This is a genomic window from Stenotrophomonas sp. YJH_SMC_127 (assembly GCF_059372445.1).
Genome location: NZ_JCAFVO010000005.1, coordinates 1 through 108,331, shown reverse-complemented (window position 1 = coordinate 108,331; position 108,331 = coordinate 1). Strand labels below are relative to the sequence as shown.

Genomic DNA, 108,331 nt, shown 5'->3' with positions numbered 1-108,331 from the left:
TTGGTCGCCCTGGTTGGACGGCCGAATGTCGGCAAGTCGACTATTTTCAATGCGCTTACGCGCACCCGTGACGCGCTGGTCCATGACCAGCCGGGTGTCACCCGCGACCGCAACTACGGTGTCTGCCGGCTGGACGAGGACAATCATTTCCTCGTCGTCGACACCGGCGGTATCGCAGAAGAGGAAGAGGGTCTGGCAGGGGCTACCACCCGCCAGGCCCGCGCCGCTGCGGCGGAAGCCGACCTGATCCTGTTCGTGGTCGACGCCCGTGAGGGTACCTCGGCGATGGACGACGAGATCCTGGCCTGGCTGCGCAAGCTGTCGCGCCCGACGCTGCTGCTGATCAACAAGATCGACGGCACCGACGAGGACACCGTCCGTTCGGAGTTCGCCCGTTACGGCTTCGGCGAGATGCTGACCGTCTCGGCCGCGCATCGCCAGGGCCTGGATGACCTGCTGGACGAAGTGATCCAGCGCCTGCCGGAAGAAGGCAGCGGCGAAGAGCTGGACAACGATCCGAACCGTATCCGCATCGCCTTCGTCGGTCGCCCGAACGTGGGCAAGTCGACCCTGGTCAACCGCATCCTCGGCGAGGAGCGCATGATCGCCTCCGACGTGCCGGGCACCACCCGTGACTCGATCGCGGTGGACCTGGAACGTGATGGCCGCGAATACCGCCTGATCGATACCGCCGGCCTGCGCCGCCGGTCGCGCGTGGACGAGGTCGTCGAGAAGTTCTCGGTGGTCAAGACCATGCAGTCGATCGAGCAGTGCCAGGTGGCCGTGCTGATGCTCGACGCCACCGAAGGCGTGACCGACCAGGACGCCACCGTGCTCGGTGCCGTGCTCGATGCCGGCCGCGCGCTGGTGATCGCCATCAACAAGTGGGATGGCCTGACCGAGTACCAGCGCGAGCAGGCTGAAACCATGCTGTCGCTGAAGCTGGGCTTCGTGCCGTGGGCAGAGTCGGTGCGCATCTCGGCCAAGCATGGCTCGGGCCTGCGCGAGCTGTTCCGTGCGGTGCACCGCGCGCACGAATCGGCGAACAAGACCTTCACCACCAGCGAAGTGAACAAGGCGCTGGAAGTGGCCTACGAGACCAACCCGCCGCCGACCATCCGCGGCCACGTCTCCAAGCTGCGCTACGTGCACCCGGCCGGTTCCAACCCGCCGACCTTCATCGTGCACGGCACCCGCCTGAAGGAACTGCAGGAGTCGTACAAGCGCTACCTGGAGAACTTCTTCCGCAAGCGCTTCAAGCTGATCGGCACGCCGGTGAGCTTCATCTTCCGCGAGGGTACCAACCCGTACGAGGGCAAGAAGAACGTCCTCACCGAGCGGCAGGTCAAGGCCAAGCGGCGCTTGATGAAGCACGTCAAGGGCAAGTGATTCACGAGAAGGCGGCCGCAGGGCCGCCTTTTTCGTTGCGGAGAATGGGGTCAGATCCCATTTTCTCCGGAAAAGGGATCTGACCCCGGGTGCAGGGCGGGCGCTACCGCAGGCCTGCGGTGGACCCGTAGAGCCGAGCATAGGCTCGGCTCTACAGATGCTGGTCAAGGCGGCCTGCCGCCACGTGCGCGATAATGCGGCCATGAGCATCCAAGAGCTTTCCCCCGCGCAGGCACGCGAGCGCCTGGCCCATGGCGCGGTGCTGATCGATGTGCGCGAGGCGCACGAACGGGCCGGCGGCATGGCCGAGGGCGCGCGCGGCGTGGCCAAGGGCGAGCTGCAGGCCGACCCGGCCGCGCATCTGCCGCGGCACGACCAGGAAATCCTGCTGATCTGCCAGAGTGGCAAGCGCTCGGCCGATGCCGCGCAGTTCCTGCTGGAGGCCGGCTACACCCGCGTCGCTTCCGTGACCGGCGGCACCGTGGCCTGGCGCGAGCAGTCGCTGCCGCTGGTGCAGCCGCTGGCCAGTGCTGCCGACCGTGACTTCTTTGATCGCTATTCGCGCCACCTGCTGCTGCCGCAGGTGGGCGAGGCCGGCCAGCGCCGGCTGCAGCAGTCGCGCGTGCTGGTGCTGGGCGCGGGTGGGCTGGGCGCACCGGCTGGGTTCTACCTGGCCGCCGCCGGGGTAGGGCACCTGCGCTTCGCCGACCACGACCGCGTGGAGCGCAGCAACCTGCACCGCCAGATCGTGCATACCGAAGCCAGCGTCGGCCAGTTCAAGGTCGATTCGGCGCGCGAGCGGCTGCTGGCGTTGAACCCGTCGATCGACGTCGAGGCGGTGCCTGAGCGGGTCACTTCCGAGAACGTGGATGCGCTGCTGGAGGGCGTGGACGTGGTGCTGGATGGGTCGGACAACTTCCCGCTGCGCTACCTGCTCAACGACGCCTGCATCAAGCACGCCACGCCGCTGGTCTACGCCGCCATCGAGCGCTTCGACGGCCAGGTAAGCGTGTTTGACGCTGGCCGCCAGCGTGGCGTGGCGCCGTGCTACCGCTGCCTGTTCCCCGAGCCGCCGCCGCCGGAGTTCGCGCCGAACTGTTCCGAGGCCGGTGTGCTGGGCGTGCTGCCCGGCTTGGCGGGCGTGCTGCAGGCCACCGAGGTGCTGAAGCTGCTGCTGGGCATCGGTGAGCCGCTGGTTGGCCGCCTGCTGCGCTTCGACGCGCTGGGCATGCGCTTCCGTGAGACCGGCATCCGGCCGGACCCGCAGTGCCCGGTGTGCGCGCCGGGCGTGCCGTTCCCGGGATATATCGATTACGCCGCGTTCTGCCGGGGTGGGTGAGGCTGGCCGGGGAATGCCTTGGTAGATGCCGACCTTGGTCGGCGTTTTCGTGCCAACCAAGGTTGGCACCTACCGAAGCGGGTGCATGGGTTCGGGATCCGGCATCCGGCCGGACCCGCATTGCGCGGTGTGCGCACCGGGCGTGCCGTTCCCGGGGTATATCGATTACGCCGCGTTCTGCCGGGGTGGGTGAGGCTGGCCGGCGAATGCCTTGGTAGATGCCGACCTTGGTCGGCGTTTTCGTGCCAACCAAGGTTGGCACCTACCGAAGCGGGTGCACGGTTGGCACCCACCGAAGCGGGTGCATGGTTGGCACCCATTGAGGCGCATACATGGTTTCGGGATGATGCTGGGGGTCACTCCCGGTATCGTTCCATCTCCAAGACAATCCGGCGCAACATGCGTGCTATTGCCGTCATCGGCATTGCTCTATTGTTGAACGCGATTCTGGATCTTGGGGAACACACCGCATGGCGGTAGAAGCAGCGACCAGCGAGCTGGTCAAGGTCGTCGCCCTGTTGGGCGCGGCGGTGGTGATGGTGCCTTTGTTCCGTCGGGCCGGCCTGGGCTCGGTGCTGGGCTACTTCGCCGCCGGCCTGGCGATCGGGCCGTTCGGGCTGGGCTGGTTCTCCGACCCGCAGGCCATCCTGCATACCGCCGAACTCGGCGTGGTGATGTTCCTGTTCGTGATCGGCCTGGAAATGCGGCCCTCGCACCTGTGGAGCCTGCGCAAGGAGATCTTTGGGCTGGGCACGCTGCAGATCGTCACCTGTGCGCTGGTGCTGACCAGCATCGCCAAGCTGTTCGGCCTGCCGTGGCAGGTGGCCTTCATCGGTGCCACCGGCTTTGTGCTGACCTCCACCGCAGTGGTGATGCAGTTGCTGGCCGAGCGCGGCGACATCGCGCTGCCGTCGGGGCAGAAGATCGTTTCGATCCTGCTGTTCGAAGACCTGCTGATCGTGCCGCTGCTGGCGCTGGTGGCGTGGATGGGCCCGAGCGCGGGCAGTGCCGACGGCGAGGGCTCGCGCTGGCTGTCGGTGGCGATCGGCGTGGGCGCCATCGTCGGCCTGGTGCTGGTCGGCCGCTTCCTGCTCAATCCGTTGTTCCGCGTGCTGGCCGAATCGAAGGCGCGCGAGGTGATGACCGCCGCCGCGCTGCTGGTGGTGCTGGGTGCGGCGCTGCTGATGCAGCTGTCCGGCCTGTCGATGGCGATGGGCGCGTTCCTGGCCGGCGTGCTGCTGAGCGAGTCGACCTTCCGTCACCAGATCGAAGCGGACATCGAGCCATTCCGCGGCATCCTGCTCGGCCTGTTCTTCCTCAGCGTGGGCATGGCGCTGGACCTGGGCGTGGTGGCTGGCAACTGGCAGCTGATCCTCGGCTTGGTGCTGGCGCTGATGGTGGCCAAGGCGCTGTGCATCTACGTGGTGGCGCGCATCATGGGCAGCGACCACGCGCAGGCGCTGGATCGCGGCGTGCTGATGGCGCAGGGCGGCGAGTTCGCCTTCGTGCTGTTCTCCGCTGCCGCCTCAGCCGGCGTGATCAACCTGGAGATCAATGCCAACTTCACCGCCGTGGTGGTGTTGTCGATGGCGCTGACCCCGCTGGTGGTGCTGGTCTACAAGCGCATCGCGCCGAAGCCGACGGTGAACATGGACGGCGTGGACGAGGCCGAGGGCCTGTCCGGCAGTGTGCTGCTGATCGGCTTCGGCCGCTTCGGCCAGGTCGCCAGCCAGTCGCTGCTGGCGCGCGACGTGGACGTGACCATCATCGACAACGACGTGGAGATGATCCAGAGCGCTGCGCGTTTCGGTTTCAAGATCTACTACGGCGACGGTACGCGACTGGACGTGCTGCATGCCTCGGGCGCGGCGACCGCGCGTGCGATTGCGGTGTGCGTGGACAAGGCCGAGGCCGCCGACCGCATCGTCGAACTGGTGGCGCACGAGTTCCCGCAGGCCAAGCTCATGGTGCGCTCGTTCGACCGCGAGCATTCGCTGCGGCTGATCCATGCCGGCGTCGATTTCCAGATCCGCGAGACGTTTGAATCGGCCGTGCTGTTCGGCCAGGCCGCGCTGGTGGAACTGGGTGCGGATGAAGACGACGCGGTGGAGATTGCCGAGCAGATCCGTCGCCGCGATGCCGAGCGTTTCGAGCTGGAGATTGCCGGTGGTGGTTTGAATGCCGGCGCCAAGATGGTGTTCGGCAACTCCGGCCAGGGCGTGCCGACGCCGACGCCGTTCACCGCGCCGAAGCGGGCGAGCAAGACGTTGAACCCGCAGGACGTGCCGGAAGAGGAAGAATAACGTTTGCGGATCGGATCGCTTTCCAGCGGAAAGGGCTCTGACCCGCTACGTCGTGCTGGGGTCAGAGCCCTTTGCCTGTGGCAAAGGGATCCGACCCCGTCAGGACCCCATCCTGCGGTGGGCGAGGGGGCCTGAATCAGGGACAATAGCGTCCCCGCCGCCCCACGCCTGCTCCCGATGACCGATTCCGCCCCCCAGCACCCTGCCCGCATCCTTGATGGCCGCCGCATCGCCGAGGACCTGCTCGACAGCCTGAAGGTGCGCGTCGACGCCCGCGTGGCGGCCGGTGGCAGCCGCCCGGGCCTGGCCGTGGTGCTGGTCGGTGGCGACCCGGCCTCGACCGTATACGTGCGCAACAAGCGCCGTGCCGCCGAGAAGGTCGGCATCGAGGCACACGACTACGATCTGCCGGCCGGTACCACCGAGGCCGAGCTGCTCGAGCTGATCGACCAGCTCAACGCCGATCCGAAGATCAACGGCATCCTGATCCAGCTGCCGCTGCCGGGCATCCCCGATGCGCGCCGGCTGATCCAGCGCATCGACCCGCGCAAGGACGTGGACGGCTTCCACCCGGAAAACGTCGGCCACCTGGCCCTGCGCGAGTTCGGCCTGCGCCCGTGCACCCCGCGCGGCATCACCACGCTGCTGGGCCACACCGACCAGCCGGTGCGCGGCCGCAATGCCACCATCGTGGGCGTGAGCAACCATGTCGGCCGCCCGATGGGCCTGGAGCTGCTGATCGCCGGCTGCACCGTGACCAGCTGCCACAAGTTCACCCCCAAGGACGTGCTGGAACAGGCCGTGCGCAACGCCGACATCCTGGTGGTGGCGGTGGGCCGCCCGGGCATCGTGCCGGGTGAGTGGGTGAAGCCGGGCGCGGTGGTGATCGACGTCGGCATCAACCGGTTGGACGACGGCCGGCTGGTGGGCGACGTCGGGTTTGAGGCGGCTGCCCAGCGGGCGAGCTGGATCACCCCGGTGCCGGGTGGCGTGGGCCCGATGACCGTGGCCACGCTGATGCAGAACACCCTGGAAGCGGCGGAAGCGCTGAGCTGACCTGCGATTGGGGACATCTGCTGTTGGTGGGTGCCGACCGTTGGTCGGCACAATGCCGGGCAGGCCGATGACCCGCTCCTGGTAGGTGCCAACCTTGGTTGGCACACATCCATCAGGGCCATCGGCCCATCTGGGGTGCCGGTGCCGGACGGATCGTGCCAACCAAGGTTGGCACCTACCAAAGGCGGTTCCGTGGGGGTTCCCAAGCGGCGCGTGGCCCCGGTCCGTCGCCCTGAACCGATCGCCGCCGGCGCGACACTGCGTCGCATCTACCCCCTGCCACGCGGCGCGAAAACAGGGTAAAATGTCGCGCTTCCCCACATCTCGGGTATGCCGATGCTGCGCATCCAGGCTGAAGCACTCACTTACGACGACGTCTCGCTCGTCCCCGCCCACTCGACCATCCTGCCCAAGGACGTCAACCTCGAAACGCGGTTGACTCGCGACCTGAAGCTGAAGCTTCCGATCCTGTCCGCCGCGATGGACACCGTCACCGAAGCCCGCCTGGCCATCGCCATGGCCCAGCTCGGCGGCATGGGCATCATCCACAAGAATCTCAGCCTGGAACAGCAGGCCGCGGAAGTGGCCAAGGTCAAGAAGTTCGAGGCCGGTGTCATCCGCGACCCGATCACCGTCGGCCCGGAAACCACCATCCGCGACGTGCTGGCCCTGACCCAGGCGCACAACATCTCCGGCGTGCCGGTGGTGGGCAGCGACGGCCAGCTGGCCGGCATCGTGACCCACCGCGACATGCGCTTCGAGACCGAGCTGGACGACCCGGTCCGCCACATCATGACCAAGAAGGATCGCCTGATCACGGTCAAGGAAGGCGCCGCGTCTGATGAAGTGCTGCAGCTGCTGCACCGCAACCGCATCGAAAAGGTGCTGGTGGTCAATGATTCGTTCGAACTGCGTGGCCTGATCACCGTCAAGGACATCCAGAAGAACACCGACTTCCCGAACGCTGCCAAGGATCTGTCGACCCGCCTGCTGGTCGGCGCTGCCGTCGGCGTGGGTGGCGATACCGATCGCCGCGTGGAAGCGCTGGTCGCCGCCGGCGTGGACGTGATCGTGGTCGATACCGCGCACGGCCACTCGCAGGGCGTGCTGGACCGCGTCAGCTGGGTCAAGAAGAACTTCCCGAACGTGCAGGTCATCGGTGGCAACATCTGCACCGGCGAAGCCGCACTGGCGCTGCTGGACAGCGGCGCGGACGCCGTCAAGGTCGGCATCGGCCCGGGCTCGATCTGCACCACCCGCGTGGTTGCCGGCGTCGGCGTGCCGCAGGTCACCGCGATTGATCTGGTGGCCGAAGCGCTGCAGGACCGCATCCCGCTGATCGCCGACGGTGGCATCCGCTACTCCGGCGACATCGGCAAGGCGCTGGCCGCCGGTGCCTCGACCATCATGGTCGGCGGCCTGCTGGCCGGTACGGAGGAATCGCCGGGCGAGACCGAGCTGTACCAGGGCCGTTCGTACAAGAGCTACCGCGGCATGGGTTCGCTGGCTGCCATGGAGAAGGGGTCGAAGGACCGCTACTTCCAGGACGCCGCCACCGCCGACAAGCTGGTGCCGGAAGGCATCGAAGGCCGCGTGCCGTACCGCGGCCCGGTGGGCGGCATCATCCACCAGCTGATGGGCGGCCTGCGCGCCACCATGGGCTACGTGGGCTGCGCCACCATCGAAGACATGCGCAGCAAGCCCAAGTTCGTGAAGATCAGCGGCGCCGGCCAGCGTGAGAGCCACGTCCACGACGTGACCATCACCAAAGAGCCGCCGAACTACCGCGCCTGATGCGCTTGCGAACTGCTCTTGCGATTACGGGCAGCCTGCTGATGGCAGGCTGTTCGTTGTCCGAACCGCCGCCGCGCTCCGGGTCTCCGGGCGCGGCGGTTTCGCAATTGCAGGACGTGCAGGCCTGCCAGAACGCATTCTCGCTGCCGAAGGGCTGGCAGGTGCAGGCCGCCGGCGAGCAGCGCTGGCTGTTGAAAGGCACCGGCGAGCGCCCGCTGCAGGTCACCTTGCAATGCATTACCGAGCTGTGGGCTGGCCCGGAAGATCCGGTGACCGATTCGGTGCTGGGGCCGCTGGAGCCGAAGCGGATGAGTGCCGCGATGGCCGATTGGGGTACTGCGAAAGCATCTGGCTATCCGATGCACGCCTTTCAACGGCGCATCGTACCCGGCACCGAAGTGCAGGAAATCGCCGAGCTGCCGCGCGCTGATCGCGCCAACCCCGCCGCACCGCACGGCCTGCTGATGCTGCGCTGGGACGAGGAAGACCCCTCACATATTCAACAACGCGAGGCGTTCATCGCCACGCTGACGCAGAGCCTTGAAGCGCCGGGCGCTGCGAAAAACACCACTGGAACGGCACCATGACCAATATCCATAACGACAAGATCCTCATCCTCGATTTCGGCGCGCAGTACACGCAGCTGATCGCCCGCCGCATCCGCGAGCTGGGCGTCTACTGCGAAATCTGGGCGTGGGACCACAACCCGGCCGAGATCGCCGCGTTCGGCGCCAAGGGCATCATCCTGTCCGGTGGCCCGGAATCGACCACGCTGCCGGGTGCCCCGGCAGCGCCGCAGGAAGTGTTCGACAGCGGCCTGCCGATCTTCGGCATCTGCTACGGCATGCAGACCCTGGCCGCGCAGCTGGGCGGCGCAACCGAAGCCGCTGACCAGCGCGAATTCGGCCACGCCGAAGTGAACGTGATCAACCCGGATGCACTGTTCAAGGGCCTGAGCGACCACGGCGGCGAGCCGAAGCTGAATGTCTGGATGAGCCACGGCGACCACGTCTCCGTTGCACCGCCGGGCTTCACCATCACCGCTACCACCGACCGCATTCCGGTGGCCGCCATGGCCAACGAAGAAAAGCGCTGGTACGGCGTGCAGTTCCACCCGGAAGTGACCCACACCCTGCAGGGCCAGGCGCTGTTGCGCCGCTTCGTGGTGGACGTGTGCGGCTGCCAGACCCTGTGGACCGCCGCCAACATCATCGACGACCAGATCGCCCGTGTGCGCGAACAGGTGGGCGATGACGAAGTGATCCTGGGCCTGTCCGGCGGCGTCGATTCGTCCGTGGTGGCCGCGCTGCTGCACAAGGCCATCGGCGAGAAGCTGACCTGCGTATTCGTGGATACCGGCCTGCTGCGCTGGCAGGAAGGCGACCAGGTGATGGCGATGTTCGCCGAGCACATGGGCGTAAAGGTCGTTCGCGTGAATGCCGCCGACCGTTACTTCGCCGCGCTGGAAGGCGTGAGCGACCCGGAAGCCAAGCGCAAGATCATCGGCAACCTGTTCGTTGAGATCTTCGACGAAGAGTCGAACAAGCTGAAGAACGCCAAGTGGCTGGCGCAGGGCACCATCTACCCGGACGTGATCGAGTCGGCCGGAAGCAAGACCGGCAAGGCGCATGTGATCAAGAGCCACCACAACGTGGGCGGCCTGCCGGAGCACATGAAGCTGGGCCTGGTGGAGCCGCTGCGCGAGCTGTTCAAGGACGAAGTGCGCCGCCTGGGCGTTGAGCTTGGCCTGCCGCGCACCATGGTCTACCGCCATCCGTTCCCGGGCCCGGGCCTGGGCGTGCGTATCCTGGGCGAAGTGAAGCGCGAATACGCCGAGCTGCTGGCCAAGGCCGATGCCATCTTCATTGATGAGCTGCGCAAGGCCGACCTGTACGACAAGACCAGCCAGGCGTTTGCCGTGTTCCTGCCTGTGAAGTCGGTGGGCGTGGTGGGTGATGCCCGTGCGTATGAGTGGGTGATTGCGCTGCGGGCCGTGGAGACGATCGACTTCATGACCGCGCACTGGGCGCATCTGCCGTATGAATTTCTGGGTACGGTGAGCAACCGGATCATCAATGAGTTGCGGGGGGTTTCAAGGGTTGTCTATGACATCTCGGGGAAGCCGCCGGCTACTATTGAGTGGGAATGAGTTGACGTCCTTCGGGGGCTATCGCCAGCTATCGAAAAGCTGCCGTAACGCGTTGAATTGGAAGTAGATTCGTTTCGGCACTTTTCGGTGACTATCGCTGGCCAGCAGAGAAGGTTGGCGGTAGAGCTGATGGTAAAAATCGCGGCCAGATTAAGATACTCGCATTCACTACTCAGACTTTTACCGTCTTTGACGGTAAAAACCTCCTCGGGAAAGCTTGTTTTATGGGGCTTTCCGGGCATCAGCAAGTCTCCAAGTCCTTGACGGTAGAACCTGACGGTAAATCCGTCAAAGCCGGAGGAAACCTCGATGCTGACCGACGCTACACTACGAAATCTGAAGCCTAAGTCAAAGATTTATAAGGCTTCTGACCGGGACGGGATGTACGTGACGGTATAGCCCAGCGGTACCATCACCTTCCGCTATGACTACCGCCTCCATGGCCGCCGCGAGACGCTGACCCTCGGGCGCTATGGTCCTGGCGGCATCTCGCTGGCGATGGCGCGCGAAGTGCTCCTGGACGCGCGCAAAGCCGTTCTCAAGGGTGTCTCGCCCGCGCTGGAGAAGCAGCGCGAGAAGCGCCGGATGGTCGCCATCAAGACCTTCGGCACGGCGATGGACACCTGGCTGGCCAACGCGAGGTTGACCGCTTGCGCTGCGCTGCGCCGTGCTGGCACCGGTGCCGGGCAATTCCGCCCGAGCAACCGGAGCCCGAAGATGTCGCACGAATCCAATTCGCTGGCTGCCTCGTTGATGGTGAGGGACGCACGAGGCCGTCGCTATCGTCCGGCGACCGACGAGCAGATCCTTGAAGCGGCGCGTCAGGTGGTCGATCGCATGACGCAGCGTGGCCTTGCGTTCAAGTCGTCGGCGGACGTCAAGACGTACTTGCAAATCAAGCTGCCCGGTCTCGAGCACGAAGTTTCGCAGTGTTGTTCCTCGATCAGAGCATCGGCTGATCGAGTACGCAGAGCTGTTCCGCGGCACGATCCATGCGGCGGAAGTGCACCTTCGCGAAGTCGTCAAGATGGCGCTGCGGCGCAATGCGGCCGCGGTGATCGTCAGTCACAACCGCCCCTTATGTTGATTCAATGGACGACAACCTACGGCGTTCAAGCCGTTTGACTCCAGGGCACCCAGCTTCTTTTATGAATGAAAGATAAATACAAGGATGAAGGCAGTCATCCGGATAAACCAGATGGTTGAATTTCTTCGCCAGTTCGACGAGGATTCAACCTGCTGGTTGAAGTCCCCTCGACCGAGACAAGACGACGCAAACGCGAAGAACACTAGACACCTACAAATGATGAAGAAGCTAAGGGGCTAATCATGCTTACGGAGTTCGGGAAGACGCTGAGAATGATGAGGATTGCGCACGGGAATAAGACGTTAGGCGACCTAGGCGAAATGCTGGGAGTGAGCGCCACATTCGTTTCGGCAATCGAGACAGGAAAGAAGAGCGTACCGCCTTCATTTATCAATCAATTGCAAGCCAAGCTGGGTCTGGGAACAGACGAGGTTCGGCAACTTGAAGTTGCCGCTGCCAAGCAAGCCAAGGAGATATCCATGGGATTGCACGATAGAACAGACAGAGCTCGAGAGCTTGCAGTGGCATTTGCGCGTCGTTTCGAAAATATGAGCGACGCTGAAGTAGAGAAGATTCTTAACCAACTAGACGATCTATGAAAGCGCACAGGAGAACGCAGCGTGACAATGCCGATGCATTCATACGAAGTACCAGGACGAAGCCGAGATCAGATCATTAATGCGGCAGTCGCACTTCGACAGGCCTTACGGATCAATCACCCCAAGTTCCCCATCCTGCAAGTCGTCGAAGTACTACTTCCTGAGCATGATGAAGACTTCAGCTTTGAGGTGAAGGATCACTCCGAACTCGGTGAACAGCACGGACTGACACGCCCCGAATTGAAAGAGATGTGGATTCGGGAAGACGTTTACGAGGGCGCAAGACGTGGGAATGGCCGAGATCGATTCACGATCGCACACGAGCTCGGTCATTACCTCTTACACAACGAGCCGGGGCTAGCTCGAACCTTGAAGCCGAGGGGGTCATTTCCGTTCTACAAGTGCGCTGAGTGGCAAGCGAATTCGTTCGCAGGAGCGCTACTCATCCCAACCGATGTGGCGCAATCACTTCGCGACCCTTACGCAATTGCCGAAACCTGCGGAGTCAGCGTTGATGCTGCTAATGTCCAACTCAAGGTGCTTGCCCAGAAGGGGCTGCTCAAGTGAAAGAAGCTAGAAATAACAAAGGCAAACCCTGCCAGGTTCGCCTTTGAGTTCAGTGGGAATGCTGCCACCACTGGAGCTTGCAACAGGTGCAACTACGACTCGCATTCTACTGGGATCGAGGTCGCCGTGCAAGTACCCAATCGGGCCGCGAAGGAGGTGTTCTATGCGTGAGCAACTCGAAGCCTGCTCCTAAGGGCTTTCGCTGGGTGTTCTGCCGTTATCGTCGAGTGAAGAATTCGGATAAGGTGCTGGATGCCCATGATTACGGCTATGAAGCGTGGAGCTTCCTAGTTCGTTGCTGACTAACACCGGCGACGACGTAATGTCGTCGCCCTTAATTCAAGGACACGAAAAATGACGAAATCCACCGGTCCCAAAGCCGCGGCCGCGGCTGCAAAAGTACTGGCTTCGAAAAGCACTGGGAACAACTCACGAACCGCAGCCGGCAGCGCTCTGACGCAAAGCCGGACCAACAGTGAACGCACTTCGGCCCGCGCCGCAACTGCAGCGTCAAAGGTTCTTCGAGACGGACGGACCTCTGCGGCATCGAAGTCCGCAGCTGGAAGCGCCCTGTCCCAACGCAAGAAGTAAAGAAGTAGTTACCGGAGCTCAGGAACATCGAGCGCGTGCCCGGCCGCCAGTACAAGCCGGGGGCCGAACGGCCCCCGGCTTGCTTTAGGGTTTGATAGCACTTTCCGCGTTGGCTTCAACAAGCCACTGCTGTGCAAGGACCACAAAATCGGAGTATCCAAGCTCACGCGCATTGAGGCCCGCTTCAGCGCAGAGGGCCGGCAGCGCGCCATAGAAATCGGTGAAAGCGGCCTGTATCCGAAGGTGCCCAGGTATTCCCTTCCGCGCTGACTGTTGAGCAAGCCACTCCCTAACTATGTTGATAATCTTTGCCGGCGATTTGCCATGCGCCTTTACATCTTGACCAGCTATATCAGAAAGACACTTTTGGGTAGTGTACCTCTTATTCTCCATAACCAAAATTGGCCGCGAGGAGAACTTTCGGCCACCAGCCTTTTTGCAAGCAATTACCAACCCGAGTTCAAACGGCATATTGAATCTGGGTAGCTTGTTTTTACGATCCAACCCCACTTCAGACAAGTCGTGAATGCTGAATGGAGACTCGACCACGAGACGGATGATCTTGTCCAGGCGAACGTCGCCTGCGTCCCCCGCTTCCATTGCTGTTCTCGGCCTAAATCCACAGGATAGAACAGCGAATATTATGGAGTGAAACGACTTGGTGTAATCGCCGGTGAACGGACAATTTATGAATACAGAATCAGCATCGACGACAGATTTCGCAGCCATAATTATCCTTTTTTACTGGCCTTCTTCGCGACCTTTCTGACCACGTCCGCCCCCTGCCGCTGTGTCAGTGAACTGCCAGCCACCTTATATGTCTTGACTGGAAACGGCTCCAAATTCCGTGATAGAACACGCGCAGCAATAGATTTTGTCGATTTTTCGGAATAAGGACTGGCCAACGCCCGAGCAGCGTTTCTAGCTTCTGACGCGCTAACACCGGCCGTTCGCGAGACTGGAACAGAGCTACTTGGACTCTTTGAATTCGTTTTCAGTGACCCAGTTTTGCTAGAGGCAGATCCGACCTTTGCAACACGCGAACCACTTTTGGCTGTAGACATAATGACACCCGCTTATGCTAATCGTTTCAGATCGTCGCTAGGTTCGGCAAAAACAAGTCCAAAGCAAGCTCTTACTATAGCTCCGACCTTGAAGAATCAGCCTCACTCTTTCCCAGGAGGCGTATTATTGGACGGATTCCCACCCTGATTCACTGGCTGATAGCCGCCATTAACCTTATCAAGGCCGCCCGGGCTAGTTGGACTTGATGGCTGATAGCCCTTCTCAAAGCCCGTGGGTTTGTAACCTTCGTTTAGCGGCTTCCGGTCATTACTCATTATTCACTCCCTTAGCTCCAGGTGACTTATGTTCTTGCTAAGTATTAGCACACCAGCCGAACGATCAACCTTTCGGAGGAATTCCCCATCATTCCCCAGTAGCCAACACTCTTCCAAGTAGATTTGCTCATCCGCAGGAGAACTCGATGCAAATGAGTTTACTCCGAAGCGACCAGCTATCACATTTCCGTCACTCAAGGTGACTTTAGCCCAGTATGCCTTTCTCTGCATAAAAACATAATCCCAGGGCTTCTCAGTGGGATGCGGGGCATTTCTTTGAAACAGCTCACTCTCCCTTATTTTTTTCCAGAGGAACGCCCAGAATATGGGAGCAATCACGAATACAAAAAGATAAAAAACGTAGTAGCCGAATGGGCATCGGCTCAGCGCCCCACCAGCCTCAATCCACCGGATTGGCAAAAATAGAATGGCGTAGTTGATGCAGCTATAGGCAATAGCGTCAATTAGACGGTCACCGGTAGCTTTGCTGCTCGACGGACACAGAACTTCGTAGGACTTCAGGCTAATGAAGCCTGGCGCCGCGAATGCTATAAAGAGGGCCAGTTTATTTACTTCCCATATATCCATACGCCCCTACAATCCCCTTCAAAATATTCGCCTCGACTCATCCAGCACAGCCGATAGAGTCGTCACTTTTCCACCCAGAGCCCGAATACTAGATCCCCAAAAAGCAAATCACAAGCTATGCCGTCGTCTGGCTGAGAGAAGAGACGCACGGGCCAAGGATCGTGGGCTATAGACATCATGAACAGCCAGCAATCGCTCCCCTGAAGCGTCAATTCCCTGACGCCGATAGAACGAGATCACCGCATCTAGTCCAGATTCATCCGCGATATCAAGGCTCCGAACGCAGTAAGCGACTCTCCGCATTTCTAGCTGAATGCCCTCGATCGTACGAACATCAAGCTCGGCTTTACGCCTCTCCAATCCTAACGAAGCGGCGAGCGCCGCTCGCTTCGCATTGAGCAAGTCTCTAGCAACCTCGTATTTTACGGTCTGCTCATACCTGAATTTCCCCGATAAGCGTTCGTGCTGAGCGTCGCCAACGTCCACTGGGCGCCTCCTACCGATGCTGCTAGGTCATCTACTGATTGAAGCCAACTGTAGACGAACCTGCTTCCGGAGACTAGACAACTCATCCTCCTGTTGCTTAATCAACACAGATGCCTTCTGCCACGTTGCAAAGTAGTGATCTACTAATGCCGCAACCTCCATCAACTGTGCCTTGAGAACGTCGTTCTCAGGCCGCAATCGGGAGAGTCGCTGGCTTCCGCCTATAGCCGATGACCCGCGTCGCCTCTGGGCCTTTTTCAACTCACGTAGGACGCCAGAGTGGTACCGATATAGCGCAGTACGGGATATGCCTGCAGTCTGGCAAAGATTAGCTACGGTCAGAACGGCATCGCAGGTCACCATTTCGGCTAGAACCTGACGCAGCCTCCTCGCAGAGAGCTTGCCGACCTCATCATAGTTCGTTGATGCACTCGTCTCAGACCTCCCTCCCGGCGTCATTGCAGCTATCAGCGTCAATAGAGGCGATGATCTTTTGCGCCTCTTCGACCCTCTCCCTAAGTATCTTCAATGTCTGCAAAGGGAGTGCAGGATCGGTAAGGATGCTCTGAACAAATATGAGGAAAATTTCATGGTAGTGTCGGCCGCTGGCCGGCAGCCTAGCAGGCCATGAAATGAAGAGTGACGGTCGATCATGCACTGACGTTCGGTGACGTGGAGGGCTTGGGCCAGCGCAAGCAAACCCGGCGTGAGCGGTTTCTTGCTGAGATGGACTAGGGTCGTGCCGTGGAAGCGCCTGCTGGCACTGATCGAGCCGTACTACCCGCAGACGGGTCGTCGCGGCTGCCAGCCGTACCCTTTGGCGACAATGCTGCGTGTACATTTCCTGCAACAGTGGTACGCGCTCAGCGATCCGTCCATGGAGGAGGCACTGTATGACACGGCGGTAATGCGCCGTTTCGCCGGGATCAACGGCTTGGACCGTGTTCCTGATGAGACCACGATCCTCAACTTCCGCAGACTGCTTGAGACACATGGGCTGGCGTCAGAAATGCTTAGCGCCGTGAACGCTCATTTGCAGCGCAAAGGCATGAGCCTGCGTGCGGGAACGATCGTGGACGCCACCATCATTCACGCGCCAAGTTCAACAAAGAACGCGGACAAGTCGCGCGATCCGGAGATGCATCAAACCCGGAAAGGCAACCAGTGGTACTTTGGCATGAAGGCGCATATCGGGGTCGATGAGTTTGCCGGACTGGTTCACCATGCGGAGTGCACGGCGGCCAACGTCGGCGACGTAACGGTCACCCACGCGCTTATACGCGGCAAGGAGGCGTGCATCCTCGGCGACAGCGGCTAAACAGGCGCAGACTCGTGACCCGAACTGAAGGACTGTAAAGCCGCGTTCCTGATTGCAAAGAAGCGCGGCAAAGTGAAGGCAATCAAGAACGCGAGGGAGCGGCGTTACCAGGAGCGCTGGGAAACCTCGAAAGCCAGCCTGCGCGCGAAGGTCGAGCACCCCTTCAGAGTCATCAAGCGCCAGTTTGGATATACCAAGGTTCGCTATCGCGGCTTGGCGAAGAACGCCGCTCAGGTGCTGACCCTGTTTGCCCTGTGTTATCTGTGGATGGCACGCCGGCAGCTGATGCCGGCCCATGGGTAAATCCGCCTGGAGGTTCCGAAAAGGAACCTAAAAACCACTTTTCAGGTATCAATTTCCTCGCACGCCGCGGTGCTCGGTGCCGCGATTCGTGAAAATAGAGGTCCGGGCGAACTGTTCAGGGCATCCCTAACGCCTCCGTCACTCCGCTCGGGACATCGCCTGGCTCAGTACAAGATTGAGCGGGGAATATTCATCTCGAAGATGAAAGTCGTCGGTGCATCCGGATCCGAGCGCGACCTATCAAACTGGGTCATAGACGCATGAGCGATATGGGCCGGGATCTGTCCGAACAGCGCCCCGAGATGGCTGGTGAGCGGCAAGAATCGCTCCTTTGCAGCTCGCGCCCACTCCAGGCTCAGGCAAGGCGCGAACCACTCTGGGCTCAGGTCTGCATGAGAGAGGTATTCCGCCGCCTCTTCAGGGGGAGCGGTGAACGCCATCTCGACACGCTCTGGCTTACCGTGCGCCAGCTGGTTCCGGATGGTGAACACCTCGACCGCAAAATCCAGAGGTTCCTTATCCCAGGCACAGGTCTGACCGGCCATCGAATGCAGCTTCTCGATCTTGGCCCGCCACCCAGCTCGCTCATTCCAATCAGTCCCCTCGGATCCCAAGCTGTTCACATACGCTTCGATACTGAAGGCCGTGAACACAATCAGCGGCATAACCTCTTCCTCCATCAATTGCCCTGCGTCAAGGCGCCGGAAGAGCGCGCCTAAAGCCTGCACGACAGCGGCGTGGGCCATGAAGTCGCGATAGATAACGTAGTTCCCCATAGCCGCCCCCTCTACTGATTTCAGCCAACATTACCATCACGCCCGTCACCTAGCTTCAGACGGGCGGGATATCCTCAGGTGACAAGGCAACTCCGGGTGGTGGCAGGATGGCGTCCAACCTCCCTTTCACGGCACGACTCAACTATGGAATTCGAAGATGTCCGCTTCTGGCCGGAAGCGGACGTTGGCCGATACTTCGCTCGATCAAACCTGCTGCTCGGGTGCTCGCTTGGACTCATCACTCCGGTCTCACCTCGTGACAAGCCCACTCAACCAACCCCCGGCAAGCCAGAAACAATCCATCAACCACCCCCTCATCCAAATGCCGCTCCGGCTCCGCTGCTACCCGGCAGCGGTCTGCCGCGTGTAGCAGCTCCAGCACTGTCAGCGCCCCCACCATCGCGCGCTCGCTCCTTGCCAGGCTCACACGGCGGCCAGGTGATACATCGGTTTCTGGCCACGGGTGCCCATCAGCCCCCTCGCAGCCACGCATGCGCTTGAGGATGCCGAGCAAGGAGTTCAGGTCGGGCAGGGGAGTGTCGTCATTGATGGGCTCAACAACGCTGTACGAAGAGAAAGTGTCGGATTCGTTCATGGCGTCGGCTTCCGTGGCTGTGCTTAACAGCGCCACCGCGAAGAGGGTGGCGGACGGTGCGGGTTGCAAACCGGGACGCAGAGGAGTGACCGGCGGGCCCGAAGACCCCCACGCACCGTCCGCCATATAGGCCGACGGATTGCCAGTCGGCACCGCCTCAAGGACGGTGCCGACTGGCAAGCGTATTCACTCTGCGTCTCGGGTTTGCACGCCCGGCCACCCGGTATCGGTGGCGCGTCATGGTGTTTACGCCGTCGCTCTGAATGCCAATAGGAATTCGCGAAGGAATCGCGGAATCCGAGAGCGAAGAACTATTGTTGCACGCACCATTCGTGCAGCACGCGACGCCAGCAGACGTATTCGCGCAGCTGCTCTGCTGATGGCGAATCAAAGTGGCGCAATCGCCCATGCCACAAGCGAATAGCGCGACAGCCTTCTTTGCAAAAGTTCTTAGTCTGCCTCGCCAAGCAACGGCACACGATCAGCCGCACATCCCGAAAAGCGGTTCAAACCCGACACCGCCAACGAGCCTCCCAACTTCAACCAACACGATCCTCAGTCGCATTGCCCACCAGCAACTCAATCATCGCCCGTGCCGCCGCCGACTGCCGCCGATGCGGCGCATAGATCACCGAGAACGGCCGCGACCGCCCCCGCAGCTGAGGCAGCACTTCCACCAGCTCCCCGCGCAGCAACCGCTCGCGCACGATGAACGCATAGCTCTGGCAGATGCCGATGCCCTGTTCGGCCAGCGACACCACGCCCAGCACATCGTCGGAGGTCTCGATGGACGAACGCGGCAGCCAGTCCACGTCGCGCCCGTTGTCGCGGAAGATCCACGGCGCCAGCCGCCCGGTGCGCGGCATCACGAACGGCAGGCACAGGTGCTGTTGCAGGTCGTCCAGCGTCTGCGGCGTGCCGCGGCGCTGCAGGTACTCCGGCGCGGCCACGAGCAGCAGCGGGGCGTCTTCCAGCTTTCGCCCCACCAGCCCGCTGTCCGGCAGCTGGCCCAGGCGGATGGCCAGGTCGAAGCCTTCGGCCACCAGGTCCACGTTGCGGTTGGTGATGTTCAGTTCCACCTGCACCTGCGGGTACTGCTGCGCAAAGCGCGCCAGCACGGGCGGCAGCCGGTAGTGGCCATAGGTGGTGGGCACGCTCAGGCGCACGCGGCCGGCCAGCGCACCGTCCTGGGCCAGTACGTCGCGCTCGGCGTCGTCCAGCAGGCCGAAGGCGGTGCGCACCTGTTCCAGATAGAGCCGCCCGGCGTCGGTCAGGCCCACGCGGCGGGTGGTCCGCTGCAGCAGCTGCCGGCCCAGCCGCGCTTCCAGGCGGGTGACCGCGCGGCTCAGCACCGAGGGCGTGGTGGACAGCGCCACCGCGCCGGCCGTGAACGAGCCGTGCTCGACCACCGCCAGGAACACCTCCACATCGCCCAGGTAGTCGAACTTGCGGCTCATTTGGCTCTCCGGGGAACAGATGTTTTTCGATGCGGCCAATTTATCGCCGCTGGGGCGATGAATAAAGTGGCGGCCATTCCCCGATAGGAGCTATCCCATGAACCTGATGACCCGGCTGGCCGCAGCGCTGGCCCTGACTCTGGCCGCCAGCGGCGCCTACGCCGCCAACGTGCTGGTGGTGCTGTCCGACGAAAACCACCTGGACCTGAAGGACGGCAAGGTGCTGTCCACCGGCTTCTATCTCAACGAGCTGATGCAGCCGGTCAAGCTGCTGTTGGACGCGGGCCACGAGGTGACCTTCGCCACGCCGCAGGGGCGGGCGCCGACGGTGGATGCGTCCTCGGTGACGCCGGCGTACTTCGGCAACGATGCCGCGCAGCTGAAACTGCACAAGGACCTACTGGAGAAATTGGCGCTGACCTCGCCGACGGCCTCGCCGGTGGTCAGCCTGGCGCGCGTCGAGCAGCAGGGCTACGCGCGTTTCGATGCGGTCTACATTCCCGGTGGCCACGCGCCGATGCAGGACCTGCTGAAGAACCCGGCGCTGGGCCGGCTGCTGGCCGACTTCCACCAGCGCAACAAGACCACCGCGCTGGTCTGCCACGGGCCGATCGCGCTGCTGTCCACGCTGCCGGATGCTGCGGGTTTCGTGGCAAAGCTGGAGGCCGGTGCGATGCCGGCCACGCCGAAGTGGATCTACAGCGGCTACCAGATGACGGTGATCAGCAACCAGGAAGAAGAACAGGCCAAGCCGATGCTGGGTGGCGGTGAGATGAGGTTCTACCCGCAGACGGCGTTGCAGCGGGCGGGTGCGCGGTTCAGCAGCAATGCCACGCCGTGGACGGGGCATGTGGTGGTGGACCGTGAGTTGATTACCGGGCAGAACCCGGCTTCTGCGCTGGAGGTGGGGCAGCGGTTGGTGGAGCGGTTGAAGTAGGGCGGGTTCTGCAAAGCAGGCTGCCAGCCTTGGGGGCCGAGGGGCCAGCGCCTCGGCCTGTCTATGGAAGTGCCAACGTGGTCGGCAGAGAGGGCGTCAGCCCTTCGCCAGCGCTGCTCCTGACAGTTCTTCAATCTGGGAAAGCGCGTGACGCGTCGCGGTCCAATCGCCGGCGTGCCTGATCGCCACGCCTCCGGCCGCCGTCCAGGCATCACAATTCGCTTCGAAATCGTCGATCAGAACATCGCCCGGTTGGTGCATGAAGAGTGGCTTGTGCCTGCCGCCAAGCACAGGCAACACCAGGCAGGTTGCTGACAGGTGTTCGCGAACCCATTGCCGCTTCTGCATCGCTGCGAGTGGATAGTTCGATTTCGGGCAGGCGGTGAGAATCACCGGATTCAAGTGGTGGATGCTGTGGAAGAACTCCACTGCACCTTGCATCGGCGGAAGGTCGCGGAAGAATGACGGGTGGTTGTTGATGTGCCCCCACATTTCATCGTCGGCGAGCACGCGGTGGTCCAGGCCAAACAGGGCGGGAAATGCCGCGTCGAAGTCGGCCATCACGCCATCAAGATCTACGTAGATGGTGCGTCTGGATGCACTCGATCCATCTGTGCACCGCTTCGCATGCGGGCCCATCATCGGTTTCGACTCCACATCATCAGCGTTCATTAACGCGTTCTCCTCTCAAGAGTGGGCTTTCTTCTTCATCGGTTCCCCAGTAGCGGGGCAAAGTGCTTGGTGATTGCGACAGATATGGCAGCAATCGCGATGCTGCCGGCGTCGGTCCAGGGCGAAAGAGTGATGGCCTGCAACCCCGCCAATGCGGAACGCCAGAGTGCCTTTTGAGTCCATCAGGCGCTGTTGCAGCGGAACGGTGCACCGCGCCGTAACAACACAATACGGGCACCACCAACCAGAATTGAAACTGAGATGGGCATCGCCTCACGGCGATGCCGCCCGGCAGATGCCGTAATCGGCACGCTTGAAATGCGGTATATATCGCGGCGATTCTTCAAAGGCGTGCCGAGTGGCTGCTCTGGCCTTTGCCCAAGACGCATGGCCCCAGCCACTGGCTCATCTCGCGAACCAAGGAGCAATCTGGCGCGCTGGTGATTGGATAATCCCAACGCGCTACGGAAAGGCCGAACGGGGATATGCCTGTGGCGCTCGTTCCAGACTGATCCAGGAACGTCACTGAACATGCATGTCCAAGCGCACTCAATATATCACGCCGACCAGCGCCAGCGGCTTGAACCCGCTCGATCTCCAGCAGTTTGATTGGGCAGGGCAAGGCTGGCATGGCACCATGATGGGCTGGCCTCGTCCTTCCGGCCGGGGCCGTTTTCCCAGGGAAGCCCACCAACACGACATGCGAACGTCCATCCTCTTCACCTTCTCCGCCCTGTGCCTTGGTCTGCTGTCCGGCTGTGCCAGTGGCCCGGAGGAGCACGCCTCAAGCCGCGAGATCACCAGTGCGTTCGTGGCCGACGACGGCCAGCTGTACCTGTTGCCGCGCTATGACGAGCCGATGCGCTTCAATGCCGCGCCGTTCCGCGAGTACCGCGCGCTGATGGATAGCCCGCTGCGCGAGGCGGTGGCCTGCGCGCAGATGTACTTCCATGAAGACTGGCGCGACCCGGCCAACAAGGCCAAGGTGCACGGCAGCTATGCGCTGCTGCTGCGGCCGGAGCAGGTGACGGCGCAACAGGCCGCGCAGTTCAAGCTGGAGCGGATTGAGGTCGTCCCGCGTGAGGCCAAGGCCGTGGAGGAGCGGGCGCGCTACTACCTGCCGATGGACCGGACCCGATATGCGCTGGCGTTTGACCGCGCCTGCAATCTTTCAAGGAAGGGCGGCAGCTATTACAGCGCGCTGTTCGAGGGCGAAGGCGAGCGGGTGCAGTTGCCGGATGCTGCGGCGCTGGCGGAGAAGGGGAAGCTGGCACAGCCGATCAATGCGCGGGCGCAGCGGATCCTGCCGGAGAGGGAGGACAAGCCGGGTGTGGGTTCGGCGGCGGGCAAGGTGCTCGGCGCGGCGTTGATCCCTGTGGCGGTTCCGGTGTTTGTGTTGAGCCTGCCGTTCCTGGGGCCGGATCACTGGAAGTGAAAGGGCGTTGGGGGAGAGCCATCCACGCGTGACGTGGATCTACTTGGGTATCGCCTGAAAGTTCATCCTGGAGATCTGTGTGCCCAGCACGCTGGAAACTGTTTTGAAGACTGCAGGCTTCATTGTCGTTGCGGCGCTTCCGTTGGTGATCCTTTGGCTCATCCTTCGGCGAATGTCAGCGACCGCGCGTTCTGCATTGGGATCAGGGCTGCGTTTGAAACCTCCTCGCCGGATCTCCGGAACATCCATGACCCTGGTGATGGTGGATGGGAAAGAGGATCGGGAGCACTACCTCTTTGATGCGGCGTCCTTTTACCTACGGCGTGGGCCGGTGCCCACGGCGGTTCCGCTTTCGCAGATCACCTCAGTCACTCGCACCTCCGACAAGATCTACGGGCGCTATGTGTGGCAGGTGTGCTTCAGCAAAGCATCGGGCAGAAAGTGCGTGACATTCACCAACAACCTGACCCTGTTCAACCGCGATTTCCTGCTGTTCCTGGAGGCGGTGCGGAAAGCCAATCCGTTGGCGACCGTTGATCGGGCAGGCATCCGCTTCTAGCTGTGGGCCGACCTGAGGGTTTCAGTTAAAGCGGCGAGCCGGTGACGCTACACTGGCCGCCTGTGCCCAATGGAAGCTCGCGCATGCTCAGTGGAAAGGTTGCAGTAGTCACCGGCTCCACCAGCGGCATCGGTCTTGGCATTGCCACCGCCTTGGCCCGGCAAGGCGCCGATATCGTGCTGAACGGCTTCGGCGATGCGGCGGAGATCGAGCGCATTCGTTCCCGGTTGGAAACCGAGTTCGGCGTACGGGTGGCGCATGACGGTGCCGATCTTTCCCGTGGCGAGGCAGTGCGCGGCATGATCGACCACGCCGTCGCGACGATGGGCCGCATCGACATCTTGTTAAACAACGCCGGCATCCAGCACACGGCGTCGATCGAGGAATTCCCCGTCGAGAAGTGGGACGCGATCCTGGCGCTGAATCTCTCTGCGGTGTTCCATGCAACGGCGGCGGCCTTGCCCCACATGAAGCAGCAGGGCGCCGGCCGCATCATCAACATTGCGTCGGTGCACGGGCTGGTGGGCTCGGTGAACAAGTCGGCCTACGTGGCGGCCAAGCATGGCGTGGTGGGGTTCACCAAGGTGACCGCGCTGGAGAATGCGGGCACCGGCATTACCGCCAATGCGATCTGCCCGGGCTGGGTGCGGACGGCGCTGGTCGAGCAGCAGATCACCGCGTTGGCCGAGCGCGAAGGCACGGATCAGGAGTCCGCCGCGCGTGCGCTGCTGGCTGAGAAGCAGCCGTCGTTACAGTTCGTGACGCCTGAGCAGCTGGGACAAATGGTGGTGTTCCTGGCCTCGGACGCGGCGGCGCAGATTACCGGCACGGCGCTGCCGGTGGATGGGGGCTGGACGGCGCGCTAGCTGGCTGGCTGTGCTTTACGCTGCAGCATGGGCAATGCCACCAGCGTGGCGAGAATGGTGAACAGCACCAGCGACGAGCCTACCGTGCCGAAGCCCAAGCCGCCCTTTTCCAGCGGCTTGGTGAGCAAGTCGCCGAAAGTGGCGCCAAACGGGCGGGTGAGTACGAAGGCGATCCAGAACGGGATGACCCGGTTGATGCCCTTGATGCGGCTGGCCAGTGCGGTGAGCGCGATGAGGCTGCCGATCAGCAGTGCGCCGCCGGTGAAGCCCAGTCCGGAATCGTCGGCGAGGAAATCACCCAGCGCGGTGCCGAGGGTGTTGGAGAACAGCACGGCGGTCCAGTAGAAGCCTTCGGCGCGGCGCGATGCGATGTTGCTGACCGAGATCGACTTTTCCGACATGCGCCAGGCCAGCAGCACCAGCGCCAGGCAGCCGGCCAGCAGACTGGCGCCGGTGGCGTAGCCCAGGCCGAGCGTGCGGTCGATCAGGTCCGACAGGGTCGTGCCGGCGGTGCTGGTGGCCAGCACCACCGACCAGAACAGCACCGGATGGAAGCGCCGCGCCGACACCTGCATGCCCAGCAGGCCGGCAAAGATCGCCAGCAGGATGGCCGAGCTGGCCACGTAGCCGAGGTTGAGCGTCATCGACAGCAGGTCACCCGCAGTCTCGCCGAGGGTGGTGGCGGCGATCTTCATCACCCAGAAACCGAGGGTGACCGCCGCCACTTTGCTGTGCAGGGAATCTGCGTCTGAAACGCGCATCGAACGTCGCCTGGGGAGCCCGCGGGTGATGCTGTGGCGGGCGGCGTCGGAGTGCAGTCGGAACCAGGTTTGGCGAGGGTGAGCGTGGGGGCGGCGTTCAGCCGGCGCTGGCGGGGGCCGAAAGGCGCGGCAGCAGGGCGCCCCAGTCGGCCACGAAGCAGCCGTCGCGGCCGCGGTTGCATTCGGTGATCCACGCGTCCAGCGATTCGCTCTGTGCGCGGTAGCCGCTGACATCGCCCAGGACGGCGAAGTGCAGGCGGTAGTTCACCAGCATTTGCAGCCATTGCCCGGCCATGCCGGAGCGCAGCTCGAAGAAGTCTGCCGAAAGGCGCTGCACCGGCACGGCGATCCACTCGGCCTGGTGCCCAAGGGCATCGCCGACCAGGTCGCGCAAGGCGTTGCCATCCAGCAGCGGGCCTGTATCGGCGCTGCGCAGGACGCGGGTGCTGCCGATCTGTTCTACATGTGTGTGCATCGTGCGCTCTGAAGTTCGTATCGTCCGCCCAGTATGGCCATGGGAGAGGCCGACAGTAAGCAGATGCAGCATGAATCTGGCAAGCGAACGCGCTAGGCTGCGCCGGGCGCCCGCACGAGGCGGGTTCACGATACCGGGGAAGGGCATGGCAGGGTGGAGGAGTCGTCCGTTGTTGAGCGCGGTGCTGGCGTGTTCTGGCCTGCCGGTTGCAGCCGCCGAGCTGTGCACGGTCAGTGCCTACGGTGACGGGCAAGGCAACATCGTGGTGCTGGGCGCACCCGCTGCGGCGCCGGCCACAGGCCAGCGCTATCTGATGCTGGACGGGCGACGTGGCGCCACCGGTGATGCCAGCGCGCCGGTGAGCTGCAGCGACGATGTGGTCAGCTTCAGGTCGCCTGCGGGAGCGACGCAGCGCTGGCAGCGACTGCCGACCCGCGATACCGAGACGACCTTCAGCAGTGCCGGAACAAAACTGGCCGGGCAGCTGATCGAACCAGCCGGTCCGGCCGACCCCAAACGGCCGCTGGTGGTGCTGGTGCACGGCTCGGAACGCACGATGGCGGTGGCGGCGATCTACCAGCGCATGCTGGTGGCGCAGGGGATTTCGGTCTTCGCTTACCAGAAGCGTGGGACCGGCGACTCGGAAGGGGAGTACACGCAGAACTTCGAACTGCTGGCCGACGATGCGGCGGCGGCGCTTGCCAAGGCGCGCGAACTGGCGAGAGGCCGGTTCGGCCGCGCCGGCTACTTCGGTGGCAGCCAGGGCGGGTGGATCGCACCGCTTGCGGCGACGCGCTCGCAGGCGGATTTCGTGGCGATCGGTTTCGGGCTGATGGTGTCGCCCATCGAGGAGGACCGCGAGCAGCTGTTCGACGAGGCACGCCGCATGCAGCTGGATGCAACGGCGATGAAGCAGGTCGGCCAGCTTTCAGACGCGACCGCGCAGTTGATGCGCACGCATTTCAATGAAGGGTTCGAGGCGCTGGCCAGGGTGCGTAGCCAGATCGGTGCCGCGCCGTGGGCAAAGACGATCAACGGCGAGTACAGCGGCGACATGCTGCGCATGAGTGACGCTGACCTGCGCCGGATCGGTCGCGCGCGATTCGACAACCTGGAACTGATCTGGAACTACGACGCCGAGGCCGCGCTGCGCCGCCTGAAGGTGCCGTTGCTGTGGGTGCTGGCCGAGCAGGACCGCGCCGCGCCGATTGCCGCCACGCGTTCGATCCTGTCGCGCCTGCGCGCGTCGGGGCAACCGATCAACACCTACCTGTTCCCGGATACCGACCACGGCATGGTCGAGTTCCGCACCGATGCCGAGGGAAATCGCGTGTCGACGCGGATCACCGACGGCTACCTGCGCCTGCTGGCGGATTGGATCAAGCAGGATGTGCGTGGCAGTTATGGGCGTTCGCGCAGATTGAGCGATTGACCGGCCAGGGAGCGCTGGCGGCGGGTGGCGCTCCGCCGCCGATTGCGGCACGACTCAGTTCGGCTTCGCAAACACATCCAGCCCCTTGCCCGTCTCCAGCAGCGACTTCAGGCTGGACAGCACGATCGGCCAGCCCTGGCGGATGCCGGTATCCATGCCGCTGCCGGGTTCCAGTTCCTCATGGGTAACCGTCAGCCGCACCATGTCCTGGTAGGGCACGATGTCGAAGGTGACGCGGCTGTAGGCAGCGGGATTGTCGGCCTGCGAGGCGGCTGCCCAGGTGATGACCAGGCGCGAGGGCGGGGTGCTTTCCACCACTTCGCCGACCAGCTCGACCGAGCGCGTTTCATTTGCACGCACGTGCTGCCAGCGCGAGCCCGGTTTCCAGTCCGAGACGTTCTCGTGGCCCCAGTAGCGACTGGCGATCTCGGGGCGGGTGATGGCCTCGAACACCTTCTGTGGCGTGGACGCGATGTAGATCACGTGGATGAAGCGGGTTGACTCTGCGGACATCGTCATTCTCCTTCCAGTTCGCGTTTCAGGTCATGCAGCAGGCTCAGGCGCTGCTGCCCGAACTTGCGTACCCAGCGTTCGTAGACTTCATGCAGGGGCACCGGGTTGATGAAGTGCAGCTTCTCGCGGCCACGGCGCACGGTGCTGATCAGGTTGGCGTCTTCCAGCAGGCCCAGGTGCTGGGTGACCGATTGCCGGGCCATGTCCAGGTGTTCGCACAGCTGGCCCAGCGTCTGCCCGTTGTCCTTGCAGAGCAGATCCAGCAGCGTGCGGCGCGTGGGATCGGCCAGTGCCTTGAACACCTTGTCTGCGTCGCGCAGGTGGTCTACCGCCATGGGGAGGTCTTCAATTCCAGTTGTCGATCCTGACGTCGTGTGGGTTGGGCTGGCCCTTGCCGGTTTCCAGCAGTGCCTTCAGGCTCATCAGGAACACCGCCCACTTGGTGCTGCAGTGGGAGGTGAACTCGACGCGCTCTTTCCAGCCTTCATGGGTGAACAGGACGATGCAGTAGTCGCCTTCCTGCTTCAGCGCGAAGCGCGCGTGGGTGCCGATCCATTCGGCGGGGCCGGCGTGGAACCGCCACAGCACGAGCTCGCCTGGAACAAGCTGCTCAAGCTTCATCTCCATGGCGCCGATTTCCTGGCCGTTGTTGGTGAAACGGACCTTGACCGTGCCGCCGGCTTCGCGGTCGCCGTGCGCGTCTTCGGCCCACCAGGCGGCCACGCCTTCGGGGGTGGCCAGCGCCTGGTACACCTGGCTTGCGGGGGCCTTGATGCCGACCCTGTGTGCGATATCCACCATTGCAGTTTCCTCGCGATGGGCTGGCAGGCGCCGCCCTTGAGTGGACTATCTGCAGGTAAATGCCTGCATGTCAAACGCCGCCACGAACGCCCGGGCGTGGTAGTGCCGGCCGCTGGCCGGCATCCCGGTGGCGTTGGGTACGTGCAGTTGCCGGCCAGCGGCCGGCACTACCGGGGCGATGCTTCAGTTCTCGCCGTCCTGAAGGGCGGCATGCAGTTTGTCGGTGATCCGCTGCAGTGCGGCACGATCATCCGCGGAGAGATGGTCGAGAAAATACCGGCGGACACCGGCGGCGTGTACCGGCCGTGCCGCGCGCAGCTGCGCGTGACCTTCTGTGGTCATGCGGATCACTACGACGTTTTCGCTGTCGGTATCGCGTTCGATCAGGCCACGGCCCGCCATGCGGGTCAGCTGGTGCGAGAGGCGCGTCTTGTCCCATTCCAGGTAGTCCAGCAGTTCGCGCTGGCGGCGGCAGCGATCCTTGGACTGGTTCAGCTCCATCAGCACGATGAAGTCGGCCCTTGAGAGCCCGGTGCTACGGGTGATGTCCTGGACGATGCGGCCGGAGGTGATTTCTGCCATGCGCCGGAAGCCGCGCCAGGTGGCCCATTCGTCGGGTGTGATGCTGGGGGAGGTCATGGCCGAACGTTGCCGGGCAATGGTTGACATGTCAACCCTTGCGGCATACGGTTGACGTATCAACTCACCTGGATCGCGCCATGCAGCACCCTCCTCGTATTGCCGTCATCGGCGCAGGCCCCGCTGGCCTCACCGCTGCGCTCATCCTGCATCGCGGCGGTCACCCCGTGAGCGTGTACGAGGGCGAAGCATCCGGGCAGCAGCGCACACAGGGCGGCACGCTGGATCTGCACGACGATTCCGGGCAGGTGGCGCTGCAGCGCGCGGGCCTGCTGGAGGCCTTCCGTGCGGTCGCACGGCATGAGGGGCAGGAGGCGCGGATGGGCGACCCGTGGTCCGGGGAGATCACCACCGGCGGGTTCGGGCCGGAAGGGAGCAAGGACAAGCCGGAGATCGACCGCGGCGACCTGCGCCAGCTGCTGCTGGACGCGCTGCCGGCGGACACGGTGCAGTGGGGCCACAGCCTGACCGCGCTGGTATCTGCACAGGCGAACGGGCACGGCCTGCGATTCGCCAACGGCGTGCAGCGCGAGGCGGACATCGTGATCGGTGCCGATGGTGCGTGGTCGAAAGTGCGCGCGGCCTTGAGTACGTGCCAGCCGGTGCCCACCGGCATTACCTTCTTCGAAGGTTGGATCGCACAGCCTGCTGCGGACATCGCAGCGATGGTCGGGCAGGGCAGCCTGTTCTGCTTTGGCGGCGAGGAGGCCTTGTTCGTGCAACGCAACAGCCGCGATCGGCTCTGCGTGTATGCGGCGCTGAAGCGCTCTTCCGAGTGGCTTGATGCGCAGATCGCGCAGCACGGCATACGGACGCTGGTGACAGGCTGCTATACCGGGTGGGCCACGAACCTTCGGCGCCTGCTGGAGGCCTGCACGGACTTCGTGCGGCGGCCGATCTACAGCCTGCCAGCGGATTTTTGCTGGACCCCGCGCGATGGCGTGACCTTGATCGGCGATGCGGCGCATCTGATGCCTCCGGTGGGCGTGGGCGTGAACCTGGCGATGCTGGACGCGTCGGATGTGGCGATGGCGTTGTGCGCGCGGCCGGATGCGATCAGCGCGATGCGCGACGCCGAAGTGCTGGTGCGTGAACGCGCCCGCGCCCTGATGCCGGATGCGATCGAGGGGTTCCAGCGCTGGTTCATTGCCGGAGGGGATGCTCCACGCGGTTGATGAAGCATCGAGTCTGTACGCACCTGCGACACTGGGAACAGCAGCAGATTCCTGGCGGCGCGCTGGAAGTCACATGGACTTCCGACTGCTTTGGTCCGGTACAGGTGGCCACGCTGGGGTACGCGCTAGACTGGTTGAACCGGCCGATGCTCCCCCTGTTTTCCAGGGTTGGGGAGCGTGGTATGACAGGAGCGGAACGCATGACTGAAACCGGAAAGGACGCCTTGAACATCCGCCGCGCCAGCGCGGCCGATGCCCCTGCAGTGTTGGGGCTCTTTGACGAGGTGATCGAGTGGTTCGTGTCGATCGGCAATGTGCAGCAATGGGGCAGCGAACCGTGGTCGACGATGCCGCGCCGGATTGCCCAGGTCACCGAGGCGTGTGCACTGCCAGGCGCATGGGTGGCGCAGAACGAGCAGGGCGACGTGCGGGCGTTCCTGGCACTGGGCGAGTCGATGCCCTATGTGCCGGCGCCCACCGGGCCGGAGCTGTATGTGCGGGTTCTGGTGGCCTCGCGTGATGTGCGCGTGCGTGGCATCGGCCGCCGACTGATGGCGTTTGCCGACGAGCAGGCGCGCGCTGCCGGTGTCGACCATCTGCGTGTGGACTGCTACGCCGGAGGCAGCGGCGACCTGGTGCGCTTCTATGAATCCTGCGGGTATACGCGCATCGCGCCGTTCAACGTGGACGGCTGGCCAGGCATGCTGTTGGGAAGGACGCTCTGACGCGGCTGCGTCATTCCGTCGCAGCCTGCGCGCAGGAAACGATACATCGGATCGGCGCTAGAGTAGGGTCATGACCTGCATCGGATGGCTGTGTCATTCCGCTGCCGGTTCCTGATGACCCCTCCAGGAAGGTGCAACGCATGTATTACAGCAGTGGCAACTACGAAGCTTTCGCGCGCCCGCGCAAGCCGGCCGGTGTGGATGGCAAGCGCGCCTGGTTTGTGGGCTCGGGCCTGGCCTCGCTGGCCGGCGCCGCGTTCCTGGTGCGCGACGGGCGCATGGCCGGTGAACGCATCACCATCCTTGAACAGCAGCAGATTCCTGGCGGCGCGCTGGATGGCCTGAAGGTGCCGGAGAAGGGCTTCGTGATCCGCGGCGGCCGCGAGATGGAAGACCACTTCGAGTGCCTGTGGGACCTGTTCCGCTCAATTCCGTCGCTGGAGATTGAAGATGCCAGCGTGCTGGACGAGTTCTACTGGTTGAACAAGGACGACCCGAACTATTCGCTGCAGCGTGCCACCATCAATCGCGGCGAAGATGCGCACACTGATGGCCTGTTCACGCTGACCGAGCAGGCCCAGAAGGACATCATCGCGCTGTTCCTGGCCACCCGGAAGGAGATGGAGAACAAGCGGATCGACGAGGTGCTGGGCCGCGACTTCCTGGACAGCAACTTCTGGCTGTACTGGCGCACCATGTTCGCGTTCGAGGAATGGCATTCGGCGCTGGAGATGAAGCTGTACCTGCATCGCTTCATCCACCACATCGGCGGCCTGCCGGATTTCTCGGCGTTGAAGTTCACCCGGTACAACCAGTATGAATCGCTGGTGCTGCCGCTGGTGAAGTGGTTGCAGGACCAGGGCGTGGTGTTCCAGTACGGCACCGAGGTGACCGACGTCGACTTCGATCTACAGCCGGGCTGCAAGCAGGCCACGCGTATCCACTGGATGCGTGATGGTGTAGCCGATGGCGTGGATCTGGGCGCCGATGATCTTGTTTTCATGACGATCGGTTCGCTGACCGAAAACTCGGATAATGGCGATCACCACACCGCGGCGCGTTTGAACGAAGGACCGGCGCCGGCCTGGGACCTGTGGCGCCGCATCGCCGCGAAGGACGAGGCCTTTGGCCGCCCGGATGTGTTCGGCGCGCATATCCCGCAGACCAAGTGGGAATCGGCGACAGTGACGACGCTGGATGCGCGCATTCCGGCTTACATCCAGAAGATCGCCAAGCGCGACCCGTTCAGTGGCAAGGTAGTGACCGGCGGCATCGTCAGCGTGCGCGACTCGCGCTGGCTGATGAGCTGGACGGTGAACCGCCAGCCGCATTTCAAGAACCAGCCCAGGGACCAGATCGTGGTCTGGGTGTACTCGCTGTTTGTGGATACGCCGGGCGACTACGTGAAAAAGCCGATGCAGGAGTGCACCGGCGAGGAGATCACCCGCGAGTGGCTGTACCACCTGGGCGTGCCGGTGGAAGAGATTGATGCGCTGGCTGCGACCGGTGCGAAGACGGTGCCGGTGATGATGCCGTACATCACGGCGTTCTTCATGCCACGCCAGGCCGGTGACCGCCCGGACGTGGTGCCGGACGGCGCGGTGAACTTCGCCTTCATCGGCCAGTTTGCCGAATCGAAGCAGCGCGACTGCATCTTCACCACCGAGTATTCGGTGCGCACGCCGATGGAAGCGGTGTACACCCTGCTGGGGATCGAGCGCGGCGTGCCGGAGGTGTTCAATTCCACGTATGACGTGCGCTCGCTGCTGGCCGCCACCGGCCGCCTGCGCGATGGCAAGGAACTGGATGTTCCCGGGCCTGCGTTCCTGCGCAATCTGCTGATGAACAAGCTGGACAAGACCCAGATCGGTGGCCTGCTGCGCGAGTTCAAGCTGGTGCAGGAATACTGAGCGGGCAGGGGGAGGCCGCCGGTGAGGGCATCGGCGGCCTCAAGATCTCACGCTACGCCGTCGGTCGAACGGCTCAGCTGTTCCCACGCGTCGATGCTACCGGCCATTGATGCCAGCTTTGCCCTCACCAGCTGCAGTGCATCACTGCCCAGCAGCAAGTGGCGGGGAGGAGCGTCGCTGTCGATGACCTGCAGCATGGCCTGCGCAGCCTTCACTGGATCACCGGGCTGGTGGCCACTCTTCGCCTCACGCGCGCTGCGGATGGGATCGAACAATGCGTCGTAGTCGTCAATGCTGCGCGGTGCCCGCACCATCGAGCGGCCTGCCCAGTCGGTGCGGAAGGAACCCGGCGCGACGGCCGTGACGTGGATACCAAACGGCGCGACTTCCTTGCCAAGCACTTCACTGATGCCCTCCAGCGCGAACTTGCTGCCGCAGTACCACGCGATGCCCGGCATCGTGATGAAACCGCCCATGGAGGTGATGTTGAGGATATGGCCGCGGCGCCGGGCGCGCATGTGCGGCAGCACGGCCTTGATCAGCGCGGCCGGAGCGAACACGTTCACCTCGAATTGCCGCCGCAGCTCGGCGAGCGTGGATTCTTCCAGGATGCCTTCGTGGCCGTAGCCAGCGTTGTTGACCAGCACGTCGATGCTTCCGATGTTGGTTTCGATATCGGCGACGAGTGCATTGATGGCGGCGGTATCGGTTACGTCCAGCAGGCGACCGAATGCGCGGCCGGGAGCGAGCGCTTCGAGTACCTGGCGGTCGGTTTCGTTGCGCACGGTGCCGACCACGCGGTGGCCGGCCAGCAGGGCCTGCTGGGCAAGGGCGCGGCCGAATCCACTGTTGACACCGGTGATGAGGAGAAAGCGGGAAGGGGGCATGAGGGGGCGTTCGTGGCGGGCAGGGCTTGCACGTTAGTTCTTGAACGACCGGGGTCACAGGCCTAGGATTCGGCCATTCTTGCCTATTCCTCTGGAGTGCCTGTGCCTGTGGTCGATTCCCTGCAACGGCAGGTGCAGGCGCGCATGGTCGGCCTGCTGAAGACGCTGGCGGTGGAGGAGGGCTATACGCTCACGCGCCTGCCGGGGGGGCGGTTGCTGCGATCGGACCGGCCACTGGTGCGCACGCCGGTGTTGTACGACCCCGGCATCGTGATCGTCTGCCAGGGCGTGAAGCGTGGCTATCTGGGCGGGCAGGTCTACCAGTACGACGCGCAGCACTATCTGGCAGTGTCGGTGCCGGTGCCGTTCACGATGGAAACCGATGCGTCGGCCCAGGCGCCGCTGCTGGCGATCTACCTGCACCTGGATCTGCAGCTGGCGGCGGATCTGCTGATCGAACTGGGTGAACAGGAGGGCACCCCGGCGACTCCGGCGCAGGGCATGATGTCCAGCCCGATGCAGGCGCCGATGCAGGCCACGGTGCTGCGCCTGCTGGAGGCACTGGCTGAACCGTTGGAGGCTGCCGTGCTCGGCCCTGCGTTGGTGCGTGAGGTGTACTTCCGCGTGCTGACGGGTGCACAGGGCGGCGCAATGCGCGAGGCGTTGGCCATGCGCGGGCGCTTCGGCAGCATCGGCAGAGTGCTGCGGACGATCCATGCCGGATATGCCACCACCCTGGACGTGGGGCAACTGGCCACCGAAGCGGGCATGAGTGTGGCGACCTTCCACGACCACTTCCGCGCGATTACCGGCACGTCGCCGATGCAGTACGTGAAGTCGACCCGCCTGCACCAGGCACGGTTGCTGATGCTGCGGCAGGGGATGACTGCCGAAGCGGCATCGCTGGCGGTGGGGTATGCCAGCCCGTCGCAGTTCAGCCGTGAGTTCAAGCGCCTGTTCGCGTTGCCGCCGGCGGCCGAGGTCGCGCGGATGCGGCGCAGTTTCGCGCTGCCACCTCCGCCAGCCGATGCGGTGTACGTATCTTCGCATTGAGGGGCAATCAAAGGCCGCGTTGCCAGCAAGCCGGCCAGCGGCCGGCTCTACCGGGAATGACGCCTGGCGAGTGCAGCAGAGAGGGGGTTGACAGGATGTCTACCTACTAGTAGGTTTATTGCCATGAAGGAATCGCTCTCGCCCAAGGCCCAGGAAATCCTGGCCCATGCCCGTGCGCTGCTGGAAGCCGGTGGCTACAACGGCTTCAGCTACGCCGACGTGTCGGCGCGGGTGAACATCAGCAAGGCCAGCATCCATCACCACTTCCCCAGCAAGGCGGATCTGGTGCGCACGGTGGTCGAGCTGTACCGGGCCGAGGCGCGCGAAGGCCTGGCGCTGCTGGACCGGCAGTTGGCCGACCCGCTGCAGGAGCTCAACGCCTATGTGGATTACTGGTCCAGCTGCATTGCAGGGGGTACGTCCTCGTTCTGCATCTGCGCGATGCTGGCCGCCGAAGCGCCGATGATTCCGGCAGAGATCGCTGAGGAAGTGCGCGGCCATTTCGAGGACCTGAGCGGCTGGCTGGCAGTGACGCTGGAGAAGGGCGTTTCGATGGGCCAGCTGCAGTTGCAGGGCTCGGCGGCCGATGAGGCCAAGGCGTTCATGTCATCGGTGCACGGCGCGATGCTGGCCGCGCGCGGTTTTGGTGATGCGGCGACCTTCGCGGCACTGGCGCGGTTGGCGATCGCGCGGGTGAGCGCGGCGTCCTGAGAAATGTGTGGTGGGCCTGCGGCGACGCGGGCCTTCTTTTTGAGTCCTATGTCTACCTACTAGTAGGTTCACTCTGTCCCTGGAGATGTCCCATGTCCCACCCTCTGTCCACACTTGGCGTGATCCATACCGCTGTCAGCCTGATCCCGGTGTTGAGTGGCCTGTATGCCTTCATTCGCCATCGCGCAATCGATCCCGCCACGCGCGCGGGCAAGCTGTACCTGGTGGGGTTGGTGCTGTCGGTGGCCACTTCCTTCACCGTGTCCAGCACGGGCGGGATCAACCCCGGCCACGCATTCGGGGTGATCGTGCTGCTGGTGGCATTCGGCGGCGTGCTGGCCGCGCGGCTGCGCTGGCTGGGGCGCGCCGCGCGTTACCTGTCGACCTTCGCACTGTCGTTCAGCTTCCTGCTCTCGTTGGTGCCCGGCGTCAACGAAACGCTGACCCGCCTGCCGGCAGCGCATCCGATTGCGGCGGCACCGATGGCCCCGGTGGTGCTGCACACGCTGCTGGCCTGCCTGGTGGTGTTCGTGATCGGCTTTGCCGCGCAGTGCTGGAGGCTGCGAAACCGTGCCTTTGCAGGACGATCCTGAGACGCCGCCGGTCACCCCGGCGCGGCAAGTGCGCCCAGCAGTGCCGCCGGTTCGATCAGTGCAGCCGAGCGCGCCGGATCGAGTTGAATGTGCCGGCTGCAGAAGCAGAACGATTGGCCCGCTGCAGGCTCGGGGGTGTTCGCGCTCGCGTCCGGCGTCTCGATCTCCAGCACTTCGTCCACGGCCAGCGCCAGGGTTGCGGTGCCGGCGTTGATCAGCAGCATGGCCGGGCTGCCACCCTCGAATGCCGGTTGGTCGCTCATGCGGCGCAGGTCGACGACGGGTAATGGCTGCCCACGGACCTCCAGGGTCGGCCTGCCGTTGCGGTCTGCAGGGCCGAATGCCTCCGGACCGCGGATTTCGACCGCAGCCTGGATGTCGATGGCGAACAGGACGGTACCTGCACGCACGACGACGATCTCGAACAGGTCGGCAGGCGATGCGCGTGTTTCCGTTGCAGGGTGGGCGGGTACGGGCATGCGATGGGCGTGGCGAAGACGATGGGAAAGGAGATCTGGATGATGACGCCTGGACGCAACGCGCGGCCGCGTCGGCGTGCGCGTGCAAGGCGATGGTTCAGTGTCTATCAGGCGGCTGCGCGTGGCGCGCCGACGGTGCCGACGCGTGGAAAATGCGGACGCAGCAGGCCGACGAGCTGGTCCATGCCCGGAATGGAGTGGCCGAACTCGTCCCAGCGCGCATTCACCAGGCCGGACACCACGATCTGCCCGGTCTCGATGTGGGTCATTGCCCAGTACGGAACGGCACGCGCGCTGATGGCCATGTCCAGTACCGGCACGACGGCAGCATGCGAGCGGCTGTCATGGATGCGGCGCTTGACTGCTTCCAGGGCGTCGGGCGGGCCTTCGATGTACTGGAAAAACCGCTGCCCGTCGACGATCAGCGCACCGGTAACGTCCACCCGGCGATTGAACGTGGCAGATTGCGAGACGATCTGGTGGAGGGCTTGATTGGACAGCCCAGCCGACATGCGGCTGGAGTAAGCAAATGCATGGAGCATGGAAGGGGCTTCTTGTGACGCACGTCACTATACGCACGCAAGCCCGGACCGTCGTGAGGCTTTGCTCACGCCACGCTTGGCTCCGCGCACTGGATCAACAGCCCACCAACCGGTCGGCACCGAGACCGCCGCGATGCTGGCTGCGGTACTCGGTAGGGCTCGCGTCGACCTGACCGCGGAAGTGCCGACGGAACGATTCCTGCGAACCAAAGCCGGCCTGTTCTGCAATCCACTGCAGCGGCCGGTCAGTGGTTTCCAGCAGCTCGCGCGCGAAAGCCACGCGCTCGCGGATCAGCCAGTCGATCGGCGACAGGCCGGTGGCGTCCAGGAACTGCCGCTGCAGCGTGCGTTGGCTGAGCGCGGCCTGCTCGGCGAGGCTGCCCAGCGAGTGGGGCTCGCGCAGGTTGCGGCGCATCCATTCCATCAGCTTTGCCAAGCGGGTGGGCTCGCCGTGGGGAATGGCGCGGCTGACGCGCTGGCTGCGCCCGGCATCACGCCATGGTGCCAGGACCAGCCGTTCGGCCACCAGGTTGGCCACGCGCGCGCCGTAATCCTTGCGCACCATGTGCAGCATCATGTCCATGCCGGTGGCCGAGCCGGCCGAAGTGATGATGCTGCCGGTATCCACGTACAGCGCATCCTCGCGCACATCGATGCGCGGGAAGTCGCGTGCGAGTGCTTCGGTGAGGCGCCAGTGCGTGGTGGCCTGGCGGCCATCGAGCAGCCCGGCCCAAGCCAGCACGAAGGCGCCGGAGCAGATCGAGGTGATGCGCGCGCCACGGGCATGCGCACGGATCAGTGCATCGAGCAGCGCCTGTGGCGGACGTTCGCTGGGCTCGCGCCAGCCGGGGATGACGATGATGTCGGCGTCATCGACGGTGCTGAGATCGTAGGGCAGCTGCACCTGCGCATTACCGAGCATGCGCAGCGCGCCGGGCTCGCCCGCGCACAGCTGGGTGCGGTACCAGGCCACGCCGAGTTCCGGCCGCACCGGCGCGAACAGGCCGACCGCGCAGCCGAATTCGAACAGCCCCTGGCCGTGGCAGGCGACGATGGCAACGAGCGGCGCGGTGGGATCGGCGGGTGGGCTGGGCATGGCCTGATGCTACGGGTGGCGGTGCGTGGCGTTGCGTGATGCGCGGGCATGAGGTGATGCCGGGCGGGCATATGGGAACCGGGGTCGGATCCCTTCCGCAGGAAGGGCTCTGACCCCGTGGTGGGGAGGCGTGCGTGGGGTCAGAGCCCTTTCCTATGGAAAGGGATCCGACCCCGTGGGGGACCCCGTGCGTGTGCGCCGCCTAACGTCATTACCAGCGGTCATGTGGGTGGCCGGATGTTACGGCTGGGTGACGCGATCCCGCCTGTCGCACCAGGTGAACAGGCCCTTGAATGGAAGCGTGTTTCCGGCCCACCCCCACGAGCCCCCATGCCTGCCGCCCACGCCCCTGTCCTGAGCACTCTCGCTGTTCTGATCACAGCCATCCTTGCCGCCTCGCCCAGCCATGCGGCTGAAGCAGACGCAGATCCTGCTGCCACCGCCGCGACGGCCAACGTGGCCGCGTCCACGCTGGATGCGGTGGTGGTCACCGGCTCACGCACCAGCACGCGCACGGTGAAGAACAGTTCCACGCCGATCGACGTGATCTCCGCCGAAGACCTCACCGCCACCGGCCAGGCCAACCTGCTGGAAGCACTGCAGCGCGCACTGCCGTCGCTCAGCCAGATTGGTGGCTACCAGAGCGACCAGGAGAGCCTGATCCGTGGCTACCAGCTGCGCAACCTGTCGCCCGGCTACACGCTGGTGCTGGTGAACGGCAAGCGCCGCAATGCCAGTGCCTATGTGAGCGGTGCCAATGGGGGCGGCTTCCCAGGCCACGCCTGGGCAGACCTGGCGTTGATTCCGGTGTCGGCCATCGACCACGTGGAAGCGCTGCGTGATGGTGCGTCGGCCATCTATGGCTCGGACGCGATCACCGGCGTGGTCAACGTGATCCTGAAATCGCAGGCGCACGGTGGCGATGTGTCGGTGGAGAGCGGGCAGAGCATCGATGGTGATGGTTCGCGTACCAGCGTGCGCGCCAATGTCGGCCTGCCGTGGGGCCAGGATGGCTTCGTCAACCTGTCCGGCGAGAACACGCGGCAGCACCACGCGATCCGCACCCGTCGCTACATTGATGGCTACCTGAGCTATCCGGCAGTAGATGCCAACGGCAACCGGGTTGCATTGCGCCCGAACAACCGCTTGCCGACGGGTGCATCGCCGAACCCGGCCGAGGCCAACCGCGATGCCGAGGCCAACACCATCCTCAGCTCGCCGTCGTACGCGTTGAAGGCTTTCGCAGTGAATGCCGGCCATGGCCTGGGCGAGAGCGCGCAGTTCTACGCCAACGCCACGGCCAGTGACCGCACCGCGCAGGCGATCCAGAACTTCCGCCTGCCGGCGACCATCTTCACCACCTACAAGGCACCCGGCGTGCTGAGCGTGTTTCCCGATGGCTTCCTGCCGGTGCTGGAGACCAAGGAAAAGCAGTACACCGGCACTGCGGGCGTGAAGGGGCAGATCGCGGGCTGGGATTACGACGCCAGCCTGACCGGCAACCGCAGCACGGTGCGCACCTATACCCGCAATTCGGTGAACTACTCGCTGCCGTATCCCGGTTCGCCCACTGACTTCTATGACGGCAAGCTGGACTACCAGCAGGGGATCGCCAACCTGGACCTGCGCCGTGGCTTCGAGGTGGCGGCGTTGGCCTCGCCACTGGAAGTGAGCGCAGGCGCCGAGTACCAGCACGAACAGTACGAACGCGGGGCCGGGCAGTGGGAGTCGTACACCGGCTTCGGTGCAGCCGCGTTCGTGGGCTACTCCACCGCCGATGCGGTGAAGGCGACGCGCAACAGCAAGGCGGTCTATGTGGGCGCGGCCAGCAACATCACCTCGCGCTGGTATCTGGATGCAGCGGCGCGCTGGGAAGATCATTCCGACTTCGGCAGCGTGTCCACTGGCCGCCTGACCACGCGCTTCGACTTCACCGATGCGTTGGGTGTACGCGCGACGGTCAGCAACGGCTTCCATGCGCCCAGCCTGGGCGCACAGTTCTACCAGGCCACGGGCAGCTGCCCGTGCGGGACCACGCTGGTGGCGCAGGTGTCTTCGCCGGCGGCGGTTGCGCTGGGTGCTACGCCGCTGAAGCCCGAGAAAGCCACCAACTACAGCCTGGGCGTGACCTGGGACCCGAGCCCGGCGTTCCATCTGGCCGTGGATGCATACCAGATCGACATCCGTGGCCAGCTGGGCCAGTCCAGCCAGATCGGCTACAACGCGCAGGATCCGGCGCGCATCACCGACAACAGCGGTACGGTGCTGAGCGCGGCGCAGAAGAACACCATCGATGCGCTGCTGGGTTCAGCCGGCATCAGCATCCTGCCGGGTGATGCGTTCTACGCCAGCTACTTCACCAATGTAGGCAATACCCGCACGCGCGGTGTCGAGCTGACCCTGGAAGCCAACCAGGACACTGCGTGGGGCAAGCTGCGCTGGAGCTACGCGGCCAACGTCGGCCGTACCACCATCCAGAAGGTGAGCGACATTCCGGCGGCACTGCAGGGGCTGCCGAACATCAACCTGCTGACCAAGAGCAGCGAATACGCGCTGCGCTTCCGCACGCCCAGCTACACCCAGGTAGCCGGGCTGGGCTGGCAGAACGGGCGCTGGCGCTCGAACGTCGATTTCACCTACTACGGCCCGATCAAGCGCCTGAACAACGGCGTGGAGTACAAGCAGCCGCCGGTGCTGGTGACCAACCTGTCCGGCGGCGTGGAGCTGGGGGCGGGCTGGAGCGCGGCGCTGGGGATCAACAATGTGTTCGACAAGCGCACGCGCAAGGTGCCCGGGTACGCGCGCAGTGCCACCGATGTGGCGAGCATCGAGACGACCTGGGACAACGGCGACGTGTTGGGCAACGTCGGGGCGTATTGGTATGGGCGGATCAGTTACCGGTTCTGATCTGGGGCAGCCGAGCATGGCTCGGCTCTACAAAGGCGGGAAGCAGCCGAGCATGGCTCGGCTCTACAAAAGACGAAGGGCGGCCGGAGGTAGTTCGGCATTATCGAGGAGCAGTTCATGTCTTCTGCATTGAAGGTGGTTGCATTGGTGGGGTCGCCGACCAGTTCGGCGACATCGCGCACGTTGCTGCTGGTGCGGCATCTGCTGGCGTCGCTGCAGCAACGCGTGCATGCCAGCGTGGAGCTGGTGGAGCTGGCGCCGATCGCGCGCTCGCTGGGCCAGTCGTTGTCGCGCGATGAGGCGGGGCCGGAGGTGGAGCAGGCGCTGCAGAGCATCGAGGCCGCAGAGCTGCTGGTGGTGGCCGCGCCGGTCTATCGCGGCTCGTATCCCGGGTTGTTCAAGCACCTGGTCGACTTCGTCGGGCTGGAGGCGCTGGTGGATACGCCGGTGCTGCTGGCAGCGACCGGTGGCAGCGAGCGCCATGCGCTGGTGATCGACCACCAGTTGCGGCCGTTGTTCAGTTTCCTGCAGGCGCACACGCTGCCGATCGGGGTGTATGCCACGCCTGCCGACTTCGACGGCGAGCACATCAACAGTGCTGCCTTGCAGGCACGCATCGCGCTGGCAGCCGAGCGTGCGGCCGGCCACCTGGCGACGCAGGCGCTGGCGGTAGCGGCGCCGCTGCGACGCATCGCCTGACGCCATAACCGGCGGCGCTTTGCTTATGTCCACGCCGCATCTGCATGGCCGGATCTGACCGCCGATTGTCGCCAGGCGTCGCTGCCGCAGCCGCCGGCATCTCTAGCATCGATATCGAAGCGGCATCGCATTGCCGGCCCAGATGAGGACCCCCCAGTGACGCTCGACGCAGCAAGCAAACCCATCCTGTTCCTGCTCGATCGCGAGTTCGAGGACGGCCAGATTCCCGGCCAGCGCTTCTTCTGCCGGCACAGCCTGTTGCTGGAAGGTGCACTGTCGAGCATCGACGGCCTTGATGCGCAGCTGGACGTACGTCGCATCGGCTTCGCGCGGCCGCGCCGCGAGGTGATCGCCGAGATCGGCGAGCAGGACCAGTCGTTGCCCAAGCTGGTGCTGCCGCAGGGCGTACGCAGCGACCTGGCCAGTGGCGCGCACCAGGACCGGCAGTACATCTCCGGTGCCGAACCGATCCTGGCCGCACTGAACGGATTGCTCGGCATTCCCGTGGCCCACCCCTGAGCGAGGACGCGACCGTGAGCTATCAGATCAGCGTGCTGGACAAGAGCCCGGTGGCCGAGGGCGCTTCGCCGGAGCAGGCGCTGCGCAACAGCCTGCAGCTGGCGCAGCGCGCCGAACAGCTGGGCTATCACCGCTACTGGTTTGCCGAGCACCATGCCGCACCGACGTTGGCCAGCCCTGCACCGGAAGTGCTGGCGGCCTGGGTGCTGGCGCAGACCCGGCGCATCCGCATCGGCAGTGGCGGGGTGATGCTGCGCCACTACGCGCCGTACAAGGTGGCGGAGAACTTCAACCTGCTGGCGGCGCTGGCGCCGGGGCGCGTGGATCTGGGCGTGGGCAAGGCCCCCGGCGGCCTGCCGGCCTCGACCGCCGCGCTGGCAGCCGGGCGTCCGCCGTTCGCCGACTTCGACCAGCAACTGCGCGACCTGGAGGGTTATCTGGCCGGCGCCGAAAGCGAGGCGCTGGCGCGGCCGGTTCCGCAGCAGGCGCCGGAGCGTTTCCTGCTCGGCGCAAGTCCACAGAGCGCAAAGCAGGCGGCCGAACTGGGCTGGCGCTTCGTCTACGCCGCGCACTTCGATGGTGACCCGAAGCACATCGAGGCCGCGTTCGATGCCTACCGCAGCGTCGCCTCGCAGCCGCCGCTGCTGGCCACGGTGGCCTTCGCCGCACCGACTGCGGAAGCCGCTTCGCGTCATATCGGTGCGCTGCGCGTCTACAAGCTGCACCTCGGTCCCGGGCAGGCGGTGAACCTGCCCAGCGCCGAGGCAGCTGCCGAGTACGCGCGCCAGGTGGGGGTAGCCGACTTCCGCATCGAGGAAACGCGCCCCAGCGTGCTGTCCGGTGATGCGCAGCACGTGCGTGACGAACTGGATGCGCTGCACCGGCGTTTCGGCGTGGGCGAGTTCATCCTCGATGCGCCGGTGGCCGACCTCGACGCACGCCTGACATCCCTTGAACTGCTGTCGCCCGCGCCGCGCGCGGCGGTGGCCTGACCTGCAGGAGCGTTTCCCATGAGCACGACCCCGCGCCACATTCCGTTCGGCATCATGCTGCAGGGCCCCGGCAGCCACATGCATGCCTGGAAGCACCCGTCCAACCCGGCCGATGCCAGCGTCAACCTGCAGTTCTACATCGACATCGCGCGCACCGCCGAAGACAACGGCATCGCCTTCGGCTTCGTGGCCGACGGGTTGTATATCAACGAGAAGTCGATCCCGCATTTCCTCAACCGTTTCGAGCCGATCTCGCTGCTGTCGGCGCTCGCTACGGCGACGAAGAAGATCGGCCTGGCCGGTACGCTGTCGACGTCCTACAGCGATCCGTTCACCGTCGCCCGTCAGTTCGCCTCGCTGGATCTGCTCAGCGGCGGCCGCGCTGGCTGGAACGTGGTGACGTCGCCGTTGGAGGGCTCTGGCCGCAATTACGGTCGGCCGCACCCGGAGCACGCGCTGCGCTACCAGATCGCCGACGAATATCTGGAAGTGGTGCAGGGACTGTGGGATTCCTGGGACGACGACGCCTTCGTGCGCGAGCGCGACAGCGGCACATTCTTCGCACCGGAGAAGTTCCGCCGGCTCGACCACAAGGGGCGCTTCTTCCAGGTGGAAGGTCCGCTCAACATCCAGCGTTCGCCACAGGGCCAGCCGGTGATCTTCCAGGCCGGTTCGTCCGACGACGGCATCGCGCTGGCCGGCAAGTACGCCGATGCGGTGTTCACCCATTCGCCGTCGCTGGAAGAAACCCGCGCGTTCACCCAGAAGGTGAAGAACTCGGCGATCGCGCATGGCCGCAGCGGCAACGACGTGAAGATCTTCCCGGGCATCGGCCCCATCGTTGGCCGTACCGCAGAGGAGGCTGAAGCCAAGTACCAGGCAATCGCCGCACTGGCCACGCTGGAGGATGCACTGGCGTACCTGGGACGCTTCTTCGATCACCACGATTTCAGCCAGTACGATCCGGACGCGCCGTTCCCGGACCTGGGTGAGATCGGCAGCAACTCATTCCGTTCCACCACCGATCGCATCAAGCAGGATGCGCGGCAGAAGGGGCTGAGCCTGCGCCAGGTGGCACTGGAAGCCGTGAGTCCACGACCGAACTTCATCGGCACGCCGGAGCACGTGGCCGATGAGTTGATCCGCTGGTTCGATGCCGGTGCCAGCGACGGCTTCATCCTCGGTTTTGCGGCGCAGCGCGAAGGCCTGGACGATTTCGTGACCCAGGTGCTGCCGATCCTGCAGGCGCGCGGCTACCACCAGCGCGAGCTGGAGGGGCAGACCCTGCGCGAACATCTGGGCCTGCCGTACAAGGCCAGCCGTCATTCGACCGATGCCGAGCCGGCGCGGAAGGCGGGGTAGGGCAATGAGCGGAGAAACTGCGGCAGCACCGGGCCATGTCCGGCGGGATTCCCAAACGACGGGCGTATTGCCCGAGATCGCGGCACGCGCCGAGGCCACCATCGCGATCCGCCATGACCTGCACCGCCACCCGGAGCTGGCCTTCGAGGAGCACCGCACCAGCGCCCGTGTGGCCGAGTTGCTGCAGCAGTGGGGCTATGAGGTGACCACCGGCCTCGGTGGCACCGGCGTGGTCGGCACGTTGCAGCGTGGGCAGGGCGGCCGTCGGCTGGGGCTGCGTGCGGACATCGATGCCTTGCCGATCCACGAAGACTCGGGGCTGGCCTACGCCAGCCAGACCGACGGCCTGATGCATGCCTGCGGCCATGATGGTCACACCGCCATCCTGCTGTCCGCCGCGCATTACCTGGCCCATCACGGCACTATCGACGGCACCTTGCAGCTGGTGTTCCAGCCAGCCGAGGAAACCGGCTCGGGTGCATCGAAGATGATTGCCGACGGCCTGTTCGAGCGCTTCCCGGTGGATGCGATCTATGGGCTGCACAACTGGCCCGGCGTACCGGTCGGCCACTTCGGCTTCGTCGACGGCCCAGCGATGGCGTCGGTTGACTGGGCGCGGCTGAAAGTGATCGGCAAGGGTGGCCACGGGGCCGAGCCGCAGGGCAGCGTGGACCCGATCCTGGTCGCCGCGCACATCATCACGGCATTGCAGAGTGTGGTGTCGCGCAATGTCGACCCGCGGCAGATGGGCGTGGTCACCGTCGGTTCGATCCACGGTGGACAGGCCGCCAATGTGATTCCGGACGTGGTCGAGCTGAAGCTGACCGTGCGCGCCTACCTGCCCGAGGTGCGCGACACGCTGCGCCGCCGGGTGACCGGGATTGCCGAGCAGACCGCTGCCGCTTTCGGGGCACGCGCCGAAATCGAGTTCCCGCGTGGCTTCCCCAGCGTGATCAACCACCCGCAGCAGACCGCCTACATCCGCGACGTGGCCGTGCAGGGCTTCGGCAACGAACAGGTGGTGCCGGAGTTCGCGCCGCGCACCGCCAGCGAGGACTTCGCTTTCCTGTTGCAGGCACGGCCCGGGAGTTTCGTGTTCGTCGGCAACGGCGACAGCGCACCGTTGCACAGCCCGCGCTATGTGTTCAACGACGCCGCCATTGCACCCGCTGCCAGCCTGTGGGCGCGGCTGGCCGAAGACTATCTGGTGAAGGACGTGGCATGAGCAACAACGAACGCTTCCTCTATACCTCGGTGGATGATCCATTGGCGCGGCCGCTGTTCGATGGCCTGGAACAGGAGTACGACAGCCGCTATGCCGACGTGCGCCGACGCATCGGCGGCAGCGCCCGCGAGGAGCTGCAACGCTATCCGGCGCAGGCCTTCGCGGCGCCGGTAGGCGCGTTCGTGCTGCTGCTGCGCGATGGTGTGGCGATCTCCGGCGGCGCCTTCATGCCGCACCGCGATCCGGACACCGCCGAATTCAAACGCATCTGGACGCTGCCCGGGCTGCGCCGGCAGGGCATCGCGCGTCGCGTGCTTCAGGAACTGGAAGACCAGGCGGCGCGGCAAGGGTACCGGCGGGTGTTCCTGACCACTGGCTTCCGCCAGCCTGAAGCCGTCGGCCTGTACCTCAGCCACGGCTACACCGCGCTGTTCGACCTGCAAGCCGACCCGGAAACCATCGCGCATCTGCCGTTCGAGAAGCACCTGAGCGTATCGGCGCCGGTCGTTGTGCCATCACAGGCCATGCGGCACGGAGCCCACGCATGAGCACGCCTTCGACTGCGCTGGATGGCATTGCCGCACCCCCCGCGCCAGCACCGGCGTTGAAGATCGTGCCGGCCCGGCATCCGCTGCAGGTCTTCGGCACGGTGCTGGCACTGGCGCTGATCCTGATCGGGCTGCAATCCGTGCTGGGCAATCCGCGCTGGGGCTGGGGCACGTTCGCCGAGTGGTTCTTCGCACGGCCTGTACTGGAAGGCCTGGGTCGCACGCTGCTGCTGACCGCGCTCGGTACCGGCCTCGGCTTCGCACTGGGTACCTTGCTGGCGCTGGCCCGCGTGTCCGGCTCGCCGCTGCTGTCGGCGGTGTCGTGGGGCTATGTATGGCTGTTCCGTTCGATCCCGCTGCTGGTGCTGTTGCTGCTGCTGAACAACCTGGGCTACCTGTACAGCACTATCGAACTGGGCGTGCCGTTCACCGGCATCAGCCTGTTCTCGTACCCGACCACGCAGCTGATCGGCGTGTTCACCGCCGCAGTGCTGGGCCTCACCTTGAATCAGGCCGCGTTCTCGGCCGAAGTGATCCGTGGTGGCATCCTCTCGGTCGACCATGGCCAGTACGAGGCGGCAGCGGCACTTGGCCTGCCGCGTGGCCGCCAGGTGCGCCGCATCATCCTGCCGCAGGCGATGCGTTCGATCCTGCCGGCCGCGTTCAACGATGTGATCGGCCTGGCCAAGAGCACCTCGGTGGTCTACGTACTGGCGCTGCCGGAGCTGTTCTACACCGTGCAGGTGATCTACCGCCGCAATCTGGAAGTGGTGCCGCTGCTGATGGTGGCCACGGTCTGGTACCTGGTCATCCTTACCGTGCTGTCGCTGTTGCAGCGGCGCGTGGAGCAACGCTTCGCGCGCGGCCAGCTGCAGCGCGAGCGCTCGGTGTCGCGGGTGTCATCGCCCCCGCGTGTGCAGGGCGAAGCCGCACCGCGCGTAGCAAGCCGCCCGCGTATCGCCCCCCAGGTTGAAGCGGGCGAGGGCGCGGCGGTGTCGCTGCATGGCGTAGGCAAGGTGTTTGGCGACCAGCCGGTGCTGGAAGACGTGAACCTGGACCTGCGCGCCGGCAGCGTGACCGTGCTGATCGGCCCTTCGGGCGCCGGCAAGTCCACGCTGCTGCGGCTGATCAACCACCTGGAACGCGCCGACGGCGGTTACGTGACTGTCGGCGGCCAGCTGATCGGCTACCGCCGCGAGGGCGACACCCTGTACGAGCTGCCCGAGCGCGAGATCCGACGCCGCCGTGCGGAAGTGGGCATGGTGTTCCAGGGCTTCAACCTGTTCCCGCACCTGACCGCGCTGGAGAACATCATCGAGGCACCGATCGCGGTGCGCGGCGTGCCGCGCGCGCAGGCCGAGCAGCAGGCGCGCACGCTGCTGGAACGGGTCGGCCTGGCCGACAAGGCCGATGCCTTCCCGCGCCAGCTGTCCGGTGGCCAGCAGCAGCGCATCGCGATTGCCCGCGCGCTGGCCCTGCAGCCGAAGGTGCTGTTGTTCGATGAACCGACCTCAGCGCTGGACCCGGAGCTGGTAGCCGAGGTGCTGAGCGTGATCGAGGAGCTGGCCCGCTCCGGCACCACGCTGGTGATCGTCACCCATGAGCTGAGCTTCGCCCGCCGCGTAGCCGATCACGTGGTGATGATGGACCAGGGCCGGGTGATCGAGCAGGGCACGCCCGAGGTGCTGTTCGAACGCCCGCGCCAGCAGCGCACCGCCGATTTCCTGGCCAAGACCCTGTAACCGAGAAAGGAACACCATGAGCCCTGCAGCACCGCGTCGTCCCTCGCGCAGCACCCTGTTGATCGTGGGCGTGCTGGTCATCGGCATCACCGGCATCGTCTATTCGCGCGTGCGGCAGGCACCGGATGCCGGCACCGTGGCCGCGACCAGCCTGGCCGGTGCGAACACGGCGGTGTTGAACGGCACGTTCGATCCAGAGGCGCAGTCATTGATCCCCAAGGGGTATCGCTTCGTCACGCCCGGGTCGTTCACCGTGGCCACCCATCCAGGGCAGCTGCCGCTGGCCGACTACGGGGCCGACAGCAAGGACGTTGTGGGCATCGAGCCCGACATCGCGCGCCTGATCGCCGATGCGCTGGGCCTGAAGCTGGTGATCGTGCCGGTGGCCTGGGCCGACTGGCCGCTGGGTCTGGAATCAGGCAAGTACGATGCGGTGCTGTCGAACGTGACGGTTACCGAAGAGCGCAAGAAGAAGTTCGATTTCTCCAGCTACCGTTACGACCTGCTGGGCATCTACACGCGCGCAGACGGGCCGATCCAGAAGATCGAGAAGCCGGCCGATGTGGCCGGGCTGAAGGTGGTGGTGGGTGCAAGCACCAACCAGGACCAGATCCTGCGGCAGTGGGACCAGCAGAACATCGCGGCGGGATTGAAACCAGTGGAGTACCAGTACTTCGATGACGCCGTGGTCGGGCGGCTGGCGGTGATCACCGGCCGCGCCGATGTGTCGTTCGAGCCCAACGCCACCGGTGCCTATTCCGCACGCGACGGTAAGGTGCGCCGCGTCGGCCTGTTCCCCGGTGGCTGGCCGAACGCTGCGGCGATCTCGGTGACCACGCGCAAGGGCAGCGGCCTGGCTGATGCAGTGACGCAGGCGCTGAACACCCAGATCGCCAGTGGCACCTACGCGCAGGCGCTGAAACGGTGGAACGTGGCCGAGGAAGCCGTGCCGCAGTCGCAGACCAACCCGCCGGGATTGCCGACGTTGCAATGACACCGGGCGTGGCCCGGCGCGACCTTCGCTTGTAGAGCCGAGCGATGCTCGGCTGTTTTACCAACGCGCCTCCAGCGTTCTGAACGGTTTCGCCAGGCGCACGCCCTCGGCGTCGAAGTCGGAAACGCTGCCTCCGTCCACACGCACCGTCTTCGGCATCGTGCGCGCCGGCCACCAGACCTTCACCGCCGTTCCGCCGCGCAGCCCTTTGCCCAGCGCCACCGTCAGCACTCCGTCGCGCTGCCGCGCCTGCATCTGCAATGTGCCATACGCCGTCGGCAGGCGTTCAACCGCCAATCCATTCCCCGCCACCCACGAGGGCGGTGTGCCCGGCAGCAGCGAGAGCGCATCATCGTCTTCGCGCATCAGCATGCCGAACAGGGTACGGCCGTATTCGGCGCCGATCCAGGTATGCGGCATGTCGCCGAGGTAGCGCGGGAAGCGCAGCCGTGAATGCACTACTTCGGCCAGCACCTGCCATTCAAGCGGGCGCCGGTCATGAAGCAGGCCCTGCAGCAGCTCGTCAGCCACGTCTGGCTGGCCCAGGTGCACATAGCTCAGCACGTTGCGGATCTCGTACGGCGTGTAGGCATACAGCGCACCGGGCTGGCTGCGCTTGCGCACGTCTTCCAGGTAGCGGGCGAAGGTGGTCCGCAACGCATCTGCCGGCAACACGCTCTGCGCGCCGGTCGGGTCCAGGGCGATCGACACGCCCGTGGGGTCACCATCGCCAAGATCGGCCGATGACGGAATGAAGTCGATGCCCTTCCACGCCATCGTTGCGCGGATCGAGGCACGCAATGCGTCGTACAGCGCTTTGTACTGCTCGCGCGCCCAACGGGCGGTTTCGTGGTCGCCCAGTGCCTCGGCCAGCCACGCGCCGTCGTGCCACCCCTTCAGGCCCCAATAGTCATCCCAGTAGCTGTGGGTGGGTGATGGATAGCCCTCATGGCTGATCGATGGTGCAAGGATGCCCGCAAAGCGTTCCGGGGCAGGCTGGTCAGCCTTGTATCCGGGCACCAGCGTGCGCTCGCGCAGTTCCTGCAGGAAGTGCAGCGCGGCCTTCACCTTCGGCAGGTAGTCACGCACCGACTCGGGTCCGCCATCCAGCCGTGCAACGTCGGCGACCAGCGCCACGTACTGGCCCTGGCTGTCGTACTCGATGTCCGAACCGAAGCCGGTGTTGACGCTGCCATCGTCATTGAGGATCGGCGAGACCAGGCCGTTGGCATGTACGCCGTGTTCGCTGTACCAGGCCAGGTAGTCGCGCGCGACCTTGGCCTCGCCCATGCGCAGCAGCACGGCCGAGGTGGCCATGCCGTCGCGGATGAAGGAGCGGTTGTAGTTGCGCGGGCCGGGCTGCATCGCCGGGCCGGTCTGGTTGATCAGCATGTAGGCGGCCTGCGCGCGCAGCATGTCCACCAGTGATGGATCGGGCAGGCGCAGGCCGACCTGGCCCAGCCGTGCCTGCCAGTCCGCGGACGCCTGCGTGGCCAGTGAATCGAACGCCGCATTGGCATCGCGGGGAAGCGTGGCCAGATCCAACGCAGGCGCTTCGGGCAGCACGCCATTGGCATCCGCGGCGGCGGTGCCCAACGGGAACGCGACCACGATGGCATCGCTGGTTCCCGGCGCCAACGAGACGCGGTAGTCCAACGCAGCCGAGGCAAGACCCTGGTCATCATGCGCCTGTTGCGCGGAAGGCAGTTGGCCGGCAGCGATGTCCGCGGTGATTTCCGTTGCGCCATCCCTGCCAAACGGCGCCGCGCCGGACGCAGCCACTGGCGTGAGCGACTGCAGCAGCGTGCGGCCATTGATGCGCACGGATTGCCTGTCGATGGCCACATCGCGGATCGGCGACAGCCCGCCGTTCTGCCATGGCGGGTTCATCTGCATCGGGCGCACGACCAGGCTGAGCGTGCCGTCGATCCGGGTTTTTCCGGTGTTGTGCAGGCGATGACGCAGGAACGTTACCGGCTGGCCGTTGCGCTCGATGGCGAATACCTCGCTGCGCAACTCCAGCCCGGGCTGCGGTGACCACGTAGCGGAGGGCATCGGCTTCCAGCCATCCCGCAGCGCGTGCTGTATCGGCTGTCCTGCCGCGCCAGCGGCGCGGCCGTCAGCACTTCGCCAGATCGGCTGCACCAGTGGCGCGCCCTTGAAGGCTTCCAGATTGCCGTATTCGTCGAAGATCGACTTCTGCCGGCCCGCATGCACGCCCACTGCGGTCCAATAGGTCTGCTGCATTTGCAACGACGCCGGGAACAACGCGCGCTGCGCGCCGCTGGCAGCGATCTGGTAGCGCTTCATCGGCGTCATCACGGCTTTCGGGCCGAGCAGGCGCAGGCGCGCGATCTGCGGTGCAGCGCCGTCCACGCTCAGGCGGAATGTACGTAACGGTTGTGCTGCAGTGGCGGCCAGCCAGCTTTGTCGATGATTGGCCGCTTGTGCATCGTGTGCGAGGTCCTGCCAACGGCCCTGTGCATCCTGCACCTGCAGTCGCGCGGCGCCGCGCGCGCCATCGGCCCAGTCGACGACCAGGCCAGCCGTTGATTGGGCCCGCGGCAGCGTGATCTCGAACGTATGGGATCCATTTGCCCCGGCCGGCATCGCGACGGTGCCGCCGCCTTGCCAGAGCGCCGCTGCCTGCGTTGCATCGATACCGCTGATGCGTGCGCTGAGCGTGCTGTCCAGTGGCTCCATCTCGAAGATCGACACACCCCAATCGGAGGTGCGCTGCGGGCTGGCCAGCCGCAGGTAGCGTGCCTGCCGCGGCGCGAAGTACAGCGTTTCCACGTCGCCCAGCGAATCGGCCATCGTGTACGCGGTCTGCCACTGCGTGCCGTCCAGCGAGGTCTGTAGCGAATAGCCTTCCGGGTTGGAGACATCCCAGGTAAGGCGCGCACCGGCCAGCAGGGTGGGCGCGCCCAGATCGATCTGGAACCAGTGGCCCGGACTGAAGGCGCCGCCGGTGACGGTCTTCGGGTCGCCGTCGATCAGGTGGCCGATCGCCATCGCCGGTACCTGCTGCGAGGAACTGCTGGCCTGCCATTGGCTGCGCGGGGGGAGGGTCTGTGCCTGTGCGCTGGAGGCCAAGGCGGCCAACAGCAGGGCGGCGGCAGATCGCCATGGGATAGCTGAGCGGGAGACCTTGGAGCGTTCGGCGCGCAACGTCATTACGGACTGCCTCGCAGGTTCGACCGGAATCGGGCGAGCGCTACGCTAGCAAGGGATGTAATCGGTTACATGACGCACTGCAGCGCCGCAGGCCGCTTCCGTGGTTGACGCAGCCGAGCATGGCTCGGCTCTACATGGCTTCCGGCAGGTCAAACGGCATCGCCCGTTAAAGCTCCACCGTCTCCCACCATCGCGTACCCGCCTGCGGCGCCTGCATGTCCAGTGCTTCGCCCATCATCGGCGTGGCCACCGGCACATTCTTTGCGGCCGCCAATGCCGTGATGCGCTCGAACGGCTGCTGCCATGCGTGCAGGGCCAGATCGAAGGTGCCGTTGTGGATCGGCAGCAGCCACTTGCCGCGCAGGTCCAGGTGCGCCTGCAGGGTCTGTTCCGGCTGCATGTGCACGAACGCCCAGCGCGGATCGTAGGCGCCGGTCTCGATCATGGTCAGGTCGAACGGTCCGTACTTCTCGCCGATGGCCTTGAAGCCATCGAAGTAGCCGGTGTCGCCGCTGAAGAAGATGCGGAAGTCGCCGTCCTGGATCACCCATGATGCCCACAGGCTGCGGTCGCTGTCACCCAGCCCGCGGCCGGAGAAGTGCTGGCCCGGGGTCGCGGTCAAGCGCAGGCCACTGGCTTCAGTCGACTGCCACCAGTCCAGCTGTTCCACCTTGCTGGCGTCCACACCCCATGCAATCAGCTGGTCGCCGACGCCGAGCGGTGCGATGAAGCGCGCGGTCTTGCCGGCCAGCTGCATTACCGCGGCATGGTCGAGATGGTCATAGTGGTTGTGCGAGAGGATCACGCCGGCGATGGGCGGCAGTTCGTCGATGCTGATCGGCGGTGCGTGGAAGCGCGCCGGCCCCATCCACTGCACTGGTGAGGCGCGCTCGGAGAACACCGGGTCGGTCAGCCAGTACTGGCCACGCAGCTTCAGCAGGATCGTGGAGTGCCCAAGCCGGAACAGGCTGCGATCCGGCGCAGCATCCAGGGAGGCGCGATCCAGCGGCTGCACCGGAATCGGGTGGGCCGGGACGGTGCCCTTGGGCTTGTTGAACAGGAACGTCCACCAGATCTCCGCACCGTCGCGCAGGCCCATCGCCGGACGGGGCAGGGCATTGCGGAACTTGCCGTCGCGGTACTGCGGCGAATCGGGGAAGTCGGGGAGGGACCAGGACTTGCAGAAGGTGTAGGCGGTCACGGCGAGGATTCCAAGCAGGAGGACAAGGAGCAGGCGCTTCATGGGTGACGTCCGCTGGGTACACTGCACAGTGTAGTTTCGCATTTTTCAAAAGTACACTACTGGGTGTAAAATGGTGGCGTCCGTTCAGCTATCCGGTCTCCGCCATGCCCCGTGCCCCACAACGCCTGACCGACCGCAAACGCGAGGCCATCGTGCGCGCGGCGGTGGAGGAGTTCCGTGCATCGGGTTACGAGGCGACCAGCATGGACCGCATCGCCGAGGTGGCCGGGGTCTCCAAGCGCACCGTCTACAACCACTTCCCGAGCAAGGAAGCGCTGTTTTCGATGATCCTGGAGGAGCTGTGGGAACGCAGCGTGGCCAGCGACGCACTGCCGTATCGCGCGGACCAGCCGTTGCAGGCGCAGCTGCTGCAGTTGCTGGGCCAGAAGCTGGAACTGCTCAGCGATGCCAACTTCATCGACCTGGCACGGGTGGCGATGGCCGAGGTCATCCACTCACCGGAGCGGGCGCAGGCCATCGTCTGCCGCATGGGCGAGAAGGAAAGTGGCGAGAGTGCGTGGATCCGCGCAGCGATCGCCGATGGCCGGTTGCGAGAGGTTGATCCGGAATTCGCCGGCCACCAGCTGCATGGGCTGGTGAAGAGCTTCGCGTTCTGGCCGCAGGTGACGATGGGGCAGCCACCATTGACCGCGCAGGAACGCGCACGCGTCGCCGAATCGGCGGTGGCCATGTTCCTGGGTTTCTACGCGGTCTAGCTGGCGGCGAAGCGACGGAACTCGTCGGCCGGCAGTGCGGCCGAGTACAGATAGCCCTGGCCGACATCCACGCCCAGCGCGCGCAGGTGCTGTTCCTGCGCCAGGGTTTCGGTCCCCTCGGCCACCACGATCGCGCCGCAGCGGTGCGCGACTTCGACGATGAAGCGAACGATCGACTGCGACTTGGCGTCGGACAGCGTGGCGATCAACGCCTGCTCGATCTTGACCTCGGCGATGGCCAGCTGCGAAAGCAGGATCAGGGTCGAATAGCCCGCGCCGAAATCATCCAGCGACAGGGTGACTCCGGCCGCCAGCAGCTGTGCGATGTTGGCATCGACCAGGTCACGCTCGACGATCTCGGTCCACTCGACGATTTCCAGCCGCAGCATCGCGCCGGGGATGTCGTGCAGCTGCAGCAGTTCCTGCAGGCGCAGGCCGAAGTCGGGCAGGCGCAGGGATTCGGCTGACACATTGACTGCGATGGTCAGCGCCGCGCCGTCCTGCCGGCAGTGCTGCAGGAAGTGCACCGCCGACTGCAGCGTGGCCCATTCCAGGTCTGCCAGCCGGCCCTGCCGGCGCAGCAGCGAGATCACCCGCATCGGTGCAATCGGCCGGCCTTCGCCATCGCGCATGCGCAGCAGCGCTTCGGCGCCGACCAGCTGGCGGTCCTGCAGGCGATGCTTGGGCTGGTAGCACAGCGGTGCGTCGCCCTGCTGCAGCCAGCGTTCGAGGGCGAATTCGATCAGGGCGTCGATCTCGCCGTCGCGCTGGATCGGGTCGTCGAAGAACACGACGCCGGATTCGATCGCGCTCAGTGCCACGGTGATCGCGCGGAACGGAAGATGTCCTTCGTCGGCATCAACGGGGGGCTTCAATTCAACCACCGCACAACGGAACAGTGGCCGGAAGCCAGGCCAATCGCGGCCGACCCGATCGGCCAGGTTGCTGGCCAGCTCGGTGATCTGCGGTTGTATGCGCAGTTCGGACAAGGTCATGCCGCGCACCAGGATCGCCAGCGCGGCATCACCGAACTGGTAGACCTCCACGTCGTCCACCGCCAGCGATGGCAGCAACCGGTGGACGTCGGCCGGTGTATCGCGCTGCCACAGGCCGTTGTCCTGCAATGGCCCGTAGCGCAGGCGCAGATCGCGCAGGTTGCCCATCTCGGCCACGATCAGGCAGGCCTTGCCGATGCCGTCGTTGTCGCGCCAGTACCGCTGCAGGCGTTCACCGAGCGCACGCATGTTGGGCAGGCCGCTGATCGGATCGATGCGCAGCCACGCCTGTTCGCGCTGGCGCTGCGCATCGATCTGGGCATCGTTGTAGACCAGCGCGAACACTGCGCCGAGTACCAGCAGCGAGACCGGCAGTGCCAGCACACGCTGGATCGCCAGTTCGGCCACCGGTAGTTGATCGGCCCCAATGATCGCCACACCCAGCGCCAGGCCCAGAGCGGTCATCCCGATACGCACGGACCACGCCTGCAGGATCATGCGTGGCGAGAGTTCGTTGAGCATGCGCGGGTGCAGGCGCCTGCGCAGCCAGACGCCGGCCACCATCTGCAACACGGCCTCGAGGCTGGCAGGCAGGAAGAACTGGGTGCCGACGAACTGGTAGCGGGCGAGCAGGGCGGCGGCCAGGCAGGCCAAGCCGCCGCGCCAGCCACCGAGCAGGCCACTGACCAGCAGGATGTCGAAGCCGAGGTGCAGCTTGACCACTCCCTGGGTGTAACGGGCCACGAACCAGGAATTGAACAGGTAGATCAGGCCCAGCGCTACGCCGACATACAGGCGCCGTCCTTCAATGGCGTGCCCGGCGCGACGGGTGGCGATCAGCAGCACGCCGATCATGCCGATCACCGCCGTGGCCTGCAGCAGGTACAGCGGCAGGCTGGGCAGGGCGCTGTCCAGGACCTGGGCCGAGACCCGTGAAAGCGCATCCATAGCAGGTTCCCGCCTGTGACCGACGGCCAGTGACGAGCAGGGTAAACCACAGGCGCCTGTGCGGCCACCAAGGGCCAGGCCAAGGTCCCTGCGGTCAGTAGCGCGGGTCGGCGATGGCGGGCAGCACCAGTTCGCGCACGAAGGAGGACGGTGACAGCTGCAGCAGGGCGCGTACCATCGCCACGACATCATGGACCGGCACCAGTGCGCCGTCGCCGCGCGCTGCGGCGTCCGCTACCGGCACTGACAGTGCATCGTCGGTGTTGAGGTAGCCCAGCTGCAGGCTGGTTACCGCCAGGCGCCGATCCCGGAAACCTTCGCGCAGCGCATCGGCGATGCCGTTGAGCGCGAACTTGGATGCGCCGAACGCCACTTCCGGGCGGCCGCTGCGCGGCAGCGCCGAGGTCGAGCCGGTCAGCACCAGCTGTGGGCGTGCTGCGCCCAGTACCCTCGGCAGCAGGCGCCGCAGCAGCACCAGGGTCGCGGTGATGTTGACGTCGACGAGCTGGGCAAGCGCGGCATCGCTTTCGTCGAGGAAGGCGTACTCGTCGCTGAAGGCCGTCTCTTCCCAGATGCCCAGGTTGTGGATGAGCACATCCAGATCGGCCGGCGCCTGCGCTGCGATGTGATTGGCAGCAAGGGTGGGCTGGGACAGATCCGCTTCGATCCACTGCAGGGTGACGCCCTCGGGGCATTCGAGGTCGTGCGGGCGGCTGCGCGAAACGCCGATGACGGTGTCGCCCGCACTGCACAGGCCTTCGACGAACGCTCGACCGAGGCCCCTGCTGGCGCCGATGACCATCAATTTCATGTGGCATCCTTGTTGTGCTGCGGCGGCCTCAGTCGGCCGCCAGAATGGTGTCCCAATCGGCGAACGCGCGCAGGCCGCTGCGTCCGGCGGTGATGATCGAGGCGGTGTTGTCGAGCTGGCAACGGTATTGCGGCTGCAGCCCGGACGCCCGCGCGGACACGGCCATGGCGTGTACCAGCTGTCGCGCGTGACCGCGACCGCGGGCCTCGGGCAGGGTCAGTACGCCCATATCGGCGAAGGCTGGATCCAGGCTCCAGGGGTACATGCTTCCCGCAGCGACCAGGCGCTCGCCGTCGAAGGCACCGAACACCTGCCAGTGATCCAGCTCGACCCAAGCGGCATCGAGATCGTCCTCGCTGGCCGTGGCCTGGAACGCGTTGAACGCTGCCGCGTCGGTCGCGCCGAGGCGGCGGATATGCGGTGGGGCAGGGTGTTCGGCGAGGGCGGCGAGTGTTGCGGTGGGGAAATAGAAGACACGATCCGCGCCGTGCGTATGCTGGCCGAGCTGCTGCAAGCGCTGTTGCAGCTGCGCCAGTGTCCAGTGCGGTTGCGCACGCAGTTGCAGGCGAGCGGCCAGGGCAGGACGCAACAGCGCTCGGGCGGGGCCCGCGACCGGCTGTAACAGCATGCCGTCCTCACCCTCATCGACATCATCGCTGCACGCCAGGTGCAGCTGCGGCCCCTGCTGCAACGTGCGCTGGCCGGCGAACACGCGCAGCCAGGCAGCATCGATCAACGGGGAAATCGCATCATCCATGACAAACGGTTCGCTCAGTGTCGGGGCAGTTCAACCTGCAGGCCTGCGGCCTTCCATTCGGGATAGCCGGCGGCCAGTCGCTGCGCGCTGAGGCCGGCTTCGCGCAGCATCATCACTGCATCGTTGGACAGCACGCAGTAGGGCCCGCGGCAGTACGCGACAATGTGGACGGCGCGCGGCAGTTCGTCCATCCGCGCGTGCAGTTCCGTAGCGGGAATGTTCAGCGCGCCGGGCAGGTGGCCCAGATCGAATTCCTCGCGCGGCCGCACGTCCAGCAGTACCACGCTGTCGCGTTGCTCCAGCAGCTGCTCGACGGTCAGCCCTTCCAGTGCATCGCGGCGCTGCAGGCTGTCGGTGAGGACGCCCTGCATTTCGCTGCGCTGGTGGTCGGCATAGTCGCGCAGCGCGGCCAGCAGGTTGGCCAGTGGGCCGTCAGCGCTGCGGTAGAGGATGCGCTTGCCGTCACGGCGGGTCTGCACCAGGCCGGCACGACGCAGCTGCTGCAGGTGCTGGGAGGTATTGGCCACCGACAGGCCGCTCAGTTCGGCCAGGCGCTCGACCGCACGCTCGCCCTGGGCGATGTGCTCCAGCAAGGCCAGGCGGTGCGGGTGGCCCAGGGTGCGGGCGATCTCGGCCAGCGCTTCCAGCGGGGACGGCGGCAGCTCGGTTGCAGCGTTCATGCCGGGCACGCTAGCATCGCTCCATCATTCAAGCAAATAATTGAAGGTAAGCGGAATGAGTGGCTGGGCGACGACATTGGTGATCGATGCGGTAGCGATCGGCGTGGGCGCGACCGCGCTGATGGATCTGTGGGCGTTGCTGCAGCGCAGGCTGCTCGGCATTCCGTCGCTGGATTTTGCGATGGTCGGCCGCTGGCTCGGCCACCTGCGGCGTGGGCGCTTCCGCCATGATGGCATTGGTCGTTCGCTGCCGGTGGCCGGCGAGCGCGCGCTGGGGTGGACCGCGCATTACGTGATCGGTGTGGTCTTCGCCGTGTTGTTGCTGGCCGTGGTCGGGAACGGTTGGGTGCAGGCACCGACCCTGTGGCCGGCGCTGGCCTTCGGCATTCTCAGCGTTGCCGCGCCGTTCTTCATCCTGCAGCCGGGCATGGGCGCCGGCATTGCCGCTTCGAAGACCCCGGCGCCTGGCAAGGCGCGGCTGCGCAGCCTGGTGGCACACAGCGTGTTCGGCGCAGGCATGTACCTTTCCGCGCTGCTGTTGGCCGGGGTCCGTGCAGGATGAGCGAGAATCCGTGGGTCACCGGCAACAGGAACATCCCCGCATGGAAGCACCCGATCCCTTCACTGACGGCATGCCGCTGCCGTGGGCGTGGCGGGAAACATTGGCCGATGCGCGCATCGAGCGACAGTCGATCGGCGTATCGCGCGCAGACGTCGCCCGTGTGCATCGCCCGGGACAGGCTGATGCCTTCCTGAAATCGGAAGTGATCGATGCCTTCAGTGAGCTGGGCGATGAGATCGCGCGCCTGCGCTGGCTGCAGGGCCAGGGGCAGCCGGCGCCTGCAGTGATTGCCACCGCCGAAGAAGCGGGCCGGCGCTGGTTGCTGATGAGCGCGCTGCCCGGCCGCGACCTGGCTTCGTCGCCTGAGCTTCCGCCCCAGCGCCTGGTGGAACTGCTGGCCGATGCGCTGCGGGGCCTGCATGCCATACCGGTGGCGGCCTGTCCGTTCGACCAGCGGCTGGCCTCGCGCCTGCAGGCCGCGCAGGCACGGGTCGAGGCGGGCCTGGTCGACGCCGATGACTTCGATGACGAGCGCCTGGGGCAGAGCGCACAGCAGGTGTTCGCCGAACTGCGCGCCACCCGGCCCGATCACGAGGATCTGGTGGTCAGCCACGGCGACGCCTGCCTGCCGAACCTTTTGGCAGCCGAAGGCCGTTTCAGCGGCTTCATCGACTGTGGCCGGCTGGGTGTGGCCGATCGCTACCAGGATCTGGCGCTCGCCGCGCGCAGCCTGGTCCACAACTTCGGCGACACGCGTTGGGTCGCGCCGCTGTTCCGGCGCTATGGCGTTGTGCCCGACGAACGGCGGCTGGCGTTCTACCGTCTTCTCGACGAGTTCTTCTGAAACCGCACAGGGCAGCGTAGGGCAGGGCTGAACGGCGCCCTGCTAGCGGATCCGCGCGCCCTTAAAAATGGACGAACGTTCGTTCACTATTTGTGGCATGAACCGGACTGACCGCAACGAGCAACGCATCGCGCAGATCCTGCAGGCCGCCCTGCAGTGTTTCCTCGTCAAGGGCTTCCACCAGACCAGCATGCGTGACATCGCGCAGGCGGCCGGCGTCAGCCTCGGCAATCTCTACAACCACTTCCCGGGCAAGGAGGCGATCATCCTTGCGGTGGCCGTGGCCGAAGGCGAGGAACTGGCACCGTTGCTGCAGCGACTGGCCGCGTCCGATGGCGAGCGCGCACGGGTGCTGGTTTTCCTTCAGGACTTCCACGCACTGTGCCGGCAACCGGAGTGGGCAACGCTCGCCGTCGAAGTGCTGGCCGAGAGCGCACGCAATCCGGCCGTGGCCGAGGCATTTGCGGCCAATCGCAGGCAATTGCAGGCGACGCTGGCCGAAGCCCTGCAGCAGGTGGCACAGCGCGAACGTCGGCGCCCCGTGCTGGCCCCGGCACTGCAGGCACAGGTGCTTCTGGATGCCATCGAAAGCGATGCCCTGCGCCGAGGGCTGGGCGAAGCCGGGGGCACCGATGAGGCATCGCTGGATCTCGGCCTGCTTGCGCTGCTGCTGGGCGCACGCGCATGAGCGCCGTCGACCGGCGACTGCACGGCGTTGATCTGGCGCGTTACCTGGCCTTGGCCGGCATGGTGCTGGTCAACTTCCGCCTGGCGATGGCCGTCCCAGCAGAGGGCGCCGGATGGTTGGCAGGCGTCTTCCACTTTCTGGAAGGCAAGGCTTCGGCGACGTTCGTTACGCTGGCAGGGTTGGGCCTGGTACTGGGCACGCAGCGGCAGGGTTGGTGGCCGGCCAGTGTGCAGACCTGGCGGCGCGCGCTGTTCCTGCTGGTGCTGGGCCTGCTCAACCTGACCCTGTTCCCGGCCGATATCCTGCATTACTACGCGGTGTATTTCGCGCTGGCCGTGCTGTGGCTCCGGGCCTCGCCGCGGGTGTTGCTGGCCAGTATCGTGGGGATCGCGGCCTGTTCGTTCTGGGCGTTGCTGCACTGGGACTACAGCCAGGGATGGAACTGGCAGACGCTGGAATACGCCGGTCTGTGGCAATGGCCGGGCGCGGCCCGCAACCTGCTGTTCAATGGGTTCCATCCACTGCTGCCGTGGCTGTGCTTCTTCCTGCTGGGCATGCTGCTGGCGCGGCTGCAACTGTCGCAACCGCGGGTCCAGCGCGCGCTGCTGGTGCTGGGCCTGATGCTGATGGTGGCTGGACATGGCGTGCAGCAGCTTGCGCAGGGAACGCCCTGGCAGGCGTGGCTGGGAACGCAGCCGATGCCACCGGGACCGGCCTACGTACTCACGGGTGCGGGCGCGGCCTGCAGTGTCATTGCCGCCTGCCTGTGGCTGACGCGTGTGCGACCGGGTGACTGGCTGGAACCGTTCACCGCGGCCGGGCGCATGACCCTGACCCTGTACGTCGGCCACATCCTGCTGGGCATGGGCACGCTGGAAGGCCTGGGCCTGCTCGATGGCAGTGCGTCGCTGCCGGCCGTGCTGCTGTGGGCATTGTTGTTCCTGATGCTGGCCACGGGCGCAGCGTGGCTGTGGTCCTGGCGGTTCGCGCGGGGCCCATTGGAAGCGGTGATGCGACGCGTCGCCGGCTAGCACTTTGGTCGCGCAGGCACGATGTTGTGACGGACATGTCTGTGTCGCGGCCCGCGCATCTGCGATAGTGGCGGCAGGTAATACTTTCCGCTTGCATCCATGTCATTCGCTTCGGCGCAGCATCTCGGCGAAGTCCTTCAGCAGTCCTATGGCATCACCGCCAATGCCGTGGTGCCACGCCCGGTTGGCGCCGATGCCAACGCCAGCGTGTATCGCATCGATGCACGGCGCGGGCAATGGTGGTTGAAATGCCGCAGTTACCAGGTTGCCCCTGCCGTCTGGGACACCCTGCATTGGCTGCGCGGCACGCTGGGCATCGAGGAAATCGTCGCGCCATGGCCGGCGCTGACCGGTGGAGCGTCAGTGCAGCGCTGGGGCCTGCAGTTCACCCTGTTCCCGTATGTGGAAGGCCAGTCCGGCTTCGAGGCGGCGTTGAGCCGCACGCAGTGGCAACGATTGGGCGAGGTGCTGCGGCGCCTGCACGAGGCGTGCCCGCCACCGGCGCTGCAGGAGGCGCTGCCGAGCCTGCGGATGGAAACCGCGGCGCTTGATACGGTCGGGCAATGGCTGGCCGGCGAGGGCCTGGCGGCCGCCAGGGATGGGCTGGGCCGGGCCTTCGTATCCGTCTGGGACCAGCAGCATGCGCGCATCGCGGCGCTGCATGCGCAGGCACTGCAGCTGCACGCGGCGTTGCAGGATGTCCCGGTGCGGCTGCACCTGTGCCACACCGACCTGCATGCCGGCAATCTGCTGATGGGCAATGACGGCAGCCTGCACCTGATCGATTGGGATGGCCTGTCGCTGGCCCCGCGCGAGCGCGACCTGATGTTCATCGGTGGCGCGGTCGGTGGGCGCTGGGGGCGCGAGAACCCGTTGGGATTCGAGGAAGGCTATGGCAGTGACCGCGGCGATCCACGCTGGATCGCCTGGTACCGGCACTGGCGCATCCTGCAGGACCTGATCGAGTTCCAGCAGGTCCTGCTGGGCAGTGATGGAGAGGACCGTTCGCCGCAGCTGCGCCGGCAGTCGCTGCATTTCCTCAGCGAACAGTTCGCACCGGGCAATGTATTCGACGCGGCAGAGCGGGTGTATCGCGCGCTGTAGATCCACGCCATGCGTGGATGGCATTTCCACGATGAACCCTCACGCTGCGCGATGAGTCGAGCATGGCTCGGCTCTACAGGGGGCCGCGGTGTCTGCGCGGGGTGTGGATCTACTCTGCGGGCTTGGCCGCTGCAGAGGCCGCCGCGCTTGCAGCGCGGCGTGACAGCACGGCTTCGCGGTGGGCGATGTAGGCGTTGGCGGCGAGGATGATGCCGGCACCGATGATCGTCCAGCGGTCCACCGTTTCGTTGAACAGCAGCCAGCCGAACAGCGTTACCAGTGGCAGCTGCAGGAAGCTGATCGGGGTCAGGGCGGAGACTTCGCCCAGCCGTAGCGCGCGGGTCCACAACAGCTGGCCGACGGTGCCAAGCACGCCGGTGGCCAGCAGCCACAGCCAGGCCGACCCGGTCGGCCAGACCCAGACGAACAGCGCCGGCACCAGCGACAGCGGCACCCAGAACACGTAGGTATAGAGCACCACGGTATCGGCACTGTCGACGCGGGTCAGCTGCTTGATCTGGATCGCCACCAGCGAGCTGAGTACCGCCGCACCCACCGCGACCAGGCTGCCGGCGGTGAAGCCGGCGGTGCCGGGACGCACGATCACCAGCACGCCGATGAAGCCGACCACGACCGCGGCCCAGCGGCGCACGCGCACGGTTTCACCCAGCCACAGCACGGCGGCAATGGTGACGAACAGCGGCGTGGAATAGGAGAGCGAAACCGCCTGCGCCAACGGCAGGTGACCCAGCGCCCAGAACGCGCACAGCATCGAGCCCAGGCCGATTGCACTGCGCACGAAATAGCGTGGCAGCTGCTGCGTCCTCAAGGGCGCACGGCCGGGCCGCAGCAGCATCGGCAGCAGCGCCAGCAGGCCGAAGGCGTTGCGGAAGAACGCCACTTCCTGGGTGGGCACGTAGCGCGTGGCATAGCGGATCGCCACCGCCATCAGGCCGAACGCCATCGTGCTGCCGAGCATCAGCAGCGCCGCCCGCATCGGGGTGGCGCTGGGGGAAAGGGTGGGGCTGTTCACCACTGTGCGCCGAGCAGGCGGGGCTCCGGTTCGATCGGCACGCCGAACTTCTCCAGCACCGAGGCCGAGATGCGGCGCGCCAGCGCCAGCAGTTCAGCGCCGCTGGCATTGCCGTGGTTGACCAGCACCAGCGCGTGGCTGGGGGCCACGCCGGCATCGCCGTCGCGGAAGCCCTTCCAGCCGCAGGATTCGATCATCCAGGCTGCCGAGACCTTGCGCTTGTCGTCCTGCTCGGCCGGGAACACCGGCAGGTCGGGGAAGTGCTGCAGCAGCACGTCGACCTGCTCCAGTGGCAGCACCGGGTTCTTGAAGAAGCTGCCGGCATTGCCGAGTACCTCCGGGTCGGGCAGCTTGCGGCGGCGGATCGCGATCACCGCATTGGCCACGTCCACCGCGCCCGGCAGCACCACGCCCTGCGCCTGCAGCTCTTCGCGGATGCCGGCGTAGTCCATGCGCAGATCGTGCAGCAGTGGCAGTTTCAGTTCGATGGCGGTGATCAGGTAGCGATCGGGCTGTTGCTTGAACACGCTGTCGCGGTAGGCGAAACCACACTGTTCGTTATCCAGGCGCACCCAGGCCTGCTCCTGACAGTCCCAGGCTTCGACCGCCTGGATGAACTCGCCGACCTGCGCGCCATAGGCGCCGATGTTCTGGATCGGTGCGGCACCGGCGGTGCCGGGAATCAGCGCCAGGTTTTCCAGGCCGGACAGGCCTTCCTGCAGCGACCACATCACCAGGCCATGCCAGGGCACGCCGGCGCCGGCGCGGATCACGGCATGGTCGGCGCGGTGTTCAAGGAAACTGATGTCGCGGTTGCCGAACACCAGCACGGTACCGGGCAGGTCCTCGGCGATCAGGACGTTGCTGCCGGCACCCAGCACCAGTAGTGGGCCGTTGGCCACCTCGGGCAGTGCCAGCACCTCCGGCAGCAGCGCGGCATCGTGCAGTTCCAGCAGCTGTTCCGCATTGGCCTGCACGTGGAAGGTGTTCAGTGCCTGCAGCGGCGCATTTTGGGTGAGCGTCCAGCGCAGCGGGGCGTTGCCGTCGATGGTGTCCATGGGCGCGCTCACAGTGGGGCCACCGCGCCGCGGCTGGGTGCTTCGCGGCGGCGACGGATCGCTTCCACGCATTCGGAAACCAGCGCCGGTCCACGGAAGATCAGGCCGCTGTAGCACTGCACCAGCGCGGCACCGGCCGCCATCTTGGCCACGGCATCGGCACCGGACAGGATGCCGCCGACGCCGACCAAGGGCACCGACTCGGGCAGGCGAGAGCGCAGGCGGCGCAGCACCAGCGTGGACTGCTCCAGCACCGGCGCGCCGGACAGGCCACCGGCCTCGTTGGCCAGCGGATCGCCGGCCACCTTGCTGTGGTCGATGGTGGTGTTGGTGGCGATCACGCCGTCCACCTGCAGCTCGCCCAGCACGCGGGCGGCGGCATCGATGTCACGCTCGCTGAGGTCCGGTGCCACCTTCACCAGCATCGGCACGCGTCGGCCGTGGCGGGCCGCGAGTTCTTCCTGGCGGTCACGCAGTTGGCTGACCAGCTGGCGCAGCGCGGTTTCTTCCTGCAGTTCACGCAGGCCGGCGGTGTTGGGCGAGGAAATGTTGACAGTGATGTAGTCGGCCAGCGGGTACACCTTGTCCAGGCAGGCGATGTAATCGTCCACGGCCTGTTCGTTGGGGGTGTCCTTGTTCTTGCCGATGTTGATGCCGAGCAGGCCGCGGCGGTTGCGCGCGCGCTCGACGTTGCGCACCAGCGCGTCCACGCCCGCATTGTTGAAGCCCATGCGGTTGATGATCGCGTTGTGTTCCGGCAGGCGGAACAGGCGCGGCTGCGGATTGCCGGCCTGCGGGCGCGGGGTGATCGTGCCGATTTCGACGAAGCCGAAGCCGAGCGCGAACAGCGCATCGATGTGCTCCCCGTTCTTGTCCAGGCCGGCGGCCAGGCCGACCGGGTTGGGGAACGTCAGCCCGAACACCGTGCTGGGCATCGGCGCGATGCGTGCGGCCAGCAGCGGCGTGGTGCCGGTGCGATAGGCCAGGTCCAGTGCGGACAGGCCAAGGCCGTGGGCGCGCTCGGCGTCGAGCGAGAACAGAAAGGGGCGGGCAAGCGAATACATGCGTCGGTTCAGTCCAGCGTGCCGAGGAAGGCTCGGGTTCGATATTCAAAAGCGACCTGGCCGTCGACCGCGTGGGCGGCGAACAGGTGCTGCAGAGCGTCGATCATCGGTGCGTGGCGCGGATGACCGGATTGAGGGGCGTAGGAGGAGGACAGCAGGCGCCCGCGCAGGGCGTCGAAGTCCAGGTGCTGCACGTTCGGCAGCTCCACCCTGCCGCGCAGGCCAGCGCCGAACCAGGCCTGCATGGTGGCGTCGTCCTGGTAGCGCTCGGCCACGGCGGTGTAGTCGGTGCCGTAGTCCAGCAGCAGCTGTTCGTAGCCGACCAGGAACGGGCTGGCATCGAGCAGGCGAGAATTCCAGTAGATGAGGGCCTGGCCGCCGGGGCGCAGGATGCGCTGCCACTCGGCGCGTACCGCCACGGTGTCGAACCAATGGAAGGCCTGCGCGACGCTGACCAGATCGATGCTGGCATCGTCCAGTGCGGTGGCCTCGGCGCGGCCGTCCACCGCACGGAACTGCGGGTACTGCGGTGCCAGCCATTCTTCGGCCGCGCCCCGCATGGCCGCATTGGGCTCAACCGCGACAACGGGATGGCCGCTGGCCAGGAACAGGCGGCTGGAAATGCCGGTGCCGGCGCCGATGTCAGCCACACGCACCTGCTGGCTGACACCCATCGGGCCGTGCAGCCACTCCAGCAGCGCGGGTGGGTAGTCGGGCCGGTAGCGGACGTAGTCGGCGACGCGGCTGCTGAAGCGTTCAGTGCTGTCGGAGGCGGTCATGGCGTCAGTTCGACACCGCCGCCAGCCACGCCAGGCCGCCGAAGAACAGGATGAAGACCACGATGGCGGCAAGTGCCGCGCCGACCATGACCCAGCCCAGCACCAGGCCGGTGACGGCCAGGCCATCGCCTTCCAGTTCGTGCGGGCGGCGGCGGATTTCGGCGCGGGCCATGTGGCCGGTGATGATGGCGACGATGCTGGCCACGAAGGGCAGGACGGTCCAGCTGGCGATGCCCATGACCAGGCTGACCACGGCCAGGGCGCTTGTCTGTCGGGGTGCCACGCTCATCGGGGTCCTCCTTGGCAGTGTGCACATGATAGTGCCTCTGCCCCGGCAATCCCATGCCCGGCGGATGCGATGGCAGGCGTCGCCCCTGGCCGGCGAAAGGGATTTCGGCCCTGGTCGGCGTCGACCTTGGTCGACGAAAGGGATATCGGCCTTGGTAGGCGTCGACCTTGGTCGACGAAGGGATTTCGGCCCTGGTAGGCGTCGACCTTGGTCGACGAAGGGATTTCGGCCCTGGTAGGCGTCGACCTTGGTCGACGAAAGGCATGCCAACCAAGGTTGGCGGCTACCGAAGTGCCGGTATCAGCCCATCAACACCTGGCCGCCATCCACATTGAGCACGCTACCGGTGACCCAGCGCGCCAGCGGCGAGCACAGGAACAGTGCGGCGTCGGCGATCTCGCGCGGGTGGCCGAAGCGGCCGAACGGAATCTTCGCCAGGGTGCCGTGGTACAGCGCGGGGTCCTCGACGCGACGACGGTCCCAGAGGCCGTCATCGAACTCGATCGAGCCCGGGGCGATGGCATTGACCCGGATCCGGTCCTTGGCCAGCGCCAGCGCCTGTGACGTGGTGTAGTGCGAAAGCGCCGCTTTGGCCGCAGCATACGGCGCGCCACCGGGGCGCGGCTGCTGCGCGGCAATCGACGACAGATTGAGGATGCAGGCGTCGCTGGAGGCACGCAGCCATGGCAGTGCCAGGCGCGAGGCACGCACGGCCGCCATCAGGTCGATCTGCAGGCTGGCGGCCCAGCCGTCCTCGTCGTCGGCCATGCCGTAGCCGGTGGCATTGTTGACCAGTACATCGATACCGCCGAGGGCATCGGCAGCGGCCTGCAGCCAGGCCTGGATCTGGCCGGGATCGGCCAGATCGGTGGAAAACGCGTGCAGTTCGAAGCCCTGCGCCCGTGCATCGGCACGCAGGGCATCCAGGCCGGCCTGGCCGCGGGCGCAGGCCGAGACCTGTGCGCCGGCGCCGGCAAAGGCCAGCGCCATTTCACGGCCAATGCCCTTGCTGCCGCCGGCGATGAGCACGCGGCGGCCGCTGAAATCGAGGGTCGGAGCCCCTGCGGGGATCCGACCCCTCGCTGGGGCTAGGTCCCCGGAGGGGCTCTGGCCCACGGACGTGTCCTCGTCGTTCGCCATCACAGGTCGAACTTGATGCCCTGGGCCAGCGGCAGCGAATCCGAATAGTTGATGGTGTTGGTCTGGCGGCGCATGTAGACCTTCCACGCATCCGAACCGGACTCGCGGCCACCGCCGGTGTCCTTCTCGCCACCGAAGGCGCCGCCGATCTCCGCACCGGACGTGCCGATGTTGATGTTGGCGATGCCGCAGTCGCTGCCGGCGGCCGACAGGAACTTCTCGGCAGTCTTCAGGTTCTGGGTGAAGATCGAGGACGACAGGCCCTGCGGCACGCCGTTCTGCATGTCGATGGCTTCATCGAGGGTGTCGTACGGCATCACGTACAGGATCGGCGCGAAGGTCTCGTGCTGGACCACGGCGTCGCTGTTCTTCAGGCCGGAGACGATGGCCGGCAACACGAAGTTGCCCGGGCGGTCGATGCGGCTGCCACCGGTTTCGATGGTGCCGCCGGCCGCCTTGGCCTGGGCGATCGCATCGAGGAACTGCTGCACGGCGCCTTCGCTGTTCAGCGGGCCCATCAGGTTGGCCGCATCGGTCGGGTCGCCGATCTTGCCTTCCACCTGCTTGTAGGCCTTGACCAGGGTGGCCAGCACGTCGGCGTAGATCGAGCGGTGCACGATCAGGCGGCGGGTGGTGGTGCAGCGCTGGCCGGCGGTGCCGACGGCGCCGAACACGATGCCCGGCACGGCCAGCTTCAGGTCGGCGGTTTCGTCCAGGATGATGGCGTTGTTGCCGCCGAGTTCCAGCAGGCAGCGGCCGAGGCGGCGCGCGACCTTCTCGTTGACGGTGCGGCCGACCTGGGTCGAGCCGGTGAAGCTGATCAGCGGCACGCGTCGGTCATCGACCATCTTTTCCGACAGCGCGGTGCCGGCATCGTTGATCAGGAAGAAGATGTCCGGGAAGCCGGCTTCGCGCAGGGCGTCGTTGCAGATCTTCAGCGAGGCGATGGCGGTCAGCGGCGTCTTGTTGGACGGCTTCCAGATGCACACGTCGCCACAGATGGCGGCCAGGAACGAGTTCCAGCTCCACACCGCGACCGGGAAGTTGAAGGCCGAGATGATGCCGACCAGGCCCAGCGGGTGGTACTGCTCGTACATGCGGTGGCCGGGGCGCTCGGAATGCATGGTGTAGCCGTACAGCATGCGGCTCTGGCCCACGGCGAAATCGGCGATGTCGATCATCTCCTGCACTTCGCCATCGCCTTCCGGCTTGCTCTTGCCCATTTCCAGCGCAACCAGCGAACCCAGGGCGTCCTTGTGCCTGCGCAGTGCTTCACCGCACAGGCGCACGGCTTCACCGCGGCGCGGGGCCGGCGTGGTGCGCCAGACCTTGAAGGCTTCCTGGGCGCGGGCAACGACGGTCTCGTACTCGGCCTCGGTGGTCGCGCGGACCTGCGCGATAGGCTCGCCGGTGGTCGGGTTGACCGGGGTGATCAGCTCACCGCTGGTCGCGCTCGACCACTCCCCGTTGCCCAGGTACGTGCCAGCGTTGATCGCGTCCAGGCCAAGGGACTTGAGCAGCTCGGAAGACATGCAGACTCCTGTATTTCGTTACGTTGTTTGGCGCCATCGCGGGCAGGTGGGGGACGCGATGAACTGAATCGCCGATGGTAGCAGAGCGCCCCGGCCGACCATGGTGCAACGCGCCAGCCAGGCCTGGCCGAACATGAATGCTTGGAGGGCAGGGCACGTTGCCTGTAAACTTCCCGGCTGCATGGCCCCGTAGCTCAGCTGGATAGAGCGTCCCCCTCCTAAGGGGAAGGTCGCCCGTTCGAATCGGGCCGGGGTCACCATTTATCAATGACTTAGGCTCAAGTCAGCAATGGCTGGGTGCCACATTTAGCCGTGGATTGGGGCTGAAATGGCACAGTTGGCACAGGTGCGTTTGAACCCACAGTAGGCCCTCAATGTTCAGTAAGGGCCGTCCGGGGCGTGTATTTGTTGCAGATCAGGCGAACAGGCCGAGCAGCGTGACCACGCAAGGCAGCTGCGGGTTAGCTCCCCTCAGTCTTGCTATGTCGTAAGCACCGCTGGCGATTGCTTCATGCGCCTCTGATCCAAACTCCTGCAGGAAACGCCTTTTGAACTCCGCAGTTGAGCCCTCCATTGCGCGGCCGGCGGATGCCAGCAGGACGGACTCAAGGCAAGGCTCATGGGGGACCGTAACAACACCGGCGCGCCTTGCTTTCGCTGCGACTCCATCGTCCCAGCAGGCGTCGGTGTCAAAAACCGCTGCCCTTACGTTGTAGCTGCCCTGGCGCGCGTGCCGGATTGTTTCGTTTATCACATGCAGTGCACCTTTTCCTTTGGCGTTGCGCACTGTCACGGAAGGGCCTTGCTTTCCGGCGGTTAGCGTCGCCTTCAGTTTTCCAAGCAGCAACGCCTCAGCGTCGCCTTCACCAACTATCAAAAGAGTGCGTCGTACTTCCTTCACATACCTAGGCATTGGGTACTACCTGGGGAAGTCCGCCGAGCGCGCCGGATTCATATTTTGCTCGCAAATTATCATCGCTTCGAAGACCTCGAATTTGATCGCCTCGATAGGCATGGCTCACACAATCTTCCTTTTCCACGAAGAAGACCTGCGACTTGCTCAGGAAATCCATTACCTTGGTAGTGTGGCTTGTGAAAATTAGCTGGCTGTAATGAGGGTTCGTTCTTTCGGAGTCAAATAGCGCTAGGAGGGATTCCAGGAGGTGAGGATGCAGGTCGCTCTCCATTTCGTCGATAATTGCTATGCCGCCAGCTGCAAGCACTGGCTTTAGCATTGCAAGCAGAACAAAGGCAGACTGTGTGCCATTTGATTCTTGCGAAATGGGGAGGCTGAACGTCGATCCATCGCTCCGCTTGTGCTTGAACGTTGTCCTAAGAGGAGCCTTCTTCTTGCCGTCGGCATCGCTCTGGACTTCTTCAATGACAATGTCCTCAAGGCCAATGTCCCATGACTGGAGCAGCTTGACTGCTTCTTTCCTTAGGTCGTCAAACTCATGGAAATAGGTGCTGGCGTACGCAAGGTTTGTGCTGTAGTGAGGGCGACCAAATATCTGAACGTTGCTAAGAGCGATTATCAGTCCAATGAACTCAACCGTGTCGCTGTTGTATTGAAGTGCTGTCGATATAAGTGAGGCATTCTGCCTGACCTTGCGAGACTCTGATGGTGCTAAATCAAGGCCTTGCTGGGTTATCTCATATGCGCCTGTAGACTCGCTCCAGGACCTTTTGAAGATGTAATTGAATTTCAACTGCTTCTTATAGAGAGCTTCCCATAGCACTCGCTCTTCCGTGGCCAGAAGTTCGTACTTCCAAATGCTACCGTCGTAATCGTCAAAAATTAGCTCGATCTCGATGGGGTGCTCTGGATTTAGTATGCGTGCCGGGATCGGGATTCCGCCATCGAAATCATAGGAAAAAGAATCTCGCATAAACCAGAAGACGAAAGTAAAAACTTTCAGTAGAGCGGTCTTGCCAGATGCATTTGCACCAAAAACAGAGCTAACCGTGGAGACGCGAGTTCCCTCGCGGGACATTCGCTCAAAGCCTCGGGAAGCTGCGTTTTTGGGTAGTTCAAACGAGAATTCAGTCTCGTCCTGAAAGCTCTGGAAATTTTTAAACTTAATGCTTCTGATCATGGCTATCCAAGATGTCGCGTTGCGTCATGCTGCCGCGGCGGGGTGCTACGTAGCGAATTGTACAAATTTTTGTTGAAAAAAGCGTGAGGCTGGCCTCAGAACCGAAGCTTGCCCACCGCCTGTTCGTCTCCGTCAGGAGTGAGATGGGCGTAGTACTTCTCTGTGGTGGCGTAATCGGCATGACCGGCTAAGAGCTGCACTCGCCTGAGCGGCACTCCAGCCATCACCATGTGAGCGCAGAACGTATGGCGTAGCCTGTGCAGGTGCCCGCCCACGCCAGCCAGGTGCGAATCCTTCTTGAACCAGTCTGAGACCGTATCCTTGTGCACGGTGACGAGAGGGTCAGGCAGGTGACGCAACGCCCACTTCGCATACCGGTTGAGGGGAACCTCCCGCCACTTCCCTGACTTCGTCCGGCCTTCGCCGCTCTCGTCCGGGTCGCTCTCCACCAGAAGGCGGCCAGCCACGACAGAGCTTTTCTCCAGGCCAATGATCTCGCCCCGCCGCAGCCCGGTGTGGGCCATAAAGAGCCACAGCGGCGCCCGCCCAGGGTTCGCCCGATACAGCCGACGCATTGCCGCTCGGTCATAGAACTTGACTGCCACGCTCCGCACGCCGCGAGGCGCCTTCACTGAGGACAGCGGGTTCACGTCCAGCTCTTTCCATTCGACGCCGCGGTTGAATGCCGCCTTCAGTCGTCGAATCTCCTTCCCCACGGTTTCCTTAGCCGCCTTGTCGTCCAGCAGCCTGGCGCGCTTGTACTGCTCCACCTCGACCGCTCGGATGCTGTCGATCGGTCGGTGGCCGAACTGCTCAATGAAGCGCTTCACCTCGCTCCTGGCCTTAGAAATCGTGGTGGGGTGCTCGGCCTCGTACCAATCCAGATACCACTCCAGGTAGTCGCGGACCTTCGGCAGTCGCGCGAGAATGCGTACTCCGTGCGTCAGCTCGGCTTCTTTCGCGGCACGAATTCTCTCCGCCTCACGGGCATCAGGTTGCCCAATGGACCGGCGAAAGCGCTCGCCGCCTTCCGCCCAGTCGAGGTAGGCCTTGCTGCCGCGCCAGTAGAGTCGCACCTTTGCCATTCCTCTGCACCTTCGATCGCGGCATAGAGAGCCGCCTTTTCGTACAACTGCTTTCCCATGAAGCGGCGGGGCGTCAGCCCGTAGCCCATGGCGTTCTTCCTGAACTGGCTGTTGGAGACGCCGCAGTAGTGGGCGGCTTCCTCAACGGTCAGCCAATCCTTCCCTGATAGATCGAGCCTTTCAGCGGCGCCCATCGGCGCCTCCTGCGGTCTTCCTCCTGGCCGGCGCCTGCGCGATGAGGCTGAGGTTGAACTGCACGACGTTGTCAGCGACGGCCGGGAGGGCTGGCGCTCGCGCGCTGCGCGGCGGGCGGTTGAGCCGGCGCCATGCCGCAATGGCCGCGTCGGGGTCGGCATGCTTGCTGGTCGACCTGCAGGCGCACTCGACCAGGTGGCCACCGCCGGCGGACGCACAGCGCTTGTCGTGGATGTGGCGCGCGCGGTGGCCGGCGGCGCAGTTCGGCAACCCTTCCGGGTGGCTGATATGTTCCTGGGTCATGGCTTCTTGCACTCCTCGATGTGGGGGACCAACTTTTCCAGCAGGAAGGCGGCTTGCTCGGCCCTCCTGCGGCGTTCGTATGGGTTGAGGTTCGGACGGGCGTCCCTGAGCCATTCCAGTGGCTCGACCAGCCACTGCGGGTCGAACGGGAGCAGGGTTCGCGGGTCGACCTTCTTGACCAGCGGGGAACAATCGGGGCCGGCCCAGTCCTCGCTGTCGCCGCAGCGAACGCAGACCCCGCCCTGGAAGTCGTGGACCTTCTCGGGCTGAATTACGCGCGGGGTCTCGAACAGGGCGCGGACAACGAGGCCGCGCTGGTGCCCGCCATACACGTGGCCGGCGTCGGCCTGCATCCAGCAGCCCGGCGCATGATCGTCTTTGTGGCGGTACTCCCAGCGCACCGGCTGCGCGGTATAGAGCGCTGTCATCAGGGTGTCGGCCCAAGCACGCACCTGGTTGGCGGCAACGCCGCGGCCGGCTGGATCGACGCGCCGCATGGCAGAGACGACCGCTGCGACAGGCGACGATGCCTTGGTGGCCTCGACAACGGTGGCCGGGGAAACGGGCAGTGGTGCGGTCATGCGAACAGGTCCAGTTGGGCCGGCAGTGCAGGTGCGCGCGGCGGTGCCGGCAATGGGGCGGGAGCGGTGGCGCGCATGCGTGCGCGCTGTGCAGCGTTGAAGGCGAACCAGAAGCCGAGGCCGTGTCGGCGCGCCCGGCATTCCGAGAGGAACACGCGCGCGGTGTGCTTGGCCTGTGCAGCGGTGAGCAGCTGGTCAGCCATTGGTGGAATACCTCACGGCTTCCTGCTTTTGTATGCTGGGATCAAGGAGAGATGAAAAAGGGAGCACTGGATGCCTGCGAGTGGGAGTTGGCACGAGGACTGGGTCTTCGCAATCCGGGGCAGGACGGTGACGGCCAGGGTTTCGGTGGGGAGTCCAGGCCGTGGTGAGATCGTGGCGGTTCACGTGGTGTACGGACCGAGTCTCACTGGTCTGGCGATTCCGGTGGTATCGCAGCAGGATGCGAAGGAGAAGACGGAGATTCTGCTCTGCGAGCTGATGGGGAGAGATTGGTGCTGAGGTGAGCAGCTGGTCAGCCATGGGTGCAGTCACGCAGCGCTCCTTTCGCAAAGGCCGAGGTCAGAGGTACAGCCGCCGCCGGCCTGGGCTTGGAAGAACAGATCGAACTGGCGGCCGCCTCGACTGGTGCGGCTCCATTCGACCAGCGTGTCGATCCGCGAGTAGGTGCCAGGGCGTTCCACGTCGGTGGGGTCGGTGACGGCAGGGAAGAACGTTGCGCTGCGGCGCTTGTTGGCCGAGGCGACGATTTCTTCCCACCGTCGGATGCGCTCGATGTGATCGGGGAACAGGTCCGCGATGTTCCGCAGCTCGCCCTTGCGGCAGTTGATGCAGGGCATGCAGCCGACGCGGCCCATGCCGAGGGCATAGAGCGGGTTGGGCTCAAGGCCGTGGCGGCGGTGCTGGTCCCATACCTGCTGAACCGTCCAATCAGAGATTGGCCGCCACACGTAGCAGCCGGATTCATGCCGATTGAAGCGCGGCTGCTTGGCGCGGTTGGCGGATTCCTCCGCTCGGATGCCCAACCACTGCAGGACCGGCCCGGCCTTCAGCATCGGCCCCACCACCTGGGTGGTGATCGGAATCGTCTTCAGTTCCTCGGTGCAGAACTGCGCCATCCGCGAAGGGAAGCGCCCCTTGCTGATGCAGAGATCCAGGAATGGGTTGCCGGTGGGCTCATGCAGGGCAGCGGCCTGCCGAACTATCTCATCAGGGATACCTTCGCTAGGCCAGCGTTCGAGAATGTACGCGCGATGCTGAGCCAGTTGCCGGGTGAAGTCCGCGCGGACAGTTTCGACCTCGGGGCCGCCAGTCTTGTGCGCCAGCTCGGCAACGTAGTCGTAGACGCGCTGATCCTCGTTGCCGGTGTCGGCAAACACGGCGCGGAAGGGCCGGCCCAGCTCGATAGCACGCAGGTACACCGCCGTGCTGTCCTTGCCGCCGGAGACATTCACCAGGTGCTGTATGCGCTCAGCCATTGCCCACCGCCTGGCTTTCGGTCAGCCGCTGTCTCCGGGTGTCGATCACATCCAGCACCGAGTCCCGGCGCACAACATCGTGCCCGTCGATCTGGCCGACAATGTTGACCACGCAGGCGGCTCGGCGCAGTTCGTCCAGGTCCACGGCCTGCGCGGGTTGGGCGGCGTAGAGCGGTCGCCATCCATTTCCGTCATGGCCGAGGCCGCGCATGGTTGCGTACTCAGCGGCACATACGAACTCGTTTCCGTCCGTGTACGCCACCGGCTCCCCCACCGGCTGGCGGGAGGCGAGGGCTTCTTCCAGCTCCTCGATCCTGTCGTCCTGCTGCAGGACGCGGCCCGCGATCTTCTCGGCGACCTCGACCTGCCGATTAAACGAGTCCAGCAGCTTGTCGTAGTCCCGTTGCAGCGCTGCCAGCGCGTCCTGACCACCCGGGGAGGGCTGGGCGGAGAGGGCGACATAGGGAGCCCAATGCGTCGGCCCATACTCGGTGTCTACGGCATGGTTGACGAACGCAGAGCCGTTGTTTAAATCAATGAATGCCCACGGGAATCCACCCGTATCGGACGGCCAGGTTCCATCGTCGTTCTGCACCGGCGACACCGGCGCAGACCACCACCCGGGCGATACATGGTCTTCACCCCACCGCAGACGAACCACAGTTCCGTCGCGCGGGCAGGTGTCCATCGAGCGCCACTGCGCCCGCTCGGCCTGATCCCCCAGCCTCACCCTCCCACCGGGCTGCACGTCCGCCAGGGTGGGCTGGACTGCACTCTGCAGGGCGCGGGCTACAACATCGCGGCCAGCATCAGTCAGATCGAACTCGTTGTTCTCTGCTCCTTCAGCCAGCCAGCCGCGTTCCTGGAGCGCAAGCATCTGCTGCAGCCGCAGAGTAGTGGACCCGGTCCAGCCGAACTGCGTATCGCAGACGATCAGGTTGCGCACATCTTCCATTGTCTTCTTGTCGTTGCTCATGCCTGCATGTCCTTGCTGTGGGTGGAGCGCGCGCTGTGCGCGGCGAGGTGTTCCCAGCGTTCGGCTTCGCCCAGGTAGTACTCGTGGCGTTCCTGCCGGACGGTGGCGGTGAACTGGACGTCGTGCAGTGCGCGCTCGGCGGCTGCGCGGTTGGCTGCTGCCATGCGGGCCGGGTCGTGATCGAAGATGTCGAGCTGGTTACGCACGCTGGACTCCTGGAAGGGATTGCCGGCTGTTGGAACCCGGCCGGCGCGGGTTCCCTGCGCTACAGGGGGAGAGCGCAGGGCAGGGGGTCAGTGGGTGTCGTCGGCGGGCAGCGCCGTGCGCGCGCGCCCTTCCGAGCGCTGGCGCATCTCCTCGCGGAACGCGGGCCAGTTGTTCCGCAGGTCGCGCACGCCGCACCAGGTGAAGAAGACGACGCCAGCACCAAAGGGCGGGAGGAGCGAGCCGGCGCCGGTGTAGATGGCGCGCGCGATCAGCGCCAGCAGCAGGCCGACGACGACGGCGCAGTAGAAGGGCAGGGCCAGGTGGCGCATCAGGTTGCTCCGCCGTGGGCGCGCGCTGCGCAGCGGGCCGCAGCGACAGCGCCTGCAGCGCTCTGGCCGTGCCGAAGGACGGCATTGGCGGCGACGCTGGAGGCGATGACGACCTGGTAGGGGAGGAGGCCCCAGCGGCGCCCGGCGCGGGCGACGATGCCGGCGGCTGCAGCGGCGCGCTGAGCGTTGGAGTGGTGGGCGAGGGCGGCGCTCATGCGGCTGCGCCTTGGCATTCGCCGCTCAGCTGATGCGCGGCGTGCTGGATCTCTACCGAGAGGCGGTCGGCCTCTGCGAGTTCAATGTAGAGGCTGGCAGCGCCCACCTTGATGGCGACCACGCCGAGGAAGGGAATCGCTACGACGGTGGGTGGCGCCTTGCTGACGCCGAGAGACAGGGTGGCCATGCGTGATCTCCTGCGCCCGGCCCCGGGATGGGGTGGTGTTGGGCGACGGAGCAAACGTTAGTCGCGAACTAATCATTAGTCAACAGCTAAGAGCTAATAGTTTTATGAACGGCGCTAACGAAAAAGCCCCGCTTAGCGGGGCTCGTTCTTTGTCCCAATTTGGGACGCTACTTAGAACTTTCGCAGGCCTGCGTGGATCAGGGCCTTGCCGAGGATGCTCAAATCACCAGGATCTGGCCGATAGGCGGGGAAGTCCGTGTTGACGCTGACCACGTAGAGACCATCGCCGCGTTTCTGCAGCATCTTGATCTGCGTCTCGCCACCTATGTTGATGAGGTAGTAGTCGTCGCCGTCGAAGTAGTCGCAGCTCGTGTCGATCCACACAACGTCGCCGTCTTCCAGCTTGGGCCGCATGGAGGGCCCCCGGCCAGTGATGAGCTGGATGCGGCCAGGCTGGGGCAGGTAACCGAGCTTCCTGCGCACTTCCCATTCGGCGATCTCAATGGTCTTCACTACCTCCGGGTAGTCTTGGTTGACCATCCCTGCTCCCATCCCTGCACCCCCTTCAAACAAGTCGAAGCGAACATAGCCGGGGGGCGTCTCATTCTCCGGGATTGGTGAGACAGAAGGCTCGCCGTCTTCACTCCATTGGGGGCGATCCATCCAGCCGTGGTCCTTCCCTAGGGCCAGACTGATCTTCTTGGCCACATCGTCACCGATGTACTTCCCGCCGAGCAGCTGGGAAACGTAGGAAGGCGACAAGAAGCCGCCCAGCTGGGCGCCTTGATCGCGGCGCCCCTTGATCCCCTTCGCTTCAAGGGCGTCGATCAGGCGCCGGAAGTTGCGGCTGCGGATCTCTCGAATGTCCATTGGCAAAGATTAGCCGGTAACTAATTGAGATCGTGCAGCTGGTGGCTTGCAATAAGCTGTTAGCTGTGAGCTAATGGATGATATGGACATGACAGCCCTCGATAGAGCAGTTCAGTCGGCAGGCAGCCAGCAGGCTCTTGCCCAGCTTCTTGGTATCAAGCCGCCATCCGTTTCTGGTTGGTACGACCGCAGGCGCGTTCCGGCAGAGCGCTGCATTGCGATTGAGCTTGCGACCGGCGTATCGCGCCATCAGCTGCGGCCCGACGTTTTCGGGCCAGATCCGGCTTGTCCCACCAGTGAAACAACGGAGCAGCTTCGTGCAGAGATTGACTGCCGGATGATTAAGCGCGCGCTGCGCGCCAAGCTGGGCCTGAGCACCGACAAGCAGTTGGCCAAGGTGTTGAAGCTGCCGGCAGAGCAGGTCGAAGCGTGGGCGGATGAGGGCGAGGTGCCCAACATTCCGCAGGTGCTGCGCTTGCTCGGCATCGAAGAGCCGCTGCCGTCCCTGGCGCCCGTGATCCCTGACCCCGACGCGAACCGCATTGGGCCGGTCGACACCGCCTGAAAGGCCGTCCCTGGCCGTCGTCCCTGACTTGTTGATCTCCATGGCGCCCATCGTGCGCCACCCGGGCCCAGCCCGAAACCTTGAAACACAGCCTTTCCCAAGGTGACCCATGACCTGCCGTACATCTGCACTCAACTGGCTCGACGTCCTCTACAACTCCGTGCGCAAGACGCCCGGCGGTGTCGTGGACGCGGCCGCTTTCCTGGCCGACCGCCGCGGCAAGTCCATGCACCCGGAGACGCTGCGCGCGAAGTTGCGCGGGCTGGAGGGTGAATCGGTAACGCTGGAAATCGCCGAACTGCTCACCGAGTGGATGCAGGAGAAGGCAGGCGGCAGCGATTACGCCCTGGACTGGATGCAGGCGCTGGCCGGGCAGTTCGGCATGGCGGTGGCCACCGTTCCGCCTCCGCCGGAGGGTGGCTGGTCGGACGAGATCGGGGCCATCCAGACCAAGTTGCTGGAGATCACCACACGGGTAGGGCGCTTGTCTGGCACCGCCGTGGACGCGATGGCCGATCACCATATCGACAGTGACGAAGCGAAGCTGATGGTGGAAGAGGCCAACTCGCTCATCACGATGGCACACCGGCTGATCCGTAACGTGTCGCGCGCTGCAGCGAAGGGGAGGGCGCGCCAATGAACCACCCGGCCCGCTCCACTGATCCGCAGTCCAGTCACATCGCCGCCGCCGCGCTCGCTGAAAGCGGCGCGCTTCGTGTCCAGCACGCCAAGACCGAGGCTGCTGTGATTCGCCATCCTGGCCAGAGCAGCCTGCATCTGTCGACGCTGACAGGCCTCGATCGCCACATGTTGGGTCGCCGGCTGCCTGAGCTGGCCCGCGAGGGACGCATTTGGCGCGGCCCAACCGCGCCGTGCGCAACGACCGGCAAGCCTGCATGCACCTGGTGGCCGGTTGCGCCGGGCGAGAACCTGACGCTGGGGCTCTGACATGTCGACCATCATCATGTCGCAGTGCTGGCCGCTGCAGGGCCTGAGCGTCACGCAGAAGGCTGTGCTGATCTCGCTGGCTGATCAGGCCAACGACGACGGTGTCTGCTGGCCGGCGGTGGGCACCATCGCCGCGCGCTGCTGCATGTCGGCGCGCGCTGTGCGTACGGCAATGGATCATCTGGAGGCCGTCGGCCTGCTGACCCGCGACCGCCGGTTCAACAGCAGCACGGTCTACAAGGTCACTCCGGCCAACTTCGACAAGGCCGCTGTGCCGTCGAAGGCTGGCCGCAAGTCTGGAAAAGCAGGTACTGCACCGGGCGCAGGGGCTGCGCCCCATGCAGGGGGTGCGCCCGCTGCAGGAGGGGATGCGCCCCATGCAGGGGGGGATGCACCGGGCGCAGGTCTAGGGGTGCGCCCCGTGCCGCCTAACCGTCATATAACCCTCAACGAACCGTCAGAAGAACCGTCATTTCCGGCGGGCCTGCCGGCCGCGCCGCTGGCGGTGGCTTCCGAGACCGACCTACAGGCTGCGTGCCGTGCTACCTGGGCGGCCTACGCCAGTGCCTACCGTGACCGGCACGGTGTGGCACCGGTGCGCAACGCCAAGGTGAACAGCAACGTCCGGCAGATCGTGCAACGCCTCGGCCACGCCGAGGCCCCGCTGGTGGCCGCGTGGTTCCTGACCGTCAACGAGCGCTACGTGGTGCAGAACATGCACGACCTGGGCGCGCTGCTGGCGAAGTGCGAGGCATACCGCACGCAGTGGGCCACCGGCCGTCAGGTCACCGAAGAGGCCGCGCGACAGACCGACAAGACGCAGACCAACCTCGGCGCCGCCGACGCGGCCAAGGCTCTGCTGGCACAGCGGAGGGCGGCACATGCTCGGTAATCAGGAGCAGGATCGGCTGGTCGATCTGCTGGTGGCCACCGCCGAGGTGATTGGCGACCAGCTCAGCCCGAACGCGGCCGCCTACATGGTTTCGGATCTGGCGGCGTACCCGCTGCCGATGCTGGAGCGCGCGCTGGCGTCGTGCCGCCGGGAGCTGAAGGCGCGGCTTTCGCTGGCGGCGATCCTCGAACGCATCGAGGACGGCCACCCGGCACCGAATGAGGCATGGGCCAACGCGATCCGTGCCGCCGACGAAGGTGCGACCGTGGTGTGGACTGAGCAGACCCGCGATGCGTGGGCGGCGGCGTCGCCGCTGGTGCAGGCAGGCGACAAGATCGCGGCCCGGCCGGCATTCCTGGAGGTGTACACCCGGTTGGTGAAGGAAGCGCGCGCTGGACACCGCACGGCCACCTACCAGCTGTCCCTCGGCGGCGACGTGTCCGGTCGGGACAGCGTACTGCGGGAAGCGGTGGCCGCTGGCCAGCTGTTGAAGGAACAGGTGGCGGAGTACCTGGCACTTCCGCCCGCCACCCCAGCCTTCAACCCGCTGGCGCTGCTGGCTGGAACGGTTGAGCCATCGCCGACAGCGGACGAACGGACCCGTTCGCGCCTGGCCGAGATCGTCGCGCTGCTGGAGGGCAAAGCCGCATGAGCCCCGATCACTTCAACGTCGAAGTGCGACCTGTGAGCGAGCCGGTGGCCGAGGCGGGCTGGTATCTGGCCTACGGCTACGGGATCAAGCCGCTGGTGGTCTACGCGACGCGCGGGATGACTGTCTGGCGCGACGGCATGCGGCGTATCCCGATCACCCGCTACGCCGGCCCGATCCCGGAGCTGCGCTGATGTGGTCGAACGCACCGGCGCCGACGAGAGAGGAGGTGGGCCGGATCGAGCTGGCCAAGACCGGCCCGTGCATGGCCTGCCTGGCGCTGCAGATGCAGGGCCTGCTGGACCCGGAGTTGGTGGTGTACGGCTGCGACTACAACCACGCCAAGAGCGGGAACCTACGGCGCGGTCACATGTTCGGCTACGCCCTCTGCAAGTGGCACCACATGCGGCATCCGATGGAGGGGAACACCTTCGCGACGATGCGCCAGATCTACGGCCCGAGCCTGATGGATGGCTCGCGGACGTTCCACGAGACGTACGGCTTCGACGACGAGCTGATTGCAAACCAGACCTACATCAACGAACTGAGGGCGGCAGCATGAAGAAGACGAAGGCCATGGCGCAGAGGATCAACCCCCAGCGTGCGCCCCGCGAGCGGCGGATGGACCACAACACGGTGTCCCGGCCCAAGCGAGCCAAGGCACGTGTGCTCGCCGATGGCCCGGCCGAGACGGTGGAGCAGTTCGAGGCACGCGGCGGGCAGGTGCAGCACCTGACGGCCAGCTGGGAGCAGCGAGCATGAGCATCCGCCAAGAGATCAATAAGGCATTCACCGATGCCGAGGCTCGCCGACGCGAGGTCATGTACACCGGCAGCATCGCTAAACGCATTGGGCAGCCGACCAAGGTGGTGCTCAAGGAGATGAGGCAGCTGGAGTTGGACGGAGCGGTTGTTCGTGTTCCCAGCTACTGCGCCGTTAACAATCTCGCATGGATACGTGTGATCGATTTCGGAGGTGCAGCGTGACCGCGCCCGCATTCTGGAGGCCCATCGCGGAGGCGCCGCAGGACGGCACGCGGCTGATGCTGTGGGACTCGGTGAGCAAGCGGCCGGTGTTCGGGAGCTGGCGGGGTGACAACCCCAAGATCACGCACTTTGCGGCCGAGCCGGCCGGTCCGGAGGTGCCTTTTTGACGGGCCACAACCGGACAGAGAAAGAGGCCCTCAAGAGGCCCGCACTGAATGACCACGATGCGCGATCGCGCGCTGCACGAGCAAACCACCAAGGGGAAGGCACATGGGAATGAACGAGGGACGCGAACTGCTGTCGAGCCGGACGGGGCCGAGGGCACTGAGCTTCGACGGAAGCATTGGTGGACCGAGCACTGAGGAAATCTTGGCCGCCTTGGCGTACGTCCCGGCCGGCCTTGGTCGCGAACTGCTGGAGGCGCTGTGGTGGCCGGAGAGCGGTCAGCGGAGACGCGAGCAGCTGCGCCAGGCGGTCATCTCCCTGGTCGCGCCCGAGTTCACCCGCCAGATGCACGCTCTTGCCGACGCGCGCACCGACTACGGCATTGCCAAGGCCAGCATGGGCTGGTGCGGTGGGTCGATTACGGAGGCGCAGCGGCGGGAGCTGCTCCGTACGGAAAAGGCTCTGGACGACGCGCGCGCTGCGGCCTGGCCGAACAACACGATGGAACAGTTGGGAGTCCTGGCCGGGGCGGTGATCGCTGAAATGGCCGGCGCGCGCGAGTGCTCGCACTGCTGTGGCAAGAGAGTTCTGCTGGACCCGCGCGTCGCAGGTGTCGTGAACTGCGTTGAGTGCGGTGGTAGCGGCCATGAGCCGCTGAGCGGCCGTAAGCGCGCTGCCGCGATCGGTGCCGACTGGTCGGCATACAGCCGGTTCTGGCGCCCGGTGTACGAGTGGATGCTGTGCAGCTTCCGTGCCGCCGAGGCGCGCGCGGCAAGGAAGTTCAACAGGGCTCTTTCCAAGGCCGCATAGCGATGACTTCCTAGGTCATCGGAAACGGGTGCAATCTTCCCAGCATCCAGACGCAAGCCCCGGCCAAGCCGGGGCTTTTCTTTTCCAGGAGACGCCATGGCGCAGATCACTCCCCAACAGGCTGGCGGCGTGAACGTCGTGGCCTTCCTCGACATGCTGGCGTGGTCCGAAGGTACGGACAACGGCAAGCAGGCCACCAAGGACCGCGGCTACGACGTGATCGTGGGCGGCCAACTGTTCAACGGCTACCGCGACCACCCGAGAGTGCTGGTGGACCTGCCGAAGCTGAAGATCCAGTCCACGGGAGCCGGCCGCTACCAGCTGCTGCGCCGCTACTACGACGCCTACAAGAAGACGCTGGGCCTGAAGGACTTCTCGCCTTTGAGCCAGGACCTGATTGCGTTGCAGCAAATCCGGGAGCGCCGCGCGCTGCCGCTGATCCAAGCGGGCAAGGTTGAGGAGGCCATCAAGGCCGTCCGCAAAACCTGGGCGAGCCTGCCCGGCGCGGGCTACGGCCAGCACGAACAGAAGCTTGCCGACCTGTTGGCCGTGTACCGCAAGGCCGGCGGGACGGTGGCCCGATGATCGGGGTCGACGTGGACTGGCAGGCCATTGGCACGGCAGTTGGCGGCTTGATGGTCGGAGCCGGCGGTGTGGCGCTGTGGTGGCGCAAGCAGTTCGTAGAGACAGCCAGGGAAGGTGCCGAGGTCAACGTGATCCAGCTGATGCGCGAGGAGGTGACCCGGCTGGGTGAGCGGGTTGGCCGTATGGAAGCCAGGGAGCTTCGCTTGATCCGCCACATCTACAGGCTGGAGGGGCTGATGCGGGCGGCCGGCCTTGAGCCGCCGCCGTTTGACCCGGATAGCGACACGATCAGAGCAGGAGGTTCGGAATGAACGACAAATGGAACCCGCGGCTGTGGTTGCGGAACTGGCTCAATGCGCCATCCCAGGCGGAGAAAAGGGCCGAAGAACTTCACTCGGCCCTCAGGGATCAAATCAAAGAGTCCAGCCTTACGGATTCCATCCGACTGTTGCTGAAATGACCTTTTCAGCCTTGTCGCGCATAGCCGCATATTTGGCCTTGCCGATGGCGTGTGCGGATGAGGCGGCATCACCGTCAAGTGCTTCAGCGGCCTTATAGAAGAGGTTCTCATCTTCCTTGATCAGGTGATCGATAGCGATCCGGAACTTGTGAGGCTCGGGATGCGTGGTGATCAACGCAGATAGCAGCAGCTCGAGTGCGCGTTGTTTTCCTTGCGCCTCAAATGCGGCCAAGAAGCTCTTTTCGTCAAAACCGACAATCTCTGCCATGTCGCCCTCCTTGGGCTGTGTCGATAGCACGCACAGCGTAACCCAGGGAGGGCGACCCATTCATGTAGGTGCCCAATGCTGGACCCACTACGCCCATACGCCGACCTTCTTAAGGTGCTGGCGGTCTTGGCACTGGCCGGCGGCCTGTTCGTGACTGGCTGTCAGCGCGGAGAGGATCGCCAGTCCGCCAAGGACCAGGACGCCATTACCAGGGCCGACAAGGCGCGCGCTGTCGCTGAGGCAGACGCTGCCGAGAACCTACGAGCGGCCAACGCCTGCGGCCTCCTGCTGAAGGATGTGAACCGGCAGACCCAGGCATCGATCGATGATGCGGCCCGACAGAGGGCGGCAGCAAACGAGGCTGCGCGCCGGGCTGAAGCGGCAGCAGCCCAGAGCCAGCGCCGCGCAACCCAGGCCGAGCAGGCCCTGCAGGCGGCCAAGACCCAGCCGGGATGCCGGCAACAGCTGGAGCAGAAGTTATGCGACGCCATTCCGTTGCTGTGATCCTGGCTGCGGCGCTGCCGCTGTGCGGGTTCGGCAGCTGCAGCATCACCAGCAAGCCGGACATTCCGCGGGTGGTTTACGTCACGGTGGAGCGGCCCGTGGCGCCGCCGGCCGAACTGACCCAGCCCTGTCCGATCACCCGGGCCCAAGAGCGCTCCGTAGAGAAGGTGGTGTCGGCCTACAACGCCAACATCCTGAGCCTGCAGCAGTGCAACAAGCAGTTGGGCGAGATCCGGGAGTTGGGCGTTGACCAGGTGAAGCGATGAACCGTCGGGTTCTGGCCCTTGGCCGCTTGAAGACCGGCGAGATGAACAAGACCGAGGCCGCGTATGCCGAGCGGCTGCGCGCGCTGCAAGCGGCAGGCGAGGTGCAGTGGCACCGGTTCGAGGGCATGAAGCTGCGCTTGGCTGACAACACGTTTTACACCCCGGACTTTGCAGTCATGGCTGCCGACGGCGTCATGGAGTGCCACGAGGTGAAAGGGCACTGGCAGGACGATGCCAGGGCCAAGATCAAGATTGCCGCGGCCATGTACCCGTTCCGCTTCATCGCGGTGAAGGTCAGGCGCAAGCGCGACGGCGGTGGCTGGGAAGTGGAGGAATTCTGATGCACGCGACAGTGACTGCGTCGGTCCGCCTGCGCTGGTGGCTGCGGTGGTATCTGGCTGCCGTGGTGTGGTTTGCCCGGGCCACGGGCATGGAACCGGACTGGGAGCGGGTCGAGTGGTGGATACGCCGCGGCCTGGTACTGCGAATGACGAGGGCTGGTGATGGACGCTGCACGGATTGAAGAGGTGGCGCGCGCTGCGGCTGCTACGGCCCTGGCGGGGCTGATTGAGAGCAGCACCGACAGCCGTATCGACCGACTGGTCGGGATCATCGAGCAGCAGGGCAAGCAGATCGCCGAGCTGGCAATGCACGTTGGCCTGCTGGTGCAGGCCGTGGCGCAGCTGCTGGGCGAGGAGGCCGGCGCAGCGGTGGAGGACGAAGGTGTCGAGCCTGCGCGCGTCGACCTGGACGGGAAGCCGTACTGATGAATGCCCGTGGGCTGGCAGGCAACCGGCAAGCCAAGCGCGCTCTGCCGACGAACAGCCGAGCCTGGCGCGCGCTGCGAGAGGCCATTCTGGTTCGGGACCTGTACCGATGCCAGGAACAGGGTTGCGGCGTCCTCTGTAGCGGGAAAGGTCAGGCCCACGTCGACCACGTGGACGGTGACCCCAACAACAACGCCCCGGAGAACCTGCGGACGATGTGCGTCAGCTGCCATAGCCGGAAGACGGCTCGCGAGGACGGCGGGTTCGGGAACGCCCAGCACGTGGTTGTGGGGTGCGACGCCAACGGTTGGCCGATCAAGTAGGCCAACGTCCCGGCGCGGAGTTATCCACAGAAAACTGAACGAAGAAGGGGAGGGGGGGCCGAAAAGTTTGGGCCGATTGCCCGGCGATACGTGCGCCCCCCGTTCTTCGCGTATCCACAGTTGGAAAGACGACCCCCGACCGGGGCAGAAGATGGCAAATCCAAGGACACCAGCCGCAAAAGCAGCAGTTTCTGGCGCAGCGGCCAAGAACCCAAAACGGCACAAGGACCGCAAGACGCCGAAAAAGGCCAAGGCGATCGGGCCTCCCTACAAGGGGATGACGAAACCGCAGATCGCGGTATGGCGTGAGCAGGTCGAGAACATGCCATGGCTGCATGCTGGCCACCGGCTGTTGCTGCGCCAGGTCTGCATCTTGGCGGCTCGGATGGAGACCGACCCAGACATGGGGGTTTCGGCCCTCCAGGCGCTGGGCTCCCTGCTTTCCAAGCTCGGCGCAACGCCGGTTGACGAGACAAAAGTGAATCATGGCGGCGAAGAGGACGAAGACCCCGACGACAAGCTCTTCTGATCGCACTACGGCCTATGCGCTGGCGGTGGTAGCAGGTGAGATCGTGGCCGGCCCCCATGTTCGGAATGCATGCCGCCGGCACCTGAAGGACCTGCAAGACGGTCACGAGCGCGGCCTCTACTTCGACCAAGCTGCGGCGCAAAGGGTTTTTGAGTACTTCGAGACGATTCTGAAGCTCTCAGAGGGCCAGTTCGAGGGCCGCTCTTTTGAGCTGCACCCCTCGCAGGCATTCATTCTCGGATCGCTGTTTGGCTGGAAGAAGGCGGACGGCAAACGGCGATTCCGTCGCGCCTATATCGAGATGGGCAAGGGCAACGGAAAGTCGCCCATGGCCGGCGGCATTGGTTTGTATGGGATGACCTCCGACGGGGAGGCTGGCGCGCAGATCTACGCCGCCGCTGCGAAGAAGGAGCAGGCCGGAATCCTGTTCGCCGATGCGGTGAAGATGGTTAAGGCGTCAAAGGCGCTGATGAAGCGTCTGGAGTTCTCCGGCGGCGAGGGGCGCGAGTACAACATCGCTCACCACAAGAGCGGCAGCTTCTTCCGGCCGGTTTCGCGGGACACCGGGCGAACAGGCTCCGGTCCTCGCCCGTACTTCGTGCTTGCCGACGAAGTCCACGAGCTGCCCGACCGGCGCGCCATCGAGATGCTGGAACGCGGCTTTAAGTTCCGGCGACAGCCGTTGCTGTTCATGATCACCAACTCGGGCAGCGACCGAAACAGTGTTGCCTGGGAGGAGCACGAGCACGCGGTGAAAGTGGCGGCTGGGCATACGGAGGCGGTCAACGATCCGACCTTTGTCGGTGAGCCGCTGGACGATCGCACTTTCAGTTACGTGTGCGCGCTCGATGATGGCGACGACCCACTGGAGGATCCGACCTGCTGGGCCAAAGCGAACCCGTTGCTCGGGATCACGATCACCGAGGAGACGCTGCGGGACATTGTTCACCAGGCGAAGGCGATTCCCGGCCAGTTGAACGGCGTGCTGCGCCTGCACTTCTGCGTCTGGACCGATGCTGAAACTGCATGGATGACCCGCGCGACGCTGGAGCCGGCATTGGCCGACTTCGAGATTGCCGAACACCACGGAAAGCCGGTGTATGGCGGGCTCGATCTGTCGCAGGTGCGCGACCTGACCGCTGCGGCGTTCGTCGTCCAAACCGGCAGCTTGCCGGTCACCGTCATGGTGGAGGGCGAGGAGCGCGTGGTCGAGAAGCCGACGTTTGATGCTTGGATTGAGGCATGGACGCCCGGCGACACGGTGGACGCACGCCAGCTGAAGGACAAGCTGCCCTACCGGACGTGGATCAAGGCTGGCCACTTGCACGCGCCGAAGGGCAAGACGATCAGCTTCCGGCATGTGGCTCAGACGCTGGCCGACTACGACCAGGGCTACTCCATTCAGCTGATGGCCTATGACCGGTATGTGTTCCGCCGCTTCGAGGACGATGCCAAACAGATTGGCCTTTCGCTGACCTTCGCTGAGCACCCGCAGGGCGGCACCAGGAAGGGCAAGCCGCTAGAGGCCGCAGCCGAGGCCGCCAAAGCAGCAGGACAGCCGGTGCCAGAGGGCATGTGGATGCCCGGCTCGCTCAACCTGTTGGAAGAGGCCCTTTTGGAGGGCCGGATCCGACTGAAGAAGAACCCGGTCCTCGTTTCAGCGCTCATGTCGGCGGTGATCGAAACAGACAAATGGGATAACCGCTGGCTCTCCAAAGAGCGGTCGATCAACAAGATCGATCCGGCCGTCGCACTGTGCATGGCTATCGGTGCTGCGCACGCGAGCTTTGTCCGCTCAGCTTCTGTGTACGAGAAGCGCGGGATCCGATTTCTATAGGGAAAACCATGTCCAGGTTCAATGAAGAAGACCTGAAGTCGCTGGACCGGCTCTGGAATCCGCCGCAGGCGGCGCCACCCAGCGCACGCGCTGAGGCCGGCCAGTTCACGGGAATGAATGATCCGGCACTGCTGGAGTTCATCCGATCACAGGGCGGCCACGGCGGCGGTGGCTACCAGCTGCGCAACATGGCGGTACTCCGCTGCCTGTCCCTGATCTGCGGAACCATCGGCATGCTGCCCCTGAACCTGGTCGAGTCGGGCAGGAAGAAGCGGATAGCCGACGAGCATCCCGCGCACCGCCTGCTGAAGATCAAGCCGAATCCATGGCAGACCCCGCTGGAGTTCAAGCGGCAGATGGAGCTGGCCCGGCAGCGGCACGGGGACGCCTACGCGCGGATCGTGTGGTCAGCAGGTCGGCCAATCCACCTGATCCCGCTGGATTCCCCAGCGGTGAGGGCTGAGCTTGGCGACGACTGGCGCATGCTCTATCGGTTCAACAGCAAGAAGCGTGGAGAGGTCATTCTCAAGCAGGAGGAAGTACTGCACATCCGCGACCTATCCGTTGACGGTGTGACGAGCCTGTCCAGGATGAAGCTGGCAGATCGGGCTATCCGCCTGGCGCTGGATGCGGAACAGGCAGCGAGCCGGATCTTTGAGACCGGCAACATGGCCGGTGGTGCCATCGAGGTGCCCAATGCGCTCAGCGACGTGGCCTATGAGCGCATGCGCACGTCCCTCGACACCGAATATGCCGGCGCCGCCGCGGCGCAGCGCTGGATGCTGCTGGAGGAGAACGCCAAGGCCAACAAGTTCGGCAGCACCGCCCAAGAGGCCCAGCATGTCGAGAACCGCAGCGCACAGGTGGAGGAGGTGGCCAGGCTCTACGGTGTTCCCCGCCCGCTGCTGTTCCTGAGCGATACCAGCTGGGGCACTGGCATCGAGCAGCTGGGCATCTTCTTCCTGCAGTACACGATGCTGGAGCACTTCACCAACTGGGAGCAGGCGGTCGCGCGATCGCTGATCGACGAGCGGGATCTGGAGCGCTACCAGCCCAAGTTCAACGTGCGGGCACTGATGCGCGGCACGCTCACGGATCAGGCGGACTTCTTCAAGGCCGCTCTCGGCTCCGGCGGTACGGCGCCGTTCCACACGCAGAACGAGATCCGCGACCTCCTGGACTATCCGGAATCGGATCAGCCAGGGGCCAACGACCTGATCAACCCCATGACACAGAAGGGAAAGAGCAATGAGCCTCCGGCAGCTGCCTGAAATCCGCGCCGAGCGACGGCTAGGCGCCGCCCAGTTCGACATGCGTCCCGACGCGCTCGAACGCTGGGAGCCCGAAGTTCGCGCCGCCGGGAACGACGCGAACAGTATCTCGATCTATGACTCGATCGGCGAAAACTGGGAGGGCACTGGCGTCACCGCCAAGCGGATCAGCGCCGCGCTACGCGCCATCGGCGACAAAGACGTGGTGGTGAACATCAACTCACCCGGCGGCGACTTCTTCGAAGGTGTCGCGATCTACAACCTGCTGCGCGAGCACCAGGGCAGGGTGACGGTCCAGGTCATGGGCCTGGCGGCGTCAGCGGCGTCGGTGATTGCGATGGCCGGCGACGAGATCTTGATGGGCGACGGATCGTTCCTGATGATCCACAACGCTTGGGCCGTGGCCATCGGCAATCGGCACGACATGGCCGACGCAGCAAAGCTGCTGGAGCCATTCGACACGGCCATGGCCAAGGTCTACGCGGCCCGCTCGGGCGTCACCGAGGCTGAGGCGGCTCGGATGATGGACGAGGAGACCTGGATCGGTGCCGCCCAGGCGGTGGAAGACGGCTTTGCCGATGGCCTGCTCGATGGAGCTGCCGCCACCAAGGATGCAAAGCAGGCATCGGGTGGGCGTAAGGCGCTGGCCTTGGTCGAGGCGGCGATGGCCAAAGCAGGCCACTCCCGCTCCATGCGACGCGACACCCTGAAATCGCTGTTCAACGGCAAGCCGTGCGCTGCCGGGTCCGCTACGCCGAGCGCTGGCGGCAACGAAACCTCGGCCCTGCTGCAGGGCCTTCTCGACAACATCAAAGCCTAAGAGGCCAACACATGACCAAGATGACCCACGGCCGCGTCCCGCGCGGCCTCGTTTGCGTGCACGCCGATGGCGGCAGCCAGCCCGACGTGAAGGCGCTGGTGGAGTCGCTGAACAAGGCATTCGCCGACTTCAAGGCTGAGCACACCAAGCAGCTGGAAGAGATCAAGAAGGGCAGCGCCGATGCACTGCAGGCCCTGAAGGTCGACAACATCAATGCAGACATTACCCGCCTGCAGGCCGCGGTCGACCAGGCCAACACCCAGATGGCCGCGTTCCAGATGGGCGGCGGTAGCGCCGGCAGTTCTGTCGCTGATGCGGAGTACACCGAGTCGTTCCGTGCCCACTTCCGCAAGGGTGAAGTGCAGGCTGCCCTCAACAAGGGGGCGGCCGATGAGGGCGGCTACTTGGCACCGGTAGAATGGGACCGCTCGATCACCGACCGCCTGGTCATCGTGTCGGACATGCGCCAGCTGGCCAACGTGCAGCCCTGCTCCGGGGCGGGCCTGACCAAGCTGTACAACACCGGCGGCACGTCCTCGGGCTGGGTGGGCGAAGAAGATCCCCGCCCGGAGACCACAACGGCAAAGCTGCGTCCGCTCAGCTTCGGCTGGGGCGAAATCTACGCCAATCCGGCGGCGACCCAGCAGCTGCTGGACGATGCCGAGATTGACCTGGAGGCTTGGCTGGCCGGTGAGGTCGAGCTGGAGTTCGCCAAGCAGGAGGGCGATGCGTTCTTCTCCGGCAATGGCGTCAACAAGCCGTTCGGCATCCTGACCTACGTGGAAGGCGGCGCCAACGCGGCCAAGCACCCGTTCGGTGCCATCAAGGCCGTGAACAGCGGGCTGGCGGCTGGCATCAACGGTGACAGCATTCTGGACCTGGTCTATGACCTGCCGTCGGCATTCACTGCGGGCGCCAAGTTCGCGCTGAACCGCAAGACGCAGGGTGTGGTGCGCAAGCTGAAGGATGCCCAGGGCAACTACCTGTGGCAGCCGTCGCTCGTGGCGGGTCAGCCGTCGACCCTGGCAGGCTTTGCGGTGCAGGATGTGGCCGCGATCCCGGATGTGGCAGCAAACGCCATCGCCGCGCTGTTCGGCGACTTCAAGCAGACCTACACCGTGTACGACCGCAAGGGCGTGCGCGTTCTGCGCGACCCGTACACCAACAAGCCGTACGTGATGTTCTACACCACCAAGCGCGTGGGCGGCGGTGTGCACAACCCCGAGCCGATGCGCGCCCTCAAGATCGCGGCTTCGGCCTGATCACCCACCCGTCGGGCGGCCTTGCGCCGCCCGGCATCCAGCCTGTGATCGAGGAGCCGCAATGGCAAAGTTCATCAAGCCCTTCCGTGGAGTGCCGGAAGGCGAGATCTATCCCGTCCAGTTCGTTGCCGGCGATGACTGCCCGCCCGAGCTGGAGGCCGGTGCACTCTCTGTCGGTGCGCTCAGCCTGATGGCAGACACACCGCCACCGTCCCTGCTGGGATCCAGTGTTCAGCCGGAGAGCTTCGAGCTTTCCGACGGCAATGTCCTGTCGTTGGGCGACGTGGTTGGCCGCGCACACGCTGTCTCTGGGCTGTCGGTGGAGGACTGGAACGCGCTCGAGGACAGCGCACGCGAGGCGCTGATCGCCGAGACCGTCGACAAGCTCTCCGGCGAGGGGGACAAGGGCCAGGTCGCTGCCGAAGACAAGCCGGCCTTGATGGCGCAGCTTGAAGCTGCGGGCATCCCGTTCGACAAGCGCTGGGGGGCGGAGAAGCTGGCCGCGGCTCTGGCTGAAGGGAAGAAGGACTGATATGCCCATCGTCTCACTCGCACAAGCCCGCTCGCATGTGCGAGTTGAGGCCGATTACCCTGAGGAACAGCTGCAGGCCGCCATTGCCGGCGCGCAGGATGCAGCGCAGGCATACCTCAATCGGCGGATCTACGAGGACGCCGACGCCTTGGCTCTGGCAAGGCGGAGCTACCCAGCCGTAATGAAGGCCGCCGCGCTTGCAAAAAGCCAGGCGCTGGCAGATGCGGCGTTCATTGAGGATGGGGACGAGCGCACCGCCGCGGTACGGCTGGCGGTTGTCGCCCATCGCGAGGCGACAGTAGAGGCGGAGGCCTGCATCCACGGCGTTGTTGCGAATCCGAGCATCTTCTCTGCCATCCTGCTGACGCTCGGTCACCTCTACGCGAACCGCACGGATGTGATCGTGGGGGCTCAGGCGGTCGAGCTACCCAACGGTGCCAAGAGCCTGCTGCGCCCATACCGAAGGGTGATGATGCCATGACGCTTCTAGATGGCGATCTGCAGCACCGTATCCGCTTCGAGCGCAAGACCGAACCGCGCGACCCGCTGGGCGGCCCAGGTAAGCCGGTGTGGGTCGAGGTTGTGAGTGTGTGGGCCAAGGCCACCAACAATCTTGCGGCAACGACAGAGGCGGTCGCCGCCGGTGCCGAGCGCTACCGGGAGCAGGTTCGGTTCGATATCCGCCCGCGTGACGTTGATCCTCAGTGGCGGATCGTGTTCCGTGGCCGTGCCTTCGATATCAAGAGCATCGCACCCAGCAACGACCGCAGCGAGATGGCGATCATCGCCGTAGCGGGGTTGACCAATGTCTGAGCAGGTGGAGATCGACGGTCTGGACGGCCTCCTGCGTTCGCTACGGGCGGCTCCCAAGGCGATCCAGGGAAGGGCGGTTCAGGCCGGCATGCGCAAGGGCGGCAACGTCATCCGCGACGACGCCCGGCGCCGGGCTCCGAGAGCATCGGGGTTCATGGCCACGCAGATCGTCACCCGCCGGGCCAACACCAAAAGCCGACAGCGCGCAGGTGTAGGCCAAGGCGGCGAGTACTACACGGTCGGGGTTAAGACCGGTCGCCGGCGCAAGTACGCCAACACCAAGCGCAACCGGCGCCGCGGCCGCGTCGGGAAGGTCTATGAGGAGGCGGGCTGGGCCTATTACTGGCGCTTCAAGGAATTCGGCACCAGGAAGATGAGGGCCGAGCCGTTCCTCACGCCGGCAGGCGAGGCCAAGGGACCGGAGGCAGCGCAGGTGATCATCAATGAAACCTGGGCGGCGCTCGACAAGCAGCTGAAGAAGGATGGCTGGCGATGATGGTTCCCCTGATCCAGTCCCTGCTGCAGGGTGATGCAGCGGTTCGGCACGTGCTGGGCGACCCGATCCGGCTGTGGCCGGGGACCGCGCCACAGGATGCAGCACTGCCCTACGCGACGTGGGAGGTCGTCGGCGGATCGCCCACCGCGATGCTGTCCGAGGTGCCGCCGGCCGACGGCTGGCGCGTCCGGTTGACCGTGTGGGGCGAAGCCCTGACGCAGGCCAACGGCGCGGCCGTCGCCATCCGCGACGCGATCGAGCGCGTAGGCAGCATCGAGTCTTACAACCCGACGCCTGACAGCGACGGCGCGGACGCCTTTGGCATCTCCTTCGACGCCAGCCTCCTGCAACTGCGCTGAACCACACAACGGCAACCCACTGGCCCCGCAAGGGGCCTTTTTCATGCCCGGCGACGGGCGCAACACAAGGAAACCCCTATGGGACAGGTAATCAAGTCGAAGCATTCGCAGCTGTTCGTCGCCATCGCCGCGGCCGAGGTCATCAAGGTGACCCGCCTGCGTTCGGTCGGCTTCCCCGATGGCCAGGCGTCGGAGATCGATATCTCCGACTACGACGACGACTGGGACCAGTTCGTCGCCGGCCGCAAGCAGACCGGCAGCACCAGCATCGAGATCATCTACGACAGCGTCGACCACGAGAAGCTGGAAGAGCTGCACGAGACCGGTGCCGTCGTGAACTGGCTGGTGACTGCGCCGCTGTCGGAAACCGAAGGCGTGGCCAAGCCGACCGCCGTTGCCGGCAAGATCACCCCGCCGGACACCGTGCTGTCCAAGCAGTTCGACGGCTTCGTGCAGAACTTTGCGGTGACCAGCCAGGACAACGATGTATGGAAGGCGACGATCACCATCCGCGGCTCCGGCGCCGTTACCACGCACCGCCCGACGCCGTAAGGCAGCGGCAACGGCGCACACCCAGGCCCGCTCTGGCGGGCCATCTCTCTGACAGGGCGCGCGGATCCTCCGCGTGTTAGCCGTGCGCGGCCCGCGCGCTCTGTCGCCACTGAAGGAAACGGCCAATGAGCAAGACCAGCGAAACCACCCAAACCCAGCCGCAGCAGCCCGTGAGCATCCTGCAGTCGTTCACCAACCTGGGCATGTTCGCCTCCAAGGACGTTCGCGCCGACACGATCACCTTGCCCAACGGTGCCAAGGCGCAGTTCCATGTGCGCGAGCTGCCGGACGCGGAGTTCCGCAAGCTGTGGGGCGAAGGCGATCGCGCCAAGCTGATCGCAGCGACCATCTGCGACGAGGACGGCAAGCCCGTGATGAACGTGGAGCAGGCCGCCCAGCTCAAGCCCCTGGTGGCCGCTGAGCTGCAGCGCGTGGCCATGAAGCATTCCGGCTTCGGCGAGGATGCTGCCCAAGCCCAGGCTGACGCGGGAAACGGCTAAGGCAGCGCGGCGAGGACTGGTTCTGGAAGGTCCTCGCCGGCCACCTGCATCGCACGGTGTCCGAGCTGCAGGCGAGCATGTCGCGCCGGGAGTTCCTGGAATGGTGGGAGTTCCATAAGCGGAATCCCATCGACCCCGTAAGCCTGCACATCAAGCCCGCTGCCTTCGCCGCGTACATCACCGCCTCACACAGCCAGGGCGGCACCAAGCGCTCCTTTCAGGAGTACCTGGACACTCTTGTTCCACGTTCCGAGGAGGACGAGGCACAGGACTGGTTCGATCGACTGGGATAGCCATGACCGATACCTTTGGGCGCTTTGCCGCCCTCCCGATCGGCCCGCTGCTCGCTGCGCGCGACGGTGGGCTCACTCTCGCCACGACGGAAGCAGCCGACCTCAACCGCTGCGCCCGGTCCGACTTTGCCCTCAGCGCCGGCGTTGTCGGCGTCGAGTTCGCGCTGTGGGGCGATGACGACCTCTCGGCCGTCGTGGGCTTTGTCACGGCAGCAGCGTCCCTCAGCCAAGCGCCGGGCGCGAACGGGGAGGGCATCGGCTGGGAACTGGCCACCGGTCGCCTGATCCAAGGCACTGGTGCGATCGCAACTGGTCTGCCCGTGGTCGCGCTGGGCGATATCGTCGGGATGCGGGTCTCCTTCGGCAGTCCCTCCAGGCTCCACCTGTACCTCAACGGCGCGCTGGTCCACCAGCGCGACCTGCTGCTGGCCGGCCCGCTCCACTTCGCCGCCGCACTGGCTGCGACGAAGGCCGGTGGGCTGTGCTTGGCCGTGAACGCTGGACAGTGGGGCGCCCGCAGCGACGCCGCTGTTGCCGGTTGGAAGCTGGAACAGGCCCAAGCGCCGACCACTCGGCTGGCCGACGATGACTGGCTCTCCGCGCCAGGCGATAGCCCGGCCAATGCCCGGTACGAAGGGCTGGTGGCCGACGGCGTCAACCTCGTCCAGGAGCTGAGCTTCTGGCCGTGGGGTGGCGATCCGGTGTCGCAGACGGCGGCGGCGGAATGCGTGGTCGCCGACGCCGAGGGGCTGCTGGATGACCTGGCATTGTCCGGTGCCTCGGGGGCTGCGGTGCGCATCCTGCAGGTCGATGACGGCGGCATGCTGGCCGACGCCGCTCCGGTGTTCCGCTGTGTCATCGATCAGATCGAGGTGAACGACGACGGCAGCAAGACCCTGCACCTGCGCGACGCGCACGACTACCTGGGCCAGACCATCAACCGGGGCGTGTTCCTGCCCAACATCACCTCGCTGGCCTGGAAGCCGCAGCCGGTAGTGATCGGCGCGGTGGCCAGCGTGCCGGCAGCCGGCGCCAATTCCGATGCGACAGCGATGTTCCTGGCCGACAGCCCGGTGCACGTAAGCGCTGTGATGGACCGCGGCGATCTGATGGAAGACGGCACCTTCAGCATGGCGCCGGACGGCCAGCAGCTGCTGCTGAAATCTCCTCCCGTCATCCCTGTGGTGGTCGATGGGTCGAGCATCGGCCCCGGCATGGCCCCGGCGCGCCTGGAGCAGGCCGTGGGTGACGTGATGGCCCGCCTCGGGGCAGGGGCTTGGTCGGCAGCGGACTGTGCGGCCGTGGACGCTGCAACCGGCTACGCCGGTATCGGCTACTACGCCGGAGCGGCCATCACGGGCAGGGATGCCCTGAACGCGATGCTGCCCAGCTACGGTGTCGGGTGCTACCAGGATCCCACCGGTGTACTGCGTTTCGTGCAGGTGGTTGCGCCGGAGACCTACCAGGGGCAGCCGGCGTTTGAGATCTCGGAAGCGGACATGGCCAGCGACCTTGTCGGCGTCCCGGACGACGCGCCCAATCTCACCCGACGCATGGCGTATCGGCCGAACGCGCAGGCCCTCGGTGCCTCCGACCTCGTCACCGACGTGGTGGAGGTGCCGCAGAGCCGCCGCGACGAGCTGACGGGCCTCTACCGAGGTCAGGTGTTCGCTGCGGGCGTACTGGACGCCCACTACCGTCGCGCCGACGCCGCCGATCCGGTCATTTCGCTGTTCTGGCATGCCGCCGACGCGCAGGCCGAGATCAACCGCGTCGTGGCGATGTACAAGCGGCAGCGGTTCTTCTACCAGGTCGCCATTCGCGGTGATCAGGACATGGCTCCGCTCCCTGGTCAGATCGGCCGGCTGACCTACAGCCGCTACGGCCTGGCCGATGGCAAGCCGGTGCTGGTGCGGCGTGTAGAGCGCAACCCTGCCACGGGGGACGTGGTGCTTACCCTGTGGGGATGATGACGTGTTGATTGGATATGGCATGCCGGCGGTGGAAACGGCCACCCTCACCGGTGGAACGTGGTTGTCGACCGACCAAGGCGCGGCGCTCTTCGATGGCAAGCCTGGGCGCTCCTCGCGGATCCGGCGCACCGGTTCGCTGGCGATCACGATCACCCTGGCCGAGGCCCTTGTGCCGGGAATCATCGCGATTCTCGGCCTCAACATCCCGTCCGGCGTGCAGGTGAGCGCTGCCGGCGCCAGCGGCACCACGATGCGACTGCCCGGCGGGAGTGTCTGCGCATGGCTGTTCCCGCAGGCCAGCGCCCTGGTCTCGACAGTGTCCGTCGAGATCGCCACAACTGCCACGAACGTGGACGTGGGCGAGATCGCGATCTTCCGGGCAGTTGAGGTGGGCATCAGCGACGGCTGGGCGGTGGCGACGATCGACACCAGCGTGCACACCCGCACCAAGGGTGGGCAGGTCAACACGGTTCCTGGGCCTCTGTACCGCCGGCTCACGTGCACCTTTTCCGGCCGGCCGACGGCTGCCGTGCGCGCCGGTGGGTTGGGCGGGACCGATTGGGAGACGGTGGCGGCAGCGATCGCGGGGCGCCGGCGCTCCTGCGTTGTGCCGCAGTACCGGGATATGGTCAGCAAGGCGCTCGACCCGCTGCTGGCGGCGCGGTCGGCGCTCTACGGTTACCCGACACAGCTGCCGTCGGCGGAGAACATCAGCCGGCAGTACTTCACCGGGTACATGGAGTTCGAGGAAATACCCGCTTGATACCTCGGCTAGTGTTTGGCACTAAGCTGTAGTCGATCGAACCGAGGGAGAAAAACATGGATGCCGGCCAGAAAGTCGCGCTCGCTGTGATTGGAATTGTTGCTATGGGGGCGGCAGCGATGTGGCTGGTCATTACCGGAACAACAAGCAGGAATCATGATCAAGTACCTGCGTCCGCAGCCGCTCCGGTATCGCCCGTTTGTGTGCGGGCCGTTGAGTCGCTCGAAGCGTCTGGCGTCGCTAGGCCGGGCCGGGTGGACTCGAATTCGGCCGACGTACTTGTCGATGAGCATTGGGCTGAGATGAGCTTCAGCGATCAACAGCTCAACGCTAGATGCATATCGAATTACGCAGCCGGCTCGTCTGATAAGTGGATCACCCGCGTCAGGTTCATCAACCAGCGAACAGGCATCGTGTACGGGCTGCTGGAAGGCGACCGATATTCGATTCCCTGATCAGTCCAAGTGTCGCGTCACAGCCACATGGCCCCGCATTGCGGGGCCTTTTTATTGGGAAGCCTATGAGCCTCTACACTCTCACCGTTGATCTCCTCGCCAAGACCGGGTCGTTCGAGCAGGGGATGACAAAAGCGGAGCATGTTGCGGCCCAACGGTCTGCCGCAATTCAACGCACCATGTCGAACGTTGCCACCGCAGTTGGCACTGCAATGGGGACGGCGGCTGTTGCCGTTGGCACTGCCGTTGTCACCTGGACACGCCAAGTGGGAGATCTGGCCTACCAGTATGAGCGGATGGCACAGCTTTCTGGCACGAGTACGGAGAGCTTCCAGCGGATGGCCGCGGGGGCCGCGACGGTAGGAATCAGCCACGAGAAGCTGGCCGATATCCTCAAGGATGTGCAGGACAAGATTGGCGACTACATCCAGACGGGTGGCGGCGCTATGGCCGACTTCTTCAATAACATTGCCAAGGGCGCCGGCGTCACAGCCGAGCAGATGCGCAAGCTATCCGGCCCGGACGCCCTCGGGCTGTACTTCAAGAGCCTCGAACGGGCCAATTTGTCGCAGACTGAACTGACCTTCTACATGGAGGCCATCGCCAGCGACTCGGCGATGCTAATCCCGTTGCTGCGCAACAACAGCGCCGGATTCAAGCAGTGGGGCCAAGCCGCGGAGGCAGCTGGCGCGATCATCAGCAACGACACCACCAAGGCGATGAACGAGTTGCGCCGCGTTACGCAGGAGGCTGACCTCGCTTTTATGGGTGTCAAGGTTCAGGTCGCTGAGGGCGTTATTCCGACCCTGAATGAATTGAACAAGCTGCTGCACGATCCCAAGGCGCAGGAGGCAATGCAGTCGGCCACCAACGGCGTGATTCAATTCGGAAAGGCCGCTCTGGACGCTGCGGCAGGATTCGGGCAGTTGGTGGTTAGCTACACCGGGTGGCTCAAATCGAAGGGCTTCATGCCCGTCAGTAACAACGATTCGCTGGAGAGCCTTCAGGCACGGCGGGGCGCGCTGGGTGACAGCCTGAAGAACTGGAAGGGCATCTTCAGCGGTGACGCAAAGAAGAAGGTGCAGGGCGAGCTGGCAGAAGTGGACGCACTCATCGCGGCGTTCCCGTTCCGGGGCGTGACCGCAACAGTGGAGACCACTGCCGGCATCCCTGGCCAGCCAAGGCCCTACGAGCCGCCAAAGCTTGGGCGCGAGAAAACGACGAGCAGCTCTGCCGTTGACCGCCAGGCAGAATCGCTGCGGCGCTACGCCGCCGAGGCAGACATGGCGGCGGCCACGATGGCCGGCCCGCTGGCCGAGGCCGAGCAGAAGCACAAGCAACGCTTGGCAGAGCTGACTAAGGAACTGGCCGCAGGCAACATCACGCGCGCTGCCTTCAACACGCTGGAGAAGGAGTCAGCGTCTCAGCTTGCGGCCACCACCGCAGAGCTGGACAAGCGCAAGCGGGCGCCGCAGGCACTGCTCGACACCATGAGCGGCGAACTCGACATGATGCGCCTCATCGGCCCAGCGCGGGAGCGCGCACGGCGTGAGATGCAGAATCAGCGGGACATGCAGGAGGCAATCAACGAGGCGAACGCGGCAGGTGCGGGCATCAATGCCGACCTAAGCGCCTCGCTGATGGCGCAGGCACGTGCTGCCGCACAAGCTAGCATCGACGCGGACAAGTACGCCGCCAGCCTGCAGCAATGGGCGGATGTGGGCAATTACCTGGTGAGCGACACAGCCGACGCCATGGCCGACTTCGTCGCGGGCGGCCTGCGTGATTGGTCTGGCCTGTGGGACGACATGAAAGACGTGGCCAAACAGGGGCTGCGTGACATTGCGCGCCAGCTGCTGCAGCAAAAGCTCGTGATCCCGATTCAAACAAAGATCCTGGAGAGCATTAACGGGATGACGGGCCAGGGCGGTGGCCTGAGCCTTCAGAGCATCATGGGGCTGTTTGGTGGCAATGGCGCGGCCGGCGGCGGTCAGAACCTGGGGACCATTGCCGGACTGCTGTCCAAGGGCCAGGGGCTGTTCAGTGCGGGCGCAAGTGCGGCGAGCAGCGGCGCCAGCGCTGGCAGTCTGCTGGGGTTCGGGAACAACGTTGCCGCCCTCACCGGTGGCGGCGCGGCCGCAGCGGGTGGTTCTTCGGCCGCGGCTGGCGCCGGTGCAGCTGGCTCGTCCGCAGCAGCGGCGGTGCCGATCATCGGCTGGATCGTTGCCGGCATGATGAAGAACGCCGAGCTGTTCGATCAGGGCTGGAACATCGCCAACGGGGAGAGCTGGGCCGGCAAGATTGCCACCGCCGGCGCGGTGGGCCTTGCCGACAAGACGTTCCGCGGGCTGGGATTCAACGACAAGGTCGCATCGATCCTGTCCGGGTCGAGCATCCACGCCAAGCTGTTCGGCCGCGGCGCGCCTAAGATCACCGGCCAGGGCCTGACCGGCTCGTATGGGTTCGGTGGCTTCGACGGCCAGACCTACGCCGATATCAAGCAGAAGGGCGGCTTCTTCCGGTCCGACAAGAAGTGGACGCAGTACGGCGCGGTGGATCCCGGTATTGATCGCACGTTCGACATGGCCGCGCGTCAGGTCCGCGGTGCGGCAACCGGCCTGGCCAAGCAGTTGGGCGTCGACCTGACCCAGCAGCTGAGCGGTGTGCGGGTGAGCCTGGGCAAGCTGCAGCTGTCGGCGGACTCCGCCGAGGCCAAGTCGCAGCTGGAGGCGTACCTCGGTGACATGACCAATCGGCTGTTCACCGAGGCGGTGAAGGCTGCCGGCTTCGGAGGCCAGCTGGACGGCTACTTCGAGGCGTCGGATGTGTTCAATGCGCTGAGTGCGTCGATCGCACTGGCGGTGGGCAATGCCGACGAGCTGGGTCGCGCCCTCAACGGGATGGAGGTCGACAAGGTCAACAAGGCGGTGGACTACTTCCAGGACCTGGCCAGCGTCGCCGGCACTGACCTGGCCACCCAGGTCGAGAAGATGACCGGGTTGCTCGGGAACTACGCCTCGCTGATGGCGGACGTTTCCACGCAGCTCATGACCGGCGACCTGTCCAGCTACCAGCAGCAGGCCCTGAGCATCGAGCGGACCTACCGGCAGCAGGTGAAGTCGGCCAACGACTACGCCAAGGCCCTGGGCTTGTCCGGTGCACGTGCCGAGGATCTGGCCAAGATCGAAGCGCTGCGCGCGATGAACATGGGCAAGCTGCAGGCGCAGATCGACAAGGACAAGAAGGCCATGCAGTACGGCCTGTCGATCAGCGACCTGTCTCCACTGACGGACCAGGAGAAGCTGGGCGAGGCGATGAAGGAGCTGCAGCGGGCGGTGGCCGGTGGGGACACCAGCGCCGCGCAGTCAGCGGCTCAGGCGGCCCTAGGCTTCGGTCGGAACCTCTACGCCAGTGGCAAGGACTACAACGGGCTGTACGACCAGGTGACCGGGCTCATCGACGGCATGAAGGTGGGCAACCTGGACAAGGATGACGGCACCAGCATGGGCCAACTGGCGGACGCTATCGAGGCCCTGCCGGACAACTTCAGCCGTGCCGTGTTCGACCTGGTGGTGGACAACAAGGCTCAGGCGGAGACGACGGCAGCGGTACGGGAAACCAATGCACTTCTGACCGATGCCCGCTCACTGCTGCAGGACCTGGTCTCCGTGACGACGCAAGGGGTGCGCACCAGCACCAGCTCGGCCATTCGCGCGGCTCTCAACGCAAGGTAAGTCACATGCAAGCAAGGAAAATAACCCTGATCGAGATCGGGGCAGGGCCGCTGCCATCGGTGACCCCTGTTCCGCTGCGGGAATCCTCTTGGTTCCCGATCGCGTACGTGTCCCCGGACGTGCCACCGGTGGAGGGTGTGGTGCCCAATCCGGTCGCCGATGGTGTGCTCATCGAGTGGGACGCCGTAGACCAGGAGGGGGTGATCTACATCATTGAGCGCGGACCAACAGCGCAGGGGCCGTGGACGGAGATCGCCCGGGTGGTTGAAACCCGCTATCTCTACAGCGATGGCAGTGGGCAGGAATGGTGGTTCAAGATCACCGCCAGCGTGCGCGGCAAGGCGGGAGAGGGTTCGATCGTTCCGGTGAAGCCACCGCCGACGGCGCAGGAGATCATCGACCTGATCGAAGAGCAAAACCGGCTCGGTCAAGAGATGGCAGCGGGGTTTGCCGAGCAGGCACAGCAGATCGCCAACCTGGACGCTGCCTTGAATGCGGCTGTCTATGACCCTGAGATGGCATACAACCCGGGAGCGGTCGTTAAGTGGGAAGGCGGGCTGTACTACGCACTCGTGGAAACGAAAGGGAATTTGCCATCGGATGCGGCCTTCTGGAAGAAGATCGGCGACTACAGCTCGTTGGCGGAGGCGGTAGGGGCTCAAGGCTTGCAGCTGACAAATCACAGCGTTCGCATCGAGCAGACTGAGACTGGGCTGGCGATCATCTCCGAGCGCGTTGATGGTGTGGCAACGGCGCTGGATCAAAAGGCAGACGCGGCTGCATTGAACGCCCTATCGAGCCGGGTGAGCGAGAGTGAGGATTCTATCCAAGCCAACGCCGAGGCAATCTCCGCAGCCAACGCGGCGATTGCAGGAAAGGCGGACACGTCCGCAGTGACGGCACTGTCCACCACGGTGCAACAGCACGGCGAGAGCATCGCGGCGAACGCATCGGCGCTGACCAGCGTACGGTCTGAGCTGGGCGGCAGCGGAAACCTTGCATTCAACACGGGATTTGAGTGGGATGCGGGTGGATGGGACTGGATCTGGAATCCGGGCGGCTTCCAGGTGATGCGCAGGGATTGGTGGTCTGCGGACTGGTTCCCTGTCGGGGGGCACACGATTGGCTCAGCCGCCAACGGTGGGGCCGCGAGCTACAACATCCTGCGCAACGGAGCCAACGTGTCCTGCAAGCCTGGGGAGAGGTTCTGCGCCTCGACCAAGTTCCTGGCACATCGATGCGATATCGCCTTCGGCATGATCTTCTACGATGCCGATGGCATTCAGATCGGGGAGCCGCAGGCGGCAGCGTCCGCACGGAATCCGCAGGATGGTTCGGTGTACGCCAACTATGCCACCTCTACGCGATTCGCCATTGCGCCAGCCGGTGCCGCATCTGTGCGCCCTGTGCTGTTCGTTTGGACCACGATCGAAACCAGCTGCAACTTCTGGCTGCTTGAGCCGATCTTTGCTCGCGTGACGGCGCAGCAGACGGTGCCGCCTCCCTACCAGCTCGGCGTTCGCGGCATGGATTACAAATATGCTTCGGTCACCCAAGCGATTGAGGCACGAACCACGATCAATGAGAACGGGATCGCCGAGTACCGAGCCAGCTGGACCATGTCGCTTGACGCCAATGGTCGGGTGGCCGGTATACGTTCGGTGAACAACGGCACGACGAGCACGATTGATTTTCTGTTCGACAAGGTGCGATTCGTGTCCCCTGGCAACGGCCGGCGGATGGAATACAGCGACGGGCACTTCACCGGATACGACGAGAACAACAAGCGGCGCATCCGTCTTGGAACATGGAGCAGCTGATGCCTACGGGACTGCAATGCTGGGACGAGTTCGGCAACATCACCGTTGACCTGACTAGCCGGATGACCCGGCTTCTTGGGGTTGTGAATCAGAGCGCCGGTGGCTCGCTTCAAGAGCCTGCGCTCTCGCAGGGAATCCCATTCGTGCTACCGATCCTTGATCAGAACGGCCTCATGTATCCGGTCGATATCACGGTGCCAACTATCAGCGGTACAAGCGTTAGTTGGACCACACCTGCGAACTTCTACTTTGGGACGTACTGATGCCTGCCGGCTTCCAGTTCATCAACAACAATGACAACGTCATCATCGACGAAAATTTCTTCAACTACGCCTTCATTTCGAGGCACACGCTGACCTTCCAGACTGCGTCAGGGCCGGTCACAGGAGGCTTCGGAAACCAAGCCTTCCTGACCGTCACCGGCGACAGACCATTGGTGGCCGCGCGCTGCAGCAAACCATTCACCGTGAGTCGTGCTCGCCAGGTGAGCGGGGGTTGGGAGTTCGGCTGGATCAGCGTGCATGGAGGCGGTGCTGCAGTCGGCGACACGATGGAGGTATTCGTGTTTGACCGACCTCCCGTCCGGTCAGGCCCGGGCTTCGGATTGCAGGTGTTCGACGCCCAGGAACGCGTTGTGTTCGACTCGCAGAACCGGTACATGCGCGTGGTGGATGCTCGCACCTTGGTGGGCTCTACGCCGTCCGCAGACGTGAACTTAGGTCCAGGCACCTACGCGCAGATCATCACGGTGCCGGGCTTTCGCTGGACGGGAGTGCAAGCCTCGCCGAGCGCGGATTGGCAATGGGCTTGCTTCGCGGGTTTGCTTACATCAACCGCAAACGGCTACACGGTCGCCCAAGGGACGACTGGAGAGGGGACATATGCATTCTTTGGCAATCCGGCGCCGCGGGCGATTAGCAGCCAGATGCACATCATGACCGTAGACGTGGCGGGGTACTGACATGGAGACCAACATGGCGTTGATAAGCGAGAGCGCGGCCTTCGGAACTCGGGTGGAAGCAATTGCGCCGCGCATAGGCATCGACTGGAACCCGTACACCAACGATGGCCCCGTAACATTCCACTTCGAAAAGCTGACCACACAGGCAGACGGCACGGTGTTGGAGCGCACCTTTCTGGGCGTCCTTCCCGCAAAGATCAGTGACCTGTTAGCAAAGACCTACGTCATCACCAACCCGCTGACCGGTGAAGAAAGCACTGAACCTGGGTGGAAGCTCATGGCGATGATTAAGGCCGCGACCGATGCCGTCTATCTTGCGAGCCTGCAGCCGCCAATAGGCATGGTGTCGCAGCCTCCGGTGGAGCCCGAGACGGCGCCCTAATGGGCCATCACGCGGTCACAACGGACTCTGCTGGCAGATTGCGGCCATGTGCTACTCCGCCCAGATCGAAGCCGCTTACCAGAAGCTGGTCAGGATGACCGGCGCCACCCTGTCGCTGCAGGAGTTCGCCGCGCTCTACGCGCACGACCCGGGCAAGAAGCGGCCCAAGACGCCGAAGGCCATGGATGACGCCTTCCGGGCCGGCGCTAGTCCGGCGGAGCTGGCGGTGTGGGCCGAGATCGAGCAATGGAACAGGGCCGAGGCCACCATCCTGGAGCAGGAACTGTTCGCCAACCGCAAGCGGCTGGCCGACGCCGAGCGCGCGCTGCAGGTGAAGGAGACGAAGAAGGCCCGCGAGGACGTTAGGATCGCCGGCAACAAGATCGAGCGGGCCAAGGCGCGGCTGGCGGACCTGCAACGCGTTGAGCCGAAGGACCGCTACAGCCGCATATTTCCCGGCGTCTACGCCCCGGTAATCGTCTCCGAGGGCGGGAAGTTGGTCATCAAGCCGATGCGCTACCAGTGCCGCCTGGCCGGGAAGCCGGCCAACTACGACCAGAGGTTCCCCGGCACCTACAACGCCCGTCGCGACAGCCTGGAGAAGTTCTGGGCGCCGGCGTTCGGACACACCCACGGCCTGATGGTGGTCGACACCTTCTACGAGAACGTCGAAGGCCCGGACGGGAGGAACCAGGTGGTGCAGTTCACCCCGCGCACGGGCGAGCCAATGCTGGTGGCGTGCCTGTGGTCGCACTGGAAGGACCCGGCCGGCAAAGAGCCGGACCTGCTGTCGTTCGCTGCCATCACCGACGACCCCGAGCCCGAGGTGGCTGCCGCCGGCCACGACCGGACCATCATCAACATCAAGCCCGAGCACTTGGATGCCTGGCTCAACCCGGATCCATCCGATCTGGCTGCGCTCTACCGGATCTTTGACGACAAGCGGCACCCGTTCTACGAGCACCGTCTGGCGGCGTAGCTGAATGGATAGAGAAAAATGAACTCGTTCATTCGTTGCTCATAAAAAGCGACTCCGGTTGTTGACTGTCTTATCAGTACCGCTATAATCGTCCGTCTCAGCGCGACAGAAATTTCGCAGAGCAGAACTCTCGCCCCCTTCGGGAGTCACGAATTTATGAACAGTCAGAATTTATTTGAAATGTTGAGCGACGATCCCGTCGAGTTCAACATTGATGCCCTGAAGGCGAAGCTCGCCATTGCCCTGGTGGCTTTCGCTCGCGAGGAAGGGCTTACACAAGCCGCAGTAGCCGATCGACTCATGGTGAGCCAGCCACGAATCAGTAACCTTTTCCGGGGTAGGCTGGAGAAGTTCTCCATTGACGCCTTGCTGGCCATGCTCATCCGCAGTGGATACAAGATTGAGTCGACGTTCAATCCATCGAACGTTTCGGCTCCCTTCTACATGGAAGTAAAGAAGGCGGCGCTCTGACGAGCGCCGCCTTCGGGCTTACAGTGCTTTCAGTCGCAATTCAACCGTACGAATCAGCGCTTGGTCGGTGCCTTCGGCGGTCTTTTTGCAGACATGCAAGATGTGAAGCTTCCCGTTTTCCTTGGTGGTGAACACCACGCGAACGGCGGGACTGCCTTGAAGCTTCATTGCCATTGCCGTTTGATTCTTGGACACGTGCAAATGTCCAATTTCCAAATTCGGTGGCTGGCGTGCGAGCAGGTACTCAATGCAGTTGATGACCTGCTTTGCCCTGTGCTTCGGCAGATCCTGAAGAACCTGCTTCAACTCCTTTTCTGCCCTCCCCACGAAAACCAATTCGAGGGGCTTCTTGCTATTGCTGTTATCGTTTGAATCTACTTCGTGCTTCATTGTGGCGGGTTTCCTTAACGTTAATGGGAATGGTTCTCATATGCCTTCTTCCTATTTGGGATAGACACGCCTACCGGAATTGGCAGGCGTGTTCATGTTATATTCGTATAGCTATAAATTCAAGGGGGCGGCATGGGAGCGCTGGCATCTAGCCGCACGGGATCGTTCGTTCATTCATCTGTTCAGCTTGGCGCTTAGGTGAGGTATTAGTCCGGCTATCGCAGGATCTGCGACAGTCGGTCGTATCTTTCCTGCCATGCTTTCCGCGCACGGCTACCAAGGCTTCCGCACCGCCCCGATCCCCTCTGGCTGGGTTCAGACAGGTGAGCGCTGGGCGCTTTGGTACAACGGCCGCGAGACGGCCAGCGTGACGCCCGACGGCGGTCCTGGGGTCCGGCTATGGATGGAAGGCCAGAAGATGTGGCAGGTGAAGGAAGTGCGCGCGGCCAACGTCCGGCAGGCGAAGCGGTATGCCGAGCGCTGGTGTGCAGCCAGGCTCTATCCAGATCTGCCCCTGCGCCAGGCGGTTGCCCGGCTGACCGACAGCACCCCGACCCAGCCGCCGCCGCCCCTGCCAGGCCTGCCGCCGACCCGCGAGCAGCAGCAACAGGCTCGGCGCCTGGCCGAAGCCGGGGCTGTGGAACTGGCACGAATCAAGGAGGCGCTGGAGCCGCGCCGGCCGCTGAAGGAAACCAAGCCGAGGGCGAAGGACCCGATGAAGGCTTGGGTCAGGGCGGGACGAGGACAGGTGATTTCTCGCTATTGAGACTCGTTGTCTCGAGGCGATTCAGGTACAAGTGAGGCCTAGTTGTTGTCGTAGATCTCGCGGCAGTGCCGGAACTCCTCGGCGTGCTGCACGACCCAAGTCCACATGGGGATCATCAGAACTAGAAGGTCTTTGCCCAGCGGGGTGATGCTGTATTCAACGCGAGGGGGAACTTCTCGGAAATCGTGTCGGTAGATCAAGCCATCCCTTTCCAGCTGGCGGAGG

At 64.8% G+C, this 108,331-nt stretch carries 122 protein-coding genes, 1 tRNA gene and 3 pseudogenes (1 of these 126 cut by a window edge); 81 read left to right on the top strand and 45 right to left on the bottom strand.

What is annotated here, in order from left to right; genetic code table 11:
• From der to AC5QAB_RS13265, 11 genes and pseudogenes are all read left to right on the top strand, one after another.
• Positions 1 to 1,389 carry the 3' portion of a ribosome biogenesis GTPase Der gene (der, locus tag AC5QAB_RS13315; protein WP_014646861.1) on the top strand. Its footprint begins 9 nt before the window's first position, so the window shows 1,389 of its 1,398 coding nt (coding positions 10-1,398); its start codon lies off the left edge, out of view; its stop codon occupies positions 1,387 to 1,389.
• Between the two features lie 202 nt (positions 1,390 to 1,591).
• Entirely contained in the window at positions 1,592 to 2,728 is a 1,137-nt protein-coding gene (moeB, locus tag AC5QAB_RS13310) for a molybdopterin-synthase adenylyltransferase MoeB (protein ID WP_495233445.1), read from the top strand.
• 470 nt (positions 2,729 to 3,198) lie between these two features.
• Positions 3,199 to 5,031: a monovalent cation:proton antiporter-2 (CPA2) family protein gene (locus AC5QAB_RS13305; RefSeq protein ID WP_481445404.1), complete on the top strand. Its 1,833-nt coding sequence runs from the start codon at positions 3,199 to 3,201 to the stop codon at positions 5,029 to 5,031.
• A 177-nt stretch (positions 5,032 to 5,208) separates the two neighbouring features.
• On the top strand, positions 5,209 to 6,087 hold the full coding sequence (gene folD, locus AC5QAB_RS13300; protein WP_069117134.1) for a bifunctional methylenetetrahydrofolate dehydrogenase/methenyltetrahydrofolate cyclohydrolase FolD: 879 nt from the start codon (positions 5,209 to 5,211) through the stop codon (positions 6,085 to 6,087).
• 336 nt (positions 6,088 to 6,423) lie between these two features.
• On the top strand, positions 6,424 to 7,881 hold the full coding sequence (guaB, locus tag AC5QAB_RS13295; protein WP_005416248.1) for an IMP dehydrogenase: 1,458 nt from the start codon (positions 6,424 to 6,426) through the stop codon (positions 7,879 to 7,881).
• A 107-nt stretch (positions 7,882 to 7,988) separates the two neighbouring features.
• Entirely contained in the window at positions 7,989 to 8,468 is a 480-nt protein-coding gene (locus tag AC5QAB_RS13290) for a hypothetical protein (protein ID WP_069139963.1), read from the top strand.
• A complete protein-coding gene (guaA, locus tag AC5QAB_RS13285) occupies positions 8,465 to 10,030 on the top strand; it encodes a glutamine-hydrolyzing GMP synthase (protein WP_005413109.1) in 1,566 nt (521 codons plus the stop codon). Before AC5QAB_RS13290 ends, guaA begins: the two co-directional genes overlap by 4 nt.
• 309 nt (positions 10,031 to 10,339) lie before the next feature.
• A pseudogene (locus AC5QAB_RS13280) lies at positions 10,340 to 10,673 on the top strand (Arm DNA-binding domain-containing protein); the annotation flags it as partial.
• A 74-nt stretch (positions 10,674 to 10,747) separates the two neighbouring features.
• A pseudogene (locus tag AC5QAB_RS13275) lies at positions 10,748 to 11,108 on the top strand (JAB domain-containing protein); the annotation flags it as partial.
• Positions 11,109 to 11,359: 251 nt separating this feature from the next.
• Positions 11,360 to 11,716, top strand: coding sequence for a helix-turn-helix domain-containing protein (locus AC5QAB_RS13270; protein ID WP_197561664.1), 357 nt, complete (start codon positions 11,360 to 11,362; stop codon positions 11,714 to 11,716).
• Positions 11,717 to 11,743: 27 nt separating this feature from the next.
• A complete protein-coding gene (locus AC5QAB_RS13265) occupies positions 11,744 to 12,283 on the top strand; it encodes an ImmA/IrrE family metallo-endopeptidase (RefSeq protein WP_495233471.1) in 540 nt (179 codons plus the stop codon).
• A gap of 675 nt (positions 12,284 to 12,958) precedes the next feature.
• On the opposite strand, the gene AC5QAB_RS13260 is transcribed toward AC5QAB_RS13265, so the two are convergent.
• Together AC5QAB_RS13260 and AC5QAB_RS13255 are read right to left on the bottom strand one after the other, a co-directional pair.
• Positions 12,959 to 13,603 carry a hypothetical protein gene (locus tag AC5QAB_RS13260; RefSeq protein ID WP_197561662.1) on the bottom strand — a complete coding sequence of 215 codons (645 nt, stop codon included), beginning with the start codon at positions 13,601 to 13,603 and terminating at the stop codon, positions 12,959 to 12,961.
• Between the two features lie 614 nt (positions 13,604 to 14,217).
• Positions 14,218 to 14,802 carry a DUF6338 family protein gene (locus tag AC5QAB_RS13255; protein ID WP_197561661.1) on the bottom strand — a complete coding sequence of 195 codons (585 nt, stop codon included), beginning with the start codon at positions 14,800 to 14,802 and terminating at the stop codon, positions 14,218 to 14,220.
• Positions 14,803 to 15,945: 1,143 nt separating this feature from the next.
• Between AC5QAB_RS13255 and AC5QAB_RS13250 the strand changes: the two are divergent.
• Positions 15,946 to 16,909, top strand: a pseudogene (locus AC5QAB_RS13250) (IS5 family transposase).
• Positions 16,910 to 17,073: 164 nt separating this feature from the next.
• On the opposite strand, the gene AC5QAB_RS13245 reads toward AC5QAB_RS13250, so the two are convergent.
• The 3 genes from AC5QAB_RS13245 to AC5QAB_RS13235 all read right to left on the bottom strand — a co-directional run bounded on the left by AC5QAB_RS13245 (position 17,074) and on the right by AC5QAB_RS13235 (position 19,737).
• Positions 17,074 to 17,685 carry a hypothetical protein gene (locus AC5QAB_RS13245; RefSeq protein ID WP_197561660.1) on the bottom strand — a complete coding sequence of 204 codons (612 nt, stop codon included), beginning with the start codon at positions 17,683 to 17,685 and terminating at the stop codon, positions 17,074 to 17,076.
• A gap of 238 nt (positions 17,686 to 17,923) precedes the next feature.
• The gene (locus AC5QAB_RS13240; RefSeq protein ID WP_197561659.1) at positions 17,924 to 18,280 is read right to left on the bottom strand and encodes a hypothetical protein; all 357 of its coding nucleotides are present in this window, start codon (positions 18,278 to 18,280) and stop codon (positions 17,924 to 17,926) included.
• A 539-nt stretch (positions 18,281 to 18,819) separates the two neighbouring features.
• Entirely contained in the window at positions 18,820 to 19,737 is a 918-nt protein-coding gene (locus AC5QAB_RS13235; protein WP_197561658.1) for a LysR substrate-binding domain-containing protein, read from the bottom strand.
• A 97-nt stretch (positions 19,738 to 19,834) separates the two neighbouring features.
• Between AC5QAB_RS13235 and AC5QAB_RS13230 the strand changes: the two genes are divergently transcribed.
• Positions 19,835 to 20,674 carry a type 1 glutamine amidotransferase domain-containing protein gene (locus AC5QAB_RS13230; RefSeq protein WP_197561657.1) on the top strand — a complete coding sequence of 280 codons (840 nt, stop codon included), beginning with the start codon at positions 19,835 to 19,837 and terminating at the stop codon, positions 20,672 to 20,674.
• Between the two features lie 96 nt (positions 20,675 to 20,770).
• Here the strand turns inward: AC5QAB_RS13230 and AC5QAB_RS13225 are convergent, their stop codons facing one another.
• Positions 20,771 to 21,346 (bottom strand): 5' nucleotidase, NT5C type, encoded by a 576-nt coding sequence (locus AC5QAB_RS13225; RefSeq protein WP_197561656.1) that lies wholly within the window; start codon positions 21,344 to 21,346, stop codon positions 20,771 to 20,773.
• A 700-nt stretch (positions 21,347 to 22,046) separates the two neighbouring features.
• On the opposite strand from AC5QAB_RS13225, the gene AC5QAB_RS13220 reads away from it, so the two are divergent.
• From AC5QAB_RS13220 to AC5QAB_RS13210, 3 genes are all read left to right on the top strand, one after another.
• Positions 22,047 to 22,781, top strand: a complete 735-nt coding sequence (locus AC5QAB_RS13220) for a hypothetical protein (protein ID WP_197561666.1) — start codon at positions 22,047 to 22,049, stop codon at positions 22,779 to 22,781.
• 79 nt (positions 22,782 to 22,860) lie between these two features.
• Positions 22,861 to 23,340 (top strand): hypothetical protein, encoded by a 480-nt coding sequence (locus AC5QAB_RS13215; protein ID WP_238381437.1) that lies wholly within the window; start codon positions 22,861 to 22,863, stop codon positions 23,338 to 23,340.
• An 83-nt stretch (positions 23,341 to 23,423) separates the two neighbouring features.
• Entirely contained in the window at positions 23,424 to 24,206 is a 783-nt protein-coding gene (locus tag AC5QAB_RS13210) for a 3-hydroxybutyrate dehydrogenase (protein WP_197561655.1), read from the top strand.
• Here AC5QAB_RS13210 and AC5QAB_RS13205 read toward each other — a convergent pair.
• Together AC5QAB_RS13205 and AC5QAB_RS13200 are read right to left on the bottom strand one after the other, a co-directional pair.
• Positions 24,203 to 24,967, bottom strand: a complete 765-nt coding sequence (locus tag AC5QAB_RS13205; RefSeq protein ID WP_197561654.1) for a hypothetical protein — start codon at positions 24,965 to 24,967, stop codon at positions 24,203 to 24,205. The two genes, AC5QAB_RS13210 and AC5QAB_RS13205, sit on opposite strands and share 4 nt — an antisense overlap.
• Before the next feature lie 97 nt (positions 24,968 to 25,064).
• Positions 25,065 to 25,442, bottom strand: coding sequence for a DUF4180 domain-containing protein (locus AC5QAB_RS13200; protein WP_197561653.1), 378 nt, complete (start codon positions 25,440 to 25,442; stop codon positions 25,065 to 25,067).
• A gap of 181 nt (positions 25,443 to 25,623) precedes the next feature.
• Here AC5QAB_RS13200 and AC5QAB_RS13195 point away from each other — a divergent pair, with 181 nt between their 5' ends.
• Positions 25,624 to 26,874, top strand: coding sequence for an alpha/beta hydrolase family protein (locus AC5QAB_RS13195; RefSeq protein ID WP_495233470.1), 1,251 nt, complete (start codon positions 25,624 to 25,626; stop codon positions 26,872 to 26,874).
• Between the two features lie 54 nt (positions 26,875 to 26,928).
• Here AC5QAB_RS13195 and AC5QAB_RS13190 read toward each other — a convergent pair whose 3' ends face one another.
• From AC5QAB_RS13190 to AC5QAB_RS13175, 4 genes are all read right to left on the bottom strand, one after another.
• The gene (locus AC5QAB_RS13190; protein ID WP_069117095.1) at positions 26,929 to 27,387 is read right to left on the bottom strand and encodes an SRPBCC family protein; all 459 of its coding nucleotides are present in this window, start codon (positions 27,385 to 27,387) and stop codon (positions 26,929 to 26,931) included.
• A gap of 2 nt (positions 27,388 to 27,389) precedes the next feature.
• The gene (locus AC5QAB_RS13185) at positions 27,390 to 27,722 is read right to left on the bottom strand and encodes a metalloregulator ArsR/SmtB family transcription factor (protein WP_197561651.1); all 333 of its coding nucleotides are present in this window, start codon (positions 27,720 to 27,722) and stop codon (positions 27,390 to 27,392) included.
• A 10-nt stretch (positions 27,723 to 27,732) separates the two neighbouring features.
• The gene (locus tag AC5QAB_RS13180; RefSeq protein ID WP_197561650.1) at positions 27,733 to 28,188 is read right to left on the bottom strand and encodes an SRPBCC family protein; all 456 of its coding nucleotides are present in this window, start codon (positions 28,186 to 28,188) and stop codon (positions 27,733 to 27,735) included.
• 183 nt (positions 28,189 to 28,371) lie between these two features.
• A complete protein-coding gene (locus tag AC5QAB_RS13175) occupies positions 28,372 to 28,857 on the bottom strand; it encodes a MarR family winged helix-turn-helix transcriptional regulator (protein ID WP_236636253.1) in 486 nt (161 codons plus the stop codon).
• A 50-nt stretch (positions 28,858 to 28,907) separates the two neighbouring features.
• Here AC5QAB_RS13175 and AC5QAB_RS13170 point away from each other — a divergent pair, with 50 nt between their 5' ends.
• From AC5QAB_RS13170 to AC5QAB_RS13160, 3 genes are all read left to right on the top strand, one after another.
• Complete coding sequence (locus tag AC5QAB_RS13170; protein WP_164110220.1) at positions 28,908 to 30,002, top strand: FAD-dependent oxidoreductase; 1,095 nt, start codon at positions 28,908 to 28,910, stop codon at positions 30,000 to 30,002.
• Between the two features lie 200 nt (positions 30,003 to 30,202).
• Entirely contained in the window at positions 30,203 to 30,727 is a 525-nt protein-coding gene (locus tag AC5QAB_RS13165; RefSeq protein ID WP_014646887.1) for a GNAT family N-acetyltransferase, read from the top strand.
• 140 nt (positions 30,728 to 30,867) lie between these two features.
• Positions 30,868 to 32,637, top strand: coding sequence for an oleate hydratase (locus tag AC5QAB_RS13160; protein ID WP_495233444.1), 1,770 nt, complete (start codon positions 30,868 to 30,870; stop codon positions 32,635 to 32,637).
• A 47-nt stretch (positions 32,638 to 32,684) separates the two neighbouring features.
• On the opposite strand, the gene AC5QAB_RS13155 is transcribed toward AC5QAB_RS13160, so the two are convergent.
• Complete coding sequence (locus AC5QAB_RS13155) at positions 32,685 to 33,524, bottom strand: oxidoreductase (protein ID WP_164166693.1); 840 nt, start codon at positions 33,522 to 33,524, stop codon at positions 32,685 to 32,687.
• Between the two features lie 108 nt (positions 33,525 to 33,632).
• Between AC5QAB_RS13155 and AC5QAB_RS13150 the strand changes: the two genes are divergently transcribed.
• The 3 genes from AC5QAB_RS13150 (at position 33,633) to AC5QAB_RS13140 (ending at position 35,881) form a co-directional block, all read left to right on the top strand.
• Positions 33,633 to 34,577: an AraC family transcriptional regulator gene (locus AC5QAB_RS13150; RefSeq protein WP_495233443.1), complete on the top strand. Its 945-nt coding sequence runs from the start codon at positions 33,633 to 33,635 to the stop codon at positions 34,575 to 34,577.
• Positions 34,578 to 34,700: 123 nt separating this feature from the next.
• Positions 34,701 to 35,288 carry a TetR/AcrR family transcriptional regulator gene (locus AC5QAB_RS13145; RefSeq protein WP_049440761.1) on the top strand — a complete coding sequence of 196 codons (588 nt, stop codon included), beginning with the start codon at positions 34,701 to 34,703 and terminating at the stop codon, positions 35,286 to 35,288.
• A gap of 92 nt (positions 35,289 to 35,380) precedes the next feature.
• Positions 35,381 to 35,881: a hypothetical protein gene (locus AC5QAB_RS13140; protein WP_014646892.1), complete on the top strand. Its 501-nt coding sequence runs from the start codon at positions 35,381 to 35,383 to the stop codon at positions 35,879 to 35,881.
• A gap of 11 nt (positions 35,882 to 35,892) precedes the next feature.
• On the opposite strand, the gene AC5QAB_RS13135 is transcribed toward AC5QAB_RS13140, so the two are convergent.
• From AC5QAB_RS13135 to ftrA, 3 genes are all read right to left on the bottom strand, one after another.
• A complete protein-coding gene (locus AC5QAB_RS13135; RefSeq protein ID WP_164166689.1) occupies positions 35,893 to 36,360 on the bottom strand; it encodes a chemotaxis protein CheW in 468 nt (155 codons plus the stop codon).
• Between the two features lie 107 nt (positions 36,361 to 36,467).
• Positions 36,468 to 36,902 carry a BLUF domain-containing protein gene (locus AC5QAB_RS13130; RefSeq protein WP_053494832.1) on the bottom strand — a complete coding sequence of 145 codons (435 nt, stop codon included), beginning with the start codon at positions 36,900 to 36,902 and terminating at the stop codon, positions 36,468 to 36,470.
• Between the two features lie 94 nt (positions 36,903 to 36,996).
• Entirely contained in the window at positions 36,997 to 37,998 is a 1,002-nt protein-coding gene (ftrA, locus tag AC5QAB_RS13125; protein WP_241883797.1) for a transcriptional regulator FtrA, read from the bottom strand.
• 330 nt (positions 37,999 to 38,328) lie between these two features.
• On the opposite strand from ftrA, the gene AC5QAB_RS13120 reads away from it, so the two are divergent.
• From AC5QAB_RS13120 to AC5QAB_RS13080, 9 genes are all read left to right on the top strand, one after another.
• Positions 38,329 to 40,905, top strand: coding sequence for a TonB-dependent receptor plug domain-containing protein (locus tag AC5QAB_RS13120; protein WP_495233442.1), 2,577 nt, complete (start codon positions 38,329 to 38,331; stop codon positions 40,903 to 40,905).
• A gap of 117 nt (positions 40,906 to 41,022) precedes the next feature.
• Positions 41,023 to 41,604 (top strand): FMN reductase, encoded by a 582-nt coding sequence (gene msuE / locus AC5QAB_RS13115; RefSeq protein ID WP_032960012.1) that lies wholly within the window; start codon positions 41,023 to 41,025, stop codon positions 41,602 to 41,604.
• 156 nt (positions 41,605 to 41,760) lie between these two features.
• Entirely contained in the window at positions 41,761 to 42,123 is a 363-nt protein-coding gene (locus AC5QAB_RS13110; protein WP_032960011.1) for a DUF3088 family protein, read from the top strand.
• Positions 42,124 to 42,137: 14 nt separating this feature from the next.
• On the top strand, positions 42,138 to 43,115 hold the full coding sequence (locus tag AC5QAB_RS13105) for an MsnO8 family LLM class oxidoreductase (RefSeq protein ID WP_032960009.1): 978 nt from the start codon (positions 42,138 to 42,140) through the stop codon (positions 43,113 to 43,115).
• Between the two features lie 18 nt (positions 43,116 to 43,133).
• A complete protein-coding gene (locus tag AC5QAB_RS13100; RefSeq protein WP_495233441.1) occupies positions 43,134 to 44,477 on the top strand; it encodes an LLM class flavin-dependent oxidoreductase in 1,344 nt (447 codons plus the stop codon).
• 4 nt (positions 44,478 to 44,481) lie between these two features.
• Positions 44,482 to 45,702 (top strand): M20 aminoacylase family protein, encoded by a 1,221-nt coding sequence (locus tag AC5QAB_RS13095; protein WP_483287050.1) that lies wholly within the window; start codon positions 44,482 to 44,484, stop codon positions 45,700 to 45,702.
• Entirely contained in the window at positions 45,699 to 46,250 is a 552-nt protein-coding gene (locus AC5QAB_RS13090) for a GNAT family N-acetyltransferase (RefSeq protein WP_032960004.1), read from the top strand. The genes AC5QAB_RS13095 and AC5QAB_RS13090 overlap by 4 nt, the downstream gene beginning before the upstream one ends.
• Complete coding sequence (locus tag AC5QAB_RS13085; protein ID WP_495233440.1) at positions 46,247 to 47,992, top strand: amino acid ABC transporter permease/ATP-binding protein; 1,746 nt, start codon at positions 46,247 to 46,249, stop codon at positions 47,990 to 47,992. The genes AC5QAB_RS13090 and AC5QAB_RS13085 overlap by 4 nt, the downstream gene beginning before the upstream one ends.
• Before the next feature lie 16 nt (positions 47,993 to 48,008).
• Entirely contained in the window at positions 48,009 to 48,986 is a 978-nt protein-coding gene (locus tag AC5QAB_RS13080; protein WP_495233439.1) for an ABC transporter substrate-binding protein, read from the top strand.
• A gap of 57 nt (positions 48,987 to 49,043) precedes the next feature.
• Here the strand turns inward: AC5QAB_RS13080 and AC5QAB_RS13075 are convergent, their stop codons facing one another.
• Positions 49,044 to 52,163 (bottom strand): galactose-binding domain-containing protein, encoded by a 3,120-nt coding sequence (locus tag AC5QAB_RS13075; protein WP_495233438.1) that lies wholly within the window; start codon positions 52,161 to 52,163, stop codon positions 49,044 to 49,046.
• A 166-nt stretch (positions 52,164 to 52,329) separates the two neighbouring features.
• On the bottom strand, positions 52,330 to 53,406 hold the full coding sequence (locus tag AC5QAB_RS13070) for an MBL fold metallo-hydrolase (RefSeq protein WP_032960001.1): 1,077 nt from the start codon (positions 53,404 to 53,406) through the stop codon (positions 52,330 to 52,332).
• A 104-nt stretch (positions 53,407 to 53,510) separates the two neighbouring features.
• Between AC5QAB_RS13070 and AC5QAB_RS13065 the strand changes: the two genes are divergently transcribed.
• Positions 53,511 to 54,122, top strand: coding sequence for a TetR/AcrR family transcriptional regulator (locus AC5QAB_RS13065; protein ID WP_014646907.1), 612 nt, complete (start codon positions 53,511 to 53,513; stop codon positions 54,120 to 54,122).
• On the opposite strand, the gene AC5QAB_RS13060 is transcribed toward AC5QAB_RS13065, so the two are convergent.
• From AC5QAB_RS13060 to AC5QAB_RS13045, 4 genes are all read right to left on the bottom strand, one after another.
• Positions 54,119 to 56,065, bottom strand: a complete 1,947-nt coding sequence (locus AC5QAB_RS13060) for an EAL domain-containing protein (RefSeq protein WP_075076794.1) — start codon at positions 56,063 to 56,065, stop codon at positions 54,119 to 54,121. The genes AC5QAB_RS13065 and AC5QAB_RS13060 overlap by 4 nt on opposite strands.
• A 94-nt stretch (positions 56,066 to 56,159) precedes the next feature.
• Positions 56,160 to 56,876 (bottom strand): SDR family NAD(P)-dependent oxidoreductase, encoded by a 717-nt coding sequence (locus AC5QAB_RS13055; RefSeq protein ID WP_049406437.1) that lies wholly within the window; start codon positions 56,874 to 56,876, stop codon positions 56,160 to 56,162.
• A gap of 28 nt (positions 56,877 to 56,904) precedes the next feature.
• Positions 56,905 to 57,633 carry a GNAT family N-acetyltransferase gene (locus tag AC5QAB_RS13050; RefSeq protein ID WP_164110578.1) on the bottom strand — a complete coding sequence of 243 codons (729 nt, stop codon included), beginning with the start codon at positions 57,631 to 57,633 and terminating at the stop codon, positions 56,905 to 56,907.
• Positions 57,634 to 57,647: 14 nt separating this feature from the next.
• Positions 57,648 to 58,313 carry an ArsR/SmtB family transcription factor gene (locus AC5QAB_RS13045; protein WP_032959997.1) on the bottom strand — a complete coding sequence of 222 codons (666 nt, stop codon included), beginning with the start codon at positions 58,311 to 58,313 and terminating at the stop codon, positions 57,648 to 57,650.
• Between the two features lie 55 nt (positions 58,314 to 58,368).
• Between AC5QAB_RS13045 and AC5QAB_RS13040 the strand changes: the two genes are divergently transcribed.
• From AC5QAB_RS13040 to AC5QAB_RS13020, 5 genes are all read left to right on the top strand, one after another.
• On the top strand, positions 58,369 to 58,875 hold the full coding sequence (locus AC5QAB_RS13040) for a DUF2938 family protein (RefSeq protein ID WP_197561183.1): 507 nt from the start codon (positions 58,369 to 58,371) through the stop codon (positions 58,873 to 58,875).
• A gap of 40 nt (positions 58,876 to 58,915) precedes the next feature.
• Entirely contained in the window at positions 58,916 to 59,719 is an 804-nt protein-coding gene (locus AC5QAB_RS13035) for an APH(3')-II family aminoglycoside O-phosphotransferase (RefSeq protein WP_197561182.1), read from the top strand.
• Between the two features lie 97 nt (positions 59,720 to 59,816).
• Positions 59,817 to 60,407, top strand: coding sequence for a TetR family transcriptional regulator (locus AC5QAB_RS13030; protein ID WP_197561181.1), 591 nt, complete (start codon positions 59,817 to 59,819; stop codon positions 60,405 to 60,407).
• Positions 60,404 to 61,438 carry a DUF418 domain-containing protein gene (locus AC5QAB_RS13025; RefSeq protein WP_197561180.1) on the top strand — a complete coding sequence of 345 codons (1,035 nt, stop codon included), beginning with the start codon at positions 60,404 to 60,406 and terminating at the stop codon, positions 61,436 to 61,438. Before AC5QAB_RS13030 ends, AC5QAB_RS13025 begins: the two co-directional genes overlap by 4 nt.
• Before the next feature lie 99 nt (positions 61,439 to 61,537).
• Entirely contained in the window at positions 61,538 to 62,542 is a 1,005-nt protein-coding gene (locus AC5QAB_RS13020; RefSeq protein ID WP_032959991.1) for an aminoglycoside phosphotransferase family protein, read from the top strand.
• Between the two features lie 109 nt (positions 62,543 to 62,651).
• Here the strand turns inward: AC5QAB_RS13020 and AC5QAB_RS13015 are convergent, their stop codons facing one another.
• The 7 genes from AC5QAB_RS13015 to amaB form a co-directional block, all read right to left on the bottom strand.
• The gene (locus AC5QAB_RS13015; RefSeq protein WP_032959989.1) at positions 62,652 to 63,539 is read right to left on the bottom strand and encodes a DMT family transporter; all 888 of its coding nucleotides are present in this window, start codon (positions 63,537 to 63,539) and stop codon (positions 62,652 to 62,654) included.
• Positions 63,540 to 63,571: 32 nt separating this feature from the next.
• Entirely contained in the window at positions 63,572 to 64,633 is a 1,062-nt protein-coding gene (gene murB, locus AC5QAB_RS13010) for a UDP-N-acetylmuramate dehydrogenase (protein WP_241883807.1), read from the bottom strand.
• A gap of 8 nt (positions 64,634 to 64,641) precedes the next feature.
• Entirely contained in the window at positions 64,642 to 65,697 is a 1,056-nt protein-coding gene (locus AC5QAB_RS13005) for a quinone-dependent dihydroorotate dehydrogenase (protein ID WP_049471279.1), read from the bottom strand.
• Positions 65,698 to 65,705: 8 nt separating this feature from the next.
• On the bottom strand, positions 65,706 to 66,476 hold the full coding sequence (locus AC5QAB_RS13000) for a class I SAM-dependent methyltransferase (RefSeq protein WP_049406336.1): 771 nt from the start codon (positions 66,474 to 66,476) through the stop codon (positions 65,706 to 65,708).
• A gap of 4 nt (positions 66,477 to 66,480) precedes the next feature.
• A complete protein-coding gene (locus AC5QAB_RS12995; RefSeq protein WP_014646921.1) occupies positions 66,481 to 66,765 on the bottom strand; it encodes a DUF4190 domain-containing protein in 285 nt (94 codons plus the stop codon).
• 300 nt (positions 66,766 to 67,065) lie between these two features.
• Positions 67,066 to 67,905, bottom strand: a complete 840-nt coding sequence (locus tag AC5QAB_RS12990) for an SDR family NAD(P)-dependent oxidoreductase (protein ID WP_181452940.1) — start codon at positions 67,903 to 67,905, stop codon at positions 67,066 to 67,068.
• Positions 67,905 to 69,437: an L-piperidine-6-carboxylate dehydrogenase gene (gene amaB / locus AC5QAB_RS12985; protein ID WP_014646923.1), complete on the bottom strand. Its 1,533-nt coding sequence runs from the start codon at positions 69,435 to 69,437 to the stop codon at positions 67,905 to 67,907. Before amaB ends, AC5QAB_RS12990 begins: the two co-directional genes overlap by 1 nt.
• A gap of 183 nt (positions 69,438 to 69,620) precedes the next feature.
• Between amaB and AC5QAB_RS12980 the strand changes: the two genes are divergently transcribed.
• Positions 69,621 to 69,697 (top strand) — tRNA-Arg (locus tag AC5QAB_RS12980).
• Positions 69,698 to 69,852: 155 nt separating this feature from the next.
• On the opposite strand, the gene AC5QAB_RS12975 is transcribed toward AC5QAB_RS12980, so the two are convergent.
• From AC5QAB_RS12975 to AC5QAB_RS12915, 13 genes are all read right to left on the bottom strand, one after another.
• Positions 69,853 to 70,338: a hypothetical protein gene (locus tag AC5QAB_RS12975; protein ID WP_227863979.1), complete on the bottom strand. Its 486-nt coding sequence runs from the start codon at positions 70,336 to 70,338 to the stop codon at positions 69,853 to 69,855.
• Between the two features lie 4 nt (positions 70,339 to 70,342).
• On the bottom strand, positions 70,343 to 71,533 hold the full coding sequence (locus AC5QAB_RS12970) for an AAA family ATPase (protein ID WP_227863980.1): 1,191 nt from the start codon (positions 71,531 to 71,533) through the stop codon (positions 70,343 to 70,345).
• A gap of 95 nt (positions 71,534 to 71,628) precedes the next feature.
• Positions 71,629 to 72,618 (bottom strand): tyrosine-type recombinase/integrase, encoded by a 990-nt coding sequence (locus AC5QAB_RS12965; RefSeq protein WP_227863981.1) that lies wholly within the window; start codon positions 72,616 to 72,618, stop codon positions 71,629 to 71,631.
• A 180-nt stretch (positions 72,619 to 72,798) separates the two neighbouring features.
• Positions 72,799 to 73,116 carry a hypothetical protein gene (locus AC5QAB_RS12960; RefSeq protein WP_227863982.1) on the bottom strand — a complete coding sequence of 106 codons (318 nt, stop codon included), beginning with the start codon at positions 73,114 to 73,116 and terminating at the stop codon, positions 72,799 to 72,801.
• Complete coding sequence (locus AC5QAB_RS12955) at positions 73,113 to 73,697, bottom strand: hypothetical protein (protein WP_227863983.1); 585 nt, start codon at positions 73,695 to 73,697, stop codon at positions 73,113 to 73,115. Before AC5QAB_RS12955 ends, AC5QAB_RS12960 begins: the two co-directional genes overlap by 4 nt.
• A complete protein-coding gene (locus AC5QAB_RS12950; protein WP_099475728.1) occupies positions 73,694 to 73,900 on the bottom strand; it encodes a hypothetical protein in 207 nt (68 codons plus the stop codon). The genes AC5QAB_RS12955 and AC5QAB_RS12950 overlap by 4 nt, the downstream gene beginning before the upstream one ends.
• Before the next feature lie 327 nt (positions 73,901 to 74,227).
• Positions 74,228 to 75,175: a phosphoadenosine phosphosulfate reductase domain-containing protein gene (locus tag AC5QAB_RS12945; protein ID WP_227863984.1), complete on the bottom strand. Its 948-nt coding sequence runs from the start codon at positions 75,173 to 75,175 to the stop codon at positions 74,228 to 74,230.
• Positions 75,168 to 76,151 carry a hypothetical protein gene (locus tag AC5QAB_RS12940; protein WP_495233437.1) on the bottom strand — a complete coding sequence of 328 codons (984 nt, stop codon included), beginning with the start codon at positions 76,149 to 76,151 and terminating at the stop codon, positions 75,168 to 75,170. The genes AC5QAB_RS12945 and AC5QAB_RS12940 overlap by 8 nt, the downstream gene beginning before the upstream one ends.
• Entirely contained in the window at positions 76,148 to 76,357 is a 210-nt protein-coding gene (locus AC5QAB_RS12935; protein WP_227863986.1) for a hypothetical protein, read from the bottom strand. Before AC5QAB_RS12935 ends, AC5QAB_RS12940 begins: the two co-directional genes overlap by 4 nt.
• An 87-nt stretch (positions 76,358 to 76,444) precedes the next feature.
• Positions 76,445 to 76,687 carry a hypothetical protein gene (locus AC5QAB_RS12930; RefSeq protein ID WP_227863987.1) on the bottom strand — a complete coding sequence of 81 codons (243 nt, stop codon included), beginning with the start codon at positions 76,685 to 76,687 and terminating at the stop codon, positions 76,445 to 76,447.
• Positions 76,687 to 76,902 (bottom strand): hypothetical protein, encoded by a 216-nt coding sequence (locus tag AC5QAB_RS12925; protein WP_227863988.1) that lies wholly within the window; start codon positions 76,900 to 76,902, stop codon positions 76,687 to 76,689. The genes AC5QAB_RS12930 and AC5QAB_RS12925 overlap by 1 nt, the downstream gene beginning before the upstream one ends.
• Entirely contained in the window at positions 76,899 to 77,090 is a 192-nt protein-coding gene (locus AC5QAB_RS12920; protein WP_227863989.1) for a hypothetical protein, read from the bottom strand. Before AC5QAB_RS12920 ends, AC5QAB_RS12925 begins: the two co-directional genes overlap by 4 nt.
• 171 nt (positions 77,091 to 77,261) lie before the next feature.
• Positions 77,262 to 77,960: a S24 family peptidase gene (locus tag AC5QAB_RS12915; RefSeq protein WP_227863990.1), complete on the bottom strand. Its 699-nt coding sequence runs from the start codon at positions 77,958 to 77,960 to the stop codon at positions 77,262 to 77,264.
• Between the two features lie 88 nt (positions 77,961 to 78,048).
• Between AC5QAB_RS12915 and AC5QAB_RS12910 the strand changes: the two genes are divergently transcribed.
• The 13 genes from AC5QAB_RS12910 to AC5QAB_RS12850 all read left to right on the top strand — a co-directional run bounded on the left by AC5QAB_RS12910 (position 78,049) and on the right by AC5QAB_RS12850 (position 83,871).
• Positions 78,049 to 78,525 carry a transcriptional regulator gene (locus AC5QAB_RS12910; protein ID WP_227863991.1) on the top strand — a complete coding sequence of 159 codons (477 nt, stop codon included), beginning with the start codon at positions 78,049 to 78,051 and terminating at the stop codon, positions 78,523 to 78,525.
• 109 nt (positions 78,526 to 78,634) lie between these two features.
• Complete coding sequence (locus AC5QAB_RS12905) at positions 78,635 to 79,165, top strand: phage regulatory CII family protein (RefSeq protein ID WP_227863992.1); 531 nt, start codon at positions 78,635 to 78,637, stop codon at positions 79,163 to 79,165.
• Complete coding sequence (locus AC5QAB_RS12900) at positions 79,162 to 79,473, top strand: winged helix-turn-helix domain-containing protein (protein WP_111190575.1); 312 nt, start codon at positions 79,162 to 79,164, stop codon at positions 79,471 to 79,473. Before AC5QAB_RS12905 ends, AC5QAB_RS12900 begins: the two co-directional genes overlap by 4 nt.
• Before the next feature lies 1 nt (position 79,474).
• The gene (locus tag AC5QAB_RS12895) at positions 79,475 to 80,365 is read left to right on the top strand and encodes a helix-turn-helix domain-containing protein (RefSeq protein ID WP_227863993.1); all 891 of its coding nucleotides are present in this window, start codon (positions 79,475 to 79,477) and stop codon (positions 80,363 to 80,365) included.
• Positions 80,355 to 81,017, top strand: coding sequence for a hypothetical protein (locus AC5QAB_RS12890; RefSeq protein ID WP_227863994.1), 663 nt, complete (start codon positions 80,355 to 80,357; stop codon positions 81,015 to 81,017). Before AC5QAB_RS12895 ends, AC5QAB_RS12890 begins: the two co-directional genes overlap by 11 nt.
• On the top strand, positions 81,014 to 81,208 hold the full coding sequence (locus AC5QAB_RS12885; RefSeq protein ID WP_005418745.1) for a hypothetical protein: 195 nt from the start codon (positions 81,014 to 81,016) through the stop codon (positions 81,206 to 81,208). Before AC5QAB_RS12890 ends, AC5QAB_RS12885 begins: the two co-directional genes overlap by 4 nt.
• Positions 81,208 to 81,576, top strand: a complete 369-nt coding sequence (locus tag AC5QAB_RS12880; protein WP_227863995.1) for a Ref family recombination enhancement nuclease — start codon at positions 81,208 to 81,210, stop codon at positions 81,574 to 81,576. The genes AC5QAB_RS12885 and AC5QAB_RS12880 overlap by 1 nt, the downstream gene beginning before the upstream one ends.
• On the top strand, positions 81,573 to 81,776 hold the full coding sequence (locus tag AC5QAB_RS12875; protein WP_227863996.1) for a hypothetical protein: 204 nt from the start codon (positions 81,573 to 81,575) through the stop codon (positions 81,774 to 81,776). The genes AC5QAB_RS12880 and AC5QAB_RS12875 overlap by 4 nt, the downstream gene beginning before the upstream one ends.
• Positions 81,773 to 82,000, top strand: coding sequence for a hypothetical protein (locus AC5QAB_RS12870; protein WP_495233436.1), 228 nt, complete (start codon positions 81,773 to 81,775; stop codon positions 81,998 to 82,000). The genes AC5QAB_RS12875 and AC5QAB_RS12870 overlap by 4 nt, the downstream gene beginning before the upstream one ends.
• Positions 81,997 to 82,167: a hypothetical protein gene (locus tag AC5QAB_RS12865; protein ID WP_227863998.1), complete on the top strand. Its 171-nt coding sequence runs from the start codon at positions 81,997 to 81,999 to the stop codon at positions 82,165 to 82,167. The genes AC5QAB_RS12870 and AC5QAB_RS12865 overlap by 4 nt, the downstream gene beginning before the upstream one ends.
• A 109-nt stretch (positions 82,168 to 82,276) precedes the next feature.
• The gene (locus AC5QAB_RS12860) at positions 82,277 to 82,975 is read left to right on the top strand and encodes a hypothetical protein (protein ID WP_495233435.1); all 699 of its coding nucleotides are present in this window, start codon (positions 82,277 to 82,279) and stop codon (positions 82,973 to 82,975) included.
• Positions 82,976 to 83,071: 96 nt separating this feature from the next.
• Positions 83,072 to 83,560: a glycoside hydrolase family 24 protein gene (locus tag AC5QAB_RS12855; RefSeq protein ID WP_227864000.1), complete on the top strand. Its 489-nt coding sequence runs from the start codon at positions 83,072 to 83,074 to the stop codon at positions 83,558 to 83,560.
• Positions 83,557 to 83,871, top strand: a complete 315-nt coding sequence (locus AC5QAB_RS12850; RefSeq protein ID WP_032129818.1) for a hypothetical protein — start codon at positions 83,557 to 83,559, stop codon at positions 83,869 to 83,871. The genes AC5QAB_RS12855 and AC5QAB_RS12850 overlap by 4 nt, the downstream gene beginning before the upstream one ends.
• A gap of 117 nt (positions 83,872 to 83,988) precedes the next feature.
• Here the strand turns inward: AC5QAB_RS12850 and AC5QAB_RS12845 are convergent, their stop codons facing one another.
• On the bottom strand, positions 83,989 to 84,288 hold the full coding sequence (locus AC5QAB_RS12845; RefSeq protein ID WP_227864001.1) for a hypothetical protein: 300 nt from the start codon (positions 84,286 to 84,288) through the stop codon (positions 83,989 to 83,991).
• Between the two features lie 126 nt (positions 84,289 to 84,414).
• Here AC5QAB_RS12845 and AC5QAB_RS12840 point away from each other — a divergent pair, with 126 nt between their 5' ends.
• The 28 genes from AC5QAB_RS12840 to AC5QAB_RS12705 all read left to right on the top strand — a co-directional run bounded on the left by AC5QAB_RS12840 (position 84,415) and on the right by AC5QAB_RS12705 (position 106,950).
• Positions 84,415 to 84,792: a hypothetical protein gene (locus tag AC5QAB_RS12840; protein ID WP_495233434.1), complete on the top strand. Its 378-nt coding sequence runs from the start codon at positions 84,415 to 84,417 to the stop codon at positions 84,790 to 84,792.
• A complete protein-coding gene (gene lysC / locus AC5QAB_RS12835) occupies positions 84,768 to 85,058 on the top strand; it encodes an Rz1-like lysis system protein LysC (protein WP_227864003.1) in 291 nt (96 codons plus the stop codon). Before AC5QAB_RS12840 ends, lysC begins: the two co-directional genes overlap by 25 nt.
• Entirely contained in the window at positions 85,055 to 85,399 is a 345-nt protein-coding gene (locus tag AC5QAB_RS12830; protein WP_227864004.1) for a DUF1064 domain-containing protein, read from the top strand. The genes lysC and AC5QAB_RS12830 overlap by 4 nt, the downstream gene beginning before the upstream one ends.
• Before the next feature lie 162 nt (positions 85,400 to 85,561).
• Entirely contained in the window at positions 85,562 to 85,825 is a 264-nt protein-coding gene (locus tag AC5QAB_RS12825) for a hypothetical protein (protein WP_227864005.1), read from the top strand.
• Positions 85,825 to 86,148: an HNH endonuclease signature motif containing protein gene (locus AC5QAB_RS12820; RefSeq protein WP_227864006.1), complete on the top strand. Its 324-nt coding sequence runs from the start codon at positions 85,825 to 85,827 to the stop codon at positions 86,146 to 86,148. Before AC5QAB_RS12825 ends, AC5QAB_RS12820 begins: the two co-directional genes overlap by 1 nt.
• Positions 86,149 to 86,299: 151 nt before the next feature.
• A complete protein-coding gene (locus AC5QAB_RS12815; protein WP_227864007.1) occupies positions 86,300 to 86,677 on the top strand; it encodes a hypothetical protein in 378 nt (125 codons plus the stop codon).
• A complete protein-coding gene (locus AC5QAB_RS12810; protein WP_227864008.1) occupies positions 86,634 to 88,514 on the top strand; it encodes a terminase large subunit in 1,881 nt (626 codons plus the stop codon). Before AC5QAB_RS12815 ends, AC5QAB_RS12810 begins: the two co-directional genes overlap by 44 nt.
• 8 nt (positions 88,515 to 88,522) lie before the next feature.
• Positions 88,523 to 89,785, top strand: a complete 1,263-nt coding sequence (locus AC5QAB_RS12805) for a phage portal protein (RefSeq protein WP_227864009.1) — start codon at positions 88,523 to 88,525, stop codon at positions 89,783 to 89,785.
• A complete protein-coding gene (locus AC5QAB_RS12800; RefSeq protein WP_197605150.1) occupies positions 89,763 to 90,605 on the top strand; it encodes a head maturation protease, ClpP-related in 843 nt (280 codons plus the stop codon). The genes AC5QAB_RS12805 and AC5QAB_RS12800 overlap by 23 nt, the downstream gene beginning before the upstream one ends.
• A gap of 11 nt (positions 90,606 to 90,616) precedes the next feature.
• A complete protein-coding gene (locus AC5QAB_RS12795) occupies positions 90,617 to 91,867 on the top strand; it encodes a phage major capsid protein (RefSeq protein WP_227864010.1) in 1,251 nt (416 codons plus the stop codon).
• A 61-nt stretch (positions 91,868 to 91,928) separates the two neighbouring features.
• The gene (locus AC5QAB_RS12790) at positions 91,929 to 92,399 is read left to right on the top strand and encodes a hypothetical protein (RefSeq protein ID WP_227864011.1); all 471 of its coding nucleotides are present in this window, start codon (positions 91,929 to 91,931) and stop codon (positions 92,397 to 92,399) included.
• Position 92,400: 1 nt separating this feature from the next.
• On the top strand, positions 92,401 to 92,880 hold the full coding sequence (locus tag AC5QAB_RS12785; protein ID WP_227864012.1) for a head-tail connector protein: 480 nt from the start codon (positions 92,401 to 92,403) through the stop codon (positions 92,878 to 92,880).
• On the top strand, positions 92,877 to 93,212 hold the full coding sequence (locus tag AC5QAB_RS12780; protein WP_197639691.1) for a phage head closure protein: 336 nt from the start codon (positions 92,877 to 92,879) through the stop codon (positions 93,210 to 93,212). The genes AC5QAB_RS12785 and AC5QAB_RS12780 overlap by 4 nt, the downstream gene beginning before the upstream one ends.
• Entirely contained in the window at positions 93,205 to 93,708 is a 504-nt protein-coding gene (locus AC5QAB_RS12775) for an HK97-gp10 family putative phage morphogenesis protein (RefSeq protein ID WP_227864013.1), read from the top strand. Before AC5QAB_RS12780 ends, AC5QAB_RS12775 begins: the two co-directional genes overlap by 8 nt.
• A complete protein-coding gene (gene gp17 / locus AC5QAB_RS12770) occupies positions 93,705 to 94,067 on the top strand; it encodes a tail completion protein gp17 (protein ID WP_227864014.1) in 363 nt (120 codons plus the stop codon). Before AC5QAB_RS12775 ends, gp17 begins: the two co-directional genes overlap by 4 nt.
• Positions 94,068 to 94,145: 78 nt before the next feature.
• A complete protein-coding gene (locus AC5QAB_RS12765; RefSeq protein ID WP_053497212.1) occupies positions 94,146 to 94,619 on the top strand; it encodes a phage tail tube protein in 474 nt (157 codons plus the stop codon).
• A gap of 125 nt (positions 94,620 to 94,744) precedes the next feature.
• Complete coding sequence (locus tag AC5QAB_RS12760) at positions 94,745 to 95,119, top strand: hypothetical protein (protein ID WP_053497214.1); 375 nt, start codon at positions 94,745 to 94,747, stop codon at positions 95,117 to 95,119.
• Positions 95,120 to 95,175: 56 nt separating this feature from the next.
• Positions 95,176 to 95,412 (top strand): hypothetical protein, encoded by a 237-nt coding sequence (locus tag AC5QAB_RS12755; RefSeq protein WP_227864015.1) that lies wholly within the window; start codon positions 95,176 to 95,178, stop codon positions 95,410 to 95,412.
• Between the two features lie 2 nt (positions 95,413 to 95,414).
• The gene (locus AC5QAB_RS12750; protein ID WP_227864016.1) at positions 95,415 to 97,382 is read left to right on the top strand and encodes a hypothetical protein; all 1,968 of its coding nucleotides are present in this window, start codon (positions 95,415 to 95,417) and stop codon (positions 97,380 to 97,382) included.
• 22 nt (positions 97,383 to 97,404) lie between these two features.
• Positions 97,405 to 98,148: a hypothetical protein gene (locus AC5QAB_RS12745; protein ID WP_227864017.1), complete on the top strand. Its 744-nt coding sequence runs from the start codon at positions 97,405 to 97,407 to the stop codon at positions 98,146 to 98,148.
• Positions 98,149 to 98,204: 56 nt separating this feature from the next.
• Positions 98,205 to 98,603 carry a hypothetical protein gene (locus AC5QAB_RS12740; RefSeq protein ID WP_227864018.1) on the top strand — a complete coding sequence of 133 codons (399 nt, stop codon included), beginning with the start codon at positions 98,205 to 98,207 and terminating at the stop codon, positions 98,601 to 98,603.
• A 65-nt stretch (positions 98,604 to 98,668) separates the two neighbouring features.
• Positions 98,669 to 102,337, top strand: coding sequence for a phage tail protein (locus AC5QAB_RS12735; protein WP_495233433.1), 3,669 nt, complete (start codon positions 98,669 to 98,671; stop codon positions 102,335 to 102,337).
• A gap of 5 nt (positions 102,338 to 102,342) precedes the next feature.
• The gene (locus tag AC5QAB_RS12730) at positions 102,343 to 104,157 is read left to right on the top strand and encodes a hypothetical protein (RefSeq protein WP_495233432.1); all 1,815 of its coding nucleotides are present in this window, start codon (positions 102,343 to 102,345) and stop codon (positions 104,155 to 104,157) included.
• Positions 104,157 to 104,420, top strand: coding sequence for a hypothetical protein (locus AC5QAB_RS12725; RefSeq protein WP_099475744.1), 264 nt, complete (start codon positions 104,157 to 104,159; stop codon positions 104,418 to 104,420). The genes AC5QAB_RS12730 and AC5QAB_RS12725 overlap by 1 nt, the downstream gene beginning before the upstream one ends.
• Complete coding sequence (locus AC5QAB_RS12720; protein WP_495233431.1) at positions 104,420 to 105,118, top strand: hypothetical protein; 699 nt, start codon at positions 104,420 to 104,422, stop codon at positions 105,116 to 105,118. Before AC5QAB_RS12725 ends, AC5QAB_RS12720 begins: the two co-directional genes overlap by 1 nt.
• Before the next feature lie 13 nt (positions 105,119 to 105,131).
• Positions 105,132 to 105,500, top strand: coding sequence for a hypothetical protein (locus AC5QAB_RS12715; protein ID WP_143570030.1), 369 nt, complete (start codon positions 105,132 to 105,134; stop codon positions 105,498 to 105,500).
• Between the two features lie 46 nt (positions 105,501 to 105,546).
• Positions 105,547 to 106,479: an SOS response-associated peptidase family protein gene (locus AC5QAB_RS12710; RefSeq protein ID WP_495233430.1), complete on the top strand. Its 933-nt coding sequence runs from the start codon at positions 105,547 to 105,549 to the stop codon at positions 106,477 to 106,479.
• Positions 106,480 to 106,635: 156 nt separating this feature from the next.
• Positions 106,636 to 106,950, top strand: coding sequence for a helix-turn-helix domain-containing protein (locus AC5QAB_RS12705; protein WP_099475748.1), 315 nt, complete (start codon positions 106,636 to 106,638; stop codon positions 106,948 to 106,950).
• Between the two features lie 18 nt (positions 106,951 to 106,968).
• Here AC5QAB_RS12705 and AC5QAB_RS12700 read toward each other — a convergent pair whose 3' ends face one another.
• Positions 106,969 to 107,340 (bottom strand): type II toxin-antitoxin system RelE/ParE family toxin, encoded by a 372-nt coding sequence (locus AC5QAB_RS12700; RefSeq protein ID WP_099475749.1) that lies wholly within the window; start codon positions 107,338 to 107,340, stop codon positions 106,969 to 106,971.
• 256 nt (positions 107,341 to 107,596) lie between these two features.
• Here AC5QAB_RS12700 and AC5QAB_RS12695 point away from each other — a divergent pair, with 256 nt between their 5' ends.
• Positions 107,597 to 108,106, top strand: coding sequence for a hypothetical protein (locus tag AC5QAB_RS12695; protein WP_495233429.1), 510 nt, complete (start codon positions 107,597 to 107,599; stop codon positions 108,104 to 108,106).
• A 38-nt stretch (positions 108,107 to 108,144) separates the two neighbouring features.
• Here AC5QAB_RS12695 and AC5QAB_RS12690 read toward each other — a convergent pair.
• A partial coding sequence (locus tag AC5QAB_RS12690; RefSeq protein WP_495233428.1) for a winged helix-turn-helix transcriptional regulator occupies positions 108,145 to 108,331 on the bottom strand: 187 nt, incomplete at its 5' end.

Coding starts and splice junctions, on each gene's coding strand:
- moeB (WP_495233445.1), top strand. CDS start 1,592: ATGAGCATCCAAGAGCTTTCCCCCGCGCAGGCACGCGAGCGCCTGGCC.
- AC5QAB_RS13305 (WP_481445404.1), top strand. CDS start 3,199: ATGGCGGTAGAAGCAGCGACCAGCGAGCTGGTCAAGGTCGTCGCCCTG.
- folD (WP_069117134.1), top strand. CDS start 5,209: ATGACCGATTCCGCCCCCCAGCACCCTGCCCGCATCCTTGATGGCCGC.
- guaB (WP_005416248.1), top strand. CDS start 6,424: ATGCTGCGCATCCAGGCTGAAGCACTCACTTACGACGACGTCTCGCTC.
- guaA (WP_005413109.1), top strand. CDS start 8,465: ATGACCAATATCCATAACGACAAGATCCTCATCCTCGATTTCGGCGCG.
- AC5QAB_RS13270 (WP_197561664.1), top strand. CDS start 11,360: ATGCTTACGGAGTTCGGGAAGACGCTGAGAATGATGAGGATTGCGCAC.
- AC5QAB_RS13265 (WP_495233471.1), top strand. CDS start 11,744: ATGCCGATGCATTCATACGAAGTACCAGGACGAAGCCGAGATCAGATC.
- AC5QAB_RS13260 (WP_197561662.1), bottom strand. CDS start 13,603: ATGGCTGCGAAATCTGTCGTCGATGCTGATTCTGTATTCATAAATTGT.
- AC5QAB_RS13255 (WP_197561661.1), bottom strand. CDS start 14,802: ATGGATATATGGGAAGTAAATAAACTGGCCCTCTTTATAGCATTCGCG.
- AC5QAB_RS13245 (WP_197561660.1), bottom strand. CDS start 17,685: ATGGGGAACTACGTTATCTATCGCGACTTCATGGCCCACGCCGCTGTC.
- AC5QAB_RS13240 (WP_197561659.1), bottom strand. CDS start 18,280: ATGAACGAATCCGACACTTTCTCTTCGTACAGCGTTGTTGAGCCCATC.
- AC5QAB_RS13235 (WP_197561658.1), bottom strand. CDS start 19,737: ATGAGCCGCAAGTTCGACTACCTGGGCGATGTGGAGGTGTTCCTGGCG.
- AC5QAB_RS13230 (WP_197561657.1), top strand. CDS start 19,835: ATGAACCTGATGACCCGGCTGGCCGCAGCGCTGGCCCTGACTCTGGCC.
- AC5QAB_RS13225 (WP_197561656.1), bottom strand. CDS start 21,346: ATGAACGCTGATGATGTGGAGTCGAAACCGATGATGGGCCCGCATGCG.
- AC5QAB_RS13220 (WP_197561666.1), top strand. CDS start 22,047: ATGCGAACGTCCATCCTCTTCACCTTCTCCGCCCTGTGCCTTGGTCTG.
- AC5QAB_RS13210 (WP_197561655.1), top strand. CDS start 23,424: ATGCTCAGTGGAAAGGTTGCAGTAGTCACCGGCTCCACCAGCGGCATC.
- AC5QAB_RS13205 (WP_197561654.1), bottom strand. CDS start 24,967: ATGCGCGTTTCAGACGCAGATTCCCTGCACAGCAAAGTGGCGGCGGTC.
- AC5QAB_RS13200 (WP_197561653.1), bottom strand. CDS start 25,442: ATGCACACACATGTAGAACAGATCGGCAGCACCCGCGTCCTGCGCAGC.
- AC5QAB_RS13190 (WP_069117095.1), bottom strand. CDS start 27,387: ATGTCCGCAGAGTCAACCCGCTTCATCCACGTGATCTACATCGCGTCC.
- AC5QAB_RS13185 (WP_197561651.1), bottom strand. CDS start 27,722: ATGGCGGTAGACCACCTGCGCGACGCAGACAAGGTGTTCAAGGCACTG.
- AC5QAB_RS13180 (WP_197561650.1), bottom strand. CDS start 28,188: ATGGTGGATATCGCACACAGGGTCGGCATCAAGGCCCCCGCAAGCCAG.
- AC5QAB_RS13175 (WP_236636253.1), bottom strand. CDS start 28,857: ATGTCAACCATTGCCCGGCAACGTTCGGCCATGACCTCCCCCAGCATC.
- AC5QAB_RS13170 (WP_164110220.1), top strand. CDS start 28,908: ATGCAGCACCCTCCTCGTATTGCCGTCATCGGCGCAGGCCCCGCTGGC.
- AC5QAB_RS13165 (WP_014646887.1), top strand. CDS start 30,203: ATGACTGAAACCGGAAAGGACGCCTTGAACATCCGCCGCGCCAGCGCG.
- AC5QAB_RS13160 (WP_495233444.1), top strand. CDS start 30,868: ATGTATTACAGCAGTGGCAACTACGAAGCTTTCGCGCGCCCGCGCAAG.
- AC5QAB_RS13155 (WP_164166693.1), bottom strand. CDS start 33,524: ATGCCCCCTTCCCGCTTTCTCCTCATCACCGGTGTCAACAGTGGATTC.
- AC5QAB_RS13145 (WP_049440761.1), top strand. CDS start 34,701: ATGAAGGAATCGCTCTCGCCCAAGGCCCAGGAAATCCTGGCCCATGCC.
- AC5QAB_RS13140 (WP_014646892.1), top strand. CDS start 35,381: ATGTCCCACCCTCTGTCCACACTTGGCGTGATCCATACCGCTGTCAGC.
- AC5QAB_RS13135 (WP_164166689.1), bottom strand. CDS start 36,360: ATGCCCGTACCCGCCCACCCTGCAACGGAAACACGCGCATCGCCTGCC.
- AC5QAB_RS13130 (WP_053494832.1), bottom strand. CDS start 36,902: ATGCTCCATGCATTTGCTTACTCCAGCCGCATGTCGGCTGGGCTGTCC.
- ftrA (WP_241883797.1), bottom strand. CDS start 37,998: ATGCCCAGCCCACCCGCCGATCCCACCGCGCCGCTCGTTGCCATCGTC.
- AC5QAB_RS13120 (WP_495233442.1), top strand. CDS start 38,329: ATGCCTGCCGCCCACGCCCCTGTCCTGAGCACTCTCGCTGTTCTGATC.
- msuE (WP_032960012.1), top strand. CDS start 41,023: ATGTCTTCTGCATTGAAGGTGGTTGCATTGGTGGGGTCGCCGACCAGT.
- AC5QAB_RS13100 (WP_495233441.1), top strand. CDS start 43,134: ATGAGCACGACCCCGCGCCACATTCCGTTCGGCATCATGCTGCAGGGC.
- AC5QAB_RS13095 (WP_483287050.1), top strand. CDS start 44,482: ATGAGCGGAGAAACTGCGGCAGCACCGGGCCATGTCCGGCGGGATTCC.
- AC5QAB_RS13090 (WP_032960004.1), top strand. CDS start 45,699: ATGAGCAACAACGAACGCTTCCTCTATACCTCGGTGGATGATCCATTG.
- AC5QAB_RS13085 (WP_495233440.1), top strand. CDS start 46,247: ATGAGCACGCCTTCGACTGCGCTGGATGGCATTGCCGCACCCCCCGCG.
- AC5QAB_RS13080 (WP_495233439.1), top strand. CDS start 48,009: ATGAGCCCTGCAGCACCGCGTCGTCCCTCGCGCAGCACCCTGTTGATC.
- AC5QAB_RS13075 (WP_495233438.1), bottom strand. CDS start 52,163: ATGACGTTGCGCGCCGAACGCTCCAAGGTCTCCCGCTCAGCTATCCCA.
- AC5QAB_RS13070 (WP_032960001.1), bottom strand. CDS start 53,406: ATGAAGCGCCTGCTCCTTGTCCTCCTGCTTGGAATCCTCGCCGTGACC.
- AC5QAB_RS13065 (WP_014646907.1), top strand. CDS start 53,511: ATGCCCCGTGCCCCACAACGCCTGACCGACCGCAAACGCGAGGCCATC.
- AC5QAB_RS13060 (WP_075076794.1), bottom strand. CDS start 56,065: ATGGATGCGCTTTCACGGGTCTCGGCCCAGGTCCTGGACAGCGCCCTG.
- AC5QAB_RS13055 (WP_049406437.1), bottom strand. CDS start 56,876: ATGAAATTGATGGTCATCGGCGCCAGCAGGGGCCTCGGTCGAGCGTTC.
- AC5QAB_RS13050 (WP_164110578.1), bottom strand. CDS start 57,633: ATGGATGATGCGATTTCCCCGTTGATCGATGCTGCCTGGCTGCGCGTG.
- AC5QAB_RS13045 (WP_032959997.1), bottom strand. CDS start 58,313: ATGAACGCTGCAACCGAGCTGCCGCCGTCCCCGCTGGAAGCGCTGGCC.
- AC5QAB_RS13040 (WP_197561183.1), top strand. CDS start 58,369: ATGAGTGGCTGGGCGACGACATTGGTGATCGATGCGGTAGCGATCGGC.
- AC5QAB_RS13035 (WP_197561182.1), top strand. CDS start 58,916: ATGGAAGCACCCGATCCCTTCACTGACGGCATGCCGCTGCCGTGGGCG.
- AC5QAB_RS13030 (WP_197561181.1), top strand. CDS start 59,817: ATGAACCGGACTGACCGCAACGAGCAACGCATCGCGCAGATCCTGCAG.
- AC5QAB_RS13025 (WP_197561180.1), top strand. CDS start 60,404: ATGAGCGCCGTCGACCGGCGACTGCACGGCGTTGATCTGGCGCGTTAC.
- AC5QAB_RS13020 (WP_032959991.1), top strand. CDS start 61,538: ATGTCATTCGCTTCGGCGCAGCATCTCGGCGAAGTCCTTCAGCAGTCC.
- AC5QAB_RS13015 (WP_032959989.1), bottom strand. CDS start 63,539: ATGCGGGCGGCGCTGCTGATGCTCGGCAGCACGATGGCGTTCGGCCTG.
- murB (WP_241883807.1), bottom strand. CDS start 64,633: ATGGACACCATCGACGGCAACGCCCCGCTGCGCTGGACGCTCACCCAA.
- AC5QAB_RS13005 (WP_049471279.1), bottom strand. CDS start 65,697: ATGTATTCGCTTGCCCGCCCCTTTCTGTTCTCGCTCGACGCCGAGCGC.
- AC5QAB_RS13000 (WP_049406336.1), bottom strand. CDS start 66,476: ATGACCGCCTCCGACAGCACTGAACGCTTCAGCAGCCGCGTCGCCGAC.
- AC5QAB_RS12995 (WP_014646921.1), bottom strand. CDS start 66,765: ATGAGCGTGGCACCCCGACAGACAAGCGCCCTGGCCGTGGTCAGCCTG.
- AC5QAB_RS12990 (WP_181452940.1), bottom strand. CDS start 67,905: ATGGCGAACGACGAGGACACGTCCGTGGGCCAGAGCCCCTCCGGGGAC.
- amaB (WP_014646923.1), bottom strand. CDS start 69,437: ATGTCTTCCGAGCTGCTCAAGTCCCTTGGCCTGGACGCGATCAACGCT.
- AC5QAB_RS12970 (WP_227863980.1), bottom strand. CDS start 71,533: ATGATCAGAAGCATTAAGTTTAAAAATTTCCAGAGCTTTCAGGACGAG.
- AC5QAB_RS12965 (WP_227863981.1), bottom strand. CDS start 72,618: ATGGCAAAGGTGCGACTCTACTGGCGCGGCAGCAAGGCCTACCTCGAC.
- AC5QAB_RS12960 (WP_227863982.1), bottom strand. CDS start 73,116: ATGACCCAGGAACATATCAGCCACCCGGAAGGGTTGCCGAACTGCGCC.
- AC5QAB_RS12955 (WP_227863983.1), bottom strand. CDS start 73,697: ATGACCGCACCACTGCCCGTTTCCCCGGCCACCGTTGTCGAGGCCACC.
- AC5QAB_RS12950 (WP_099475728.1), bottom strand. CDS start 73,900: ATGGCTGACCAGCTGCTCACCGCTGCACAGGCCAAGCACACCGCGCGC.
- AC5QAB_RS12945 (WP_227863984.1), bottom strand. CDS start 75,175: ATGGCTGAGCGCATACAGCACCTGGTGAATGTCTCCGGCGGCAAGGAC.
- AC5QAB_RS12940 (WP_495233437.1), bottom strand. CDS start 76,151: ATGAGCAACGACAAGAAGACAATGGAAGATGTGCGCAACCTGATCGTC.
- AC5QAB_RS12930 (WP_227863987.1), bottom strand. CDS start 76,687: ATGCGCCACCTGGCCCTGCCCTTCTACTGCGCCGTCGTCGTCGGCCTG.
- AC5QAB_RS12925 (WP_227863988.1), bottom strand. CDS start 76,902: ATGAGCGCCGCCCTCGCCCACCACTCCAACGCTCAGCGCGCCGCTGCA.
- AC5QAB_RS12920 (WP_227863989.1), bottom strand. CDS start 77,090: ATGGCCACCCTGTCTCTCGGCGTCAGCAAGGCGCCACCCACCGTCGTA.
- AC5QAB_RS12915 (WP_227863990.1), bottom strand. CDS start 77,960: ATGGACATTCGAGAGATCCGCAGCCGCAACTTCCGGCGCCTGATCGAC.
- AC5QAB_RS12910 (WP_227863991.1), top strand. CDS start 78,049: ATGACAGCCCTCGATAGAGCAGTTCAGTCGGCAGGCAGCCAGCAGGCT.
- AC5QAB_RS12905 (WP_227863992.1), top strand. CDS start 78,635: ATGACCTGCCGTACATCTGCACTCAACTGGCTCGACGTCCTCTACAAC.
- AC5QAB_RS12900 (WP_111190575.1), top strand. CDS start 79,162: ATGAACCACCCGGCCCGCTCCACTGATCCGCAGTCCAGTCACATCGCC.
- AC5QAB_RS12895 (WP_227863993.1), top strand. CDS start 79,475: ATGTCGACCATCATCATGTCGCAGTGCTGGCCGCTGCAGGGCCTGAGC.
- AC5QAB_RS12890 (WP_227863994.1), top strand. CDS start 80,355: ATGCTCGGTAATCAGGAGCAGGATCGGCTGGTCGATCTGCTGGTGGCC.
- AC5QAB_RS12885 (WP_005418745.1), top strand. CDS start 81,014: ATGAGCCCCGATCACTTCAACGTCGAAGTGCGACCTGTGAGCGAGCCG.
- AC5QAB_RS12880 (WP_227863995.1), top strand. CDS start 81,208: ATGTGGTCGAACGCACCGGCGCCGACGAGAGAGGAGGTGGGCCGGATC.
- AC5QAB_RS12875 (WP_227863996.1), top strand. CDS start 81,573: ATGAAGAAGACGAAGGCCATGGCGCAGAGGATCAACCCCCAGCGTGCG.
- AC5QAB_RS12870 (WP_495233436.1), top strand. CDS start 81,773: ATGAGCATCCGCCAAGAGATCAATAAGGCATTCACCGATGCCGAGGCT.
- AC5QAB_RS12860 (WP_495233435.1), top strand. CDS start 82,277: ATGAACGAGGGACGCGAACTGCTGTCGAGCCGGACGGGGCCGAGGGCA.
- AC5QAB_RS12855 (WP_227864000.1), top strand. CDS start 83,072: ATGGCGCAGATCACTCCCCAACAGGCTGGCGGCGTGAACGTCGTGGCC.
- AC5QAB_RS12850 (WP_032129818.1), top strand. CDS start 83,557: ATGATCGGGGTCGACGTGGACTGGCAGGCCATTGGCACGGCAGTTGGC.
- AC5QAB_RS12845 (WP_227864001.1), bottom strand. CDS start 84,288: ATGGCAGAGATTGTCGGTTTTGACGAAAAGAGCTTCTTGGCCGCATTT.
- lysC (WP_227864003.1), top strand. CDS start 84,768: ATGCGACGCCATTCCGTTGCTGTGATCCTGGCTGCGGCGCTGCCGCTG.
- AC5QAB_RS12830 (WP_227864004.1), top strand. CDS start 85,055: ATGAACCGTCGGGTTCTGGCCCTTGGCCGCTTGAAGACCGGCGAGATG.
- AC5QAB_RS12825 (WP_227864005.1), top strand. CDS start 85,562: ATGGACGCTGCACGGATTGAAGAGGTGGCGCGCGCTGCGGCTGCTACG.
- AC5QAB_RS12820 (WP_227864006.1), top strand. CDS start 85,825: ATGAATGCCCGTGGGCTGGCAGGCAACCGGCAAGCCAAGCGCGCTCTG.
- AC5QAB_RS12815 (WP_227864007.1), top strand. CDS start 86,300: ATGGCAAATCCAAGGACACCAGCCGCAAAAGCAGCAGTTTCTGGCGCA.
- AC5QAB_RS12810 (WP_227864008.1), top strand. CDS start 86,634: ATGGCGGCGAAGAGGACGAAGACCCCGACGACAAGCTCTTCTGATCGC.
- AC5QAB_RS12805 (WP_227864009.1), top strand. CDS start 88,523: ATGTCCAGGTTCAATGAAGAAGACCTGAAGTCGCTGGACCGGCTCTGG.
- AC5QAB_RS12800 (WP_197605150.1), top strand. CDS start 89,763: ATGAGCCTCCGGCAGCTGCCTGAAATCCGCGCCGAGCGACGGCTAGGC.
- AC5QAB_RS12795 (WP_227864010.1), top strand. CDS start 90,617: ATGACCAAGATGACCCACGGCCGCGTCCCGCGCGGCCTCGTTTGCGTG.
- AC5QAB_RS12790 (WP_227864011.1), top strand. CDS start 91,929: ATGGCAAAGTTCATCAAGCCCTTCCGTGGAGTGCCGGAAGGCGAGATC.
- AC5QAB_RS12785 (WP_227864012.1), top strand. CDS start 92,401: ATGCCCATCGTCTCACTCGCACAAGCCCGCTCGCATGTGCGAGTTGAG.
- AC5QAB_RS12780 (WP_197639691.1), top strand. CDS start 92,877: ATGACGCTTCTAGATGGCGATCTGCAGCACCGTATCCGCTTCGAGCGC.
- AC5QAB_RS12775 (WP_227864013.1), top strand. CDS start 93,205: ATGTCTGAGCAGGTGGAGATCGACGGTCTGGACGGCCTCCTGCGTTCG.
- gp17 (WP_227864014.1), top strand. CDS start 93,705: ATGATGGTTCCCCTGATCCAGTCCCTGCTGCAGGGTGATGCAGCGGTT.
- AC5QAB_RS12765 (WP_053497212.1), top strand. CDS start 94,146: ATGGGACAGGTAATCAAGTCGAAGCATTCGCAGCTGTTCGTCGCCATC.
- AC5QAB_RS12760 (WP_053497214.1), top strand. CDS start 94,745: ATGAGCAAGACCAGCGAAACCACCCAAACCCAGCCGCAGCAGCCCGTG.
- AC5QAB_RS12750 (WP_227864016.1), top strand. CDS start 95,415: ATGACCGATACCTTTGGGCGCTTTGCCGCCCTCCCGATCGGCCCGCTG.
- AC5QAB_RS12745 (WP_227864017.1), top strand. CDS start 97,405: ATGCCGGCGGTGGAAACGGCCACCCTCACCGGTGGAACGTGGTTGTCG.
- AC5QAB_RS12740 (WP_227864018.1), top strand. CDS start 98,205: ATGGATGCCGGCCAGAAAGTCGCGCTCGCTGTGATTGGAATTGTTGCT.
- AC5QAB_RS12735 (WP_495233433.1), top strand. CDS start 98,669: ATGAGCCTCTACACTCTCACCGTTGATCTCCTCGCCAAGACCGGGTCG.
- AC5QAB_RS12730 (WP_495233432.1), top strand. CDS start 102,343: ATGCAAGCAAGGAAAATAACCCTGATCGAGATCGGGGCAGGGCCGCTG.
- AC5QAB_RS12725 (WP_099475744.1), top strand. CDS start 104,157: ATGCCTACGGGACTGCAATGCTGGGACGAGTTCGGCAACATCACCGTT.
- AC5QAB_RS12720 (WP_495233431.1), top strand. CDS start 104,420: ATGCCTGCCGGCTTCCAGTTCATCAACAACAATGACAACGTCATCATC.
- AC5QAB_RS12715 (WP_143570030.1), top strand. CDS start 105,132: ATGGCGTTGATAAGCGAGAGCGCGGCCTTCGGAACTCGGGTGGAAGCA.
- AC5QAB_RS12710 (WP_495233430.1), top strand. CDS start 105,547: ATGTGCTACTCCGCCCAGATCGAAGCCGCTTACCAGAAGCTGGTCAGG.
- AC5QAB_RS12705 (WP_099475748.1), top strand. CDS start 106,636: ATGAACAGTCAGAATTTATTTGAAATGTTGAGCGACGATCCCGTCGAG.
- AC5QAB_RS12700 (WP_099475749.1), bottom strand. CDS start 107,340: ATGAAGCACGAAGTAGATTCAAACGATAACAGCAATAGCAAGAAGCCC.
- AC5QAB_RS12695 (WP_495233429.1), top strand. CDS start 107,597: ATGCTTTCCGCGCACGGCTACCAAGGCTTCCGCACCGCCCCGATCCCC.